The sequence below is a fragment of the Allorhizobium sp. DMC15 genome (genome assembly GCF_056314065.1).
On sequence record NZ_JBQUZB010000003.1, the window covers coordinates 471,428 to 584,545 of the forward strand.

Consider the following 113,118-nt stretch of genomic DNA (forward strand, 5'->3'; position numbering starts at 1 on the left):
GAAGAAGAATTCCGCGACGATGATCAGCGCAACATCGCCGACGGCTGGCCCTATGCGGACGGGGAAGGCGCGACGGCCGCCCCCGTTGCCAATCGCGGCTATGGCGAGACCAGTGCCAATTTCGACCAGGACCGCAACCAGGGCTTCCGCATCGATGACGTTGGCGCCGACGGCCTTGAGCCGGTGCCGGCCGCCACCGTGTTGCCGACCACCGAGGGCCGCGAGGACGACGACCAGCTCGAATCGGACATCGCCGAAGCACTCGAAGAGTTCAACGACAGCGTGCTGACCGGCCTGGACGTGCATGTCGACGGCCATGTCGTGACGTTGCGCGGCGCTGTCGACACTGCCGAGGAGCGGCGGATGATCGAACTGAAGGTGCTGAGTGTTGCAGGTGTGAGCAACGTGAAGAACTTTATCACTACATTGGGCGTCGATAGCCATATTCCGGATGCTGATGCCTGACATACCAAGATCGCGATCGTGAAAAACCCGGCGTGACGCCGGGTTTTTGCATCAGGGCGTGACGGCTTTCGGTCCGCACCGACGCCCCCCTACAATCCGGCATAACGAGAAATACGGCACCCAAATATTGTCGGAACGGCACCGCCACCGATCGCAGTACAGTTGCGATCGACAACGCGACAAAACCATCTTTGACTTTAACAAAACCGTCTCATGACTCCGGATCTATATCGGTGTAATCAGAAATTGCGCAATCGGCGCGATTAACGACGGAAAATTATATGCGAACTCTGAACATTATCATCGCCACCGCAATTTCTACATCAGGCATCCTGTGGGCGCCGCCCAGCTACAGCAAGGACATCAAGTTCGGGAAGACCTGCGTCAGCACCACGAACAACGCCAGCAACGTCTGCGTGGCATTCAACGGCAAGAGCGCCACGAGCAGCTACAAACACGAGAAGAAATACCCGACCAAGGGCACACATACCGGATGCACCGCGACGGAAAAGGCAATCAAGTGCACCGGCGGTCGCTGGTCCTCCGGCGGCAATTCCGGCACGATGGGGCCGGTGACGATCAAGCTGTCCAACGGCAAACCCACCTCCATGACCTGGAACAAGTGAACGCCGAACTGACCTAAGAAAGGCGAGCGGTGCGGATGTTGCGCCATCCTCGTTTGACATGACTACATCATTCAACGCCGCGCTGATTTTGCAGTCGTCAACCGAGAGATGAAAACAAAAAACCCGGCGCAAGCGCCGGGTTTTTTTGGTGCGGTCGAGAAGACTCGAACTTCCACGGGTTGCCCCACAGCGACCTCAACGCTGCGCGTCTACCAATTCCGCCACGACCGCATCGTGGTAGGCCGAATTGCTCCGGCGGGGGTGCATGTAGCAAAAGCATTCCGGGTCCACAAGCCCGCCATGACAGATTTTTGAAAAATCGCGACGGGCGGTGGATAACCCTGCGGAAGGCGAGGCCGGAGCGCCCTTGAACTGCGGCTTCTTTCTTGCCAAGTAAAAGGAAAACAAGGCTTTTCGGCCCTTGCCCCTGAAGGCGGATTTCCATGCAGCGCACCGATCTCGACCACAAAATGTTTGCTCGCGACGACTGTCCTCCCGTCCGTTGGCGGGTTTCCGACGGTTTGACCGGTTATGACGAAGCCGTCGCCGAAATGGAGCAGCAGGTCGGACTGATTGCCGATGGAGATGCGGATGAACTCGTCTGGCTGGTGGAACATCCGCCGCTCTATACGGCCGGCACGAGTGCTGATTCCAAGGATCTGATCGAGCCGGACCGATTCCCGGTCTTTGCCACCGGGCGCGGTGGAGAATACACCTATCATGGCCCCGGCCAGCGCGTCGCCTATGTCATGCTCGATCTGAAACGGCGGCGCCAGGACGTGCGTGCCTATGTCGCCGCCCTTGAGGAAGTGGTGATCCGTACGCTCGCGGCGATGAACGTGAAGGGCGAACGACGGGAAGACCGGGTCGGCGTCTGGGTCCGCCGGCCCGAACGTCCGCGGCTGCCCGATGGCTCCATGGCTGAAGACAAGATCGCCGCCCTCGGTATCCGGCTGCGCAAATGGGTGAGCTTTCACGGCCTGTCGATCAATGTGGAGCCGGATCTCGGCCACTTCTCAGGCATCGTCCCCTGCGGCATCTCCGCCTATGGCGTCACCAGTCTCGTCGACCTCGGGCTTCCCGTCATGATGGCGGATGTCGACATGCGGCTGCGCGAGGCGTTTGAAGACGTGTTCGGCCCGACGGTCGCCGACGTCTGAGACGGGAATAGGCTTTCCGTCTCAGGCCCGCCCCATCACGGGTCCGTCGAGATCGCGGCCACCGCCTTCGCCGGCATTCTTTGCCTCGTAGCGATCGATCTGCCGGCTGAGATCGGCGATGAGACGGCCGCATTCCTGATGCGCATCGGTCAGACGCTGCAATTGCAGCCGGAGCGCCTCCAGCGGCAGGTCAGTGGTTTCTTCGACCGGCCCGGAGCCGACGCCCGTCATCAGCCACATCGGTGAAACGCCCAGGATGCCGGCGAGATCGATCAGTCGCGAAGGACGCGGTTCCGCCCGATCCGCCTCCCAGGAGAGAAGGCTCTCCTTGCGAACCCCGACTCGGTTGGCGACATCTGCCAGAGACAGACCAGCGGTGTCGCGCGCGACAGACAGGCGCCCACCCAGGGTGTCGTCACTCGAATCAGTCATGCGGGCGAAAATTCTGCGGGCGCTCATCGGCCATCTCCTCTTCAAAGGCCCGCCGATGGCCGCCGGCCCTCATTCTCGCATCCCGATCGCAGGATATCGCAAAAATTCGGGACTGATCGCCGTCGCCGCGCCAAGAACATGCGTGAAACCGCCGCAGAACCGGGGATCCTGCGGCGGCATCAACAGCCTGAAACGCGGACAGCTCGAGATTGTTCCTGAAAATTTTGACCGTGGAACGTTTTTTCGGCCCCCCGACCCGATGGGCCGCAAAGCCTTGATCGCAAGGACGGGCTGTGCTTGGTGGCGTCTCCTGCTGTAGTACCCCAACCGCACATCCGAGCCAGAAGCCCCTCCATGGCGCCCACACCCCCCAATGCCGTTCGTGGCATGGTCCTCATGGCCAATTGCATGCTGATCCTGCCGATCATGGATGCAATTGCCAAATACATGGCGACTGTCGAGGGCATGTCGCCCGGCCAGGTCACCTTCTACCGCTTCTTCTTCCAGTTGCTCTCGGTGTTACCGCTCCTGCTGCTGTTGAACGGGCGGAGCGCCCTGTCGGCCAAACGGCCCTGGGTCAATCTCCTGCGCGGCGCAATTCACGGCGCAGCGAGCCTGATGTTCTTCATGGCGGTCAAATATATGCCGCTCGCGGATGTGTTTGCCATCTACTTTGTCGAGCCATTCGTTCTGACGGCTCTTTCCGCCGTTTTTCTCAAAGAGAAGGTCGGCTGGCGCCGCTGGCTGGCCATTGCCGTCGGATTCGGCGGCGCGATGATCGTGATCCAGCCTAGTTACCGCATCTTTGGCTTGACGGCACTCTTGCCCGTCGCCTGCGCCTTTCTCTACGCGCTCTACATGTTCCTCAACCGGGCCATCGGAGAAGCCGATTCGCCGATGACCATGCAGACCATGGCCGGTTTCGGCGGCACGCTGTTTATGGGCCTGGCGCTTATCGCGGGAACAGGCCTCGGCGACCCGGATTTTGCCGTCTCACTGCCGACATCGCCGCTGGCCTGGGTTCTGCTGATCCTGCTCGGCGCGATCTCGGGCTATATCCACCTGCTTGTGGTCAGGGCCTTTCGCATGGCGCCGCTCTCGGTGCTTGCCCCGTTCCAGTATTTCGAGATCATCGCCGCCGTCATTCTGGGGTACGTTCTCTTCGACGAATTTCCGACGCTGTCGAAATGGCTGGGTATCCTCATCATCGTTGGCTCCGGTCTCTTCATCCTCTGGCGCGAACGCAACCGCGCGGCCGATGCAAGCCCTCCGGAGCCTGTTCCCTGATGGGCCGACTGCACGTCAAGATCGCCGGCTTTTTAAGCAATATCTAAACCGCATTCTAACGCGGCGCCCCTAGATTGACAGCTCTTCAGGCAATCGGGAGACGGGCATTTGGCGACGCATCAAGCCGCAGCTTTTCTGCTTGCCGTCAATCTCGGCCTCTTGTGGCTGCTGATGGCGGCCCCGCTTGGCCGGCGGACCCTGCGTGTGCGCCAGACGGTGCGCGAGCGCGCGGAAGACGTCTGGAACATCACCCGCCCGGCGGGTGACCTGACGGCATGGCATCCGAGCGTGATCGAGGTGACCCCGGTCGAGGGGCATCCGGATCTTGTCGAATTTGCGTTTCGTCATCCCGATCGCCATGGCCGTCCGAGCCGCCGCACCATGGCGGTTGACCGCGCGTCCATGACGGCAGGCGGCAGCTATTCCTGCGAACTCCGGGTGGTGGCAGACAGCACGCTGGACCAGAATTTCTGGGAGGGGTTCAGCGAGCGGCGCACGGTCGAACGCCTGCCGACCGGCAGTCTCGTGACGATCGAACAGACGGACACCTATCGGGGGCTCGCCTTCTATCTTTTCCGCTTCTTTGTTCTCCGCCGGGAACTGACAGCGCTGCGGGATCACGTGGAGGGCAGGCAAAGCTCGGCCATCGGCCATCTCGAACATCCGCTGTGGCAGACGCTGCTGGTCGTTCTTTCGACGCTGCTGCTTTGGCCTTTCTTTGGCTTCGACAGCGCCGGACTGATGATGTCGGTCTTCCTGACACTGGTGATCGTGCTGCACGAACTCGGCCACATGATCGCCTATCGCGCATTCGGCCATCCGAGCGCACGCATGATCTTCGTGCCCCTGCTGGGCGGCATTGCCGTCGGTGGACGACCGTATAACACGCTGTTTGAAGTGGCGACCTGTGCTCTGATGGGTGCCGGCGTTTCGGCGTTCCTGGTTCCGGTTCTCGTGACGGCCCACGAAGCCGTGCTCGGCCTGCCCCATGCGGCCGGCACGGAAGCGCCGATCCTGATCTTCCTCGTCATTCTCGGCGCCTTCAACCTGCTCAATCTGCTGCCGACATACCGATTCGACGGCGGTCAGGTGCTGCGGCAGGTTTTCGAAAACCAGACACTGCTGGCACTGGCGAGCTTCGGTGTGACCGGGGTAGTATTGTGGACCGGTTGGCGGATCGGCCTCTCGCCGGTCACCTTGATCGTCGGTCTGTGCCTGTTCACCCTGCTCAGTCTCATCCGCACCAAGGGTGCCAAGCCCCGCGACGAACTGGTCGCCATGACACCGGCAGAACGGCTGATGACGGGTTTCGGCTATTATGCAGCCCTCGCCATGCATTCCTATGCCGTCATCTATGCCTGTGGACGGCTCTTCGGCTGAGGTGGCGTGCTTGACACCTCTCGGTCAGCCGCGTCAAGAAGTGCTCATGGATACGCACAGCACCCCCCTGCCCGCCGGCTTTCACGACATTCCCTCGACCATGCTCGCGACGATCGTGACATGCCTCGAGATGACCGCAAAACCGGTGCCACGGTCAAACCCGCCGGCACAGGACCTGGTGGTCGAGCGCTGGGCCTCCCCCACACTCGATGAATACCGTGCCCTCTATCGCCGTGTCGGCGAGGACTGGCTCTGGGTATCACGCGCCGTGATGGATGATGACAAGCTCGACGCCATCATCACGGATCCCGCGGTCGAGATTTACGTCATGGCGCGTGACGGTGAAAATCTCGGTCTACTGGAACTCGATTTCCGCGAGGCCGGGCAATGCGAACTGGCCTTCTTCGGCCTTGACGAGAGCCTGATCGGGACGGGCGCCGGGCGCATCCTGATGAATGTCGCAATCGACAAGGCCTGGGAGAAACCCATTTCGCGATTCTGGGTCCACACCTGCCATCTCGACCATCCGGCCGCCCTCGCCTTCTACCAGCGCTCCGGATTCACACCCTACAAGCGCATGGTCGAGATCTTCGAGGACCCCCGCCAGACCGGGAAGCTGCGGGCGGATGCCGGCCGGCACCATCCGGTCCTCAGAAGCGAATAACGAGAAAAATCAGACTTTTGAGAAAATCCGGCTCGGCCCTTGAGCCGGATGGCGAAGCCGTGCAAAAGTCGCGACCAACGATTTGTCAGGGAGAAAGACCATGGATGTTCGCGCCGCCGTTGCCGTGCAGGCTGGGAAGCCGCTTGAGGTCATGACCGTTCAGCTGGAAGGCCCGCGCGCCGGCGAAGTGCTGATCGAGGTCAAGGCCACGGGGATCTGTCACACCGATGATTTCACCCTCTCGGGCGCCGATCCGGAAGGCCTGTTTCCGGCGATCCTCGGCCATGAGGGTGCGGGCATCGTCGTCGATGTCGGCCCGGGCGTGACCTCAGTGAAGAAGGGCGACCATGTCATTCCGCTCTACACGCCGGAATGCCGCGAATGTTATTCCTGCCTTTCGCGAAAGACCAACCTGTGCACCGCAATCCGCTCGACCCAGGGTCAGGGTCTGATGCCGGATGGCACGAGCCGATTCTCGATCGGCAAGGACAGGATCCACCACTACATGGGCTGCTCGACCTTCGCGAATTACACCGTTCTGCCGGAAATCGCGGTTGCCAAGGTCAACCCCGACGCGCCCTTCGACAAGATCTGCTACATCGGCTGCGGCGTTACGACCGGCGTGGGCGCCGTCATCAACACGGCAAAGGTCGAGATCGGCTCGACCGCGATCGTCTTCGGCCTCGGCGGCATTGGTCTGAACGTGCTGCAGGGTCTCAGGCTCGCCGGCGCCGACATGATCATCGGCGTCGACATCAATCCGGATCGTAAGGCCTGGGGCGAAAAATTCGGCATGACGCATTTCGTCAACCCGAAGGAAGTCGGCGACGACATCGTGCCCTACCTCGTCAACATGACCAAGCGCAACGGCGACCTGATCGGCGGCGCCGACTACACCTTCGACTGCACCGGCAACACCAAGGTGATGCGCCAGGCGCTCGAATCGGCCCATCGCGGCTGGGGCAAGTCGGTCATCATCGGGGTTGCCGGCGCCGGCCAGGAAATCTCCACCCGTCCGTTCCAGCTTGTGACCGGGCGCCAGTGGATGGGCACGGCCTTCGGCGGTGCGCGTGGCCGCACCGATGTGCCGAAGATCGTCGACTGGTACATGGAGGGCAAGATCCAGATCGACCCGATGATCACCCACACCATGCCGCTCGAAGACATCAACAAGGGCTTCGATATGATGCACAAGGGTGAATCGATCCGCGGCGTCGTGGTCTATTGATGTCTGCGCCTTACACGGTCGACGTGCGGAGGCTCGACGAGTTCTCCGCCGTCGATCTCTATGCGATGCTGAAGCTGCGCGTCGATGTTTTCGTCGTCGAGCAGCACTGCCCCTATCCGGAACTGGACGGAAACGATGTCGACTGCCTGCATCTCAGGCTGCTGATGGATGGCGAATTGTTGGCCTGTGCCCGGCTTTGGCGTCCGACACCGGAGCATCATCCCCGGATCGGACGCGTAGCGGTCTCGCCAAACCATCGCGGCAAGCGGCTGGGCGAAGCGTTGATGCGAGAGGCGATTGCAGAGGTGGAGAAATTCTATCCGGCAGAGCCGATCGAGATTTCGGCGCAGAGCCATCTGCAGAAGTTCTATGGATCGCTCGGCTTCGAGGTGATCTCGGAGGAGTATCTGGAGGATGGGATTCCGCATGTGGACATGCTGCGGCGGGGATAGGTTTTCACGGCCTTTTCGACAGATGGCTGGTTATGCGTAGTCATGCTAGACTGCTTTAATCTCCGGGAGTTGACGTCATGAAGCATGACCGTATTGTATTGGACAACAGACAGGCAGCTCTGGTCGAGCGCTTGGTGGAATCGGGTCGGTTCAGCTCAACGAGGGACGTCATTGGCTATAGCCTCGATCTGCTTGAGCAGCGCGAGGCCGAGGCAGCGCAGTTTTTATCTGAACTGGAAGATGAAGCCGCTCGGGGACTGGAGAGCGGCCCAGCGGCCGACATGGAAACTGCGGAGGAACTCATCTCCATGTTTCGCGAGCGGCGTTGAGCCATGGCCCGGATCCGGCGACGACCGCTGTTCGTCGAGGATCTCAATGCTGTCTGGAGATTTGTCGCTGCCGACAACGAAGCGGCCGCCGAGCGACTGTTACGCGAACTCGAAGAACGTACGTGATGCTGGCGGAATGGCCCCTACTCGGCGCGCAACGTTTCCAGAGATACCCGGCTATGCGCCTCTTCCCCTTCCGCCGATACCTGATTATCTATCAGCCACTCGACACCGGGGACGGTATAGAGCTCATCCGTCTCCTGCATGCGGCACGGGACTATCGCAGATTCTTTGACGACTGATCCGATGCCCGAAATCTATGTCGATGCCGATGCCTGTCCGGTGAAGCCGGAGATCCTGAAAGTCGCCGAGCGGCATGATCTGCCGGTGACCTTTGTCGCCAATTCAGGCCTTCGCCCCTCGCGCGACCCGATGGTCAAGAATGTCATCGTCTCCGGCGCCTTCGATGCGGCGGATGACTGGATTGCGGAGCGCTGTGGCGAGGGTGACATCGTCGTCACCGCCGATGTGCCGCTGGCCGGGCGTTGCGTGGCGGCGGGCGCGCTGGTCACCGGGCCGACGGGCCGGATTTTCGACACCGCCAATATCGGCATGGCGACGGCCATGCGCGACCTTGGGGCACATCTCCGCGAGACCGGCGAAAGCAAGGGCTACAATGCCGCCTTTTCGCCGCGCGACCGTTCGGGTTTCCTTGAAACGCTTGACAGGCTCTGCCGCCGGATCAAGAAGTAGGGCCCGTTCAACGGCCAGCAGGGCGGCACGACGCTTTGAAAAATCTGATGAATTCCGTTCTCGATCACCGTTATCGCTCCTTCATGGTGGCGGGTGTGATTGCGCTCACTACCCTGCCCTTTGTCGTGATCTATGAGCCGGATGTCACCATCGAGCTGCCAGCCATTCTGTTTTTCGCCGCCTATCTCACGCTGTCCTTTCTGAGGTTGAGGCGCCTGACGCCGGCTTATCTGAAGCAACGCGCGGATGTCGCGGATGCTCCGGCCTTCGTCATTCTCGGCGTTACAACGCTTGCGATCGTGGCCGCGATCGGCGCACTCTTCCTGGCTCTGAACCGGGAACAGCAGGCAGGTGTGGCTGAGCTGGCGCTTGCCGTTGCCGCCGTCGTGCTCGGCTGGCTGACGATCCACACCATGGCCGCGATGCACTACGCCCATGTCTATTGGCGCCCCTCCCGCGCGAAAGAAAATGGCAGGCGCGGCGGCCTGGAGTTTCCGGACACGCCGGACCCCTGCGGCCATGATTTTCTCTATTTTTCGCTGGTCATCGGCATGACCGCGCAGACCTCGGACGTTGTGATAACCTCAACCGCGATGCGCAAGCTGAACCTCGTGCACGCCACGATCTCCTACTTCTTCAACACCGTGCTGATCGCGGCCGCTGTCAACGCGGCCGTGTCGCTCGCCGGCTGAACCTCTGCAGACAAGGACCTTGCCTATGAACATCCTCTCCCAGAACACCGCCTTCGGCGGCATGCAGGGCGTCTTCTCGCATCAGTCGGAAGCGACCGGCACCGAGATGACCTTCGCCGTCTTCGTTCCGCCCCAGGCAATCGCCGAGAAGCGACCGGTGCTGTGGTATCTCTCGGGGCTGACTTGCACCCATGCCAATGTGATGGAAAAGGGCGAATACCGCCGCATGGCCGCCGAGCTCGGCCTGATCGTGGTGTGCCCGGACACGAGCCCGCGCGGCAATGACGTGCCGGACGAACTGACCAACTGGAAGATGGGCAAGGGTGCGGGCATGTACCTGAATGCCACGGAAAAGCCCTGGGCCGAGCATTTCCAGATGTATTCCTATATCACCGAGGAATTGCCGGCGCTCATCGCCGAGCAGTTCCGCGCCGACATGGACCGCCAGGGCATTTTCGGCCATTCCATGGGCGGCCATGGCGCCATCACGATTGCACTGAAGAACCCCGACCGCTTCAAGAGCTGCTCGGCCTTCGCCCCGATCGTCAATCCGCTGACCGCCGACTGGACGCAGGATGCGTTTGAAAAATATCTCGGTGCCGACCGCGCCAAGTGGCGGGAATACGATGCCTGCGCGCTGGTCGAGGACGGCGCCCGCTTCCCGGAATTCCTTGTGGACCAGGGCAAGGCCGACAGCTTCCTGGAGACAGGCCTCGCGCCGTGGAAGTTCGAGGCGGCGGTCAAGGGAACGGATATCGGCCTGACGCTGCGCATGCATGAGCGCTACGACCACTCTTACTACTTCATCTCGACCTTCATGGACGATCATTTGAGGTGGCATGCGGAACGGCTGGGGTGAACCAAACTTAGCCCCGGATTGGCGATCCAAGGCGTAGCCTGTTCAAATTACCTGCAATGCGTGTATCATCCTCCCTGTTTCTGGGGAGGGTGGAAGACATGAGCAAGAAGCATCTGGTTCTCATCCATGGCCGCGCCATCAAGCCGTCACGGGACGCCATGATCGATTTGTCGCGACGTGCCATCGGCAGCGGGCTGGCACGGGCGAACCGAGGGGCGGCAAAAACGATCTTCGAGAGCGACGAGGTCAAATTCTCATTCTGCTATTTCGGCGACATCAGCAACGCCATCCTGGCGGAGAAGAGCAAGAACGAAGCCGCCAAACTGACCGAGACAGATCCGGAAACCGGCCGGAAAGTTTTCCCGGCAGAACCGCTGCAAGAGGCTTTCGCGCTCACCGACCGGCTGAAGACCTTCGACAAGAGGACCTATACCGAACTTTTGAAAAATGCAGACGACCTGCGAATGCTGGACGATGCGTCGGACATGGTCAGCCTCATCGGTAGCCTCTTCACGGGAGGCATCCTCAACAAATGGGCGATCGACAAAGCCACCGCTGATCTCGGCGCCTATCTCACGTCGCACGACATCGGTTCGGAGATCCGTGGCCGGCTCGGGGAGATCCTGGCCCCGGCTCTCGCGGCGGGGGATGATATATGCCTGGTGGCACACAGCATGGGATGCATGATCTCCTACGACGTGCTGTGGAAATATGCCCATACGAGCGAATATGCGGCCCTGCGGGACAAGAAAAACCCGGTGAGCCTGTGGCTGACGATCGGCAATCCCCTGGGCGAAGACGGGGTCCGCCGAAATCTCCTCGACGGACGTTACGTCGAGGCGGAGAAATATCCGCTCCACCTCGTGACCGAGTGGTCCAACTTTTACGCTCAGGACGACTTCGTCGCCCATGTGGAAAAGATAGCGCCGATCTATCGCAAGATGCCGGCCGCAGGGCGTCCGCGATCCATCACCGACACGCAGATCTTCAACTGCTGGCATTACGAGGATGTCAAACACGGCAGGCTGACATCCAACCCGCACGACCTTTACGGCTACCTGATGCATCAGGCCGTGGGCGGACGCCTGGCCGACTGGCTCGAGACCGGCTGACGTCGATGGGTTCAGCTTTTCGTCATCCTCTTGACCTCGCCGGCCACTAGGTAGAACTGTCTACCTAAACGAGGTCTAGCGAAATGACGGATGCGGGAACTGCGCGGGAACGCCTGTTGCGAGCGGCGGCGGAATTGTTTTACGCCCACGGTGTCGGCGCGACGGGGATCGATACGATCACGGCCCGCGCCGGCGTCGCAAAAATGAGCCTTTATAACAACTTCGCCTCGAAGGCGGACCTCGTTCAGGCCTATCTGCAGAACCGGCTCGACGAATGGCAGCAGCGACTGACGGAAGCCCTCGCATCCGCTTCCACGCCGGAAGAACGCGTCCTCGCCGTATTCGATTCCTATGTCGGTTACGCCGGTCTCGCCTATGAGTGGGGATTCCGCGGCTGCGGGCTCCTCAATGCCGCAGCGGAACTCTCGGCCGGAGATCCGGCCCGCGAGATCGTCTCCTTCCAAAAGGCAGAGGTGGAGCGTCTGTTCCGACGCTATCTCCAGGAGATCGTTCCGGACGACATGGACCGCGTCAACGAGGCTGCCGAACACCTCTCCTTCGTCCTCGAAGGGGCAATGGCGCGGGCAGGACTTGACGGTCACGACGCGCGGCTGAAGACGGCCCGGCGGATCGCGGTATCGTTGCTGAAGGAATTGAAGAGCAGAGCGGCCCGCGGATGACCGAGATTGCTGCACGCGCCGAAAACTCCTCCTCCCGTTATAGGGCGCTCGCCCTTCTTCTCCTCCTCGAAGCCGGATTGATCGTCACCTGGAGCGCCGGCTTCATCGGCGTGCGTTTCGCCAGCGATCATGCACCGATCTTCCTGATCCTGCTCTGGCGAAGCCTTATCTCGGGGTTACTGCTTCTGCCGGCCGCCCTTCTCTTCGGCCCGCCGTTGCGCTGGCGCAATATCTGGCCGCAGATCCTGTTCGGTGCACTCGCGATGTCCGGCTATCTCGCGGGTTTCGCTCTGGCGATTGCTTTCGGGGTGCCGACGGGTCTCGTGGCCCTGATCACCGACATGCTGCCGCTCGCGGTCGCATTGCTATCCTGGCCGATCCTCGGACAGGCCCTGACGGGGCGGCAGTGGATCGGCTCGATGATCGGCTTTGCCGGTGTGCTCATTGCCTCGGCACATTCCCTCGCACTCGGCAATGTGGCGCTCTGGGCCTATGCCCTGCCTGTGCTCGGCACACTGTCCCTGGCAGTGGCGACGCTGCTGCAGAAGCGCAGCCCGAGCATCGGCATGCCGGTACACCAGAGCCTGTGCATCCAGTGCCTTTCAGCGGCCGCGATCTTCTCTCTCTTTGCCTGGCACGAAGGCGGCGTCCTCCCCGTCATGAATGCCGGCTTCATCGGCGGGGTGCTCTGGCTGGCCATCGTCGCGACTCTCGGCTCGTGGTCCCTCTACTACCTAGCGCTCAGACGCTCGTCTCCGGCACGCGTCACGTCGGTGGTCTATCTCAGCCCGCCGGTCACGATGATCTGGGCATGGATGATATTCGGCGAACCGCTCTCGGCCTCGATGGCCCTCGGGCTCGCTGTCTCGCTCGCGGGCGTCATTATCGTGGCGCGGGCGCAGCAGCAGTCCGCACGGGGAACCGGCGGCGGGTTCTGACGATCACCCCCACCGATAGACGAACCGCTCGAAATCCGCCGCCTTGCCGCGTCCCGTGATGTCGAAGCACAACATGCCGGCAAAGGCGCCGGTGAAGGATCCGTGTTCGCCAAAACCGCCTTCGTCGGAGACGACGCCGGCATCGAGGACGGGGCCGACGGCCTGCCAAGCGCCCTCACCCGCGATCCGCCAGAAGAATTGCAGGTCGTTGTCCGTGACCTCCATGGCGAGATCGATGGCACCATCGGGGATCGACTGGCCCATGCCGATGGGGAAGGTGAGATCACCGGAGGGGTAACTGCCGGGGCAGGACAGTATGATCAGCGAGCGGCCGAGCTTTTCGTCGGTGGAAACGCCGAGCGCGTGGAACTTGTAGCGATTGTAGTAATGGGTGAGGCCAGCGACCTGCTGATAGGTTTCGGGCGCAAATTCCAGCCGCGTTTCGGCGCGGAAGCGGTGATGCTCCTGGCGACGGGCGACCAGCGACTGTTCGAACCATGAGCCGATGCTTTCGCGGCCGAAGAGACGCAAGCGCCCTGCCCGCTCGGTCAGGCTGAACAGGCGCTCCGGATGCGGCGTGCGCAGCCACTGGAATTCCATAGGTAAGTCTGCGCTGTCGAACGTCCTGACGATCTCGACCGGTTCTTCGCGTTTGACTGCGCCATGAGGTGCAGGCACCTCGACGGATGGCACGACACCGCCCTGTTCGAGATAAAGCCAGCCGTCTTCCTTCCAGACGCATTTCTGGAGACCCGTTTCGCGGCCCAGCGTGCAGCGGCGTTTGGGCGGCAGGGGTCGGCCGCAGAGATGGGTGTGGTAGACCTGGCCGTCAGGCGTTTCGACATATTGTCCGTGGCCGGCGCGTTGCAGCACGGCTTCCGGATTGTCCTTCGAGGTGATGAGATGCGTGTTCGGGTGCATCTCATAGGGACCCTCGATCGACCGCGCGCGGGCCATGGTCACGACATGGTCGTAGCCGGTGCCGCCTTCGGCTGTGGTCATGTAATACCAGCCATTGCGCTTGAAGAGATGCGGGCCTTCGACCAGGCCCTGTTTGCTGCCTTCGAAGATGTTCTTGATCGGGCCGACGAGCTTCTTCGTCTTCGGGTCCCATTCCTGCAGGAGGATGCCGTCGAACTTCGCATGGCCGATCGTGTTGCGCGCCTCGGGGCGGTGGTTCCACTGCATGTTAAGGAACCACTTGCGCCCGTCGTCATCATGGAAAAGCGACGGGTCGAAGCCGGAGGAATTTACGTAGATCGGATCGGACCAGGGGCCTTCAATGGAAGGCGCCGTGACGATGTAGTTGTGCGCGTCCTTGAAAGAGCCTTCGAAGCGTTTGACGTCGGTATAGACGAGCCAGAAGAGGCCGTCGGCGTAAGACAGGCACGGCGCCCAGACGCCGCAGCTATCCGGGTTGCCGCGCATATCGAGCTGGCTTGCGCGGTTCAGCGGGCGGGTGACGAGCTCCCAGTTCACCAGATCGCGCGAATGATGGATCTGCACGCCCGGATACCATTCGAAGGTGGAGGTGGCGATATAGTAGTCCTCGCCCACACGGCAGATCGAGGGATCCGGATTGAAGCCCGGCAGGATGGGGTTGATGATCATGGTGTTTCTCCAAACGATGCGCGAGGCTACCCCCTCTGGCCTGCCGGCCATCTCCCCCTCAAGGGGGGGGAGATCGACCCCGCGAGCACGACCGCTGCCGACCCTTGACTTGAGGCGCCATTCGGATTTTCCGGCAATCTCCCCCCTTGAGGGGGAGATGTCGGCGTAGCCGACAGAGGGGGGTATCCCCAGTTTCATTTCTCTTCCCCAGCGGGACTTCTCCCCCGCAAGGGGGGAGATGGGTCGCTGGCCGCTGTACCACCTCCCCCTTGAGGGGGGAGGTCGTCGCGAAGCGGCGGGTGGGGGTGATTTCCGCGAGTTTGGAGTTGGCAGATGAAGCCAACCTTTTGCACGTCACCCCACCCCGGAGCTGCGCTCCGACCCTCCCCCTCAAGGGGAGGGTGCTTCGTTACTTCTTCTTCCGCGGCGGGCCCTTGCGCTCCGCAGAGGCTGCCCAGAGGTTGATGTCGGCATCCTTGGCGAAGACGTCGATTTCGGCGAGTTCTTCTGGCGTAAAGTCGGGCGTCTCGATGGCCTTGACGCAATCCTCCACCTGAGAAGGCTTCGACGCACCGATCAGCGCCGTCGTGATGTGGCCGCCGCGCAGCACCCAGGACAGCGCCATCTGCGCCAGCGTCTGGCCGCGCTTCTCGGCGATACGGTTCAAGCCCCGGATATTCTCGAGATTGCGCTCGTTGAGGAAATTGGGGTCGAGCGACTTGTCCTGCGCCGCGCGGGTACCTTCCGGAATACCGTTCAGGTATTTCGAGGTGAGCATCCCCTGGGCGAGCGGCGAGAAGACGATCGAGCCGACGCCGAGTTCTCCCAGCGTGTCGATGAGCCCGTCTTCCTCGATCCAGCGATTGATCATCGAATAGCTGGGCTGGTGGATGAGAAGCGGCGTGCCCAGGCTCTTCAGGATCTCGTAAGCTTCGCGGGTGCGCTTCGAATTGTAGGAGGAAATGCCGACATATTGCGCCCTGCCCGATCGCACGATGTGATCGAGCGCGCCGCAGGTTTCCTCGAGCGGCGTGTCGGGATCGAAGCGGTGCGAATAGAAGATGTCGACATAGTCGAGGCCCATGCGCTTCAGGCTCTGGTCGCAGGAGGCGATGATGTATTTGCGGCTGCCCCATTCGCCGTAGGGGCCGGGCCACATGTTGTAGCCGGCCTTGGAGGAGATGATCAGCTCGTCGCGGTAACCGCGGAAGTCGGTGCGCAGGATCTCGCCGAAGGCTTCCTCGGCCGAGCCGGGAGGCGGGCCGTAATTGTTGGCGAGGTCGAAATGGGTGATGCCAAGGTCGAAGGCCCTCTGGCAGATCGCCCGCTTGGTGGCATGCGGCGTATCATGGCCGAAATTGTGCCAGAGCCCCAGCGAGATCGCCGGCAACTTCAGCCCGCTCTTGCCGCAGCGATTATAGGTCATCCGCTCATAGCGGTTTTCGGCGGGGGTATAGGTCATGGATGGTTCTCTCCCGAATGCATGTGCTCGGCGGATGCAAAGACCCCCTCTGGCCTGCCGGCCATCTCCCCCACAAGGGGGGAGACTGATCGGGGATGCCTCCCAGTTTCCGCCAGCCGCAACTTAGCGGAGGCGGCGAAGAATCCCAGAGGCAGGCGTCGAAAAGCCCCTCCCCCTCGTGGGGAGGGGTTGGGGAGGGGTTCTAGCGAAGCAGAGCCTGCGCTTCGTCGATACCCAGAGCCGCCGGTTGGGTGCAAGTTGTCGACAGGGTTACGAATTCGCCCGTCTCGCCGGACTTCAGGATGGACACCATGACGTCGACGCCGTGCAGGGTGCGCTCCAGCGAGCAGCGGGCGTCTCGACCTTCGAGGATCGCGACCGCCATGTCGGCAAGGCCGGCCGTGCGGTAATTCGCCCGCGGACCTTGCGGGCTTTCCTGGTTGTTGATGCCGAAGGGATGATCCCAGGCTTCCAGCGGCTGGATGTTCTTGTCGCGACCGGAGGCCTCGACGACACCGCCAAAGAAGTTCGGGTCCGGCACGTAGAGCGAGCCTTCGGTGCCGTAGAGTTCCATATTGGCGTGGCGATGGCTCCAGACGTCCCAGCTGGCGGACAGCGTGATCGTCGCGCCGTTCTGGAATTCCAAGAGCGCATGAATGTTGGTGGGGGTCTTGACCGGGATCGTCTCCCCATTGCGCGGCTGGCTGGTGATCGTGCGGGTATCGTTGGCCATCGAGGTGAGAGCAGCGACGCGCTTCACCGGGCCGATCAGGTTGATCAGGTTGGCGATATAGTATGGGCCGAGGTCGAGGATCGGGCCGCCGCCGGGCAGGAAGAAGAAGTCCGGGTTTGGGTGCCACATCTCCATGCCGGGGCTCATGACATGGCAGGTGCCGGAGGTGACCCGACCGATGCCGCCCTTGTCGATATAGGCCCGCGCCAGCTGATGCGCACCGCCAAGGAAGGTATCCGGCGCGCAGCCGACCGACAGACCCTTGGCCTTGGCAATCGCCCGCAGGTCTTCACCCTGTTCGAGCGAGAGCACCAGCGGCTTTTCCGAATAGACGTGCTTGCCGGCTTCGAGGATGCGCTTGGAAACCGGATAATGCGCATCCGGGATCGTCAGGTTGACGACGATGTCGACCTCGTCATTGGCCAGAAGTTCATCGATGGTCTGTGCCTTGACGCCATATTCGGCGGCCCGGGCTTCGGCGGCTGCCGGATTGATGTCGGCGCAGGCGACGACCTTCAGCCCGCGAAACAGCGGCGCCAGCGAAAAATAGGTAGTGGAGATATTGCCGCATCCGATGATGCCGACGCCGAGTTCGCGTGCCATGGATATGTCCTGCTTGCTGCGATGGGTTCAATAGGTGTTGAAGGCGGCGATCGAGCGGGTGATCAGCCGGTCAATGTCTTTCGGATTGTCGTGCTCGACGACGAAATGCTTGACGCGGGTGCTCTTCAGCGCCGCGATCAGGCCCTTCCAGTCGACCGTGCCGTGGCCGACATCCGCCCAGCCATCTTCGTCGGTGTTCTCGCCAGCCGGTGCGATGTCCTTTACGTGCACGGCGCTGATGCGCTTGCCGTAGCTTTCGATCCAGGCGAAGGGATCAGCCTTGCCGCGGATGACCCAGGCGATATCGGCTTCCCAGTCGAGTTCAGGACCCCCGGCGAAGATCTGTTCCTGCGGTGTGGATCCGTCGGGAAGCGCCGCGAATTCGAAGTCGTGATTGTGCCAGCCGAAGACGAGGCCGGCATCGCGCAGCGGCTTGCCGGCGGCCTGCAGGCGCTGACCGAAGGCGAACCAGCCGCTCGCATCCGTCGGGCGCTGATCGGGCATCAGATAGGGGCAGTAGACGGCCTCGATGCCGAGCGTCTTGGCGATCTTGATCACACGGGTCGGATCGGTCTCGATCATGTCGAGGCCGAAATGGGCCGTCGGCATGGTGAGGTTGTTCTGGTCTAGCTCCTTGCGAAAAGCATCGAGTTCGCCATCGGCGAGCGAAGCATAGAGAGCGCCATAACCCTCGACTTCACCGTAGCCGGCAGCCTGAAGCTTCGGATAGATGCCGCTGAAGGGCTGGAAATTGCGGGCGCTGTAAAGCTGGAAGCCGAGCGTGGTCATGGGGGTAGTCTCCTCCTCGTTTGGCACTGGATCGGGCGCCCAGGGCCTTGGATATGATGGCTGTCAGTCCGCCGACTGGCAGGTGTAGAGATCGTAGATCCGGAAATTGGGTACGGTGCCGGCGGGCAGAGCGGTCTCGGGCGTAAAGACGATGCGGCGGCTCTCGCCGGCCGAAAGGTCGAAGGCGTTGTCGGAATAGCGACCGGCAGTCGCGCTTTCGAGCATGACGAAGAGTGCAAGCCCATGGGCCGTGACCGTGATTTCGAAGCCACCGTCTGCGGTCGGGTTAACAGTCGTTTCAAGCCGTGACGGTTCGAGATCGAGCGCTTTGTAGGTACCGTTGAGGAAATGCCCCTCCCCGCTCATGCCATTTGAAGCGATGAAGCTCCAAGCAAGCAGACCGTCGGCAGGGATTTCGCTGGCATCGAGCGTCACCAGAACGTCAGCGGCGTCAGGGCCGCAATCGCCCTGCACGCTCTTTAGCGGAATGCGCTCACCTGACAGCGTCAGCACGAAGAGGTTGACGTCGATCGTGACGGTATCGAGCGTGTCATTGACCATGGAGAGCGCGATCGTCGTGCCGTCCTCGGACGGAATGGCCGCGACGGCGACCGGCTGGAAGAACCGGCGCACCATGTAATGCATGGCCTTCCAGTTGCCGCCGTAATCCAGGCTGGACCAGGAGGCGACGGGCCAGGTGTCGTTGAGCTGCCAGTAGATCGTCCCCATGCAATGGGGCTTCAGCGACCGCCAGTATTCGACGGCTGTCTTGATGGCGAGACCCTGCTGGATCTGGCTCAGATAGACGAAATTGGCGAAATCCTTGGGGAAGCGGAAATAGCGGAACATGGTGCCGGCAATGCGCTCATTGCCGCCGGCATTCTTCTGGTGCAGCTCGATGACGGGCGAGGCGATGTTCATGTCGGCCTTGTCGGCAAAGCTCTCAATGACCGGCAGCGACGTATAGGACTGGAAACCGAATTCCGAGCAGAAGCGCGGTTTGACGGTTCGGTAATTATCGAAACTCTTGTTCTCGTGCCAGACCGACCAGTAATGCATGTCGCCGGAGCCATCGGCATGCCAGGCGTCGCCATAATCGAGATAACCGGAGGCTGGGCTCGACGGCCACCAGATACCCTGGGGAAAGGTCTTCTTGACGCCCTGCTCGATCACCCGGTTCAGACGATCATAGGCGACCAGATAGCGGTCGCGGTTGTCGCGGGATTCCGGGAACCAGGTAAGCGCACCGACGAGCTCATTGTCACCGCACCAGATGACGATGGAGGCATGGCTGGAGAGCCGCTTGACCTGGTATTCGACCTCGAGGGCGACATTGTCGAGGAAGTCGTCCGTGCAAGGGTAGAGATTGCAGGCGAACATGAAGTCCTGCCAGACCATCAGGCCGAGCCGGTCGCAGAGGTCGTAGAACCAGTCGGCCTCGTAGAAGCCACCGCCCCATATGCGGATCATGTTCATATGCGCGGCGACGGCCGAGTTCAGCAGATCGGTCGTCTTCTCCTCCGACGAGCGCGAGAACAGCGCATCCGCCGGGATCCAGTTGGCGCCGCGGCAGAAGATCTCGCGGCCGTTGACCTTGAGCGCAAAGCGGCTGCCGGCCTCGTCCGGATCGGTCAGCAGCTCGACTGTGCGCAGGCCGATCTGGCGGGTGACGGTTTCACTGGGCAGATCGACGGTGAGCACATAGAGCGCCTGCTCGCCGGAGCCGGCCGGCCACCAGAGACGCGGGTTCTCGATTTCGAAGACATGCACGACCTTCGTCTCCCCGGCGGAAATACCGACGTCGAGGCGCACACGGTCACCGTCCAGCGCGAAATGCAGGGGCACAACGGCGGGCTCGGCGGCATAGAGCGTCGCGGTCACCTTGAGATCGACGCGACCATCCGCGTGATGAACCTGTTCGGTCTCGACATGTTCGATGCGCGCGGGGTCGAGCTTTTTCAGCGACAGAGTGCCGTAAACGCCGAAGGGGGCGATCGCGATATTCCAGTCCCAGCCGAAATGGCATTGCGGCTTGCGCAGCATGTTGCCGTTCGGGATCGGGCAATTGCCGGTCGAATAGGGAATGTAAAAGGGCTGCCGCGCCTGACGTTCGGCGCCGGCGGTGATGTTGGAATGAAAGTGGATGCGCACCGTGTTTTCACCCGGCTGCAGCGCATGGCTGACATCGGGACGATAGCGCCGGAAGCAATTGTCGGCGGAGAGCACCGGCACGTCGTTGATGAAGACGACGGCGACCGTGTCGAGATAGTCGATGTCGAGATACCACGAGCCAGACACATTCGGCAGGACGAAGCGCCGCGACAGCGACCAGTCGCGCTCGGCGACCCATTGGACGACTTCCTCGTTGCGGCCGAAATAGGGGTCCGGAATAACGCCGGCGGCATGAAGAGCGGAATGCACATCGCCGGGCACGGCCATCATGGCCTGATGATCCCCCTCGCCTGAGGAAATATCCCACATCCCGTGAAGGTCGATGACGCTGCCGCTTGCCGTCTCGCTCATGCTACCAGTCCTTGCAGAAGAAAAAGACGCCCCGGCCAAGCCGGGACGTGGGGAGTCCGTCAAATACGTTCTTCCGTCTTGGCATCGAACAGAGACGCGACGCTCATGTCGAAACCGAGGCGAACCTTAGCACCGGGGGCATAGCGGCGTGTGCCGCTGATGCGGACCGACAGCGTATGGCCGGCATGTTTCAGCCAGAGCAGGTTGTCGGCACCCATCGGCTCCTCAATGTCGACCGTCGCCTCGTGCAATTCGCCGATGCCGTTTTCCTCGTCGACCTTGATATGCTCGGGGCGGACGCCGAGGATGACCTTGCGACCGCCGCTGAGCGGCTCCTGTGACTCGTAGCCATTCATCGCAAACAGCACATCATGGGTGCGGAAATAGATCTGGCCGCCCTCGTTGATGAGTTCGCCATGCAGGAAGTTCATCGACGGCGAACCGATGAAGCCCGCGACGAAGAGGTTTTTCGGCCGATTGTAGATCGTGCCGGGATCGGCGAGCTGTTGGATGACACCGCTCTTCATGATCGCGATGCGGTCGGCGAGCGTCAGCGCCTCGATCTGGTCATGGGTGACGTAGATCATCGTGTTCTTCAGATTGTGATGCAGGCGCTTGATCTCGACGCGCAATTCCGAGCGAAGTTTGGCGTCGAGGTTGGAAAGCGGCTCGTCAAACAGGAACACATCGACGTCGCGCACCAGTGCACGGCCGATCGCCACGCGCTGACGCTGGCCGCCGGAGAGTGCCGAAGGCTTGCGATCGAGCAGCGGCCCGATCTGCAGGATGTCGGCAGCGCGCTGCACGCGTCTTTCGATCTCGTCCTTCGCCATCTTTGCGACCTGCAGGCCGAAGGAGAGGTTCTTCTTCACCGTCATCTGCGGGTAGAGCGCATAGGACTGGAACACCATGCCGATGCCGCGGTCCTTCGGCTCTTCCCAGGTGACGTTCCGACCCTTGATGAAGATCTGCCCGTCGGTCGGCTCGAGCAGACCGGCGATGCAGTTCAAAAGCGTGGACTTGCCGCAGCCCGACGAGCCGAGCAACACGAGGAACTCCCCTTCGGTGATGTCGAGATTGAGGTTTTCCAGCACCTTGACGGCGCCGAAGCTCAACGAGAGGTCCTTGATCGATACACTGTGCGACATGAGCTTAACCCTTGACTGCGCCGGCGGCGATGCCCCGGACGAAGAGGCGTCCGGAAATGAAGTAGACGATGAGCGGCACGGCGCCGGTCAGAAGTGTTGCGGCCATGTTGACGTTGTATTCCTTCACGCCCTGGACTGAATTGACGATGTTGTTGAGCTGCACCGTCATCGGATAGTATTCGGGCCTCGTGAACACGACGCCGAACAGGAAGTCGTTCCAAATGCCGGTGATCTGCAGGATCATGGCCACGACGAAGATCGGCAGCGACATCGGCAGCATGATGCGGAGATAGATCTGCCAGAACCCTGCCCCGTCGATGCGCGCCGCCTTGAACAGCTCTTCCGGCAACGAGGTGAAATAGTTGCGGAAGAGCAGCGTCAGGATCGGCATGCCGAAGATGGTGTGCACGATGACGAGACCGGTCAGCGTGCCATAGATGCCGAGTTCGCGCAGCACGATGACGATCGGATAGATCATGACCTGATAGGGGATGAAGGCGCCGATGATCAGGATGGTGAAGAACAGCTCCGCACCCTTGAAGCGCCAATTGGCGAGTGCATAGCCATTGACCGAGGCGATCAGGATCGAGATCAGCGTCGACGGTACGGTGATGCGCACCGAATTCCAGAAGCCGCGCGACAGACCATCGCAGTTGAGACCGGTGCAGGCGGTCGCCCAGGCCTTGACCCAGGGCTCGAAGGTGATTTCGACCGGCGGCGAGAAGATATTGCCGAGACGAATCTCCGGCATGCCCTTGAGCGACGTGACGATCATCACGTAGAGCGGCACCAGATAATAGATCGCAAAGAAGATCAGCGACCCATAGAGCATGATGTTGCGCGGCGAAAACGCCCGCTTCGGCTTGGCGCCACGCGGGCCGGAACCGACGCGATCGGAAACGGCGTCGAAACCGGCCGCAGCGGTGTTGAGAGAACCGGGATTAGCCACGCTTCTTTCCTCCGAATTCGAGATAGGCCCAGGGGATGATGACGATGGCAACCGTCAGCAGCATCATGGTGGAGGCGGCGAAGCCCTGTCCGAGGTTCTGCGCCTGGAACATGTAGTCGTAGACATATTTTGCCGGCACTTCAGAGGCGATGCCCGGGCCGCCGCTGGTCTGGGCGACGACGAGGTCGTAGAGGCGCACGATGCCGGATGTGATGATGACGAGCGTGGTGATGAAGACCGGGCGCATCATCGGGATGATGATGAAGAGATAGGTCTTCCACATCGGGATGCCGTCGACGCGCGCCGCCTTCCAGATGTCCTCGTCGATGCCGCGCAAGCCCGCAAGCAGCAGACACATCACGAGGCCCGTGCCCTGCCAGAGGCCGGCGATCAGGATCCCGTAGATGACGATGTCGGAGTTATAGAGCGGGTTGAAGGTGAAGGTCTCCCAGCCAAGGGATCGGACGATGGACTGCACCCCGAAATCCGGGTTCAGGATCCATTGCCAGACAAGACCGGTGACGATGAAGGACAGTGCAAAGGGATAGAGGAAGATGGTCCGGAAGGCGTTCTCGAAGCGGATCTTCTGGTCCATCAGCGCCGCGAGCACAAAACCGATCACCAGGCTGAAGATCAGAGACAGGATGCCGTAGATCGCGAGATTCTGGATCGACATGACCCAACGCGGCGCATCCCACAGGCGATCATATTGATCGAAGCCGACGAATTTCAGCCGCGGCAGGAGCTTCGAATTGGTGAAGGAATAAACGATCGTCCAGATGGTACCCCCGAGGAAAATGACCAGGGCGGTCAGCACCATCGGTATGGAGGCGATCTTGGCGTTGAGATTGCGAAACAGTTTGCTCGGTCGACCGGCATGAGCGGGCGTCGCCATGGGTCAGTCCTCCTCGTCCTGGACACGGGCGGTCGCACCAAGGCCGTCACGCTGACACGCATACGCATCCCGCACAGCCGGCAGACGGGCGTGATGCCCTACCCGGTCGAAAATGGCCAATGACCGGCCGGGGTTGCCCCTGGCCGGTCACATCACCCGCAATCAGTCGGCGGACGCAATGATATCGACGAAGCGCTTCTGCGCATCTTCGACGGTCATGGACGTATTGGCGAAGAATTCGGAGAACAGGTCTTCCTTCTGCTTCTGGCTGTCGGCAGAAAGCAGCTGGTCGGTCCCCTCGATCACGTTCCCCTTGGCGAGGATGTCGAGACCCTTCTTCATGCAGTCGTTGGCAGCGGCCAGATCCACGTCGCCGCGCACCGGAAGCGAACCCTTCTTCAGGTTGAAGGCGACCTGCGTGGCCGGCGCCAGCAGCGTGGCAGCAAGAACGTCCTGAGCCGCCGACTTCGCCTCGTCCTTCAGGACCGGGAAGTAGAAGGCATCGCCACCGGTCGAGATGATCTCGTTCACGCCGAGACCCGGAAGGCAGGTGTAATCCTTGCCGGCGGTCTGGCCGGCGAGCGCGAATTCACCCTGTGCCCAGTCACCCATGATCTGACCGGCGGCCTTGCCGGTGATCACGAGGTTGGTTGCCTGGTTCCAGTCCTGCACATTGGAGCCCTTGGACATCTTGCGGGCATCGTCCGCAGCCTTGAAGACCTTTGCGATCTCCGGGCCTGCGGCTGCTTCCGCATCCTTGTCCTTGAACACCTTGTAGAAGGTGTCCTTGCCTGCGATGGCGACCATCAGCACGTCGAAGGCACCGGCAGACTGCCAAGGCTGGCCACCGACGGCGAGCGGAATGATGCCGGCCTTTTCGAGTGCCGGAGCGGCTGCCACGAACTCGTCCCAGTTCTTCGGCACGGGAACGCCGGCCTTCTCGAAGGCTGGGTTGGACAACCACAGCCACTGCCAGGAATGGATGTTAACAGGCGCGCAATAGATCTTGCCGTCGATCGTGCAGCTGTCGAGCAGGCTGGCCGGCTTGACGATCTCTTTCCACTTTTCCTTTTCGGCAACAGCCGTCAGATCCTTCATCAGACCAGCTTCGACCAGCTCCTCCGCCTGACGGCCGTGGTTGAACTGGGTGGCGCCCATCGGGTCGCCGCCGGTGATGCGGCTGATCATGATCGGACGCGCGGTGCCGCCGGAACCGGCAATAGCACCGTCGACCCACTTGTTGCCGGTGGCATCGAAAGCCTTTGCAAGCTCGGCGACGGCTGCGGCTTCGCCGCCGGACGTCCACCAATGCGTGACTTCAAGATCGGTTGCCTGAGCCGCTGCAAACGGCATGACGACGGTGGCGGCCAAAGCGGCCGCAAAGCTACGGTAATTCATGAGTCTCCTCCCTCACTGAAACGTTGCCGGAAAAACTTATGTCAAAGATTTTTGGAGCGCAACCATGCAACGGATAAAAAATTTTCCGGCCGTGTGATCCGCGTTGATACGTCCTATTCCCTCGTGACCAAGCTACCCCATGAGACAAAATAATGTTGCGCCGCAACCGAGATAATCTCGTTTCCACGCCGACATTTAGGACGCCGATCAGAAAATATTGCTGCAACACAGCAGAACCCGGCCAGACACGGACGACACACCAAGGATACGAATTTGCAAACATCTCAGGTTGCGACGCTTCGCAGCGCAACATAAGAAAACGCTCGACAAATCGACTGTATCGTTTCAGATTTTTTCTCCGCTCGATCGGGAGGAGGTCCGGGACGGCGGGTTTGCAGTCGGAGAAAAGCCAATTATAAGCGTGGCTTATGCTGAAGGCGGGGACACGATGACAGAACAGCAGGGCAGCGGCCTCATGGACCGGGCAGCGACGCCGCGAGAACGACCGACACTGAAGACGATCGCCTTCATGACCGGACTCGGGATCACGACCGTGTCACGCGCGCTCAAGGATGCACCCGATATCGGCGCCGAGACGAAAGAGCGCGTGCGCATGGTGGCCCGGCAACTCGGCTACCAGCCGAACCGGGCGGGTGTGCGCCTGCGGACCGGCAAGACCAATGTCATTGCCCTCGTGCTGGGCATCGACGAGGAAATCCTCGGCTTCTCCAACCAGATGGTTGTCGGGATTTCCGAAGTGCTCTCCGGCACACCCTACCATATCGTGGTCACCCCCCATGCTCATACCAAGGATCCGATGCTGCCGGTTCGGTACATCCTGGAGACGGGATCGGCGGACGGCGTGATTATCTCGCGCACCGAGCCCGAGGACGCGCGGGTGCGATTGCTGATGGAGCAGAACATGCCGTTCGCCACCCATGGGCGGACCAACATGCGTGACGCCCATCCCTATCACGACTTCGACAACGAGGCCTTCGCCTATACCGCCGTCGAGCGATTGGTGAAGAAAGGCAGACGAAGGCTGGCGCTTCTGCCGCCGCCGAGCAAATTGACCTATTACGAGCACACGTTCACGGGATTCATGCGCGGCCTGAAGGCTTTCGGCGCCGAAGAAGTCCCGCTGCATGTCAACCTCGACTCGCCGCTCGAGCAGATCCGCGCCCGGGTTCAGGACCTGATGAGCGGTCCGGACGCGCCCGACGGGATCATTTCGTCGTCAGGCAGCAGCGCGATCGCCGCCAATGCCGGTATCGAGGCGGCCGGGCTGCATGTCGGCCGCGATGTTGATCTTGTCGCCAAGCAGGGCATACCGATACTCAGATGGATCCGGCCGGAAATCATCGTGGCCCAGGAAGACGTCCGCCAGGCCGGCCGCGAATTGGCCAAAGCGGTTATCGCCCGCATCGATGGGGTCGAGCCGCAACTGCTGCAAAGCATCAGCGAACCGCGCTGGGATTGAGGACAGCGCCGTCAAGGATCGCATGAGATCGCCCCTCTTCGCAGGAGCGGTCACGCATAAGACGGGCGGTCGCCCTCGTGCCACACGACGACGGCATTGCGCCCGTTGACCTTGGCCGAATGCAGGGCAGCGTCCGCGCGCTTCAGCAACTCGTCCGGCGTCACCTGCAACGCCCCATGCGCGACACCGACGCTGACGGTTACGCCGACCATAGCGTCGCCGAGGGTGAATATCTGTTGCGCAACGCTCTCGCAGATCACATGGCCGAGCGCCTCCGCCTTCTCCAGGTCACAGAAAGGGATGTAGGCCGCGAATTCCGCGCCGGCGAGGCGGCCGAGCAACGCGTGCTGCGGCAATTCCCGGGCAATCAGATCAGCGCAGGTTTTCAGAACGTGGTCACCGCCGGAATGGCCGAAACGGTCATTGATCCGCTTGACATGGTCGACGTCGACATAGAGGAAGGCGCCCTCGCCGCGCACCTTGACCGACAGGGTCTGTAACATTTCCAGGAAGGTGCCGCGGTTGACCAGTCCAGTCAGCGTATCCGTCGATGCAGCCCAACGGCTTTCCAACTGCAGCCGCTCCTTGACTAGCAGATCGGCTGCGACACCCGCCACGACGCCGTGCAGCAGGAGTTCAGCAGCGAACAATCCGGGCCAGATCGGCTGAACAAGCATCGCACCACCCCCGCCGTTGACGGCCGATGCCAGAGACAATGCGGCAGCAACAAGCGCCACCAAGCCATGGACCAGAAACCACGTCGTGATCATGCGTCGAGCCGGCAGATGCTCTTCCCGCGCAGACAGCCGGTGCTCATGAACGACAAGAGCCGCATAGACCGCCGCAAGAATGCCGAACAAGGCGAGGCAAGCCGCCAGCACTTCATGAAACACCGGCACGATCGTGGTCAGCGCCATCCACAGGAGAGGACCAGCCGAGGCCAGATTGAGGTCGACCGAACGATGATCGAAGCGACGCAGCCCCTGCCAGGAGAGCGCAAAGCTCATCAGCAGTAGACCCGGCCCGATGGTGACGGTGGCGAGAGTGTAGGTGCCGGGATAAAACGCCATGAGGAGGAAGCCGAGCGACGCACTGCCGCACGAGGCCGACCACAGCAGAAACTCCTGACGCTCCGGCTCGACGCGCCAACTGCGCCAGAAAAGTAGGCCCATCGCCGCCTGAACAACGAAACCGCTGAACATGATGGTCGGGATGTTGAGAAAGGACATAGAGAAAGCCTCGATTGCGCACGACCGGATTAACCGCACGACAACGCTAGGGCGCAGATCTTAACCACTTCTCAACGCGATCATTAGGAATCGAGGGAGTTGCAGGTCCTCCACCTAATTTGGGCCCACAAGCAGAACGTGCCACCGGCCCGCTCGTCAGATCTGTCGAACCGTCGGCAAAATGCAGAGAACCCGCCCCAAGGGGCGGGCTCCAAGTCAGCCACGAGAGAGATGGCGAATCAGAACTGCCCGGCCCAGGGACCGTGATGGATGTCCTTGCCGTCGAGACGGTCGAAACCATGCGCGCCGAAGAAGTCGCGCTGCGCCTGGATGAGGTTTGCCGTGCCGCGGCCGCGACGATACGTGTCGAAGTAGGAGAGCGCCGAAGACAGCGCCGGGACCGGCAGTCCGGAAAGGGCCGCATGAGCAACCACGCGACGCAGGGCCCCATCGGTTTCCTTGACCATCGCGGCAAAAGCCGGCGTCACCACGAGGTTCGGCACGTTCGGGTCCTTGGTAAAGGCCGAGGTGATCTCGTCGAGGAACTGCGAGCGAATGATGCAGCCGGCGCGCCAGATCTTGGCAATCGTCGGCATCGGAAGCGACCAGTTGAACTCGTCCGAGGCCGAGGACATCACGGCAAAGCCCTGTGCGTAAGCGGCGATCTTGGCGGCGAGCAAAGCGTTTTCGAGGTCGGCGATGAACGCCGCCTTGTCCTTCGGCGCGTCGGCGAGCGCCGGCAGGCCGAAGAGCTTTTCCGCCGCGATTCGCTCGTCGCGTAGCGAAGAGAGGACGCGACCGGCAACAGCAGCCTCGATGCCGGAGGCCGCGACTGCGAGGTTCTGGGCCTCGATGGCTGACCACTTGCCGGTGCCTTTCTGGCCGGCGGAATCGACGATCACGTCGACCATCGGCTTGCCGGTTTCCGGATCGGTGGCCTTCAGCACCTTCTCGGTAATTTCGATTAGATAGGAGTTCAAACGCCCCTTGTTCCACTCACCGAAGATCTCACCGATTTCGGCAGCCGACATCTTCAGGCCGTCACGCAGGATGCCGTAGATTTCGGCAATCATCTGCATGTCGGCATATTCGATGCCGTTGTGGATCGTCTTGACGAAGTGACCGGCGCCATCGGTACCGAGCCAGGCGACGCAGGGGTCACCGTTGAACTTAGCGGCGATCGAGGTCAGCACGGGTTCGACGCGCTTCCAACTCTCCTCGGTACCACCGACCATGATCGAGGGCCCATGACGGGCACCTTCCTCACCGCCCGACACACCCATGCCGATGAAGGTGACATCGGTTCCGGCGAGCCGGTCGAAACGGGCGACGGTGTCGCGGAAATTGGCATTGCCGGCATCGATCATGATGTCGTTCTTGGCGAGATGCGGCAGAAGAGCCGCCATCTGCTCGTCGACGGCCTCGCCGGCCTTGATCATGATGATGATCGGGCGCGGCGGACGGATGGCCGCGACAAACTCTTCAATCGTGTGGCAACCGATGATGCGGTCGGCGAGGTCGCCGGCTTCGCCGAGAAATTCGTCGGTGCGGGCGGGCGTCCGGTTGAAGACCGCGATCCGATTGCCTTTCTCGGCAATGTTGAGCGCCAGATTGGAGCCCATGACTCCGAGACCGATCAGTCCGATTTCCGCTTGATGCACGATGAAACCTCCGCATTCAAATCGATTAGGAGGCGCTTTGTCGCATCATGAATGCGGTGCGGCAAGAGCAATTCTTGATCAGGCGGTAAACAGACCGTATCACCCGGCGGGATGATCCTCGTCCTCCGTGATGACGCGCCAGGCAGCACCGTCGAGGTCGTCATACTGACCGCTCTTCAGCGACCAGAGGAAAGCAAAGAGTCCGAGCCCGCCGAGAAAGAGCGCAATCGGGATGAGGAAAATGAGCATATTCATGCCGCAAGCCTCTCCCCTGTCGACGGAGCGACGATGCCGGATCCGGTTCCGGACGCACTCGCCGGCACCTCCTCGATGGCCAGCCGATTGAGCCTCAGCGCATTGGCAACGACGATGATCGACGAGGTTGACATGGCGACCGCCGCAATCAGCGGCGTTGCATAGCCCAGGAGCGCGATCGGCACGGCGATGACATTATAGCCGATGGCCAGTGCAAAATTCTCGCGGATGAGACGGCCTGCCCGGCGCGACGCCTCGATGGCAAAGGGCACGGCTTCCAGCCCTTCGCGCATGAAGACGAAATCGGCAGCCTGGCGTCCGACATCGGCAGCGGTGGCGGGCGCCATGGAGACATGCGCGGCGGCCAGTGCCGGTGCATCATTGATGCCATCGCCGACCATCAGAAGCTTGCTGCCCGTGGCTTCCGCTTCAGCGCAGGCCTCGGCCTTCTGGCGCGGCGTGAGCCCCGAACGCCAGCTGTCGATCCCGAGCTCGCGGGCAATCTTTGCCACGACCACAGCGCGGTCGCCCGACAGTATTGCCAGACCGAAACCGGAGGCCTTCAAGGCGTTGATTGAACGCTGGGCGCGCGGACGGATGATGTCCTCGAAGTGGAAGGTTGCGACCTCGATGCCGTCGCGCGACAGGACGACCTCGGAAAAGGGTGTCGCACCGATCTCGGCCCTCTCGTCACCGCAGGCAAACGCGCGGTTGCCGAGCCGCCAGACGCCTTCTGCCGTGACAGCCTCGACGCCTGCGCCGGGGACTTCACGGACGCCATCGAAGCTGCGTGGCTGGAACGTATAGGCATTCCACAACGCCCGCGACAGGGGATGGCGGGAATGGGCGGCAAGGCCGGCGGCAACAGCGAAGGCGTCAGCCTGGACCGGAGGTCCCTCGACGAGCCGGGGACGCCCGAGCGTCAACGTGCCGGTCTTGTCGAAGGCGATCGCGTCGACCTGGGCCAGCCGCTCCATGGCCGAGCCGTCCTTGACCATGATGCCAGCCTTGAACAACCGGCCGGCGGCGACGACCTGGACGACAGGAACGGCGAGGCCGAGCGCACAGGGGCAGGTGATGATCAGGACTGCGATGGCGACCATCATCGCATGCTTCCAGTCACCGTCGTACAGTCCCCAGGTGACGAAGGACGTGATGGCAAGCAGGTGCACCGCGGGCGAATAGAACTGGGCAGCCCGGTCGGCAATTCGCCGGTACCGTGCCCTGCCCCCTTCGGCCGCTTCCATCAGGTGAATGATTTCGGCGAGGAAGGAATTGGTCACGGTCGCAGTCGCTGAAATCGTCAGCGAACCAGTGAGGCTCAGCGTTCCCGCCTGTACGGCACTGCCCACACGGACGGACTGAGGCGCGCTTTCGCCGTTGACGATTGACACGTCGAGATCGCTCTCGCCGGAAATCACGACACCGTCGACGGGAATGCGATCACCGGCAGCGATCGCGATGCGGTCGCCGACCTTGATGTCCTCGACGGCACGATAGTCCTGAACGCCGAATTCGCCGATCACCATGGCGCCCCGCGGGCTCAAGCGCGCGAGGCCGGAAATCGCCGAACGCGCCCGGTCGCGCATGACGTGGTCGAGCGTGCGACCGATCAACAGGAAGAAGAGCAGTGAAGCGGTCGCATCGAAATAGGCATGTTCGCCGTGATGGACCGTCTCCCAAAGGGAGGCGGCATAGGACAAGGTGATGCCGATCGCGATCGGTACATCCATGTTCGTGCGGCCGTGCCTCAGCGCGCTCCAGGCAGACTGGTAGAAGAAGCGGCCTGCATAAATCAACGCGGGGGCGGCTATCATTGCCGAGATCCAGTGAAACAGATCGCGGGTGGCGGCATCCGCCCCCGACCAGACGGACACGGAGAGCAGCATGATGTTGGTGGCAGCAAAACCAGAAACGGCTACCGCCCGGATCAGCTGGTTGCGCAGCGTATCCGAAGCCTCTTCGGCCGCCGTGAAAAGATGCGACTCGTAGCCCGTCGAGGCGATGGCGCGCGGAAGCGACACAGGATCGGTCTCAACCCCATCGACGCTTTCCCTCCAGACGACGGAAACACGTTTGGTCGAGAGATTCACCCGTGCCCGCTCGACCTGCGGCAAGGCTTTGAGCGCATGCTCGACGGTGGTGATGCAGGTGCCGCAATGGACGGCGGGCACGCTGAGATCGACCTGCCACAGGCCGGGTCCGACCGAACGGCTCGACAGCTTCAACTCTTCGGCGGACGGCAGAGCATGCCCTGCCCGCTCGATATCCAGAGCGCCTTCCGATCCCGCTGCACAGCAACTCATGGTCATTCTCCCGAAACGGCGATCCGGTGGGCTTCGTGCATGATCAGCTTGCCATCTTTCTCCGCCTTGATCTCGACGATCCAGCTGCCGGCGAGGATCTCACGCTCGGCGAGATAGATGCCGTCGCCGGCGGGGGTCAGGACCTGTTCGAAATCCTGGTGCTCGCCGACCGGGCGCTTGAAATGGGCAACCACGCTGTCGGCCACGACGGGAACGTTCCCCGGCAGGGTCAGATGGTAGCGAATGCCATCACGCTTGACCGCGAGTTCACCGTTGATACCCGTCGCCAGCATCTGGCGGATCGCCTCGGTCTTGCCGTTAAACTGCTGGCTGGCGACATAGGTGTTCTGCACGACGAGCCCGCTCCAGGTGGAGGTTGCCAGATAAGCCATGGTCACGTTGACGGCGATAATGACGCCGAAGAATGCGACCATGGTGGCCAGCATGTGGCGGCCGGTGAAGGTGAACGACTTGGCTGTCCTGGCGGTCATTTCTTGGCTCCCGGGGCGTTGAAGATGGCGGAATAGGTGTCCTGCTCGACGCTGTCCTTGTCCTTCGCGACAAAGGTGACCTCCTGGGTCGCGGTCGTGGCAAAGGCGGCGGGCAGTGTAACGAAGACTTTCAGTGTGGTCGCCTCGTCCGGTTCAACCGAGACGGTGAAGGTTCGGGCCGGAGGCTCGTTGACGCCGTTGATCTTCATCACCGCCTCAGGAAGGCTGTCGAGCGACACTTCGATCTCGCGCGGCGTGGCGATCATGTTGAGGATACGCACAGTATAGCCGTTGCGGATGGAGCCGTCCGACTCGAGCACGTATTGCGGATTGCGGTCGTGCAACACGTTGATTTCCAGGCGGTCCCGGCCGATCAGGGACACCAGGAGCCCGATGCCGACCGCACTCCAGACGCCCATGTAGAGCAGAGTACGCGCCCGGAAGATCACACGCCAGTCGAAATGGCGAATCTTGTCCGAGAAGCTTCCGTCGGCGTTGCGGACATTCGACGGCTGAACCGGCGTGGTGTTGTCGTTGGTGGCAAGCGCCATGTTGGCCTGATATTCTTCAAGCGTCGCATAGGCGATCAGGCCGCGAGGCTTGCCGATCTTGTCCATGACGCCATCGCAGGCGTCGATGCAGAGTGCACAGGTGATGCATTCCAGCTGCTGCCCGTCGCGGATGTCGATACCCATCGGACAGACGACGACGCAAGCATTGCAATCGACGCAGTCACCCACCGGCTCCCCGGCCGCGATCGCCTTTTTCGCGTGGCGGGTGCGCGGTTCACCGCGCCAGTCATTATAGGTGACGACGAGCGATTTCTCGTCGAGCATCGCGGCCTGGATGCGCGGCCACGGACACATGTAAATGCACACCTGCTCACGCATCAGCCCACCGAAGACATAGGTGGTGGCTGTCAGGATCGCGACGGTGGCATAGGCGACAGGATCGGCATGGCCTGTGAAGAATTCCACGGCCAGCGACGGCGCATCGGCAAAATAGAAGATCCAGGCGCCGCCGGTGGCAACCCCGATCGCGAGCCAGGCCACATGTTTGGTCACCCGCTTCCAGATCTTGTCAAAAGTCCAGGGCGAACCCTCAAGCTTGATCCGTGCGTTGCGATCGCCTTCGATGAAGCGTTCGACGACCAGAAAGAGATCGACCCACACGGTTTGCGGACAGGTGTAGCCACACCAGGCGCGGCCGACCGCGGATGTGATCAGGAAGAGTCCGAAACCCGCCATGACCAAAAGCCCGGCGACATAAATGAATTCCTGAGGCCATATCTCGATGAAGAAGAAATAGAAGCGGCGGTGTGCGATATCGATCAGCACCGCCTGGTCGGGTGCATAGGGACCACGGTCCCAGCGCAGCCACGGTGTCAGGTAGTAGATGCCGAGCGTGATCGCCATGACGATCCATTTGAACTGCCGGAACTGGCCATTGGCGCGCTTGGGGAAAATCTTCTTGCGCGCTTCGTAAAGCGGGCGGCGTGTCTTGGCGGACATGACCGCCTCGGCATCGTGTCTCTCGACGTCCACCGGATCGGCGACCTTGTTCTGATCGGCATGCATGTTCATGGCAGGAGAACCCTCTTCTGATGCTCGCCTTGTCCCACCTCGCCGACTACCCCGCCTTGACTTAAGTCAAGCAGCGGCGAAGCGTCGCAACACATAGGATTTTTAAAATCTATAAACGAAAACGGGCCGCATCGGTGATGCGGCCCGCAATTTGTCCGGAAGCGGAGGTTTATTCACCGCCACCGAGCGAATGGACGAAGACGGTCAGCTGCTTGACGGTGGTGTCGCCAAGGCGCGCGCTCCAGGCCGGCATCGCGCCATGGCGCGGCTGGCGCACCTGCGCCGCAATTCCGGCTTCGCCGTCGACCTTAAGCCAGATGGCATCGGCCAGATTCGGCGCACCAAAGTCGCGTCCGCCCTTGGCATCTTCGCCGTGGCAGGAGGCGCAGTTTTCGGCAAAGACTGTCTTGCCGGGTTCGACCAGGGCAGCATCGCTCGGCGTGCCGGTCAGGCTGATGACATAGGCAGCCACCTGCTTGATCTGATCGGCGTCGAGGATCTCACCGAAGGCCGGCATTTCCGACACGCGGGTATCGGGATCGCCATCGTAGCGAATACCATGCGCGATGGTCGTGTGGATCGATTCGAGATCGCCACCCCACAGCCAATCGTCATCGTTGAGGTTCGGATAGCCGGCACCGCCGGCAGCACCCGATCCGTGGCAGGGCGAGCAGTTCACCTTGAAGGCGGCAGCACCGCCAGCGATGGCAAACTGGTTCAACTCCTTATCGGCAACGATCTGATCGAGCGGCAGGGCCGCGATCTTGTCGAGATAGACCATCTGCGAGGTCTTGGCAGCCGCCAATTCCTGCGCCACCTCGGCGCGGCTGGAATAGCCCAGCAGCCCCTTGGTATTGCTCGTCAGAAGCGGCCAGGCGGGATAGAAGACCGTATAGGCGATCGCCCAGAGGATCGTCGCATAGAAGGTCCAGACCCACCAGCGCGGCATCGGGTTGTTCAGTTCGCGAATGCCGTCCCATTCGTGGCCAGTGGTTTCGACGCCACTGATCTCGTCGATATGTTTCTTGTCTGCCATTTCTTAATCCTCCTTGAGAGGGATGCTGGCCGCGTCGTCGGCCTGCCGTTTGCCGCCCGGGCGGAAGGTGAACAGGACGACGCCGGCGAAGAACAGGGCCATGGCGAGCAGGCCCCAGCTGTCGGCGAAGTGACGCATGGCGGTATAGGTTTCCATGGGTCCCTCCTCAGCGATAACCGGTGGCGTCGTCGTAGGTGGAGAAGTCCACCAGCGTGCCGAGCATCTGCAGATAGGCGATCAGCGCATCCATTTCGGAAAGCTGTGCCGGGTTGCCATCGAAATCACCGACCTTGGCCTTGGGGTAGCGGGCCAGAAGTCCCGACGTATCGGCATTCGGATCGGCCTGGGCGGCGAGATCGGCAGCGGCCAGTTCGACCATTTCATCCGAATAGGGTACGCCGACCATGCGGTTGGCCTTCAGGTCCATCTGGACGCCGGTGACCTTGAGCGGGGTCTCCTTCAGATAGGAATAGCTCGGCATGATCGATTCCGGCACAACGTCGCGCGGTTCGGTCAGGTGCTGAACGTGCCATTCGTTCGAATAGCGGTCGCCGACGCGGGCGAGATCCGGACCGGTACGCTTCGAGCCCCACTGGAACGGATGATCGTACATCGACTCCGCTGCCAGTGAGTAGTGACCGTAGCGCTCGACCTCGTCCTTGAACGGACGGATCATCTGGCTGTGACAGACGTAGCAGCCTTCACGGATGTAGATGTTGCGACCGGCCAGTTCGAGCGGTGAGTAGGGGCGCATGCCCTCCACCTTTTCGATGGTGTTCTCAAGGTAGAAGAGCGGCGCGATCTCGACGATACCGCCGATGGTGACCACCAGAAGCGATCCGAGGAAGAGAAGGCTCGTGTTCTTCTCGAGGATTGCGTGTTTATCAAGAATGGACATGGGAGCCCTCCTCATTCAGCCGGCTGCAGGGCAGCAGGGGCGACCGATCCGGGGATCGGGGCTTCCTGGCGCTCATAGCCGAGGATGGTCATCAGGATGTTGTAGGCCATGATCACGCTGCCCAGCAGGTACATGCCACCGCCGACGGCGCGCAGGACGTAGTAGGGGAACATGGCGGCGACCGACTCGGCGAACGAGTAGACCAGGAAGCCCTGGGCATCATATTCGCGCCACATCAGACCCTGCTGGATACCGGCAACCCAGAGCACGGCGGCATAAACCACGATACCGAGCGTGGCGAGCCAGAAGTGCCAGTTGACCAGACGCAGCGAGTAGAGGCGATTGCGGTTCCAGAGCTTCGGCGTCAGGTAGTAAATTGCGCCGAAGGAGATCATGCCGACCCAGCCGAGCGCACCCGAGTGAACGTGACCGATGGTCCATTCGGTATAGTGGCTGAGCGAGTTGACGGCCTTGATCGACATCATCGGGCCTTCGAAGGTCGACATGCCGTAGAAGGCAATCGCAATGACCATCATGCGGATGATCGGGTCGGTGCGGATCTTGTCCCAGGCGCCAGAGAGCGTCATCAGACCATTGATCATGCCACCCCAGGAGGGCATCCACAGCATGATCGAGAAGACCATACCCAGTGTCTGCGCCCAGTCCGGCAGAGCGGTGTAGTGCAGGTGGTGCGGGCCGGCCCAGATATACATGAAGATCAGGGCCCAGAAGTGGATGATCGACAGGCGGTAGGAATAGACCGGACGACCGGCCTGCTTGGGCACGAAGTAGTACATCATGCCAAGGAAGCCTGCGGTCAGGAAGAAGCCGACGGCGTTATGGCCATACCACCATTGGGTCAATGCATCCTGGACGCCGGAGAAGACCGAGTAGCTCTTCACGCCGAGGAACGACACCGGGATCGCCAGATTGTTGACGATGTGCAGCATGGCGATGGTGACGATGAAGGCGAGATAGAACCAGTTGGCCACATAGATATGGCTTTCCTTCCGGGTCATGATCGTGCCCATGAAGGTGATCAGATAGGCAACCCAGACGACGGTCAGCCAGAGGTCCACATACCATTCCGGCTCGGCATATTCACGGCCCTGGGTGATGCCCAGCAGATAGCCGGTGGCAGCCATGACGATGAAGAACTGGTAGCCCCAGAAGACGAACCAGGCGAGATTGCCGCCGAACAGGCGCTGGCGGGAGGTCCGCTGAACCACGTAGAAAGAAGTCGCAAGAAGTGCGTTTCCGCCGAAGGCGAAAATGACCGCAGAGGTATGCAGCGGACGAAGCCGGCCGAAGTTCAGCCAGGGCTCGATGTTGAGATCGGGAAATGCCAACTGCAGCGCGACCACGACGCCGACGAGAAAGCCGACGACGCCCCAGAAGACCGTGGCAATGACGCCGTAACGCACGACCTCGTCAAAATACTCCGACTGGGAGGCCTTGGCCTGGGCCGCGCCGGAAGCGCCCGCCGTGGTCGGTGCAAATTTCATCCGCCGCAGCATGACGATCGTGCCGGCGGTGAGCACGAAGAAGGCAACCCACATATGGGCTGCGAAGAGGCTGTCCTGGGTGAAAGCCACCCCGAGCAGCGCGGCGAAGGCGAGGACCGCCATCACCAAGGTCTCGACAGTATAGTTCATTGTTGGAATCCCCCAACGGCTTGCTGATCTCATCGCGATGCGTCCGCTCCCGAAGGAGAATCCTCTCGCGTCGTCTGCACCATTCGCATCGGAGGCGGCAGACCACCTTGATCCAGGTCAATGCGGGTTCTCCTAAAATTCGCGACCTTCTGCTTCGCATCCGGGTTTGCGACCTCTCGGACCAGGTTCCGGAGCAATCGCGGAATTGGCCCGGCACGCGTGTCTTGGGAGTGCTGGCGTGCTGCGACCGCGACGCCGTTGGAGAAATCGGACATGCAGACAATTAGGACCACATATTCGGCAGGCCCGACCGAGACGAAGACCGGCAACGCCCGTCTGGACACGGGGCAGCGCACCCTCGAATGGCTCTACCGGGCTCACGAGGAGCAGCTCGCCCTCTGCCAGGAACTCGAAGACATCGCCGACTCCCTGCCGGCAAGCGTCAACCGCCAGAAATGCATCTACGCGGCAAAGGCTCTCGGCCCCCTCATCAAGGGCATCCACCATTACGAGGAAACGGTGCTGTTTCCGTACCTGCAGGCAAGCCCGGACGCCAACGACCATCTTGCCACCACACTCGAGCGCCTGAAATTCGAGCATTGCGAAGACGAGTGTTTTGCCGAGGAACTGACGGACGCCTTGTTGCGGCTGGGTTCGGGCACGCGGGTCAACATGGAAGCCGTGGGCTACATGTTGCGCGGCTTTTTTGAAGGATTGCGGCGCCACATCGCGTTCGAACGCGAGCATCTGCTCATAGGCGTGAGTCTGGACAGCCTGGAAAGAGCGCCGGACACACCGGTCGCCTGACTGATTGGGCTACGACCGGATCTTCACCCGGACTCAGGCGGCCATGCCGCCGATCATCGACTCGCTGTCGCCAAAGGTGAGAACCGCACCGTTGACGAGTCCGCGAGACGCCCTGAGCGGACTGTAGCGTGCGCGCAGGACGATCCGCCCCTCCATACCCGACCGAAACACGGTCGACAAAGCGCCGACGCGACCAGAAAAAGCAAGATCGAGTGCTTCGCGCATGGGTTCGCGCAACTCGGGTTCAAGACGCACTTCGAAGACGCTTTGGCCGATTAGATCCATTTGCGCTGCCCCCAGCATCTCCGCCATTGGCGGATTGGCAAAGAGATAGCGATAGTCGCGCGTCACGACGGCGATCCGCTCCGGCAGGTTGTTGAGGATCGTCTCATTGAGCATTTCGTCGTCGTCCTGGATCGGCGCATCGATTGCAGCCGGTGCCCAGACCGGACCCGCGACCTGCGTGCGGCGGGGTCCGAAATAACGTTCGACCAAGAGGGCCAGTGTCGACGCATGCCGCAAGACGCAGGACCGGTCGTCCGCATCTTCTCTGAGCAAGGTGGTCACCAGCCGCATCTGCAGATAGATATCGTCGGTGTGGCTTGCCCGATAACTGATCAAATCCGCCATGAGCGGATCGATCTCGCGGTCGATCGCCCGAACCAGATCGTCGTTACCGCTGCGAATCGCCTGTTGCAGCTGGCGATTCTTTTGCGACACCGCTTCTGACAACAGGCGCAGATTTGCATCTCGAAATTCGCCAGAAGACATCGCTCACCTCACGCATCCATGTGACGAATACAGGCTAGCCGTCACACATTCCTCTCGGCTGCCGTAACATGAGGTCGCGTCACCTTCAATCTCTGCAGGTATGTCGAAAGTCTCAGCCCAAAAAATGTTGCGTATGAAACGCTTACATTCGCCAAAAATGAGGGGTCAGATCTTGTGTTTGATGTGCCAGCGGTCGTGATACCAGAGCCACTGCTCCGGGAATTGGCGGACCCAGGACTCGACCTTGTCGTTCAGCACCTGCGACGTGGCGTTAACGTCGATCTGTCCCTTGGCGTTGCGCGGCAGGCTGATCGCCGGCTCGATCTCCAAACGGAACCGGTTGCCCGGCAAACGGATGCAGCGCGCGGGATAGACTTCGCATTCGAACTGGCGGGCGAGTTTGGCCAAAAGCGGATTGGTGCGGACCGGATTGTTGAAGAAACTGGTTTCCACGCCTTTCCGGAACTTCTGGTCGACGAGCACCCCCACGCCCCCCCCCTGCTCCAGCTGGCGCGCCAGCGCAAAGGACGATCCGGCATGGGACGGCACGAGCTTGCCCATCCGCTTGCGACGGAAATTGAACACCTTTTCCGCAACATAGGGATTATTGGGCGGCCGGAAGAGAACGGTCACGTAAAGCCCGAAAGCCGCGCCCGCGACGGGCAAAAGCTCGAAGTTTGCAGTGTGGCCGGTAAACACGATGAAGGGCCGCGGATTGTCGCGCAGGTCAAGGAACTGCTCGACACCAGAGACTTCTACCCTGCCCTCGCCCGGCTTTTCCGGATCGAAATCAAACAGACGATCGAGAAAGACATATTCGGCAGCAAGCCGTCCCATATGGCCCCAGCTCGAAAGCGCGATTTCTTCACGCTCGGCTTCGGATTTTTCGGGAAACGCATTCTTCAGATTGACCTGCATCAGGCGATGGCGTCGGGTCTTTGGTCCGACCCAGCGCATCAGTCGGTCGGCGAAATTGATCGCAGCATCCGCAGGCAGGATCTTGAGCAGCGTCAGGAACCCGAAGGCTGCCTGCGCAATGCTCCAGTGATAGGCCTTGCGCAGCGCCAGAACGATGCGGGTGACGAGCATCCGCACGCGATCAGTCCATCTTCAGGATGATCTTGCCGAAGACCTGGCGGCCTTCCATCCGGGCGAGCGCCCGGTCGATATCGTCGAAGGTCACTTCGGTGTCGATAACCGGATGCACGATGCCGCGCGCCATCTTCTGCATGGCATTGGCCATGTTTTCCATGCGGCAGCCGAAGGAACCGAGCAGCTTGAGCTGCTGCTGGAAGAGCATCATCAGGTTCATGTCGGTCGAGACACCAGAGGTCGAACCGCAGGTGACGAGACGGCCACCGCGCTTCAGGCAGAGCATGGAGCCAGCCCAGGTATCCTTGCCGACATGTTCGAAGACGACGTCGACGCCCTTCTTCTTGGTGAGCTTGCGCACGACGCCTTCGAAGCGGTCGGTGCGGTAGTTGATGACGTGATCGGCGCCCAGCGCCTTGGCCGGCTCGATCTTGTCGTCGGACCCGACGGTGGTGATCACTGTGCAGCCGATCTTCTTGGCAAGCTGGATGGCCGCCGTACCGATGCCCGAACCGCCGGCATGCACGAGGATCGTTTCGCCCGGCTCGAGCTTGGCATTGTCGAACAGCATGTGCTCGACGGTGCCGAAGGTGACCGGAGCAAGAGCGGCACCGACTGGATCAACGCCCGGAGGGGCAGGCACCAGCAGACGCGCCGGCAGGTTGATCTTTTCCTGCGCAAAGCCGTCGAGGTGGAAGCCGTGCACGCCGCCGACATGTTCGCAGAGATTGTCACGCCCTTCGCGGCAAGGCTTGCAGAGACCGCAGGTGCGCGCACCATAGACGGCAGCCAGCTGACCCGGCAGGATATTGCCGACGCCGGGACCAATCGCCTCGACCACACCGGAGGCTTCCGCACCGATGACGAGCGGCATCTTGCGCTTGGCAAATGCCATGCCGCGCCAGCCCCAGACGTCGATGTGATTGAGCGCGACGGCCTTGACGCGCAGCGTCACCTCACCCGGACCCGGTGCATCCGGCTCGGGCAGGTCGACGATTTCAAGCTTGCGGTCTTCGACGAGTTGCAATGCGCGCATGACATGTTTCCTTCAGGGCCTGGGGGCGGATGAGACGTCGTCACGCTCTCATCGTCATGCCCGGGTTTGTCCGAGCACCAGCCGACCTTCGTTGTTCTTGCGAGGTTCGCGGATCCTCGGCTGAAAGCCGAGGATGGCGTCTCGAATTGTTGGCGCAGGCCTTAGACCGGTTCCCGCGTCATGACAAGGCTGGCGTTCTGACCGCCGAAACCGAAGGAGTTGGAGAGAACCGCCGAAACAGACGCCTCCCGCTTCACGTTCGGCACCACATCGAGCACGATCGAGGGATCGGGATTGGTGTGGTTGATGGTCGGCGGCAGCGTGCCGGTGAGCATGGTCTGGATCGAGAACACCGCCTCGACCGCGCCAGCGGCCGTCAGCGTGTGGCCGATCATCGACTTGTTCGAGGAGCACGGAATGGCGTCCTTCAGCCGGTCGCCGAAGACCGACAGCATGGCGCCATATTCCATCTTGTCGTTTTCGGGCGTCGAAGTGCCATGGGCATTGATGTAGCCGATGGCCTCCTCCGACAAACCAGCATCCGCAAGGGCTGCCTTGATGGTTGCAATCGCGGGACCCCCATCCGGCGAGGAGCGCGTGCGGTGGAAATGGTCGGCCTTTTCGCCGCATCCCTTGATGATACCGAGCACCTTGGCGCCACGGGCCACCGCTGCTTCGAGCGATTCCAGCACCAGAGTTGCCGCTCCTTCGGCGATGACGAAACCATCGCGTTCCTTGCTGAAAGGCTTCGACGCCTTTTCCGGCGGATCGTTCTGGGTCGAAAGCGCCGAGAGCAGCGAGAAGCGGATGACCGCCTCCGGGCTGATCGAGCCGTCGGTGGCAACCGTCAGCGCACGCTCCGTGCGACCCTGGCGGATCGCCTCGACGCCGAGCTGGATCGCGGTGGCACCGGACGCACAGGCGGTCGACAGAGTCACCGGAAGACCGCGCGTGCCGAACTTGTCGGACAAACGCTCGGAGATCGAGCCGAACTGCACGGCTTCGAGGAAGACCGGGTCCGGCTTTTCCCGCATCGCAGCCAGGAAGCGGTCATAGGCATCGCCCGGCTGGGTGGAGGCCGGAGCCCGTTCGGCAAGCGCAAAACGGTCATGCCATTCCGGCTCGACCGGTGGGGCCGCGAGGAAGAGCGGACCGTTGAAATCGCCATTGATGCCGGCCTGGGCGAGCGCCTCGATGGTCGTCTCGCGGGCCAGCGCATAGGAACGCTCGACGGCATTGTTGGCGGGCACGGCGATGAAATCGACCGTGCCACCGATACGGGTCGACATGCCCTCTGTGTCGAAGCGCTTGATGTAGTGGATGCCGGACTTGCCCGAGGTCAGCTTCGACCAGTTGTCGGAAAGCCCCTGGCCGAGCGACGTGATGACACCCATGCCGGTGACGGCAATGATCGGGCGGCCCAGATGATCCTTGAAACGGCTATCGGTCATGGATCTATCCTCCTCACGCATTCGCCGAGAGTACGGCAAGGCCTTCGCCCCGCACATAGCCGACGGTGGTGATGATGGCATGTTTGGCAGGGTGAGCTTGGGCCGCTTCGCTTGCAGGATCGAAAGCCGGCACCGTCGCACCGGAATCAATCGCAAGGGCGGCAAGCGCCAGACCCGCCGGGAACTGCGCCTCGACCGAGTGACCGATCGAGCCGGCATAACCACGCACCGGCATGCCGGCAAAACGTTCCGCAAGGTGAGCCTTCTCACGTTGCGTGAGCTCGGCCAGACCAGACGCGCCTGAGAAGACGACGGTATCGGCGGCAGACAGGGACGCGGCTTCAGGAACCATGCGGGCCAGGCGCGCTTCGAGCTTGCCCTCGTCGCGATTGCCGCGATCGCCTTCGACGGCGTCGAGCACAGCGTAGATATGCGCGCCACGCGCCTCGGCATGTTCGCGGGATTCGAGCACCAGGAAGGCGCCGACGGTGCCGAGGATCATGCCACCGCCGGAGGAACCATCGCGCGACCAGAGCGGCTGCCAGGGACCGGTCTGATGGGCGCGGATGCCCTCGACCAGCAGCAGGATATCAGGACGTTCGGACACGAAGGCGCCACCGACGAGGGTGTGCGTCGACTGGCCGGCCTTGATACGGGCAAAGGCCGTTTCGATTGCCGAAATGCCGGCGGCCTCTTCGCCCATGAAGGTGCGCGAGGAACCGGTGACCTTGTGGACGATCGAGATATTGCCGGCGAGCAGGTTGGAAAGCTGCGCCAGGAAGAGCGTCGGACGAAGCTCTGTCTTCAGCTTCTCGATCAGGAATTTCTCACGGTCATTGCGCTTCAGCGCCTCGTCGACGATCAGGCTGTCAACGGCGATGTCACGCTCGCCACCACCGGCAGCGACGATCAGGTCCATAGTCCCGCAGGCGTCCGCATCGTCCTTCATGCCGGCGTCGTCAAGTGCAAGGCCGGCTGCGAAGACGCCGAGGCGCTGCCAGTTTTCCATCTGGCGCTGGTCGCCACGCTTGGCGATCTGCTGCGACCAATCGATTTCCGGCAGCCTGTGTACGACGTAAGGCGCGAATTTTTCGGTCTCCAGGACCGGTTCCGGCGCCGTCTTGGCCGAGAGCAGCGCGAGATGCGCGTCCTTGCCGGTGCCGTGGCAGGTGACGATCCCCACACCGGTGATCACCACATCATTCGGTTTCTTGACCATATGCAATCCTCTCGCCGGCGGGCTGGCCAGCGTAAAATGCGGGTTTTCCCGAATAAGGCCCCAAGGTCAATAGGAGATTGCGCGCTTGCGGCCGAATGCGCCTTAAGCCTGGGCGGCCATCGCGGCCATCAGACCGACTTCCTCGGCGCGTTTGCGCACGATCGGCGCGAGCGGCACTTCGGAGAACGGCATGGTGCGCAGCTTCAGCTGCGCGTCGCAGACCTTCTTGCCGCCGCTCGTGATCTTCGCCTTGGTGACAGCAAAGCCCGATCCGTCATGCTCGAGTTCCGCCTCGATATCGAGGACGGCGCCGGGCTCGACGAAGGTGCGCATCTTGGCGCCATCGACGGACATCAGGAAAGGCATCGCCTCGAAGTCCTTGACCGCGAGCAAGAGCATGCCGGAGGCCTGCGCCATGGTTTCGATCAAGAGCACGCCGGGCACCAGCGGCATGCCGGGAAAATGCCCTTCGAACACAGGGCTTTCCATCGGCACCACGGAGGTAGCCTTCAAACGACCAAGGCCGAGATCCACGCTCTCGACCTTGTCAATCATCTGGAAATATTCAAGCAGCATGACGATGTCCGCTCCTTTGGAGACGGGTCAGCCCTTGGCGGCGCGAAGCTCGTCGATCTTGGCGCAGAGGTTCTTGAGAACGAAGTATTCTTCGGTCGAAACCTTGCCTTCGTTCACTTCCTGCGTCCACTGCTCGAGCGGGATCTTGATGCCGAATTCCTTGTCGATCGCAAAGACGATGTCGAGGAAGTCGAGGCTGTCGATGCCGAGGTCATCAATCGTGTGGCTTTCCGGCGTAATCGTCTCGCGGTCGATTTCGCTGGTCTCTGCGATGATGTCGGCAACTTTGTCGAATGTAGCGGTCACGCCCATACCTCATATGTCTCAAATTCTGGGTTCCACATAAGGAAAACACCGTCAAATGCCAATGGTGCTTTTGTGCGACAGCGAAATTTGCGGCTCCAGTGTTGCCTAAACAGCAATCGAATGGCGCCCCTTGCCGTTCGACAGATAGCTGTCGAAGACGGCAGCGATGGTCCTGGCGAAAGGCCGACCGATGTCGGTGATCACGAAACGATCACCATCCAGACGACAGATGTCGTCCTGGTTCGACTGCGCAAAGATCCGGGCTTCGGAAACGATCGCGTCAGCGGCCGGGCCGAATTCGGCCCGCAGGCCGACGAATGACAGCTCGAAACGGCACATGATCTCCTCGATCACCCGGCGGCGCATCCGATCGTCGTCTGTGACGGCAACGCCCCGCACGGCGGCAAGGCCGCCATTGTCGGCCATGCGCTGGTACTCACCCGTGGCCGGCATGTTCTGGACATAACCCTGCGGCAACTGTCCGATCGATGAGGCACCGAGGCCGATCAAAGCCTCGGCAGCATCGACGGTGTAGCCCTGGAAGTTCCGCCGCAGCCGCCCCTCCCGCTGGGCGATCGCCATGCTGTCGGTCGGGAGCGCGAAATGATCGATGCCGATGGCTTCGTAACCGGCGTCCATGAGCATGCGCGCCGCGAGGTTCATCTGAACGAAACGTTCTTCGACCCCCGGCAGCACCTCTTCCTTGATCATCGTCTGATGCTTCTTCATCCACGGCACATGAGCATAGCCGAAGAGGGCGATACGATCCGGCGCCAGAGAGAGAATGTCGCGCACGGTCTCCGCGAGCGTCTCCTCCGTCTGGTGCGGCAGACCATACAGCATGTCGCAATTGACCGAATGCACGCCACGCGCCCTGACGGCGTCGACCACCGATTTCGTGTGATCGAAGGTCTGGATCCGGTTGATCGCACGCTGCACGTCTGGGTGGAAATCCTGAACGCCGAGGCTTGCCCGGGTCATGCCGATCGCCGCAAGCGCATCGTAGCGCGGCTCGTCGAGATCATTCGGGTCCATTTCGACGCTGATCTCAACTTCGTCGGCGAAATGAAAGGCTTCACGGAGCGAAGCCATCAACCCGATCAGATCATCTGGGCGCAGCATGGTCGGCGAACCGCCGCCGAAATGCACTGCCGTCACCTTTGCCCCCCGCGACACCAGGTCGCCGACGGCAGCAATTTCTTTTTTCAACGATTCCAGATAGATCGAAATAGGCTCATATTTCAATGTATGCTTTGTATGGCAGGCACAGAACCAGCAGAGGCGGTCACAATAGGGGATGTGCAGGTAAAGAGAGATCCGTTGTCCACTGCTGATCGACCGCAGCCATCCCGCATAGACCTCTGTATTGACGCCCTCATGGAAATGCGGCGCCGTGGGATAACTCGTGTAGCGCGGCACGGCTCCGGAATAGCGGGATAGGAGTGAATTCTGCATGATGACGGATGTCCCAAACGATCTCGATCTGCGACCAAAGATAGCGATCTGCGACAACGCAGCCTTTGACTTCGATCAATTTGCTGATACATTTCTCAAATAGAGTTCACGGAAACTCAGAGGCCGAAAAGGCCATAGAGGTCGGAATCGGCGCTGATGCGCAATGGCCGGCCTGACGGGGCGGCAGACTATGGACACTCATACCAAGCACCAGCCGGAATGCGAAGCACCGGCCGTTTGTCGCTCGTGCGAGGCAAGACATGGCGGCTTGTGTTCCGTTCTGACGGCGGGCCAGCTGGTCGAGCTCAACCGTCACTCCATGCGTCGACGCATCGATTCGGGCAATGAGGTGATCGGTCAGGGCGAGACCGTCGGCAGCTACAGCAACATTCTGAAGGGCGTGATCAAGCTGTCGAAGATGATGGCGGACGGCCGCCAGCAGATCGTCGGCCTGCAATTTGCACCCGATTTTCTCGGCCGCCCCTTTCTCGGCGAGAGCACGATCACGGCCGAAGCCGCGACCGACACCGAAATCTGCACCTTCCCGCGCAATGTCATTGACCGCATGGTCGGCGAAGTGCCGGACATGGAGCGCAAGCTACACAGCCAGTCGCTGAAGGAACTCGACGAGGCTCGCGACTGGATGCTCACGCTGGGTCGGAAAACCGCCCAGGAGAAGGTCGCAAGCTTCCTCTACCTGATTGCAACCCATATCGACCCCGAGAGCGGCAAGACGCAGACCTTCGATCTGCCGCTGTCCCGCGCGGACATTGCCGATTTTCTCGGCCTCACGATCGAGACCGTCAGCCGTCAGATGACCAAGCTCCGCAAGGACGGCATCATCATCATTGAGAACAACCGCCACGTGATCGTTCCGAAGATCGATCGTCTGCGCGATGCAGCCGGCATCGACTGAGGCGGCAACCGTATTTAATTCGAAATCAGGATTCGCGTGTTGCCCAGCCCGATCTGCCGGGTGAGTGCATAGAATTGCGCCGCATCGTCCGGATGCAGCCGCACGCAGCCATGGGACGCTGGTCGTCCGAGATGCTTGAGATCATAGGTGGCGTGCACGGCATAACCCCCGTTGAAAAAGATCGCATACGGCATGGGCGCATTGTCATATTTCCGGGAGCGGTGATGGAGTGACGCCCATTTCGCCCGCCATGATCCGGTTGGCGTCGCATGCCCCGGACGCCCGGTCGACACCTTCCAGCGATAGCGCACGATCCCGTTCTCGCTGACTGTCATGGTCTGTGCCGACAGGCTGACGCGGGCAACAAGCGAATTCGCCTCCGCCCGTGAAGGCAGTGAGGCCAAGACGATCAATACTGCCACGGCCACGGTTGCACGCATGTTATCCCCCCACATGTACACCCCTTGCAACATGACACTGTAGATGCCCGCCGAGAAAAGGGAATCCGGCAGCGACCTGCGCCCAAAGAGGGTCGCCAGCTTCATCCTGAACGGAAATCGTTAGATGGAGGAAACGAGAGCTAAAATCCCGACCAATGCCGCCATCAGGCTGCAGGCACTATAGAAAACGCCAACCCCGGCATGGATGTCGTTAAGCGTTGCCTGATCTCGTCCGCTCGCATGCATCATCGGTTCGCTCACGCGCACACCACCATACACGCGCGGACCGGCGAGTTGGAGGTCGAGGGCGCCAGCCATGGCCGATTCGGGCCAGCCGGAATTGGGCGAGCGGTGCAGTCCGCTGTCGCGCAGCGCAGCCGACAGGGCGCGGCGCCCGGCAGCAGCGCCGAGCCTGAGACTGGCCGCAAGAGCAATGAGACCTGCAGAGAGCCTTGCCGCCGGCCAGTTCGCGAGATCGTCGAGCCTCGCGGAGGCCCAGCCATAATCGCGGTATCGCTCGTTCTTGTGACCGATCATCGAATCAGCCGTGTTGAGCATCTTGTAGGCGAGCAGTCCGGGCAGTCCGGCGACCGCATACCAGAAGACCGGTGCCACCACGCCGTCAGCAAAGTTCTCCGACAGGCTTTCGATGGCGGCCCTGCAGACGCCCGAACCGTCGAGCGTGTTGGGATCGCGGCCGACGATCATCGCAACAGCCCGCCTTCCGCCTGTAAGTCCATCCTTCTGCAAGCCCTCAGCGACGGCCAAGACGTGATCGGCGAGGCTCTTTTGCGCGAGGAAGACAGCCACGACGACGATCTCGCACGCAAGACCGAAGTAACCGAGCACGTCAGCAAGCCGAGACAAGCCACCCCCGACCAGGGCCGCAAGAGCAAGAAGCGCGACGATTGCGGCGACGCCATTCACACGGCGGCCCATGGCGGTAAAGCTCGGCCGGTTCAGTCGCCGTTCGAACAGGTCGATCCCCTTGCCGAAGATCACCACGGGATGCGGCAGGCGTTGCCAAAGCCAGAGCGGATCGCCCACGAGGCGGTCAAGGATCACCGCAACAAAGAGAAGGACAAGATGGATCATGCGTCGTCCCTGGACCAGGTTGCGAGCGCATCCGCCAGCCGTTGATCCCCGTCGGCATCGGCAGGGAGTCCAAAGCGCAGCCAGTCGCTGCGATAATCGAATTTCCGGGTCAGGATGTGGTTCCGGCAGAGATGTGCATGCAGATCCCCTGCCCGCGCATCCTCGACCAGCGTGAGAAGACCGGCATGACCGCCAATCACCAGGCCTGCACCACGGAGCACACGGTGGAGAGCGGAGCACCGCTGCGCAATGGTGGTCTGGATCGCCGCGACATCGGCGGCCAGAAAATGGCGCGCCAATTCCAGCGCCGGACCGGATACGGCCCATGGACCCAGCCAGTCTGCGAACCGCGCAACGACATCATCCTCCGCAATGACGAATCCGAGCCGGATTCCAGCCAGACCAAAGAACTTCCCGAAGGACCGAAACACAACCAGGTTGGGATGACGTGCCGCCGCCACGCTCAGCTCTGGCAGCACATCCCCGAAGGCTTCGTCAACGACGAGATAGCCGCCGTGAACTGCAAGATCGTCTGCAAGCGCAGCAAGACGTGTCGGCGAATGGGCGCGGCCATTCGGATTGTTGGGATTGACCACCACGACCAGACCATGCGCGGGCGTAACGGCCTCAAGATTGTCGATACGATCGACGCAGAAGCCGGCCTGCTCGAAGACGCGCGGATATTCCCCATAGGTCGGCCAGACGATGGCGACCCGTGCATCGGGTCTGACGAGGCGCGGCAGGAGCTGGATGACCGATTGCGTGCCGGGAACCGGCAAAGGCAGCCTTAGCGCTGATCGATAATAGCGCTGGGCGGCCAGCCGGGCAGAGCGCTCCAACTCCCGGTCGGGCAACCGGTGGAAAGCCCGCGGCGAAATCGCAGGCAGCAGCGGCGGGCATGGATTGATCCCCGTGGAGAGGTCGAGCCAGTCCTCGATCGCCCCGCCGTAGATCTCCGCCGCGGCCGCAAGTCCACCGCCATGCTGGATTGGCGCGCTCATGCCCCCTCTCCGATGCAGTCGATCAGATGCATATACGACCCGCTGGTGGCACCCCGGCGCAATCCAACATGACCCAAGGATTGCCCGAGAGTATCCTGCGCTTCGAACAAACGCTCGGCGGCTCCTTCCGCGACCACCGACGAATAGTGGAACTCGTGCGCCGAAAAGCTGCCGGCAAAAAGATCAGACGCGAGAGAGCGGACCCGCCGGTAGCCGAGGTGGCGCGTGCGGACCGCAAACGTCGTGACGACGGGCAGCAGACCTAACATCGCATGCTGCTCGCCTCCGGCGTCGACAAGCCCCTCCCCCAGCACCATGTAGCCGCCGCATTCGCCATAAACCTTCGCTCCGCGAGCGGCAGCGGCTGCCATACCGGCCTTGAACGTCTCCGCAGCTGCGATGCGGCCGGCATGCAGCTCAGGATACCCCCCGGGCAGATAGACAGCGCCTGCGTCCGACGAGGGCGCCTCATCTGCAAGCGGTGAGAAGAAGGAAATCTCCGCGCCCTGGCGGCGCCATCCGTCGATCAGATGGGGATACGAGAAGGCAAAGGCGATGTCGCGTGCTATGGCAATGTGCCGGGCGAGCGGCGGTATGGATCGGGAGTTTGCGGCTGCCGTACCGACCGAAGACGCGGCAGCGATGGCCAGCAAGGCCGTCATGTCGCACCCCGTCTCGACGGCCTCGGCGGCCGCTTCGATAAAGGCTTCAAGACCGGCATGTTCATCGGCCTGCACGAGACCAAGATGCCGCTCTGGCAATACGAGCGCGGCGTTCGATCGCAACACGCCGAGCACCGGCAGACCTGTCTCAACAAGCGCATCGCGCAGCATCGCCTCGTGGCGCGCGCTCCCGACCTTGTTGAGAATGACGCCCGCCACATGCACGCCCGGGCGAAACCGGGCAAATCCCGAGGCGATCGCCGCAACCGACTGTGACATCCGGCCGCAATCGATCACAAGCACGACGGGCAGCGACAGCAGCGCGGCGAGATCGGCGGCACTTCCGGTTCCGTCAGCCGCCCCGTCGAACAGACCCATCATCGCTTCAATGATCAGAATGCCCTCCCGCGAGGATCGATCCGCGAGGTCGTGCAGCAAAAGCGAGCGCATGGCCCAGGGGTCGAAATTGAAGCAAGGCCGGCCGCATGCGGCGGCATGGAAGGCTGGATCGATGTAATCGGGTCCGGCTTTGCCCGGTGAAACCGTGATATCGCGGCGCTTCAACGCCCGCATCAGGCCGAGTGTCACCACCGTCTTGCCGGAACCGGAGGACGGAGCAGCGATCAAAAGCCCGCTCATGCCGTGTCTTTCTGCCCCACGGCAAAGGGGTCTGACTGCAACTTTCGGCCGGACAGTGCTCCCAGCCAGTCGAGCGAGGGGCGCAACCGCACGACTTCCCCGATCACGACAATGGCCGGCGGCTCTATGCCGGCAACTATCATATCCGCTTCAGCGCGACCAAGCGTCGTCTCGAGCACCGACTGTTCCGTCGTTGCGGCATTGCAGACGAAGGCCACAGGCTCGTCAGGGCCACGCCCTGCGGCCATCAGATTGGCGGCGATCTGCCCGATATGCTTCATCGCCATGTACATGACGATGACGGGCGAACCGCGTCCGATCGCCGCCCAGTCGATGCGATCCGGCACCACACCGGACGAATCATGGCCGGTCAGAAACGTGACCGCGTGGTTGACCTCGCGATGGGTGACCGGAATCCCGGCATAGGCGAGCCCGCCAATGCCAGCGGTGATGCCGGGCACGATACGGAACGGTACGCTATGCTCGACCAACGTCAGGGCTTCCTCTCCACCACGCCCGAAGACGAAAGGATCGCCCCCCTTCAGGCGCAGCACCCGATGCCCGGCCTTGGCGAGTTCGACGAGGCGCAGGGAAATATCGCGCTGTTTCGCAGAGGGCTTGCCGCCGCGCTTGCCTGCATATTCGAGAATCGCCCCGGTGCGGGCCAGTTTCAGGCAATCCTCATTGACCAGCGCGTCGTGAACGATGACATCGGCCTGGGCGAGCCCCTGGGCGGCGAGCAGGGTCAGAAGCCCCGGATCACCCGGTCCCGCACCCGCAAGCCATACATGGCCTGGCTCGATCGCCGGCAGGTGCATGGGCAGGGTTAGACGCGTCGTGTCACTCATACTCATGGTCTAGGCTCCGGGCCTGCAAATTGCAATTCCGACAAGACGGCTTTCCGCCGCCCCGCGATCATACCTACCTTTCCCGTCGCAGGACGCTCGCCTATAAACGCCCCATGAGCAAAGCGGATGACCAGCGGGAACGACCGGAAGGCAAGCGGGTGGAAAAGCCCGACAGCACCGCTTTGCGCACCGGCTGGACGACCGGCGCCTGCGCCACGGCGGCCACAAAGGCTGCTTACACGGCCTTGCTGACCGGCGAGTTTCCCGACCCGGTCACGATCACGCTCCCTCGGGGAGAGACACCTGCTTTCGCCCTTGCCACCGAAGGTGTCGAGGATGGAGCGTGCTATGCCGGCATCGTCAAGGATGCCGGTGATGATCCGGATGTGACCCATGGCGCAACGGTAGTCGCGACGGTCCGGCGCCTCACCCCCGGAAGCGGCATCCGCTTTGTGGCGGGCGACGGCGTTGGCACCGTGACCAAGGCCGGTCTGCCGATCGGCGTCGGAGAGGCCGCGATCAATCCGGTACCGCGCGCCATGATGACGGCAGAAATAGAAAACCTGTCCGACAAGCATGGCGTATCGCCGGATGTCGAGATCACCATCTCGGTTCCCGGCGGAGAGGTCCTTGCCAGGGACACCTGGAATCCGCGCCTCGGCATTCTCGGCGGCATATCCATTCTGGGCACGACGGGTGTCGTGCATCCCTTCTCCTGCGCCGCCTGGATTCACTCCATTCATCGCGGCATCGACGTCGCCCGTGCCGAGGGACTGACCCACGTGCTCGGAGCCACCGGCTCGACGTCGGAAAAAGCGGCGCAATCCTTCCACGGCCTGCCGGACGGGGCCTTGCTGGACATGGGCGACTTTGCCGGCGGCCTGCTCAAATATCTACGCGCCCATCCGGTGCCGAGACTGACGATTGCCGGCGGATTTGCGAAGATGGCAAAACTCGCCCAAGGGGCGCTCGACCTCCACTCGGGGCGCAGCCAGATCGATAATCTTCGTTTTCTATCATTACCTTGCGCCAAAAACCTGACTCAACCTGACCGCGAGCGGATTCAAAACGCGAACACGGCGATGGAAGTCCTTGGGATTATGAATGAACTTGGCATCGACGTGGCATCGGAGATCGCGAAACGCGCGCGCCAGACTGCGCTCTCTGTCTTGCGCGAGGCGCCGGTGGAAACCGACGTGATCATTATCGACCGCAGCGGGAAAATCATTGCCCATGCCAAGTGACGAGCCGCAGGAGAGCCGCCCACCGGCCAAGAACTCGACGTCACGGGACCGCGTCCTGATTCTCGGGGGAACCGCCGAGGCGCGCGATCTCGCCGCCCGTCTTGTGGCAGAGGGCCATGCCGTCACCACGTCACTGGCAGGGCGGACCCAGGATCCGATACTGCCCGCAGGAGCAGTCCGCATCGGGGGGTTCGGTGGAGCGGAAGGGCTGGCGCAGTACATTGTCGATGAGGGATATGACCGCATTATCGATGCCACCCATCCCTTCGCGCGGCGCATCAGCGAAAACGCGATCAAGGCCGCCGCCATCACGGGCATACCGCTCGAGCAGAGTGTAAGACCCCGCTGGCGCAAACAACCGGGCGACCGCTGGCAGGCGGTTCGGTCTTTGGAAGAGGCCGCGAAGGCCCTGCCCCCGAACGCGACGGTCTTCCTTGCTCTCGGTCGACAATATCTCGATGCCTTCTCGACCCGCCCGGACTGTCGCTTCGTCATTCGCATGGTTGACCCGCCAGTCTTGCCATTAAGCATGGGCGACCATGTGCTGGTGTTGGGAAAACCCGCGAGCGACCCCGCGCGGGAGGCCGACCTTTTCACCGCCCACGGCGTGACACACCTGGTCTGCCGCAACTCGGGCGGTCCCGCCGGTTATGCCAAGCTGATTGCCGCTCGACATCTTGGCCTGCCGGTCATCATGCTGGAACGGGATTGAGACGCGGGCTGCTCAGCGGAACTCGAAAATCTGCCGGAACACACCGGGCGCGATAATGGACAGCGGATTGATGACAAGGTTTGGCTTGGCGCTTGCCCCGGTCAGCTTGAAGGTAATGCCAAGAAGGCCACGATCGCGTCCGTTGCCGAGGATCGCGCCGATGACCGGCAATTCGCCGAACAGCCTGTTGAGCCCATAAGCCGGCATGAAAGTACCGGTGAGATCGATGCGGCCCGACCGGTCGCGAACGATGCCCTGGAACGTGGCGCCGATCTGATCGCCGCGCACGATCCCGTTCTCGACGCTCAGGGTCCCGTCCACCAGGGCAATCCGCGCAAAGGCCCGCTGGAAACGCGCCGAACTGACGTCGATATCACGGCGGACGGCACTGTTGAGGCTCCGCCCATCGGCACCGGCAGGGGTCGACACGATGGACTGCAGCCGCTCCTCGTTATTGACCTGCACATTGCGCACGTCGAGGTTCCCGCTCCACGAGCCGTCGCGGATTTCCGTCAGTCGCAAATTGGCGAGGCCGCCGGCGAGGCGGTTGTAGATATCGAGGAAACGCACGACAGCGCCGAGATCACTGCTGGTGAAAGCGAGTTCGCGCGGGCCATCCGGCGAGCGCAGCTTGGCAACCACGGCCTGACCGCTGCCCGTGACCCCGGAGAAATCGACGGCATTGACCCGCCCCTTGCTGCCGGAATAGAGGATCGACACACCCGAAAGCGCTTCGTTGCCGAAGCCCACCAAGCGGTCGACCTGGGCTTCGATACGAAGCGGCGCGCCCGAGGCGGCCCCACCCCCGCCACTGCCATCACCGCCACCCGGCTGCTTCAAGGTCGAGATCAGGGACCGTGCGTCGAAGGCGCTGCCGCTTGCCTTGACGGAATACACACCCTTCGTATTGCGGACCGTCAGCGCGACATTGTCATCGGGCGCCAGTCGAACCTTGTTGAAATTGGCGGCGGACAGGCCATCACGGCTAAACGAAAGATCGCCCGAGGCCCCGAACCCATCGCCGGCAAGGACGAAGTTTTCCGCGAGCGATTGTCCGTCTTCACCGCTTGTCAGGTCGAATTTGGCTGTCGCTCCGATCCCCTGCCCCTTGCTCCAGCCGAGCCAGGGCACCGTGAGCGTGGCAGACCGAAGGTCGACAGAAACGCCCTGCTTTCGCTCGCCGAGCCAGGTGAGTTCAACCGAGACCGGTCCGTCGAGGATGCTGCCCAGTCCGGGCGCCAGTTTGTTGCGCGCGGCGTTGTCGAGTTTGGCGGAGATCACCCGCTCTCGCGGCACCGCGTCGGCGCCTTTGCGCACGGGCTCCGTGACACGCAGATCCATCGGAACGCCCTCGACCTTGGCCTTCCCCTCAAGACGCGCAGCCTCCGGATCAACCTTGAGCGTGCCGGAGATATCGGTGACGTTGCGGCCATCGAACGGTTTCTTCACGTCGACGCCATCGAGATCAACCGATGCCGACCATACTGGGGCAGGCGGCGACTGGTCCTGAATGAGACCGAAACGCGCTTCGGCATGGCCTTTCACCGGGCCAGCGAGATCGGCAGGCGTAAATTCGGTGCGCTGCAGGGCTTGGATCGGTTTTGCAGAAACAAGTTCAGCGATGGCGTCCGCATCCCCACTGACATTCACGGAGAGATCGGCCATCAGCGGCTTGTCATAGGCTTTAGCCAGCACAAGGCTCCCGCCATCCAGCTTCACGACCCGACCAGAGGGAAAATAGGAGCCTGCAGACTTGATCTGCACCTCGACACGTTCACCGATCATGTCGAAGCGGCCATACACGTCCCGCAGTGGCGGGATCTCGCCGGTCAGGTTCATCCGCGCATCATCGATGTCGAAGCCGATACGCAACTCGTCATCACCGAGACGAACCGGCTGCGGTTCGAGCGAGAGGCGGTTTTGCGGGATGAAAACGTCGATCGTGCCACGCGGGATGACGCCACCAAAGATATTCTCCAGCACCCAGCGGCGCGGCTTGGAGGCGATCCAGTAGGGCCATAGCTGCTTCAAAGCCGAGGTCTTGAGGTTCTCCACGACGGCATTGAAGCGGATTTCCGGGCCGGTACCGCCAAAACGCATCTGCAGCTTGCCGACAAGATTTCCATTCGGCGTCGACGCGTCAACGGTGTCGAGCTGCAGCAGCTTCTCGTTGACCAGGAACCGGCCGTAACCCTTGAGGGAAAATGGAAACGGCGCCTCTCCCGCATCTGGCACGTCAGCGCGCCCACCGGAAACCAGCAGGTCGATCCCAAACCCCTTGCCGAATTCGGCCCCTTCGGGCAGTCGATCAAGGTCGATCAGCCCACCGGAAATCGGCAGGATTGTCTTGCCCAGTTGCGCGTTGGAATTGATAATCTCAACTGTATCTTTGCTGAAGTCATAGGCGAAGTTCAGGTCAGCCCTCGTAATCTCCTGCGGCTGGCCGTCGGAGAAGAAGGTACTGCCGCCTTGCATATTGACGCCAAGCGTCAGCGCACGCGGTTCCGTGCCCCCGTCACGCTTGGCTGACAGCAGCAATTCCGCCGATCCATCAATGCCCTGCCGCGGATCGCCATTCATCGAACGTCGCAACAGGAAAGGCGTAAGCCGGAAGTCAGCCACGCGCATTGTCAGCGATTGAGCCCGCCCGCCGGCATTCGTGGTCAGTGCCGTGAGCTCCGTCTGCTGTCCGTTGACGGATATGGCACCGAAGATCGACAGCGAGTCGTCCGCGCCCCGCTCCATTGCAATGTCGTCGACGGCAAGCGTCAGCGGCCGCCCGCTGGCGCTGGTCGCCGAGACCTCCAGCCCCCCGATCCGCATCCGGTCCAGCCCGCCCCGGGCAAAGAACCCCTGAATTCGGTCCACCTCGTCAAAGGCCGAGGCGAGGAAGTCCGGCATCGAATCGATCCGCAGCTCGTTCAGATCCAGAGGCTCGCGTTTCGGCAGAAGCCGTGCATCGAGACTGATCCCTTCGCTGACGACCTCGCGCACCGCAAATCGGCCGCCTAGCAAAGCCAGAGGCTCGACGATGAACTTTACCGACTTGGTAAGTGCCACCTGCCGGCCCAGACCAGCCTCAGTCAGCGTCACGTCATGGGCTTCGACCGCCAACTCCATGTTGGCCGAGAAGCGCACTTCGGTGGAGCCGACAACGGCCTTGAAATGCGGCGCAACGGCTTCCGCCAGCACCGCCTGGGCTCGGCGGGCGAGAGCCTGATCCAGCGCACCGCTTTCGACGACGGCATAGACCCCCGTCAGCACCACCAGCCAAAGGGCGGAGATACCGCCAAGCACACGAAAGACACGCCGCAGGACGGACCGGCGCGGCGGTGGCGTATGCACGATAAGGGGATCCTCGACCTGCGCGGACGGGAGGGCATGCAGCGGCACGATGTCCCGCTTGCGAAACCGTAGCTTTTCGCCCCGGATCTCCGACATGTCCTGGTGATTGTCTCCGTCGATCGATGCCGCTATCAAGTCGCTCTGGACGACTTCGGAGCGGACTATATATCGAGTGCGCCGACAATCACCCACAAAACAGGCAAAAGAAAGGTTATCCCATGACGGAATTGACTGCCGGGGACAACGCCCCCGACTTCGCCCTGCCCGCCAGTGGTGGCGCCACCGTTTCGCTGTCGCAATTCTCCGGTAAGCCGCTCGTCCTCTACTTCTATCCCAAGGACGACACCAGCGGCTGCACGGTGGAAGCCGTCGACTTCACCAAGCTCTCTGCCGACTTTGCCGCCATCGGTGCGACAGTCGTCGGCGTCTCGCCCGATTCGGTGAAGAGCCACGACAAGTTCGCCGCCAAGCACAGTCTTTCGGTCCTGCTCGCGGCCGACGAAGAGCATGCGGCTCTCGAAGCCTATGGGGTCTGGAAGGAAAAGAGCATGTATGGCAAGACCTATATGGGGGTAGAACGTTCCACCTTCCTCATCGATGGTTCGGGCAAGATTGCCCAGGTCTGGCGCAAGGTGAAGGTACCCGGCCATGCTGAAGCCGTACTGAAGGCAGCCCAGGCGCTGTGATGTCCGATACACTGCCCCAGCCGGCCACTCCGTTTCATTCGCTGCGCGGGGCAGCCACGCTCGCCATCCTGAGCGCCGACCTCGACGAGAAGACGGCGCTCGCTCAAGCCGCCGCTCTGCGCTGGCAGGAGCGACGTCTGTCGCTGCGTTCACCGCTCGACCCGGCTCTTCCCGATCGGCCGGGCCGACCGTCAAAGCCCGAACTGGTCCCGCCCAAGGCTGTGGAGAAGCGGTCGCTGCACACCCTGCCCGGCCGGATCGCACTGCTCCATGCGCTGGCCCATATCGAACTCAATGCCGTCGACCTTGCGCTCGACATCGTCGCGCGGTTCGCCAGTGAACCCGTGCCGCATTCCTTTTTCGACGGCTGGATGAAGGTGGCCTTCGAGGAGGCCAAGCATTTCAGGATGGTCCGCGACCGGCTGAGGACGTTGGGGGCCGACTATGGCGACATGCCCGCCCATGACGGCCTCTGGCAGGCGGCGCATTCCACCCGCAATGACCTGACGGCACGCCTTGCCGTTGTGCCGCTGATCCTCGAGGCCCGCGGACTCGACGTGACACCGTCCCTGCAGGACAAGATGCGGCAGACGGGTGACCTCGAAAGCGCCGAAGTGCTGCGGGTGATCTATGAGGACGAGAAAGGCCACGTTGCCGTCGGCGCCAAATGGTTCCGCTTTCTCTGCGCTCGCGAAAGACGTGATCCGGCAGCCACGTTCCAGGATCTTGTCCGGGCGAATTTTCGTGGGCAACTGAAAGCGCCATTCAACGATGTCGCCCGAGCCGAGGCCGGTTTGACGCCGTCTTTTTATCGCGTCCTTTCTTCCAAGAACAACTCTTGAACCCGCTCGCCGAGCCGGCCCGTTGAATGTTTGTTAACCCTAATAATGCGTAATCAGCCAAGCGAGTCTGAACCAGTAAGCTCGCGATCAGGCAGCCCCGTGACAGTCATTGTCGAACGGCTGCACGCAGAGGGAAACGGGCGTGGCGACGGGATCGAACAACCAGGTTTTCGGCAGACGCAAAGAGCAGCATGTCGTCATTCTGGCCAGTGGTGACCGCATCCGGCACATGACCATCAGGCCGTGGATGACCCTGCTCGCGATCTGCTTTATTGGCACCCTGGCACTCGGCTATCTCGGCGCGACCACCTATCTCGTGCTGCGCGACAACCTGATCGGCGCGACCATGGCCCGTCAGGCCCGCATGCAGCATGAATATGAGGACCGGATCGCGGCCCTCCGCGCCCAGGTGGATCGGGTCACATCGAGACAATTGCTCGACCAGCAGGTCGTCGAAGACAAGGTCGAAAAGCTGCTCGAACAGCAGATGGCGCTGACCTCACGCCATGGCCGCATCGGCGCCTTGCTGGAGGCAGCAGGTGAGACGGCTCTGCCCGGCGACGAAGGTCCTGTGCCCGCTCAAAAGCCGAAGACTGACGGCGATGAAGCGGCTGTGCACAGCGGAGCAGCTCCGGCCTTTGCTGCATTGCTCGGCAAGACGTCGCCGCAAGACACCGCATCGCACTCGAGCCTCGCCCTCGGTTACGTGCCGATGACAGAGGAGAACGTCGCAGACCGAGCCGATCGACTGTTTTCCCACATGACATTGTCTCTCAAGGAAATCGAGGCCGAACAACTGGAGCGCATCGACCAACTGGCAACCGGGGCATCGGCGACGGCAGACGAAATCGCCGGGATCCTGAAGCGCCAGGGCGTTCCGGTGGAAGATCAGGCGGAAACTGACGCGCAGGATGCCGTCGGCGGGCCCTATCTGGCGCCCCGCTCCGAGCGGGATTTCAACGCCTCGCTCAATCAACTGGATGTCGCCCTCTCACGACTTGAATCCGTGCGGGACACGGCACGCCGCCTGCCCTTTGCCAATCCGGCACCGGGGCGCGACATCACCAGCCGCTTCGGCAACCGTCCCGATCCCTTCTTCGGCGGGCTCGCCATGCATGCCGGCATCGATTTCCGCGCCCCGACCGGCACAGAAATCCGCACGACCGGCACCGGCAAAGTGGTGGCGGCGGGCTTGTCCGGCGGTTACGGAAACATGGTCGAGATCGACCACGGTTTCGGCATCTCGACGCGCTATGGCCATATGTCACGCGTTCTGGTGAAGGTCGGCGACGAGGTGGCGACGGGCGACGTCATTGGTCTCTCGGGATCGACCGGACGCTCCACCGGGCCGCATCTGCATTATGAAGTGCGGCGCAACGGCGATGCCGTCGACCCCATGCAGTTCCTGAATGCCGGGATGAAGTTGACCCCGCTGATCAATTGACCCGAACGGCCTTTGTCTCCAGGCTCCACGCAACCGGAGATGCCCGATGGATTCTGCTTCACTGCTCGCCTTTGCACTGGCTTTCTTCGTCTTCGCTGCGAGCCCCGGCCCCGACAACATGACCATCGTGGCCCGGACGCTGTCGCATGGCCCGGCCTATGGCTTCGCTTACGGCGCGGGCACGCTTGCGGGCATCCTGATCTATCTCGCTCTGGCAGCCTTCGGCCTGTCTATTGTCGCGCAGGAAATGAGCCTGGTCATGGTGATGCTGCGCTATGCGGGGGCGGCCTATCTGATCTACATGGCTTACCGGCTCTGGACGGAGACGCCCGTGATCCCCGAAACGGCTCGCAAGGCCGACAGCCGGGGCCTGTCGACGACATTCCTGACAGCCATCGCGCTCAACCTCGGCAACCCGAAGATGCCCTTGTTTTATCTTGCTCTTCTGCCCGGCTTCGTCGGCTCGACCTTCGGCATCGACGACTATCTCGCCCTTGCCTTCGTGATTGTCATAACGGAGATCGTGGTGGTCGGCGGGCATGTCTGGATTGCCGGCCGCGCGCGCTCGCTGATGCGCATCCCGACCATCATTCGACGCGTCAACCGCATCGCCGGAACGGCGATCGGCCTCGCCGGCATCCAGATCCTCTGGACAACCCGGACGAATTAATCATGCGCTTTAAGCCTTTGTAGGGTTAGATCCGGCGGTTTCCTTGACTTTCCGGCCGTTTCCCACTATTCGCCGCAACCATTCGAGCCCGCATCAAGGGCGACTCATGGATGTTCGCGAGAACAGGAACGGAAACTACTTCCCTTTGACAACTTTTGCTGACCTTGGCCTGAGCCAGAAAGTCCTATCAGCCGTTACCGATGCCGGTTACACGGTTCCCACTCCGATCCAGGCAGGCGCGATCCCGCCGGCCCTTCAGCGGCGTGACATCTGCGGCATCGCACAGACGGGCACCGGCAAGACTGCGTCCTTCGTTCTCCCCATGCTGACACTGCTAGAGACGGGTCGCGCCCGTGCCCGCATGCCGCGCACGCTGATCCTGGAGCCAACACGCGAACTGGCAGCACAGGTCGCCGAAAACTTCGAGAAATACGGCAAGAACCACAAGCTGAACGTAGCCCTCCTGATCGGCGGCGTCTCCTTCGAGGAACAGAACCGCAAGCTGGAACGTGGCGCCGACGTCCTGATCTGCACCCCCGGCCGCCTGCTCGACCATTGCGAGCGCGGCAAACTGCTGATGACCGGCGTCGAAATCCTGGTCATCGACGAAGCCGACCGCATGCTCGACATGGGCTTTATCCCGGACATCGAGCGTATCGCCAAGATGATCCCGTTCACCCGCCAGACGCTGTTCTTCTCGGCGACTATGCCGCCGGAAATCCAGAAGCTGGCCGACCGCTTCCTGCAAAACCCGGAGCGCGTCGAAGTCGCAAAGCCGTCTTCGACAGCACTCACCGTGACGCAGCGCCTCGTCGCCTGCCACAACAAGGACTACGAGAAGCGCGCCAAGCTGCGCGAACTGATCGGCCTCCAGACGGACCTGAAGAACGGCATCATCTTCTGCAACCGCAAGAAGGACGTCGCCGATCTCTATCGTTCGCTGGAACGCCACGGCTTCTCGGTGGGCGCGCTGCACGGTGACATGGACCAGCGGTCGCGCACCAACATGCTGGCCGGCTTCAAGGACAACCAGATCACGCTTCTGGTCGCCTCTGACGTGGCCGCCCGCGGCCTCGACATCCCCGATGTCAGCCACGTCTTCAATTTCGACGTGCCCATCCATGCGGAGGATTACGTCCACCGCATCGGCCGCACCGGTCGTGCCGGTCGTTCGGGCGCAGCCTTTACCCTGGTGACGCGCAGCGACACCAAATTCCTCGACGCCATCGAAAAACTGACAGGTCAGAAGATCGAATGGCATGACGGCGACATCTCCGCCCTTCCGGCCCCGGCCGAAAGCCATGACGAAAGCCGTGGAAAACGCGGCCGCGACAAGGGACGCGAGCGGCGCGGCGGTCACAAATCGGATACGCGCAGCGAGTATACCAAACCGGTAGAGGATGAAGTGGTGGAAGCAGCAGTGAAGGTTGAGGCGGTAAAGGTGGCAGAACCGATGAAGGCCGAGCCCGTGGCAAACGACCGCCGCAGCGACGATCGTCGGGGCGACAAGCGCCACGGCAACAATCCGCGCAACAATCGGGGCGGCCAGGCACCGGCGAATGACGACAACCGCGATCGCCGCCGCAACCGTTACCACGACCATGACGACGGTCCGACCCCTGTTGGATTCGGCGATGACATCCCCGCTTTCATGCTCGTCGTGGCAGCTGCCAAGGCGTGATTGCATGGGCCTTCCCGGCATTGATTTTCCAGGTCTCGGCGTCGGTCTTGCCATCCTTCGGGATGGCAAACTGCTTTTGTGCAGACGCATGAAGGCGCCGGAAGCCGACCACTGGAACATCGTCGGCGGCAAGGTCGATCACATGGAGCCGGCAGAAGAAGCGGCCCGTCGTGAGGCCGAAGAAGAAACGGGCCTGGCCATAGGCCCGATCACTTATCTCGGCGTGACCGAACAGATCATAGAGACCGATGGCCAGCACTGGGTTTCGCTGCTTTACAAGGCGACGGAAACCCAGGGTGAGCCGCAACTGACCGAACCGGACAAGCTGTCGGAGATCGGCTTTTTCGAACTCGATAACCTGCCCCAGCCGCTCTCTGTCTTCACCCGCGCAGTTCTTCCCTATTTGCGCTGATCGGCTGCCGTAACTCTGACAGCCGCCTCGAAGGCGAGCCGGGCCCATTTCGCCATCATGTCAGGATCATCATAGGCCTCGTCCGGCACGGTCCAGTAAGGCATGGCAACGGGTTTGCCGCCTTTGCCCTCGTAGACCCATCGCTTCGCGCCGGCCGCCTCCAGCAAGGGCGCGCTCTCTGCATCACCCTTCAGCATGATCTCGTCATAGAGTTCGAGCGCAAAGATGATGCCGTGGTGATAAATGCCCTTCCCGCCGAACATGCGTCGAATGCTGACCGGGCCAACCGCCTCGAACATTTCCTCGATTGCTGCATTGTCCATCATCAGTCCCCCAGGCGTCCACCGGCGGCGATCACAGCCTCCGGCGTGTCGACATCGAGCCGTGCGGCGGCCCCGATCTCCAAGTCAACAACGGGAATCCCCGCCGTTTCAATCACCGCCCTCGCCCCGATATCCCCCTCCAGTGCCTTCAGCGCTTCGAAGGTATGAGCTGGCAGGATCACGGGATTGCCGCGCTGGCCGTCTGCAACGGCACGGATGATGGCCGGGGCCTCGGCTTTGCGCAAGCCCTTTGCCAGAAGCTGAATGTCCTCTTTGGCGACATTGGGCATGTCGGCCAGAAGCACCATGATCGCCGGCAGACCATCCGCCTCCGCCGCCATCAGACCCGCTCGCAGCGAACTCGCCATTCCCGTTGCATAATCCTTGTTGTGGACGAGCTCGATATCAAGACCCGTCAGGGCCTGCGCGATCTCGTCTGACCGGTACCCGGTCACCACAAACACAGGCCCGCACTCCGCTTCAAGCGCCTGTCGCACCACGCGGCGCACCAGGATCTCGCCATCAAAACGCGCAAGGAGTTTGTGCGGTCCGCTCGTTCCCATACGGCTCGCACGGCCTGCGGCGAGCACCACAATGCCGAGATCGGGCTTTTGATCCGAAGGGGCCGGACTAGTGGCGAGGCGCGGTAGAGGCCGGCTCGGGATTTCCATCAGCAAGCCACCCACGCCCCAGCCAGCCATCTCATTCGAGTTCGGCGGCTTGCCCGCCAAAATGCCGTTCAGCACCCAGTCGAAACCGTTCTCCCGGGGCGAGCGGGCGCAGCCTGGAGCGCCGATCACAGCCACGTCACCGAGACGACCAAGGACAAGAAGATTGCCGGGATCGACCGGCAGCCCGACCCGCTCTACCTCTCCGCCAGCAAGCCGGATCGCCTGGGGAATGACGTCCTCGGCATCACAGACGGCCGAGGCTCCGAAAATCACAAGCAGTGGCGGCCCGTCAGAGGGTTTTCCCGCCCCGTCGGCGAGAGCCTGCACCAAGGCCGCGGCCACAGCCTGTGCATCGTGACGAACGCGACGCTCTGCGATGAGGCGGCTACTCGAGCGCGCAAGCCGGTCGACAAGGACCCGCGCCGTCTTGTCCATGACGGAAGGTTTCAGCGACGGCAGTTCGGTCGCAATGAGATGGACGGCATGAGCCCGATAGGCGCGAACCGAGAAAGCCTCTTGCTCATCGAGCGCCTTCTTCGCCAACGCGAGGCTGTCTGCGGAAACGGCGAGCGGAATGATCTTGATCGTCGCTACGAGGTCACCGGGCCGCACATCGGTCCGGTCGGCGAGACAGGCGAGTGTGATCGCCGGATCCACCCGGTTGAAAGTGTCAACCACGGTTTTGTCCGCGACAAACAGACCATAGGTGGAGGCATAGAAATTGACGCGGCCCGTCGCCGCCGCTCCGCGCTCGATCCCCGCCCCGCAGATCATTGTTGCGAGCAAATCAGCGGCCTCGTCTTCGGTCCGGTCGCCGACCTCGAGGCGGCGCACGATCACCCGCTCGATCCCTTCGGCACGCAGACGCTCGATGTCCGATTTCGTTAGCCGGCAACCTTTTGCCAGCTTTCCGGATTGGAGCGGTATGGAATGTGCCAGAATGGCACCCAAGGCGTCGTCGAGCGGCAACGACCCGAAGCTCATTCGACGCCCCCCGCGTGATCGGTCAGCGGCCGGCGGCGCAGAGCCTGAATGATGTCGGCGAGGACGGCAACGGCAATCTCCGCAGGCGTCGCCGCGCCGATGTCGAGACCGATCGGCGCCGAGATGCGGTCCGTATCCTTGGCCGAGAACCCAGCGGCCAAAAGCCTTTCCAGGCGCTTGGCGTGGGTTTTGCGGCTGCCGAGCGCGCCGATATAGAAGCAGTCCGCCTTCAGGGCGGCCATGATGCCGGGATCATCGATCTTCGGATCATGGGTCACCGCAACCAGCGCCGTGAACCGGTCGAGCGGTTGCCTTTCCAGTTCATCCTGCGGCCATTCCGCGATCAGCTCGATATCCCCGAAGCGTTCGGGTGTCGCAAAGGCCGTGCGGGGGTCGATAATCTTGACGCTATATCCGGCAAGTGCAGCCATGGGTGCGAGGACCTGGCTGATATGGACTGCGCCGATCACGACGATCCGCGGTGGCGGCAGGTGGGAATTGAAAAACCACGACCGGTCGTCGACCGTGACGAGGCCGGACTTGCCAGAGCGCAGGCGCGCAGCGATCTCATCGGACACCCTCCCCTCCAGCGCATCACCCTCGACGGTCAGAAGGCTGCGTCCAGTCTCGAGATCGGTGGCGACGACAGCGGCCCGGCGGTCTTGCCGCGCGGCATTCAACGCCTTGAGCAGCGCAATCTCCATCAGCCCAGCCTTTCGACATAGACGCGGATCCGCCCACCGCACGAGAGACCAACGCGCCAGGCGGTGTCATCCGCCACGCCGAATTCCAGCATCCTCGGCGTGCCACTTTCCAGAACCTCAAGCGCTTCGGTAATTACCGAACCCTCTACACAACCTCCCGACACGGATCCCTCGAAATTGCCGTCCGCATCGATCACCAGATGGCTCCCCACCGGGCGCGGGGCGGAACCCCAGGTCTCGATAACGGTCGCCAGCGCGACATGACGTCCCTCGGCCTGCCAGTTTTCGGCCAATATCAACGGGTCTCGGCGGGGTATCGAATGGCTCATGACGTTCTCCTTCCCGGCGGTGCGACGCGGCCGGTCGCAAGCAGACGACGCGGATCGCAGTCCCGGTCGGGCGGGGCCGAGAGCGATGCCACGAGATCGCCAAGCGCGTTCAGATTGTGCACCGACCGCAATTCGTCGACATGCGGCAACATGGCCCGCACACCGCGGGCTCGCGCCTCGAAACCGGCAAAGCGCAAAAGCGGATTGAGCCACACGAGGCGCCGGCAGCTGCGATGCAGCCGATCCGTTTCTGTCGCAAGCAGCTCGACGTCATCGCGCTCCAGCCCGTCGGTGATCAGGAGCACGATGGCGCCCTGCCCGAGCACGCGCCGCCCCCATTGACGGTTGAACAGCCTGAGCGTATCTCCGATCCGGGTGCCACCCGACCAGTCCGCGACCGCCTCGCTGCATTGGGCGATCGCCTCATCCGGATCGCGATGGCGCAATTGCCGGGTGACATTTGTGAGCCGCGTGCCGAAGAGAAAGGTGTGCACGCGCCGGCGCTTCTCAGTCAGAACATGCAGGAAATGCAGGAAGATGCGTGTGTATTGGCTCATCGATCCGGAAATGTCGGCGAGCACCACGAGTGGTGGCGGGCGTTCCCGATGCATTCGGAAACGCGGCAGCATCAGGTCGCCGCCGGAGCGCAGGGACTGACGCATGGTGGCGCGGGCATCGAAGATCCGCCCCCGGTTGGAGGGATGAAAGCGCCGTGTCCGGACAGCGTCGTCGGGCATCACCAGCCGATCGATGGCCCGTCTGGCTTCGGCAAACTCCGCAGCGGTCATCTGGCCGAAATCGAGACGGCGAAAGACTTCTTGGCCTGAGACTGTGAGCCGCGCATCGATCTCCACGTCCGGTTCGTCACGTGGTGGCGGTTGGCGGCTCTTTTCTGCGAAAAGCGCATCGCTGACCCGGGCGACGCCGGTCTTCGGCTTCTGCCGCTCGCCGATCGCCGCCACCGGCGACATCAGTGCGATCATCTTGCCGACCAGGTCCCGCGAGCGCCAGAAGATCGAAAAAGCCTCGTCGAAGACCGGTTGATCCTCGTGTCGCGTGACGAAGATGGCCGAAAGCGCGGCGTGAAACTCGATGCGCGAGCCGATGCTGATCGCATCGACGGCAGCGATCGCGTCAATGACCGCGCCGGGTCCGGGCTTCAGTCCCGCCCTGCGCAGCACCCGGGCGAAATGCAGGATATTGTCGGCGAGCCTGCCGTTGCCAAGCACCGGAGGCGGGACGATGATGCCATCCTGAACCTGCCTCGTGGTCATGATCACACCGCCGCGGCGAGCAGGTCGGCCTTGACCTCCGAAAGCAGCGCCTGGCCCTCGCTGCCCTGAATGCGGGCGATGTCTTCCTGATATTTCAGGAGCGTGCCGAGCGTGTCGCCGATCGTTTCCGGATCCAGCGCCAGCCGGTCAAGCTCGGTCAGCGCGGTCGCCCAGTCGATAGCCTCGGCGATGCCGGGATTCTTGAACAGATCGATCGTGCGGAGCTTCTGCACATAGGCCACGATCTGCCGCGAAAGCTGCTCGTTGCAGCCCGGCACCTTGCGCCGGATGATCGCCAGTTCGTCAGCCGCCGCCGGATAGTCCACCCAGTGATAGAGACAGCGCCGCTTCAAGGCGTCATGGACTTCGCGGGTGCGGTTCGACGTCACGATGACAATGGGCGGCTCCGCTGCCTTGACCGTTCCAAATTCGGGAATGGTCACCTGGAAATCGGAAAGCACCTCCAGCAGGAAGGCCTCGAAGGCTTCATCGGTCCGGTCAAGTTCGTCGATGAGAAAAACCGGCGCGCGCCCAGAAGTCGTTTCCAGCGCCTGCAAGACCGGGCGGCGGATGAGGTAACGCTCAGAAAAGATGTCGCCTTCCAGGCGTGATCGGTCCGACAGTCCCGAGGCCTCGGCCATGCGGATCTCAAGCATCTGCGCGGGATAATTCCACTCGTAGACCGCAGAGGCGATATCGAGACCTTCATAGCATTGCAGTCGAATGAGCGGCCTATCGAGGGCCTTCGCCAGCACCTTGGCGACTTCGGTCTTGCCGACCCCCGCTTCCCCCTCCAGAAAGAGCGGCCGCTTCATCCTGAGCGCGAGGAAGAGCACTGTCGCGAGTGGCCGACCGGCCAGATAATCCTCCGCAGACAACAGATCGATGACGCCATCGATTGTCTGCGGCAGTCCCGTTTCCGGGCTTTCTGCCGAGCTTTCTTCCATGTCTCCTCCTCTTGTGGGAAAAGCTTACAGCGTGTGAAAGCCCCGGTCCAGATAGATGAGCGCCGGCTGTTTGGGTCCGAAATGCAACGCCACGACCTCGCCGAAGAGAACGGTGTGGGTCGCCGTTACCTTGCGGTCCACCACCTTGCAATCGAAGGCGGCGAGCGCATCGTCGAGTACCGGCGCACCGGTTTTGAGCGCATGCCAGTGACCGAGAGCGAAGCGCTCCTCGGAAGTCAGCTTGCCGAAGCCCGCAAAGGCCGATGCCAGTGCTTCATGTTGGGCAGCGAGCGAATTGAGTGCGAAGGATCCGCTCTCGAACATGACGTCATTGTTCGGATTGCTGTTGTTGAGGCAGACGAGCACGGTCGCCGGATTGTCGGACACGGAGCAGGCGGCGGTAATCGTCACACCCCGACGCTTGCCCTGATATTCCGTCGTCACGACCTGCACATGACCGGCATAATGGCTCATCGCCTCGCGGTACGAGACCGGATCCAGACCTTCACTGCGCAAATCGCCACTCCCCTGCATTTGCATGCAACATCCTCTTCGCCCGCGAATATGGGCGCCAAGCCTTACCTTTTCCACAACGGCGGCACCGAATCTCGAAAAACCGTGGCCTTTCGCCGGAAAGCCTGCATTTCCAAGGCCTAAGCTTTGCTCTAGGATGACTGCAAGCAATGTGGAACCCATCATGAGACGACTTTTGCCAGCAGGTGTCCTGGTCGCCCTCGCCTATACACCGGCCGTTGCCGACCCCCTGACTCTGGCCGTTGTCGCACCGGATCGCGGCCTGTTCGACGTTCTGGGCGAACAGGTTCGCCAGGGCGCGCATCTGGCAGCCGATCGCCTGTCGATTTCCCTCGTCGAGATCAACGAGAGCTGCACGCAGGGCAGCGGACCCGAGATTGCCGAACAGATCCGCAAAGCGGGCGCAAAAGCCGCGATCGGTTTCCTCTGCAGCGAAAGCCTGGTCGACGGCTTGCCGGCACTCGCGGAAGCGGGCATCCCCGCGCTCACCCTGTCGGTCCGCTGGAAGGGTCTGATGGAAGATGCTGCCAAACAGGGATGGCCCTTTTTCCGCCTGGCACCCGACAGCGATGCAGAGGCGGAAAAGCTGTCGGACGTGATCCTGCGGGATTGGGCGGGCGCCGCCGTGGCACTGCTCGACGACGGAACCATTCGAGGAAGAGAACTGACAGACCAGATCCGCACCAGCCTTGAGAATGGCGGCCTGAAGCCGATCTTTACCGACACATTCCGGCCCGGCCAGGAACAGCAGGTCGCCCTCGTCCGCCGCCTCCAGAAGGCCGGAGCGTCCCATGTCTTCATCGGGGGGGACCGCAACGACGTCGCCGTCATCGCCCGGGATGCAAAATCTGAAAACCTTGCGCTCAGCTTTCTCGGTGGCGATGCCATGCGCGCCGCCGACGCGCCGGTGCCGCTGCAAGAGGGTGTGCTCGCCGTCGCGCTCGATGACACGCCAAGAGCGCCGGCAGCGGAGGGCTTGGCAGCAGAACTGGCCGAGAAGAAGATCGCGGGTGAAGGCTACGTCCTTCCGGCCCATGCCGCCGTGACCATCGTCGCAGATGCCGCCGGCATTTCATCGGCCATGGGAATGCCGCTTGCCGACGCCATGGTCGGCACCCCTTTCGAAACAGCGGTCGGCCCCGTCATCTTCGGCGAAGATCACGAACTTACCGACAATCCCTACCGGCTGCTCGAATGGAGGAATGGCGCCTTCGTGTCGGTCGCTGGCCGGACGCAATAGGGCCACCAGGACCACCACTCAGTCGCGATAGGGCCAGAAGGCCTGCGTGAACACACCGCCGTCGACCCAGATGGTCTGTCCGGTGACAAACGACGCCTGTTCGGAGCATAAGAACAGAACAGGCCCGGCGATGTCGTCTGGCGTGCCGACGCGCCGGAGCGGCGTCACGTCACCCCAGGTCTTGGCATAGTCGGGCGCTTCGGCTTGAGTCCTTGCCGTTTCGATCGCCCCCGGCGCAATGCAGTTGACACGAATGCCTTCCGGGCCGAGTTCGACGGCAGAAACCTTTGTCAGCTGTTCGATCCCGCCCTTCGAGGCCGTGTAGTCGACGAGTTTGGGGAAGGCGAGCTTGTTGCAGCCCGAGCCGAGATTGACGATCGAGCCGGCCTTGCCCGACGCCACCATGCGCCGCGCCACCCGTTGGGTGTTGAGGAACGTGCCCTTGAGATTGGTGCTGATCACGGCGTCCCAACGCTCTTCGGACAGTTCGAGCAACGAGGCCCAGGTCTGGATGCCGGCATTGTTGATCAGCACGTCCGGCGCCTGCCCCGCCCAGGCGATCACCTCGTCAAGGAAGGCCTCGATCGCGGCAGCTCCGGCCACCTCGCATTCGCGGCCGATCGCGCGTCCGCCCAGAGCCGCAGCCTCCGCTTCAACGGCTGCAGCCTGATCCGGCTGGCCGAGATGGGTGAAGGCGACATCATAGCCGGCCTTGACGAAGGACGAGACGAGATGCCGACCGATGCCGGAGCTGCCGCCGGTGATGATTGCGAATTTGGCCATGTCGTCCTCCCAGACCTCAGCTTGCTGTCTGGCCAGAGGGATGGACGCCGAAACAGGAGCCGTCAAGCGCCGATGCGTCTCATCCCAAGGCATGGTTGCCGCAGGAGACCGCCGATGCTATGCGGACGTCCAACGACTGCCATCAGGCTGCATGCATCGGACACCGGCAAACACCGGCCGCCATGCGGTCGCGCTGCCGAGGAACAGCCCATGACACGCCCCCTGCTGATTTCGCCCTCCATTCTCGCCGCCGACTTTTCCCGCCTCGGCCAGGAAGTCTCCGATGTCGTCGAGGCCGGCGCTGAATGGGTGCATCTGGATGTGATGGACGGCCACTTCGTGCCGAACATTTCTTTCGGCCCGGCGATCATCAAGGCGCTGCGTCCTTACACGGAGGCGGTCTTCGACTGCCATTTGATGATCGCGCCGGCCGATCCCTATCTCGCCGCTTTCGCCGATGCCGGCTGCGACATCATCACGGTGCATGCGGAAGCCGGACCGCATCTTCACCGCTCGCTGCAGACCATTCGGGCGCTCGGCAAGAAGGCCGGCGTCTCGCTGAACCCGGCCACGCCGCTCTCGGCCATCGAGCATGTTATGGATGATCTCGATCTGATCCTGATCATGAGCGTCAATCCCGGCTTCGGCGGTCAGAAATACATTCCCGCCATGACAGACAAAATCGCCAAGGCCCATGCGATGATCGGCAACCGCCCCATCCATCTGGAGGTGGATGGCGGGGTCACGGCCGACAATGCCGCCGAAATCACAAAGGCTGGGGCCAATGCGCTGGTCGCGGGTTCGGCCATCTTCAAGGGCGAGGGCGTGGACGACTACCGCAAGACGGTCGACGCCCTGCGCACGGCTGCCGAAGGAGGGCGCCGGTGAAGTCATCCTTCTTTGCCGCAATCAGCCTGCTCCTCGCGGCCTCCTCCGCAAGCGCTGGTGATGTGGCAGAGATGCGGCCGCTGGGCTTTTCTCCGGACGGAAAGTTTTTTGCCTTCGAGCAGTTTGGCGAGCAGGATGGATCGGGGTTTCCCTACGCGGAGATACAGATCATCGACACCGCCGCAGACACCTATGTCGAGGGTGCGCCGATCAACGTCATCATCCGACGCGAAGAGGCATCTATCGGCGAAGCAAGGCAGGAAAGCCTGAGCCAGGCAAAGGCCCTGCTCGAGGCCCGAAAGATCGGTGATGACCCCGGCCATCTCGTCGCCTTCTCCCCGATTGGCGAACTTACAGAAAAGCCGCACGAGTTGCGGTACCAGGCCTTCCCGAGTTTCTACGTTTCGGACGGGGTCTATCGGCTGTCTCTGCAGCAATTCGATGCGAAGGGCGCGGAACTCTGCGGCAAGATGAATGTCGACGTTCGCGGATTTGCGCTGTCTATCGCTGATGACGCCAGACCCGACGCAAAACGGGAGGCCTACCGGGACAAAAGCGTGCCGAAGAGCCGCAACTGTCCGAGCGCCTATGCGATCGGCGGTGTCGTCACACCGGGGCCGCGGTCTCAGGCGCCGCACATGGTCATGGTCCAGGTCGTTTCGCTCGGCTTCGAAGGCAGCAATCTCCGCTGGCTCGCCATTCCGGTGAAACCTTGACCCGGCGCCTGCGGCTCCCGTCCCTGTATTTGTGGAGCCTCGGCGCGCTGGCTTGGGGCCTGACCATGGCCTTGTGCTTTCTGCTTTCCATCCATGTCTTCGGACGCGCAAGCGGCAGCCACGATATGGCTCTTGCCGCCATCTATGCGGGAGGCGGCATGCTCGGCTGGCTGGTCGCGCTTCCGCTGGTACAGGTCAGCGTTGATGGGCGGGAGGTACCGAAGATCTTCGCGGCCTGGTTCCTCCTGCTCGGGCTCGCGACCATGGCCGCAACGGCCGGCTTGTTTGCTCTGCAATACCGGTTCTTCTACGCTCATTGGCACGCGCCCTTCCCGTCCCGCATTTGGGCCTACCAGTTTGTCTTCACCTCCGCTTCGGCGCTCTACCAGTTCGCCGTTCTGGGCCTGCGCCACTTCCTCCCAACGGCCTTCCTGATTTTGCTGCTGCTCGCCGTCCTCATGGCCCGCCGCAGCCGTTGAGCTTGCCGCCCCACTTTGCTAAGGGGGGCCAGAAATTCCGTTCCAACGAAAGACGAGCCCGATGATCCCGCGTTACTCCCGGCCGGAAATGGTCGCCATCTGGTCCCCCGAAACCAAGTTCCGCATCTGGTTCGAGATCGAGGCCCATGCCTGCGACGCTCTCGCCGAACTTGGCGTGATCCCGAAGGAATCCGCCCGGATGATCTGGGAAAAAGGTGGCGCGGCAGAATTCGATGTTGCCCGCATCGACGAAATCGAAGCCGTGACCAAGCACGACGTCATCGCCTTCCTCACCCATCTCGCCGAGTTCATCGGCCCTGACAGCCGCTTTGTCCACCAGGGCATGACCTCGTCCGACGTTCTGGACACGACGCTGAACATCCAGCTCGTGCGCGCCGCCGACATCCTGCTCGCCGACATGGACCGCGTGCTGGCGGCCCTCAAGGCCCGCGCCTTCGAGCACAAAGACACTGTTCGTATCGGCCGCAGTCATGGCATTCACGCCGAACCGACGACCATGGGCCTGACATTCGCCCGCTTCTATGCCGAGATGGCGCGGAACCGCGCGCGTCTCGTCAATGCTCGCGCAGAGATTGCGACCGGCGCAATCTCCGGCGCCGTCGGCACCTTTGCCAATATCGACCCGCGCGTCGAGGAACATGTCTGCGAGAAGCTCGGCCTTGTCGCTGAGCCGATCTCGACCCAGGTCATCCCGCGCGACCGCCACGCGATGTTCTTTGCGACCCTCGGCGTTATCGCGTCGTCGATCGAAAACGTCGCGATCGAAATCCGCCATATGCAGCGCACGGAAGTGCTGGAAGCCGAAGAATTTTTCTCGCCCGGCCAGAAGGGTTCGTCCGCCATGCCGCACAAGCGCAACCCTGTTCTGACGGAAAACCTGACCGGCCTTGCCCGCCTAGTGCGCATGTCGGTCACCCCGGCGCTCGAAAACGTGGCCCTCTGGCATGAGCGCGACATCAGCCATTCGAGCGTCGAGCGCGCCATCGGCCCTGATACGACGATCACCCTTGATTTCGCGCTGAACCGTTTGGCCGGCGTCATCGAGAAGCTGGTGATCTACCCTGAGAACATGTTGAAGAACATGAACAAGTTCAAGGGTCTGGTGATGAGCCAGCGCGTGCTTCTGGCGCTGACACAGGCCGGCGTTTCGCGTGAAGACAGTTACCGTCTGGTCCAGCGCAACGCGATGAAGGTCTGGGAAAAGGGCGCCGATTTCCTCGAAGAACTGCTGGGTGACGCGGAAGTTCGCGCGGCACTCTCCGAAGAAGAGATCCGCGAGAAATTCGATCTCGGCTATCACACCAAACACGTCGATACGATCTTCAAGCGCGTGTTCGCCTGAGGCCAGTCCCTAGGAACGACCATGCAAGGCCCGGCGGTAACGTCGGGCCTTGTTGTATGGATGGGTCAGACGCGCGGGCGTGCCACCACCAGCTTGCGATAGAGGTGCCAGGTGGCGTGGCCAAGCACCGGCACGATTACGACCAGCCCGACCATGAGCGTCGCCATGCCGATGGCCAGGAGACCGGCGACCAACAATCCCCAGAGGGCAACCGGCACCGGATTGGCAAGACTCGCCCGGATCGACGTCACGACCGCCGTCACCGCACCGACATCCCGGTCAAGCAGAAGCGGGAACGCGACGATGCTGACGACGAGCGCGACCAACGCCAGCAAGAAGCCGAGCCCGTTGCTCCAGATCAGGAAGGGGACGGCATTCGGATGGTTCAAAATTCCGGACATGAAGTTGAACACGCCGGGTGCGAGATTGTCGCTGACCATCGTGTCGTAGAGACCACGCGCCAGGAACAGCCAGACCATGAAGATGAGGAGCAGGCCGATGCTCATCATCAGCAGCGAAGGCAAGGAGGGCGATTTGAAGATCGCCGGAACCTCGGCCCAACTCGCGTCCTCGCCCCGCTCGCGTCTGCGGCTGATATCCATCAGGCCGAGCGCGAGAAGAGGGCCAAGCAGGGCAAAGCCCGTCAGCAACGGATAGACCAACGGCAACAACTCGGCACCGGCACTCCAGGCGATCATGATCGCGCCTGCAAGGGGATAGATCAGCGCGACGAAGGCATAATGGGACGGCTTCTCGCGAAAGTCGGAATAGCCCTCTGCAAGGGCATCAAAGACATCGGACACCGTGATCCGGCGGATATCCGGCCGCTCCAGAATTCCGGCAGGGCCGGTCAAAACATGAAAGGTCGACATTCTCACTCCTCCTCGAATTCCCGGGAATTGCAAACTGCAAAGTGAAATGCACGAAAGGAGCATCCTCCCGATGCCCCTCAAAGCCGCAGCCGGTTATGAAACTTCAAACCCCGGAATCTGACGGCTTTGTCGGGTGCCCGACGTCTCGCACGAGCATCCGAAACCACCATACCACCCCTGCTCCCGGATGTCCCGGAGATTGCCAGCAAGCACCGCATCGTGATGCCGACAGGCACGGAAAAGCACTCGCCTCAGCCGGATTATTTCGCTGTCCGGGGACACGAAACCTTGACGGGACGCATCGTCAAACGCAGATAGGCGCTATGAAAGCATCAGATGTCGATATCCTGATCGTCCCCGGCTACACCAATTCCGGTCCCGACCATTGGCAGAGCCGGTGGGAGGCGAAACTGTCGACGGCGCGGCGCGTCGAACAGGCCGAATGGTCGAAACCGGTCCGCGAGGACTGGGTCGCACGGGTGGTCGAAGAGGTGAACGCCTCCACCCGCCCCGTTGTTCTTGTTGCCCATTCGCTAGGCGTCCCCACCGTCGTGCATGCGATCCCCGAAATGAAGCAGAAGGTGGCTGGCGCTTTCTTCGTCGCTCCGCCCGATGTCGCCAATCCGGAAATCAGGCCGAAGCACCTGATGACCTTTGGCCCGTATCCGCGCGAGCGCCTGCCCTTCCCGACGATCACCATTGCCAGCCGGAACGACCCTTTCGGGGAATATGCTCATGCGGAGGACATCACCAATGCCTGGGGTTCGCTGCTGATCGATGCGGGAGAGTCCGGACACATCAATGCCGATTCCGGTCACGGGCCCTGGCCGGAGGGCACGATGGTATTTGCCCAGTTCCTCAGCCGCCTGTGACGTGAACAAGACTTGGCGTGCCGGACGTTAACAACGGGTTGACGCAGGCCAAAAGCTACAAGAGGAACAGGTTAAGCGCTTCTTAAGTCGGGCGGACTAAGATTTGGGCAGCTCCCGTGTCCAGAGTACGATCTTGTCCAACAACGCTGCAGCCCCTGCACAACCCACAGTCAAGCGTAGCCTGGCCCTGTCGAACCTTCCCTGGCCCTCGGCTTTGCTCGACACCGATGGCCTGATCCTCGACTGCAATTCTACATTCAACGATCTATTCGGGGACACCGGGAGTGAAGCCGGGTGGATCGCCACCTGCCTTGACGCCAATGAAGCGACCGCTCTCAACGCAGCCGTTGAGAGACTTCGGCTAGCCGGAGAAGCCTCGCAGGTCGAACTTCGACTGTCCTGCGGGACCACGACACGCCATTTCATCGCCTCACTCTCTAACGCGACAGACACAGCCACCGATGACACGGTCCTGCTGCAACTCGCAGACATCACGCGCTTGAAGAGCGAAATGGCGGACCTTGCCATCAGGGAGAGCCGTTGGAACCTTGCTCTCGTCTCGTCCGCGTCCGGCGTCTGGGATCAGCGGATGAACGGCGACTATTATTATTCGGAGATCTGGCGCCGTATCCGCGGCCTCGGACCTGACGATCCCATCCCCCCGACCACAGAGGCATGGCTGGAATGGGTTCACCCGCATGACAGAGAGCATGTTCTCCATTGCATCGAGCGGCAGAATTCTGGCGATCCCGGTTACCTGACTTTCCAGTATCGTGAACGCCATAAAGACGGTCACTATATCTGGATCGAATGCCGCGGCGCCTCCATAGAAACGGACGATCATGGTCGGGCCGTGCGGATTACCGGCACGGATACCGATGTAACCGCGCGCAAAGCCCAGGAGGAGTGGCAGGAAGGCCTGTCGCGGCGCCTTCGGCTGGCGCTCGACATTTCGAGGATCGGCGTGTTCGAGACAGATTTCGAAGCCGGCGTCAGCGTCTGGGATGATGCAATGCGTCGGATCTTCGAAGCCGATAAACCCGACGAAATCAGGATCGGGGAGTTCTGGGAACAGAAACTGCATCCAGACGACCGCGATCGTGTCCTGGCCAATGTCAACCGACGAATTGAACTGCGCGAACCGTTCACCGACGACTATCGCATCATCGCCCGCGATGGCGGCATCCGCTACATTCGCGCCAACAGCCTTCCCTATGTCGATCACGACGGACGCCTGAAGATGATTGGCGTCAACTGGGATGTGACCGAAGACAGGCGCTTGCGAGAAGAGCTGGAACGCCAGAAAACTCTGGCCGAAGCGCGGAACGAAGAGCTTGAGCGAACGCGCTTGGCCGCCGAACACTCCGCTCTGCACGACTACCTGACCGGCCTGCCGAACCGCCGCTTTCTCGAGCAACGGATCGATGCCTGGCGCTCCACGAACGAAAGCGACAAGCAAGGCATCGCTATTCTGCATATCGATCTCGATCGGTTCAAACAGATCAACGACACGCTGGGTCACAGCGCAGGCGACGCCATGCTGAAGCATGCGGCCCACATTCTTAAGGACAGCATCCGCCCGGACGACTTTGCTGCCCGCATCGGCGGTGATGAATTTGTCCTCCTCGTCGCCGACACCGGCACGCCTGCGGTGCTATCCGATATTGCAACACGCATCATCGACAGCATGCGCCAGCCGATCTGGTTTAACGGCCACGAATGCCGATTCGGCGCCAGCATCGGCATCGCACATTCGACCGACCGTTTGGTGGATCCCCGCCAGCTCCTGCAGAATGCGGACATCGCCCTCTACAATGCGAAGAACCTCGGGCGGAACCGCTACGAGTTCTACAAGCCGGCAAGCCGCAGCATGCTGGTCGATGCGCACAAGCTGTCTGACGAGCTTCTGCGCGGCCTGGAGCGGGACGAGATCATTCCGTTTTACCAGCTGCAATTCGACGCTCGCACGCGCGAAATCACCGGCGCGGAATGCCTCGCTCGTTGGCAGCATCCCGAGCACGGTCTTCTCGGACCGGACCGCTTTCTGGCGGTTGCCGAAGACTGCGGCGTGATCGGCCAAGTCGACCGCATCATTCTGGAGAAGGCACTCGCCGATGTCGCACGCTGGAAGAACCTTGGCCTTGATGTGCCCAAGATTTCCGTGAATGTTTCCGCCCGGCGGTTGAATGACCCGGACCTCGCGCAAGGCCTGGCAAAACTCGATATCAAGCCGGGTAAGGTATCGTTCGAACTTCTCGAAAGCGTCTTCCTCGATCGCCAGGACGAAGTGGTCCGCGCCAATCTCGAAACGCTCCGCCGTCTTTCAATCGGCATCGAGATCGATGATTTCGGCACCGGCCACGCGTCAATAGTCGGCTTGCTCAATCTGAAACCGGGCACCCTGAAGATCGATCGTCAGTTAATTGAGCACCTGCCGGAAAGCCAGGAGCAGCGCGTTCTGGTGATGTCGATCATCCAGATCGCCCGCTCGCTCAAGATCAAGGTGGTTGCCGAAGGTGTTGAAACCGAGGAGCACGCCCGCATCCTCAAACGTCTCGGCTGCGACGTCTTGCAGGGGTATGGCCTTGCCAGGCCGAGCGATTTCGAACGCACGACGCTGCGGCTGATGGAACAAAGAAAATCCGCCCGAGCCGGTTAGGCTGGGCGGATCGAGATGCGGATGGTTTTTCCGGTGATCAGGAATTCTGGATCTGTTCGATCGCCTGGCCCAGGAACTCGACCATCTTCCCACGCAGTTCTTCATCGGTGATCGAGACGCCGCCAGCCGAAAGGTCCGCCTTCAACTTACGAATGACGTCCTCGTCACCGGCTTCTTCGAAATCCGAAGCGACCACTTCCTTGGCGTAGGCATCCGCATCGGCCTTGCCGAGCAAGCCGGCGGCCCAGAGCCCGATCAGCTTGTTGCGACGCGCTTCCGCCTTGAAGCGAAGCTCTTGATCATGTGCGAACTTGTTTTCGAACGCCTTTTCGCGATCACTCATGCCGCTCATCTGAATCTCCCGTATTGTGCCGTCGTTGTGCGGTGACGTTTCCCCATTAATCAAAAGGGAGTACAAAGTGCAATGCAAAGTTCCGCGATTCCGACGGAGACTCCGACGGCGCGACGTTTTGGCAGGAAGGGGAGAACTGCGCATTGTGAAAACCGAGGTTTTCCGTTAAGGGACCGCTTCAAAGACCGATCCACTGCATCCGCGCTCATAGCGCCGGGATGCCAACCACAGAGAAATCCGCTCATGAACCGTCGCCGCCGCGTTTACGAGGGCAAGGCAAAGATCCTCTATGAAGGTCCGGAGCCGGGCACGCTGATCCAATTCTTCAAGGATGATGCAACCGCTTTCAACAAGAAGAAACATGAAGTCATCGACGGAAAAGGCGTTTTGAACAACCGCATCTCCGAATATGTCTTCACGCATCTGAACAAGATCGGCATCCCCACCCATTTCATCCGCCGCATGAACATGCGCGAACAGCTGATCAAGGAAGTCGAGATCATTCCGCTCGAGATCGTCGTCCGCAATGTCGCCGCCGGCTCGCTCTCGACCCGGCTGGGCATTGAGGAAGGCGTTGTTCTTCCCCGGTCGATCATAGAGTTCTACTACAAGTCGGACGCTCTCGGCGACCCGATGGTTTCCGAAGAGCACATCACGGCCTTCGGTTGGGCCAATCCGGCCGAACTCGATGACATCATGGCCCTCGCCATTCGTGTGAACGACTTCCTGTCAGGCCTTTTCCTCGGCATCGGCATTCAGCTCGTCGACTTCAAGATCGAATGCGGGCGTCTGTTCGAGGGCGACATGATGCGCATCATCCTTGCCGACGAGATTTCGCCGGACAGCTGCCGCCTCTGGGACATCGAAACCCGCGAGAAGCTCGACAAGGACCGCTTCCGCCACGATATGGGCGGGCTGCTGGAAGCCTACCAGGAAGTGGCCAAGCGCCTCGGCATCATCAACGAAAACGAGCCCCTGCGCGGCACGGGCCCGGTTCTGGTCAAGTAATTTTGGAGAGACTACAAGTGATCAAGGCACGCGTCACCGTCACCCTGAAGAACGGCGTCCTCGACCCCCAGGGCAAGGCCATAGAAGGCGCCCTCGGCGCACTCGGCTTCGACGGAGTAGGCCAGGTCCGCCAGGGCAAGGTCTTCGATCTCGAACTCGCCGGCGACGACAAGGCCAAGGCAGAGACCGAGCTGAAGGCCATGTGCGAAAAGCTCCTCGCCAACACGGTCATCGAGAACTATACTATCTCCATCGCCTGAGGGTTGTAGGAGATGCGCGATGGCTGAGGTCACCAGCGAATTGATGTTCGAGCTTCTGAAGCGAGTTCACGCAGATATTGCGGACATCAAGCTGGGGCAGCGGGAGTTGCGCTCCGAAATGAACGCGATACGCGGGACGCTCGTCTCCGTGCATCAGGACATTCACAACATCCATACGACGTTGGCGCGTCACGAGACACGCCTGGATCGGATTGAAAATCGTCTGGAACTGCGCGAGTTCCAAGAAGCCCAGCTAAGGTTTGAGCCACAGCCATGAAATCAGCCGTCGTCCAGCTCCCAGGCCTCAACCGTGACCGTGACATGATCGCGGCGCTGACCAAGATCTCCGGCAATGCCCCGGTCACGATCTGGCAGACCGAAACCGAGATCCCGGATGTCGACCTGATCGTTATCCCCGGTGGCTTTTCCTATGGGGACTATCTGCGCTGCGGTGCGATTGCCGCCCGCATGCCGGTCATGCAGGCGATCAAGGAAAAGGCCGAGAAGGGCGTGAAGGTCATCGGCGTCTGCAACGGCTTTCAGATCCTCGTCGAAGCCGGCATGCTACCGGGCGCACTGATGCGCAATCAGTCGCTCAAGTTCGTGTGCAAGGAAATCAAGCTCGAGGTCGTCAACGCCGACACGGACTTCACCCGCGCCTATGCCAAGGGCCAAATCATCCGATGCCCGGTCGCCCATCACGATGGCAACTACTTTGCTGATGCCGAGACCCTGAAAACAATCGAAGGCAATGGCCAGATAGTCTTCCGTTACGCGGACGGCACCAATCCGAACGGCTCGATGAACAACATCGCCGGCGTGATCAATGCCAAGGGCAACGTGCTTGGCATGATGCCGCATCCGGAAAACTTGATCGAGGCCGCGCATGGTGGCAACGACGGTCGCGGTATCTTCGCCTCGGCGCTCGACGTCATCGCTGCCTAAGGTAAGCTTCGCTTAACCCTAAAAATGTAGAGAGGCGGCACACAGCCGAAAGATCGCCATGGGCCGCCTCAGATTTTCCCTCGCCATGATTGCAGTTGCAGCGCTTTCCGCCTGCAAGCCAGATGCACCGACACCGCGGCCGGCCTCCGGTCAGTCGGCCCTGGACGTGATGGAACTGGTGGCCGTCGGGGCCAATCGCTGCTGGTTCAAATCGGGCGATCCGGCCTTCAAGTCCTATGCACTGGCCCCGGAACTCACATCCTTCTCCGGCCGTCCCCGCATCCTCCTCGTCCGCAAGGGATCGAGCGACATCCGGCCGCTGCTGGTCGTTCAAGCCGAAGGCAAGCCGGCGCGGCTCGATGCCTTTGGGCCGATGATGGGTGAAGCGCTCGCGCCGCGCATTCGAGCCGATGTCGTCCGTTGGGCCAAGGGTTCGAAAGACTGCTGATCAAAGCGGCGGCAAACCCGCCCCGTCCAGCCGAACCATCACACTGCGCCGCGCTTCCCGCCGCGCCTCGTGCGCGCTGATCCCGATGTCGCGCAACTGATCATCCGTCAACTCCGCAAGGGTCTGTCTCGACCGCGAGCGGCGCATCCAAGAGACCACAAGACTAACAGCGACGCCAAAGGCAGAGGCCATGCGCAGCTGGCGCTTTTCCGATGCTTGTGTGTCCGGCGAAGAAATTGTATCGATTGTCATAACAAACCTCGAAGCAGACTGAGAGATACCTGCGACGTGAGGTATGAATTGACTCTTTTACGGTGACAATATAGAGAATTGTCCTTATGACAAACTGGCTTCCATCCCTCACGACCGGTCACGGCCCCCTCTATCTGCGCATCGCGGATGATGCCGAAAGAGCAATTAAATCAGGGGCACTGCCGCAGGGTACCAAATTACCTCCGCAGCGGGATCTCGCCTATGACGTAGGGGTGACAATAGGGACAATCTCGAGGGCATACGCCCTCCTCCGGGAAAGAGGTCTGGTTAGCGGCGAGGTCGGCCGCGGCACATATGTGCAGACAGACACGACCGGACCCGCCGCCGGACCGCGCGACCCGGTTACACTCAATTACGGCGGTACCCGCTCCATGACACCGCCACCCGGGAAGCTCCGCTTCGACACGACAGCGGCAATCGACGTGGGACAGGCAGCCGTCGTCGGGCGCATCATGACGGAGATCGCCCTTGAACATCCGTCCGAGATATCAAGCTACACCCGCACACTCTCTCCCGACTGGCAGGAAGCAGGAAGGCGCTGGCTTTCAAACGGCAGCTGGTCACCGGACGCCACACAGGTGCTGCCGCAGCTGGGCGTGCATGCGGGGATCAATGCTGTCATCGCGGCCGTGACCGGGACGGGAGACCGTGTGGTCTGCGAACACCTGACCTATTCGCAGGTATCTCGCAGCGCCATGCTGATGGGCCGGCAAATCGCACTGGTCGAGTCGGATGCCGATGGCATCCTTCCCGAGGACTTCGAGCGGGTCTGCGCGCGCGAGCACCCAAAGGCAGCCTTCCTCATGTCGTCCGGCCAGAACCCGACCCTGGCTTGTCTGCCGCTGTCGAGGCGCAAGGACATCGTCGCGATCGCCCGCAAATACAATGTCTGGCTGATCGAGGACTACCTCTACGGCGGCATGATCGCCGATGGGATTCCGCTGCTCGCCGAACTCGCCCCCGACCGGACCTTTCTCCTCAATGGATTGTCGAAGTCCGTCGCTGCAGGCGTGCGCGGAGGATGGGTCGCCTGTCCGCCCCACATGAGCCAGCGCGTGCGCGTGACGCAGAAGATGGTCAGCGGCGGCCTACCTTTCCTGCTCGCGGAAGTCTCGGCCCGTCTGGTGCTTTCCGGCGCGGCGGCCGAGATCCGCAGCCAGGTGTTGAGCGAGATCGCAGCCCGCGAGGCTGTGGTGCGCCAGCTCTTCCAGGGCCACGAGTTCCGCTCTCACCCCAGACTGCCGTTTGTCTGGCTCAAACTGCCAGAACCCTGGCTCTCCGGCACATTCAAGCAGGCCGTGCTTGATGCAGACATCCTCATCGACGACGAGGATGAATTCAAGCCGGCTCGCTCGTCACGCACCTTCCACCATGTCCGCATCGGCTTCAGCGAGGGACGTGATCGCGCGATTTCGACCCAGGGTCTGGCCGCTGTCCGCCGCGTTCTGGACCAGAGCCCGCTCGGCACCAGTGCCTTCGTATGACAGCCGGTCGCAAGCTCCGGGGCCTGCCGACGAAAGCCGCGTGAATCAGGGCCTTCGGCGCATTTTCCAGTCGCGCCGGGCGCAGGCTTGGGTTATAGCCTGCCTCGAAACCGATCTCCCCCAGATCTCCCATTGCCCTGAGAGCCAGATGACCGTTTCCAACTCCCGTCCCATCACCGCAGAACTGATCGCAAGCCACGGCCTGAAGCCGGACGAATACGATCGCATCCTGAACCTGATCGGACGCGAGCCGACCTTCACCGAGCTCGGGATCTTCTCGGCGATGTGGAACGAGCACTGCTCCTACAAGTCTTCCAAGAAGTGGCTGAAGACGCTGCCGACCAAGGGCCCGCGCGTCATCCAGGGACCGGGCGAAAACGCCGGCGTCGTCGACATCGATGACGGCGATGTCGTCGTCTTCAAGATGGAGAGCCACAACCACCCGTCCTACATCGAGCCCTATCAGGGAGCGGCAACCGGCGTTGGCGGTATTTTGCGCGACGTCTTTACCATGGGCGCCCGTCCGGTCGCGGCTATGAACGCCCTGCGCTTCGGCGCGCCGGATCACCCGAAGACCAAGCATCTGGTGGCTGGTGTCGTTGCGGGTGTCGGCGGCTATGGCAATTCCTTCGGTGTTCCGACGGTCGGCGGTGAAGTCGAATTCGACGCCCGCTACAACGGCAATATTCTGGTCAACGCATTCGCTGCCGGCCTTGCCAAGGCGGATGGCATCTTCCTCTCGGAAGCCAAGGGCGTCGGCCTGCCGGTCGTCTATCTCGGTGCCAAGACCGGCCGCGACGGCGTCGGCGGTGCGACCATGGCATCGGCCGAATTCGACGAGTCGATCGAAGAGAAGCGCCCGACCGTTCAGGTCGGCGACCCCTTCACCGAAAAATGCCTGCTGGAAGCCTGCCTCGAGCTGATGAAAACCGGCGCCGTCATCGCCATTCAGGACATGGGCGCTGCCGGCCTGACCTGCTCGGCCGTCGAAATGGGCGCCAAGGGCGACCTCGGCATCGAGCTGCATCTCGACAAGGTGCCGGTGCGCGAAGAGCGCATGACGGCCTATGAAATGATGCTGTCGGAAAGCCAGGAGCGCATGCTCATGGTGCTCGAGCCCTCCAAGGAAGAGGTCGCCAAGGCGATTTTCGTCAAGTGGGGCCTCGACTTCGCCATCGTCGGCTACACCACCGACGACCTGCGCTTCCGCGTCATCCATCAGGGCGAGGAAGTCGCGAACCTGCCGATCAAGGAACTCGGCGACGAGGCTCCGGAATACGACCGTCCGTGGATCGAGCCGAAGACCCCTGCCCCGCTGACCGAGAACGAGATTCCGGCTGGCGACGTCGCGGACGCGCTCGTGAAGCTCGTCGGCTCAGCCAACAACTCCTCGCGCCGCTGGGTCTACGAACAGTATGACACGCTGATCCAGGGCAATTCGCTGCAGCTTCCGGGCGGCGATGCCGGCGTGATCCGCGTCGAGGGCCATGCCTCCAAGGCACTCGCCTTCTCCTCCGACGTCACCCCGCGCTACGTCGAGGCCGACCCGTTCGAAGGCGGCAAGCAGGCAGTGGCCGAATGCTGGCGCAACATCACCGCGACCGGCGCGCTGCCGCTGGCCGCCACCGACAACCTGAACTTCGGCAATCCCGAGCGCCCCGAGATCATGGGCCAGTTCGTCTTTGCGATCAAAGGCATTGGCGAGGCCTGCAAGGCCCTCGACTTCCCGATCGTCTCGGGCAACGTCTCGCTCTACAACGAGACCAACGGCCAGGCCATCCTGCCGACCCCGACGATCGCCGGCGTCGGCCTGATGAAGGACTGGAAGAAGATGGCTCGCATCCGCTTTGCCGCTCAGGGCGAAGCAATCCTGCTCGCCGGCGCACCGTCCGGCTGGGGCACCCATCTCGGTCAGTCCGCCTACCTTCGCGACATTCACGGCCGCACCGATGGTCCCGCACCGCATGTCGATCTCGAACACGAGAAGAAGGTCGGCGACTTTGTTCGTGGCCTGACCGAAGACGGCCTGGCAACCGCGGTGCATGACTGCTCGTCCGGCGGTCTCGCGCTGGCTGTGGCGGAAATGGCCATGGCCTCGGGCATCGGCGCCCACATCAACGCCCTGACCGACGCCAATCCGGTTGCCGTCTTCTACGGCGAAGACCAGGGCCGCTACGTGCTGACCGTCAAGGAAGCCGATGTCGACCAGGTGCAGGTCCGCGCCGAAGCCGCTGGCGTCTTCTGCCCGTGGATCGGTCGCACCGGCGGCTCGAACGTCGTGCTTGGCGATGCGAAGCCGGTGGCCGTCGAGGACCTGAAGAAGGCCCACGAAGGCTGGTTCCCGGCCCTGATGGATGGCGAACTCGCCTGATTGCGGATGCCACGTCCCTGTGGAGGATGGGGCAGCCTGATGCTGCCCCATTGAAAGACCCCGGCGAATGGAAGATAGTCTGCCTTATTGCTGATTTGCATGAGGGACCCATTACATGCCGATGAAACCAGGCGACATCGAAGACATGATCAAGGCCGGCATTCCGGGAGCGAAGGTCGTCATCCGCGACCTCGCTGGTGACGGAGATCATTACGCCGCCGAGGTCGTCGCCGAGGCATTCCGCGGCAAGAGCCGCGTTCAGCAACACCAGATGGTCTACGATGCCCTGAAGGGAAATATGGGGGGCGTCCTGCATGCGCTGGCATTGCAGACCAGCATTCCCGAATAGCCACCGGCAGCGAATGAATGTGCGAAAGCCCGCCGTAGCAACGGTGGGCTTTTTTGTATCACAGTCTCAGAACACCGGCGCGTGCGCGGAGTGAAGCATGGAGAACGACAGCGCCGGCAGCGGGCCGGCGGTCATGAGCGTGAAATCGAAACCGCTCTTGAGGTCGGGACCCAGCACATATTGCCGGTGCATGCGCAGGAAATCGCGCCGGTTCTTCTGGTAGCGTTCTTCCGACATCGCATGTTTGAAGCGGACGAAAACAAGTTTCGGCTGCGGCGCATCGGGATGTCCGGACAGCGCAACCGTATGACATTTATAGAGATGGATCGGATCGGTCAGGCACTGGATGTCGAACCAGTCAATTTCGGAATGGCGCGCAACCAGTCCGATCCGACGTCGAAGAGTGCGCGCGCTGGACAGCAGGCTGCATTGCAGGGCCGCACCGCCCAGTGTGACAAAGGTGATGCGCCGCCCGGCAAAGACCGGGGAGTTCCGCTCCACCAGACGACCGATCACCGAAAGCGCGAGACTTGCACCCATGCTGTGGGAGGTGACGAGGATCTCATCTGCGGAGCGCGTTAGCGCCCGCTCGGCCCGATCTGTCTCCCGCTCGATCCAGGCAGCCACGTGCGGACGGTTTTCGGCAATCGCGACCGCCAACCGCCAGTCCGCAAGCAGATGCAACACATGATAGCGATCCGAAAGCCGCATCCAGCCATAGCGGAACATGGCATAGCCGACCGGTATCGATGGGATGAGCCAAAGCGGATGGAGATGGATCGCCAGTGGAAAGGCAGCCACGGCAAGACCCAACGCCATACCGAGCGTGATGAAGAGATAGGGAAAGAGGAAAAACAGCCCGAAACGCCAGGCGTAACGAAAATAAGCGAATGCCGCCCCCTGGCGGAGGATCGCCGCACCGGCACCGAAGCCTGCCGCCATTTGCCGCCAGACGCTTCCCTGACGTAGGCTTGCGATCAGATCGTTGTGGTCGTGGATGTGGATCTCGCTCCGAGTGGCCCAGGCCTCGCCGCCCGCATCAACCAGGAAATGCACGTCGTCAGGCGCGCCGAGCATCGCGCCGACATCGAAGCGGCTTTCCCAGACGCGTGCCGCCTGGGCTGCGGATCTCGTGTAGCGCTGACGGTGCGCCTCGGCATCCAGGGGTTCGAAACCCGGAAAATGCAGGACGACTCGACGTTGGATCATGATAGCGGTCACTCGTTTCACTGCAGATCGACCGCAGGCAGCGCTTGCTAGACGAGAATTCCGCTGATTTAAAGGGGAAACAACAGGGAAAGCGCATCAGGACGGGAGGATGAACGCGAATGGCTGATCTGGTCTCCGACATCGTCAAGAATGTCGTCGAAGGCGTGCTCAAGGAAATCCTGAAGAAACCGGCAAGCAAGCGGACGGGTCGCCGCAAGCAGCAGACACGCTCGGGCACGACGGGCCGTTTCGTGAAAAAGAAGGTCAGGCGAGCGCCTGCAAAGAAACAACAGAGCCGTCGGCGGACGGCAGCCAAGCGCAGCCGCCAGCGCAGATCCTGACAAACCGTCGCCTGACGGCACTGGCAAAACCGGCTTGCCCTTGCTATCTGTAGCGCATGCGAACCTGCCGCCTTGACCGGCATGTGAAAGGAAAAGACATGAGCGCCCACGATTTCATCGACAACGAAGTAAAGACCAATGACGTGGTCCTGTTTATGAAGGGCAGCCCGCAGTTCCCGCAATGTGGCTTCTCGGGCCAGGTGGTGCAGATTCTCGATTATCTCGGCGTCGACTACAAGGGCGTCAACGTGCTTGCCGACATGGAAATCCGTGAGGGAATCAAGCAGTATTCCAACTGGCCGACCATTCCGCAGCTCTATATCAAGGGCGAGTTCATCGGCGGTTGCGATATCGTCCGCGAGATGTTCCAGGCCGGCGAGTTGCAGAAGCATTTTGAAGACCAGGGCATCGCCGTTCGCGGCGCCGCCTGACCGACACGCCGCAAGGCATTTCATTCCAAGGCTGACAAGGCGTCGCCCCCGGCGACGCCTTTTGGCCGTCTAAAGGTATTTCCCCGTGACAGATTCCCTCCACTCCCCGCAAAAGGCGCTGGGCAAGATGGGCCGCGCCGAATTCATCGCGCTGATGGCCTTTCTCATGGCGCTGAATGCGCTCGCCATCGACATCATGCTTCCCGGTCTCCAGGAGATCGGGGCCGCACTCAATGTGGAAAATGAAAACCACCGCCAATATGTCGTCTCCGCCTATTTGATTGGCTTCGGTCTGGCGCAGCTCTTCTACGGCCCGATCGCAGACCGCCTCGGTCGACGCATACCGATGATCGTGGGCCTCGGCATTTATGTCGTCTCCTCGCTTGCGGTTGTCTTCGTGCCTTCCTTCGGAATGCTGCTCGTCCTCCGCTTCATCCAGGGCATCGGTTCGGCAGCCACCCGCGTCATCACGGTCTCCATTGTCCGCGACGTCTTCGGCGGGCGCCAGATGGCCGAAGTCATGTCCCTGATCATGATGGTCTTCATGGTCATCCCGGTCGTTGCCCCCGGCACAGGCCAGGTCATCATGCTCTTCGGTGACTGGCACTGGATCTTCGTGTTCATGGCTGCCATCGCGCTGATCGTCGGCCTGTGGATGTATGTTCGTCTGCCGGAAACGCTGGCACCGGAAGACGTCCGAGCCTTTACCCCGAAGGTCATTCTGGATGGCTTCCGCATCGTTTTGACCAACCGCGTCGCGCTCTGTTACACGCTGGCGAGCACCTTCATTTTCGGGGCACTGTTCGGCTTCATCAACTCGGCCCAGCAGATCTATGTTGGGATTTACGGGCTCGGTGTCTGGTTCCCGGTCGCCTTTGCGGCGGTCGCGCTTTTCATGGCCCTCTCCTCCTTCGTCAATTCCAGACTGGTCGGACGCTTCGGCATGCGGAAGCTGTCTCACGCGTCGCTGCTCGGTTTCATTGCGATCAACGCCCTGTGGCTGCTCATCCAGGTGCTTGGGCCGCAGCCCATGCCCTTTGCGCTGTTCCTGAGCTTCTTTGCTCTTGCGATGTTCCAGTTCGGATGGATCGGCTCGAACTTCAACTCGCTGGCGATGGAACCGCTCGGCCATGTCGCAGGAACGGCATCCTCCGTCCTCGGCTTCATGGGCACGATCGGCGGCTCGCTGATCGGGGCTGCGATCGGTCAGGCCTTCGACGGCACCGCGCTGCCGATGGTCACCGGCTTCTTCGTGGTGGGCTTCATCGGCCTGATCTTCGTCCTGATCGGCGAAAAGGGCCGCCTCTTCCACGCGCAGAACAAACCGGTCTGACCGCCACCTGAGTCCCAAGATGAAAAAAACCCGGTCGTCGCCGGGCTTTTTTCGTTTCAGACAGTGAAGATCTTTTCGCGCAATTCCTGCCAGGCGTCGATGTCGGAAGCAACCAGCAATCCGCCGTCGGTGTGATGCGGCAGATAGGCGGAACCGTCGAAGCGCGCCACATGCGCACCCGCTTCCTGCATCATCAGGGCGCCAGCGAGGTGGTCCCAGGGCATCAGTTTGTTATACATGGCGAAATCCATGTGCCCCTGACCCAGCAGGCGATATTCGTGCGCGGCACAGCGGTAGCTGGTGAAGAGGCGCACCTCGGCAAGATTGGACAAAATCCTGCGGCGGGTCTCGATGTCGAAGAAACCGGTATTGGCAATGCCGATCATCTGCGAAAGCGAACCACTCGGGCGCACGAACATCTGTTCCTGCGAGCCGTCCGGTCTGCAAAGCCAGGATCCAGACCCCTTTTCGACCAGCGCCCAGTCGTTACCGATAGGGTCGTAGATCACGCCGGCAACCGTCTCACCCTTGCTCACGACCGCCAGCATGACGCCGAACAGCGTAAGGCCGGCGGCGAAATTGAAGGTCCCGTCGATCGGATCGACGACGACCGCGAGATCGGCACCGGCCAAGTTCCCGAGCAGCGTCGGATCGGCCGCGACCGCCTCCTCGCCGATGAACAGGGCGTCCGGGAGAAGGGCCGTAACACCTTTGCGGATCAGACGTTCGGCGGCCTCGTCAGCCTCGGTGACGAGATCGATCGCCTCGGTCTTCATGCGGACGTCGCCTTCGCCGAGGTTGCGAAAACGCGGCAGAATTTCCTCCACAGCCGCCTCCTGCAGAAGGTTGGCCAAGGCGGCAATGTCGATCGCAGCAGTCATCAAATCTCTCCAGTCCGGCCGGTTCTCTCAGCCAATTTCCCACCCCGCTCCAACGCCGTTCTTGTAAACGCAAGCAAGACACAAAGTACAGCTGGAAAGCCCGCGGTTCCGGTTGCTTGCGATCCGGAAAAATGCATGATTTCCAGTTCACCCTTATCGGAGCGCTCAGTTTCCATGATTTCCAGACGGTCTCTGCTGGCGGCAGCGTCAGCACTCTTCATCACCTCCACCTTGCCCACGGAAGCAGCGCTCAAGTCCAAACCGAAGCCGAAAACCGGACAGGTCTATTTGATCCGTGGCTTCGCCAATATCTTCTCCACCGGGCTCGATACGCTTGGCAAGCAATTGGCGGCAGATGGTGTAAAGGCCGAAGTCCTATCCCTGCCGAACACGGATCTCTTTGCCCGAAAAATCGCAGAGAAGTATCGGGCATCGAAAGACGCACGGCCGATCGTGCTCGTGGGCCATTCGCTGGGTGCGGACATGACATTCGCCCTCGCCCGCGCTCTGGAGCCCATGAAGATCCCGGTCGCGTTGATCATCAGCTTCGACCCGACCGGCAAGGGTCCGGTGCCTGGTAATGTCAAAAAGGCGCTGAACTTCTACACCGGCGGCGAAAACCTGTGGTCACCGGTAACACCCATGCCAAGCTTCAAGGGCGACCTTGCCAATATCAACCTGCGCCAGGGTGACACTGCCATCAAGGGTATCGGGCATTTCAACATCGACAAAAATCCCGGACTGCACGAGCGCACGATCAAGGAGATCAAGACGGCGCTGCGCGCCCGCTGAGCCTCAAAAGACGCCCGGAACGAGCCGCTTCGTGCGGGCGCAATAGGCGTCGTATTCGGCGCCGAAGGTCTGGCGCATCATCGCCTCTTCGCGCGACTGCCTGACGGCATAGAGCGCGACGACGGCAGCAAGCCCAGCAAGACCGGCGATCCAGTTGGGGATCAGGAACGCTTGCGCCAGTCCCCACAGCAAGAACGAGGCATACATCGGGTGCCGGACATAGGCGTAGACGCCGCCCGTCACCAATTGGTGCCCCTCGCGCACCTCAAGCGTCACCGACCAATTGCGCCCGAGATCTTTGTGGCTGCGGCGGAAGAGCCACAGGAATACGACACCTGTCACAACACCCGCCAGCAGGATGCCGATCGATTGGGTACGATCGGCAAAATCCGGCACGAGGTCTAGCCGCCAGGCAATCGGCATCACGACGAGACCGAAGACACAGAGCGTCAGCAGGGAAATATCGAGGGTGGTCCTGTTGTCTACACGCGTCTTCTGCCGCCGGGCCCGGCGCATGGCGGGATAACGCATGGCGCACCAGACCAGGAGCATCACGCCCCAAGCAATGAAGGAAATCCGGATCATGCATCAACCTTTGTCTGTTCCGCGACGGGCGGGCCGGCAACCAGGCTGCCGGGACCGACCTCCTCGAGCCGCCGCGTGCCACAGCAGATCATGAAGAAGTCATAGAAATAACGGCGGCTGTTGGCCGAAATGAACTGATAATGGACCCGGAAGAAATTCCGCTTGATCCGTTTGTAGCTCTCGGGAATCAGCATCTCCCGAAACCGCACCTGGAACATACGCGGAAAGGCGTCGTCTCGCTGGTGGGTCAGGCCGGCGAGGCGATAGGGATCGCATTTGTAGAAGTTGATGATGTCGGTCAGCGACTGGAATTCGCTCCAGCGCAAGCCACCGTGAAGCGCGAGGTTTTCGAGCCGCCGCCGCGCCCGCTCCGCTGCCGGATGCAGACAGACCTTGAGCGAGGTTGAGCCGACCGTGAGCAGGGTGAAGTCGACCACCTGTCCCTCATCGGTCAGCCGCTCCGCCACCAGATGAGCAAGGTCGAGGATCAGCGCGCCGCCGGTCGAATGGCCAACGAGCAGGACTTCGTCATACCCGTCTTGCCGGATGCGGTCGACAATCAGTCGCGACCAGGCATCGAGACGCTGATCCATGTCCGGACGACGGCAGCGCAGATGCTCGCGGCTGAAGGACCAGAGATCCATCAGATGAAAGACGAAATAGCGTCGTCCGGTGAAGCGTCCCAGCCCATAGGCAACGAGTGCTCCGAGGACGCCCGCAACAAGGGGACTGCCGTAAAAGTTCGCAGGCGAGAGGATGCGATAAACAGCATATCCGGCACCGGCAAAGGCCGCGAGCGCCACGGCCGGATAGAGGAAATAGAGCGCGAAACGCCAGTTGGTCGCGAAGAAGCGGAACATCGTACCGCTGAACACGTAGTCCAGGAAGGAAATCAGATAGACCCAGAGCCGCACCACGAAAGGCCGGGCCCCGTCGCGTTTGACGATATCGTCGAAACTCAGAAAGGTCAGGTCGCTGACGCAGTCGCCGTCTTGCCCATGGTAGAGGATCTGGGCCGTCGCAGCGATACCGTCGGTTTGCGGTTGCGGATCCTCCATCCGCGCGGACGTGCCCCAGCACTGATTGAACCGGGCCATCTCGCGACCAATGCGGCGAAAAAACCCGGCCGAATCGTTGCGCTCGTACCCGCCGACGAGAAAGACGGCACGCCGCGCAACCGACGCCTGAGATACCTCAGTCATCTGTACTCCCACACTCAATTACCCTGGCCGATCCAAACGAACGAACCGGCCCCTCACCACTTTCTAAAGTGCAAGTGCGCTGAAAGACAGTCTGGAACGCACGCAAAGCCGGGGAAATCGGGCGTGAGGCGAAAATATTGTGCACAGCACACGTCCGCCCGACGCCAATCGCCATCAATCTCGGGGACTGGCTGCCAGGCCGGCAAAGTCGAAGAGCTTTGGATCGAGCAGGTGCGACGGGTCGACATGGGCCAGCGCCCGCAGCATGGCGTCCTTGCGGCCGGGCATCTTCGCCTCGATGCCCGCCAGCATCTCCTTAATCGCATTGCGCTGCAATCCGTCCTGTGATCCGCAGAGGTCGCAGGGGATGATCGGGAATGCCATGGCTTCGGCAAATTTCACCATGTCGTCTTCGCCAGCATAGGCCAGCGGCCGCAACACGAAGAGATCCTTTTCATCGTTGAGCAGCTTGGCGGGCATGGCGGACAGACGCCCTCCATGGAAGAAGTTCATGAAGAACGTCTCCAGGATATCCTCGCGGTGATGGCCGAGCACCAGCGCATCACACCCTTCTTCGCGGGCGATGCGATAAAGATTGCCGCGACGCAGCCGGGAACAGAGAGAGCAGTAGGTCGCGCCGTGTGGCACCTTCTCCTTCACGATCGAATAGGTATCGCGATATTCGATCCGGTGCTTCACCCCGATCGATGCCAGATAGTCCGGCAGGATGTGCTTCGGGAAATTCGGCTGTCCCTGGTCGAGATTGCAGGCGACGAGCTCCACCGGCAACAGGCCGCGCCATTGCAGGTCCAGCAGGATGGCGAGCAGCCCATAACTGTCTTTGCCGCCTGAGAGGCCGACGAGCCAGCGCTTCTGCCCTTTCAGCATATCGAAATCGGCGATCGCCTGACGGACCTGGCGGATCAGACGCTTGCGCAGCTTGTTGAACGAGACCGACTGCGGTGCGGATGCAAAAACCGGATGAATGCCGGAGACGTCGAGATCCTCGTCCGAGCCCAGGGGGCTCGCGGCATCTGCGTCAAGGGGCGTTGCAAGGTTCATCACGGGCTCCGGGCATCCGTTCGGGAGAAGCCTGTGCAATGCCCCGGAAGTGCGGCAAGATCAAGCCCCGAACACCGACCAGCCCGTGCGGGTGGCGAGCATTTCGAGCGCCGCCGAGCCCAGTGCGGAATTCCCGACCTTGTTGAGACCCGGCGACCAGACAGCGATCGAGGCCTTGCCGGGAGCAACCGCCAGAATGCCGCCGCCGACGCCCGACTTGCCGGGAAGACCAACCTGATAGGCAAAGTCACCCGACCCGTCGTAATGGCCGCACATCAGCATCAGCGCATTGATACGCCGCGCCCGCTTCGGCGAAACGACCGAAAAGCCGGTCAGTGGATTGGTGCCGCGATTGGCAAGAAACAGACCCGCATGCGAAAGCTGCACGCAGGAGAGAGCCAGGGCGCATTGGTGGAAATAGACCCCGAGCGTGTGTTCGACCGGATGTTCGAGATTGCCGAAACCGCGCATGAAATTGGCGAGCGCGAAATTGCGATAACCGGTCTTCTGCTCCGACTGCGCCACCTTTTCGTCGATCGACAGGCTCTCGTCATCCGCCAGATAACGCATGAAGCGGAGATATTCGCCAATCGCCTCGCGTGGCTTATGACCGGCCAACACCATGTCGGTCACGACGATCGCGCCGGCGTTGATGAAGGGATTGCGCGGGATTCCGTGCTCGTGCTCCAGCTGAACGATCGAGTTGAAGGAAGAGCCTGACGGCTCGCGACCGACGCGCTTCCAGATGGCCTCGCCCGCCTTGCCGAGGGCGAGTGTAAGCATGAAGACCTTGGAGATGCTCTGGATGGAAAAGGATGTCTCCGCATCACCCGCCTTGAAGGTCTCACCCTCGACCGTCGTGATCGCGATACCGAACTGCTTCGGATCGACACGGGCGAGTTCAGGGATGTAATCGGCCACCTTGCCCTCGCCAAGCCGCGGCTCAAGCACCTGCACGATCTCGTCGATGATCTGCTGAAGATCCATGCCTCTTTATCCCTTGCCTTGACCCTTGGCCATCATCGCGGCTCGATCCCGCACTGCAAACAAAAAAAGCCGCCCCGAAGGGCGGCTTTCCACAAATCCGTCTCGCTTAGGATTAACGCGAGTAGAATTCGACGACCAGGTTCGGTTCCATGATGACGGCGTAAGGAACGTCCGACAGGGTCGGAACGCGGGCAAACGTCGCAACCATCTTGTTGTGGTCGACTTCGATGTAGTCGGGAACGTCACGCTCGGCGAGCTGGACGGATTCCAGAACGACAACGAGCTGCTTCGACTTCTGGCGAACTTCGATGACGTCGCCAGCCTTGCAGCGGTACGAACCGATGTTGACGCGAACGCCGTTGACCGTAACGTGGCCGTGGTTGACGAACTGGCGGGCAGCGAAGATCGTCGGAACGAACTTGGCGCGGTAGACGATGGCGTCCAGACGCGACTCGAGCAGGCCGATCAGGTTTTCGCCGGTGTCGCCCTTGCGACGGTTGGCTTCATCGTAGGCAGCGCGGAACTGCTTCTCGCTGATATCGCCGTAGTAGCCCTTGAGCTTCTGCTTGGCGCGCAGCTGCACACCGAAGTCCGAGAGCTTGCCCTTGCGGCGCTGGCCATGCTGGCCCGGGCCGTATTCGCGGCGGTTCACCGGGGACTTCGGACGGCCCCAGATGTTTTCGCCCATACGGCGATCGATTTTGTACTTGGATGATGCGCGCTTGCTCATCGTATTTCCTTCTCAACAAGTTAGGACGGCTTGTTGCCAAACCGCCTCAAGGAAACACGCCCTCCTCTGAGCTTCCTTTTTCGAAGCTCTGACAGGATTCTCACGTTAGCGAACGGAGAAAACCACGGGACATGTTAAAACAAACACCGGGCGTTTCGGCCCGGCGTTGGCGCGTCATTAGAGGGCGCCGCGAAAAATGTCAACATAGAGACTTGAAACGGGCCGGAACAAAACCATCTTTGTGAAACGCAGCACCGGGCCCCTCTGACGCGAGCGCCGGATTCCCGTGATGTCGGAGCTGCGAACCTCAACTATCCGGCAAGGGAAACCCCGTCGTGGATTTTCTTTGGATTGATTTTCTGGGCAAGCCTGCCTGGATGTGGCTCACTTTCGTCGTCGTCGTCCTCTTTCTCCTCGCTCTCGATCTCGGGGTCCTGCATAAGGATAGCCGCGAGATCGGCATCAAGGAGAGTTTTGCGCTTTCCGCCTTCTATATCACCCTCGGCCTCGCCTTTGGCGGCTGGCTCTGGTACCAGAGCGGCGAGCAGGCCGGCCTCGAATACCTGACCGGTTTCGTGGTCGAAAAAAGCCTCGCGATGGACAATATTTTCGTCATCGCGATGATCTTCAGCTACTTCTCCATCCCCCGAGCCTATCAGCATCGTGTTCTGCTCTGGGGTATCCTGGGCGTCATCATCCTGCGCGGCATCATGATTGCGGCAGGTGCAGCGATCGTCGAGAACTACAGCTGGGTTCTCTACCTCTTCGCGGCCTTCCTGATCGGCACCGGCATCAAGATGCTGCTCACCGCCGACCAGGAATATGATGTGTCCACCAACCCGGTTCTGAAAATCCTGCGGCGCAAGCTGCCGGTGACGGATGGATTGCGCAAGGAGCACTTCTTCGTCCGCGAACCGGACGAGAAGACAGGCAAGCTGAAGACCTTCATCACGCCGCTCTTCCTGGCGCTGGTGATGGTGGAACTGGCCGACGTCATTTTCGCCGTCGACTCGATCCCCGCGATCTTCGCGATCACCACCGATCCCTACATTGTCTACACCTCGAACATCTTCGCGATCCTCGGCCTGCGCGCCCTCTACTTTGCGCTGTCCGCCCTGATCCACCGCTTCGCCTACCTCAAATATGCGTTGTCGGTCGTGCTGATCTTTATTGGCTCGAAGATCTTCCTGGCCGACATGCTGGGGCTGGCCAAGATCCCGCCGGTCGTCTCGCTCACGGTCACGCTCGGCATCCTGGCCGCCGGCATCCTGGGTTCGCTCTGGGCCACCCGGAACACGCTTCCGGAAAAGCACGAGCCTGCCCCGAAACTGGGCCAGGAAGGCTGACAAAACCGATCAAGGGCGGCCCGAAGGTCGCCCTTTTTCGTTCCACATCCCGGTTTTGCCCAGACAATCCCTATTCCACCGGGGAACATGTGCTGACAGGCGGTTCGAACTTCGTTATCCCGTGGGTCCCGCCACCAACCTGTGTCCCACGATGATCCTGCGTCTGCCTCACCTCTGCCTGCTCGCTTTGCTTTGTTTTGCCCTGCCGAACGCCGCCAACAGTAGCCAAGCGACCCATGCCAATATTCTGATCGATGCCGGGACGGGCGAAGTGCTGGAGGCGATGAACGCGGATGCACTCACCTATCCTGCGTCGCTCACCAAGATGATGACGCTGTACCTGACCTTCGAGGCACTCCATGCGGGCCGGCTTTCCTGGGACCAGAGGCTGGTCGTCTCGCAGAACGCCAACGACAAGGAGCCCTACAAATTCGCCATCGGGGCCGGAAACACGATCAGTGTGCGGGAAGCCGTCATGGGCATGGTGGTGCTGTCGGCGAATGATGCAGCGACCGCCGTTGCCGAGACGCTAGCCGGATCGGAGGCCGCCTTCGGCGTCGTGATGACAGTCAAGGCCCACAAGCTCGGCATGAACGACACGGTCTTCACCAATCCTTCGGGCCTGCCCGATCCGGCGCAGGTGACGACCGCCGCCGATATGGCCCGCCTCGGCCTCGCCCTGATTCGCGACTATCCTGAAGAATACAAACTGTTCGCCTCGCGGGGCATGACCTTTCGCGGTATGAAGTTGCGTGGCCACAACGCGTTCCTGGTGCGCTATCCCGGCGCTGACGGGATCAAGACCGGCTACACCAAGGCTGCCGGCTACAATATCGTGACCTCGGCTACCAATGGCGAACGCAGGCTCGTTGGCGTGGTTCTCGGAGCACGCAGCAACGATGCCCGGAACACGGAAATCATTGGCCTGTTCGACAAGCATCTGGCGACCACGCCGGTGAAGGCCAGCCAGACGTCCACACAGATCCAGGGACAGACACCATGAGCGATACCGTCCTCGACCGTTTTCTCCGTTATGTCGTCATCGACACCCAGTCGGACCCTTCTTCCGACACCCAGCCGTCGACGGAAAAGCAGAAGGATCTCGGCCGACTGCTGACGACCGAACTGCTGGCGCTCGGGCTGTCGGACGCTCACCTGGATGAACACGGCAACGTCTATGCGACCATCCCGTCCAATACGGACAAAGACGTCCCGGTCATCTGCTTCTGCAGCCACATGGATACGGCACCGGATTTCACCGGCGCAAATGTCCGACCACAGATTGTCCGCAACTATCAAGGCGGCGATATCACGTTGACCGGCGACACGAGCCAGGTGATTCGCGTCGACGCCCATCCGCAACTCCTCAATCAGATCGGCAACGATATCGTCACCACCGACGGCACGACGCTGCTCGGCGCCGACGACAAGGCCGGCGTCGCCGAGATCATGACGGCCGCTGCCCATCTAGTGGCAAACCCCGACATCAGACATGGCACGATCAAGATCCTCTTCACGACCGACGAGGAAATCGGCCGCGGCGCAGACAAGGTGGATCTCGAAAAGCTCGGCGCCCGCTTCGCCTACACGCTCGACGGCTCGACCGTCGGCGAAATCGAAAACGAGACCTTCTCCGCCGATGGCGTGGTGATCGAGATCACGGGCGTGGCCATGCATCCGGGGTATGCCAAGGGCAAGATGGAGAATGCGATAAAGGCAGCGAGCGATATCGTTGCCCGCCTCCCCCGCGACATCGCCCCTGAAACCACGGACGGACGCCACGGCTTCATCCACCCGGTCGACATCTCCGGCAGCATGGAAGCAGCGAAGCTGCAGTTGATTGTCAGAGACTTCACAGAGGCCGGCCTGAAGGAGAAGGAAGAACTCCTGGACAAGATCACTCGAGACGTGATGGCGTCCTATCCGGGGTCGAGCCATAGCATCACGGTCAAACACCAGTACCGCAACATGAAGGAAGTCCTCGATCGCCATCCCGAGATCATGGACAATCTGGAGGAAGCCGTGCGCCGGGTCGGTCTTAAGCCGGTGCGTCACAGCATTCGTGGCGGCACGGACGGCTCGCGCCTGTCCTTCATGGGCCTGCCCTGCCCCAATATCTATACCGGCGGCCATGCCTATCACTCCCCGCTCGAATGGGTGAGCGTACAGGACATGGAAAAGTCCGTAGAATCCATCGTGGCATTGGCCAAAGTATGGGAAGAGCGGGCGGCCTGAAAGGCAAGGGGCAGCCTGGCAACGCCTCTTCTTAAATATCAGATGAAATACGTATTTTCCTAATATAGATAATTCTATACTTGAAGAAAGGATCACTGACTTCCAAGAAGTGGAAGTGATTTTGACTTATTTTCAATCTTTCCTGCCTACCCAAAGAAGAATGCATTGCTGAATCGCATTTTTCTTCGGGATGGGACCAATGATTACGGACTATCTGTTTCGCTCGCTGCGCGGCCGCTTCACGTTTCTAGCCGTTGTGGGTTTTGCCCTGGGCTTGGGCGCCGTTGCACTCGTTGGTGCGGCCTTCATGGAAAGCGCCATGCGGCAGGAGGCCGAAAAGGCGGCTCGCGGCCTGCTGATGCAATATGCCAACGACATACGCGCGGACATTTCTCGCACCTCTGCGGTATTGCAAGGGGTAAGTCAGACGGCGGAAGCGGTGGCCGCGACGGAAAGGCCGGACCGCGATCTGCTGGGCACTCTTCTCGATCGTACGGTCAGCGCGGAAAAAGGCCTTCTCGGCGTGACCCTCGTCTTCGAGCCCGAGAAACTGGACGGCGAGGACGAGAAGTTCGTCGACCACCCCAATTCCGAGCTGCATAGCGGTCGATTCGCCACCTATCTCTATCGTACGGGTGGCCAGAACGTTGCGATCGAGAAACTCGACATGGCCGACCAGGCGACAGAGATCTGGTATGTCGCACCGATGAAAGCGGGAATACCGCAGATCACACCGGCCTATACCGATCTGATTGACAACGTCGAGACGATGATCACCTCGATCACCTCGCCGATCCGCCGCGGGAACGAGGTGATCGGTCTGGCGGGCGCCGACTTCAATCTGAGCGACATTTCGCGCCGCGTCGGAGAGCTGAAGCCGTTCGGCACGGGATCGGTCTATCTCGCCGATGCGTCCGGTGTCTGGCTGGCGCACACCGACAAGTCACTCCTGGCCAAACCAGCGCAAGACAGTACCTTCCTCAACCTCGGCCAGACCGCGTCTGCAGCAAATGTGGCAGACATTACGGATGAAAACGGTATCTACCACGCTGCGGTCAAAATCAGCTTTCCGGGGCTGGAGCAGCAATGGACCCTCATGCTCTCCGCCCCGAGCGCAGATATGGTCGTTGCCGCCCACCACGCGAGAGACCGGATGTTGATGTTCGGCGGTGCCGTCGCTCTTGTCGCCATGGCACTCGCCGCCATTGCGGCAACCCGCTTCATCGGCCCGATCTCGACCATGACCAACGTCATGAACAGGCTCGCCGCAGGCGACTACGGCGTGATCATACCATTTACCCAGCGAAAGGACGAAATCGGCGCCATGGCCGGTTCCATCGCCATCTTCCAGTCGGCGGGCATTCGCAACCAACAGTTGGAGAAGGAAGCGGAAGAAGCCCGCGAACGGATGGAACAGGAGCGGCTGCGCGCCCAGGCACAGGCAGAGGCAGAAGCCGCAGAAAAGCTCCGCACGGCCACATCCGGCCTGGCGGCGGGCCTGAAGCGCCTGTCCACCGGTGATCTGGCCTTCAGCCTGACAGAGCCGTTTGCACCGGATTTCGAAGCCCTGCGCCATGACTTCAATCATTCGATCGCGCAACTGGCGGAAACGCTGATCGCCATCATCGACGGTGTCGCCTCCATCGACGAAGGTGCAAACTCCATCAACGAAGGTGCAAACGCCCTTTCCAAGCGCACCGAGCAACAGGCCTCTGCCCTGGAGCAGACTGCTGCTGCAATCGAAGAGATTACCACCAACGTCAAGAACGCGTCGCAGCTGACGGAAGAGGCCCGCCGCGTTGCACGCGAAGCCAATGACGACGCCAGCCGCTCCGGCGTCATTGTCAGCAAGGCGGAAGACGCCATGAAAGCGATCGAAGCCAGCTCGTCAAAGATCTCCAGCATCATCGGCGTGATCGATGAGATCGCCTTCCAGACGAACCTTCTGGCACTCAATGCCGGCGTCGAGGCGGCACGGGCCGGCGAAGCGGGCAAGGGCTTCGCGGTGGTCGCCCAGGAAGTGCGCGAACTGGCTCAGCGCTCGGCCAATGCAGCCAAGGAAATCAAGGCGCTGATCTCCACCTCGAGCAAACAGATCGGCGAGGGCGTGGATCTCGTCCGCCAGACAGGCACTTCACTGACCGAGATCTCAAACTATATCGGCCAGATGAACGAACACATGGAATCGATTTCCACATCGTCGCGGGAACAGTTCATCGGGCTTGCCGAAGTCAATTCCGCCATCAACGAACTGGATCAGACGACCCAGCGCAACGCCGCGATGGTCGAGGAGACGACGGCATCCGTCGGTTCGCTGGCAAACGAATCGGATCATCTTCAGTCCCTGGTGCGCCGGTTTACCCTGCCGCAACAGGTCCGGATGCGCCGTGCGGCCTGATCATTCGGCGGCATGCCGATCTGCCGCGGAGGCGAGAGGCTCGTCGTCGACTGCATCCGGGGCTCCAGGGGCGGTTTGCGCGTCGAGATCCGGGAAGGCAACGATGCGGTTGCCTCCGAAGTCGGAATGAACCACGATCAGGTTCTGCTCCTCGAAATACCCGAGGAGACGGCGCGCACGGCGTGCCGAATGCGTGCCATAGGCGCGGGCGATGCGATGATCGGAGGGACAGGGTTCTGTCCGCAGCGCCGCCTTGGCGAGCAGCAGGAACACACCCTGCAAGTCGTCAGAAACCCGCACCGACAGGGACAAGGCCGTCTGCCACCCTTCGCTTGCAGCCGTTTCCTCATCCACACCCGCACGGGTGATCGCGACCCGACGACGAAATTCGCCCATCGGCATGGGCGGACCTGAGATGCGGCGCATGCGCGCCCGCACGAGGAACTCCTGGTAAAGAACGCTGTCGGTCCGATAGGCCGCCTGGGGGTCACCGAGAATTTCTGCGAGAACGCCGGAAAGTCGCTCCTCGCGCTCCTCGGGCGACATTTCGGAACTGCGGCTCGGGATTTCGCTCGGAGCCGGCGTGCTGGACGCCGGCGTCGAGCGGGAAAGCTCCGCGAGGATGTCCGTGGTCGGCCGGGGCGCCGGCGGAGCCCGGCGCACGATCGGTCGGGTGAACTCTTCCGGATCCGGCGTGAAGATCAGATCCTCGACATCCACGGGTGCATCGGGCAGCGGCATGAGCATCGGTGACGAGGACCGCGCCGAAGTCTCGACGGTGCCGATCACGATCGGCAGCGGCCGACGCGAAAGGGCGGGGCCGAGCGCGACGAAATTGCCGCGCTGCAGGTCGCGGAACATCTCGGCCTGACGCCGGTCCATGCCGAGCAGATCTGCCGCGCGCGCCATGTCGATATCGAGGAAGGTGCGCCCCATCAGGAAGTTCGAGGCCTCGGCGGCCACGTTCTTGGCGAGCTTTGCGAGACGCTGCGTGGCGATGACGCCGGCAAGACCGCGCTTTCGACCACGGCACATCAGGTTGGTCATGGCGCCGAGCGACACCTTGCGCGCGTCTTCCGAAACGTCACCGCCGACGGCAGGTGCAAACATCTGCGCTTCGTCGACGACGACCAGCACCGGATACCAAAACTCGCGGTCGGCGTCGAAGAGGCCATTGAGGAAGGCACCTGCCGCGCGCATCTGCTGCTCGACATCAAGCCCTTCCAGCGTCAGGACGCAGGAGACCCGGTGGCGTCGGATACGATCGGCAATGCCGATCAATTCCGCCTCAGTGCGCTCACCGTCGACGACGACGTGGCCGTATTTGTCCGACAGCGTGACGAAATCACCTTCCGGATCGATAATGACCTGCTGCACCCAAGGTGCCGACTGTTCGAGCAGCCGCCGCAGCAGATGCGACTTGCCGGAGCCGGAATTGCCCTGCACCAGCAAACGGGTCGCGAGAAGCTCCTCGATATCGAGCTTGGCAGGCTGACCGCCCTGCACCGTTCCCATATCGATTCCGACCTTCAATGGCGGCATCCTCAAATCAATGTGTTGATCGACTGTCTCTAACAGACTTGCGGGGGCTCGTGTCACCGCGATCGTCAAAACCCACAGGGAATAGCGCTTGTTCAGCCCTGATGGCGACGATCGAGCAGCCCGGCGAGAAGCATGCTGACCACCAGCGGCGGCAACAGCATGGCGAGACCGCCGCGAAGACCCGTCAATTCGGCGACCAAGCCGATCAAGGGCGGGCCGACGAGGAAGCCGAGCAGCGCGATGAAACTGAGGATGGCGACGTTCTCGGCCGCCGGCCGGTCGCCGAGATCGGCCGACGCCGTCACCGCAAGCGGGAACCCGACCGACACGCCGAAGCCGACAAGCGCCAGCCCGAGGTAGACCAAGGCCGTCACGGGCGCCGTGACCACCAGGGATAGACCGAGAAGCGAGGAGGAGAGGCATATCCGCGCCAGGACGACCGGCCCCAGCCGCGATTTGGCAGCGTCCCCCAGAAAGCGCCCGACGGAGACCAGCATGGCGAAGACGACATAACCCATGCCGGTAGCCATGCCCGTCGTATTGAAGACGTCCTTAAGATAGACCGCCGACCAGTCCGCGACAGCGCCCTCGGTCATGGTGATCCCGAAGACGAAGAGGCTGATGCCCAGGATTGCCGGACTCGGCAGTCGCCAGGAGGAACGCCCCTCACCTTCAACGGCCGGCACCTCGACGTGTGGCAGGGCCCGGCACACCAGGAAAGCGATCGGCATCAGCAACACCGCGAGCGACACGATGGCGACAAAGGGAGCCACATGGACCGAGAGGAAAGCCGCGCCCAACAGGCTGCCGGTCATGATGCCGAGGCTCCAGAAGCCATGGCAGCGATTCATGATCGACGTGGTCCCACGTTTCTCGATGATGTCGGCCTCCACGTTCAGACCAAGCTCGATGGTCGATAGGCCAATCCCGAGCAAGAGCAGCAGGAAGAAGAGCGAAACGATGTCCGGGGCGACGACCGGCCAAGGCACCAGCGCGAGAAACAGCGGAAAACCCCAGAGCAGCGTATTGCGGCTGCCGATCCGCGCGACGAGCCGGCCTGCGAAAGGCAAGGTGATCAGAATGCCGACGGGCAGCCCAAGCAAGGCGAAGGCGAGCTCCGCCGGTCCCAGCGACAGCCGCTCCTGTACGCCCGGGATCTGCGGCAGCCAGCTGCCAAATGCGATCGGCTGCAGGAAAAACGCGCTCATGATGGCGGACTTGGGCGGCATTGCGAATCCATGCGAGTTCAAATGGCGGGAATCAATGTCGTCGACTGTTCGTCAGCCAGCGGGATTTGCAAAGCAGACCACTCGGTCGAATGGTCTGCAAACCGGAAAAAAGCCGTTCGGGCGCAGGTCGTGCGCCCGAACGGCTCCTCTTACACACGGATGTCCCAGAGTGTCGGCCTTTGAGGGAAGACGATGTCTTCTTCCGGAAGCCCGATATCGCGCCGCATCTGCGGCGACAGATTGGACGCCAGATTGCGCATCTGCCTCCGCCTCAGGCTCGCGCCGACGAGCGCGGCGACCAGCGGCAGCAGACCGAAGCGATCCAGGAGCTCGTCCATATGCCGGGGCAAGGTATTTTCAACTATAGATTGATTTCTTTGCATGACTTGTCCGTCCCGGAACGCGCGAGCGCCCAGGTCCTTTCGATGATGAAAAGCGACGTGAGCCAGGCGAACGGACGCGTTTACACGCGCAGACGGCAAGTCACGTCAGGATGATTGAAAACGCCGGAAGCAGCTGGAAAGACGACTGGTTAGACAGTCATCGGGTGTATCGGGAGGTTGCCGGGAACGCCGGGCATACCGTCGATACAGATCCGCCAGAGAGGCGCATAAGCACGAAAAAATGAGTCATTTGGGCCTCCTGTTGTTTGAGTTGCGGATAGCTCCATCCATGACACGCAAAGCAGGCCGCCGCAATCCCGCAATTCGGGATTGCAAAACAAACCTCTTGGCGTTGCACATATGCAACAAATTGTCGCAGCCAGAAGCCGGAGCGCTGATCAGGGCTCGGAAGCGATGCTTCTCGAAACGAGCAGTTTGTCGATCCGTCGTCCGTCGAGGTCGACGACCTCGAACCGCCACCCACCTTTTTCGAAACTCTCTCCGAGCTCCGGAATGCGCTTCATTTCGTCGAGCACGAAACCTGCAACGGTGGTGTAGTCGAGATCGGGATCGACGGGCACGCGGATCACGTCGATAAATTCGTCGATCGGCGTCCAGCCGGCGACAAGATAGGAACCGTCTTCGCGCTGGAAAAGCGCCTGCTCCTCGGATGCATCCTGCTGGAAGGCGCCGGTGATGGCTTCGAGCACGTCCCCAGACGTGACGATCCCTTCGAAGTGGCCGTATTCGTCATAAACCAGCACCATGTGCAACGGCGTTCGGCGCAGCGCCTCAATGATGTCTGTCGCCTTGGCAAGATCGGAGACGACAGGCACGTCCGAAACCAGGCTCGCGAGATCGGCAGCCTCTCCCATGGCCAGCCGCTCGTAGAGGGTCTTGGCAAGGAGAACGCCGATGATCTCGTCGGAATCGCCCCGGCGCACCGGGATGCGCGAATGCGGACTGTCGCGCAGAACCTCGCGCACGTCGTCGATCGTGTCCTCGACATCGAGGATGAGCACGTCGCGACGCGGCGTCATGAGACCACGCGCCGTACGGTCGGCCAGCCGCATGACGCCCGAAAGCATCGCGGACTCGCCCGCCTCGATGACGCCGGCACTATGCGCTTCGGCCAGCACCGTGCGGATTTCTTCGTCCGTGACCTTTCCGCCGCCATCACCGCTCTGTCCGAGCAGGGACAGCACGAGCTTGCCAGAGCCATCGAGCAGCCAGACCAGCGGCGCTGCGACCTTCGAAAGGATCGACATCGGCGCCGCCATCCGGGCGGCAACGGCCTCGGCATTGCGCAGCGCCACCTGCTTGGGCACCAGTTCGCCGACGATCAGGGACAGATAGGTGATGAGCATAACCACGGAACCGACGCCCAGCGCATCGGCAGCCGTCTCCGAAAGCCCCTGGGTTGCGAGCCATGAAGACAGGCGCGCGCCGAGCGTAGCACCGGAAAAAGCACCGGACAGAACGCCAACGAGCGTAATGCCGATCTGCACGGTGGACAGGAAGCGACCCGGATCGGAAGCGAGCCGCAGCGCGGTTTCGGCGCCGCGACTGCCCTGCTCGGCGAGTACCTTCAGACGGGCAGGACGCGCGGAAACGACGGCAAGCTCCGACATGGCGAGAATGCCGTTGAGAACGGTCAGGAAAAAGACGATTGAAATCTCGATGAACAAAACGCTGAGCAAGGCTCCTCTACACCGGCGCCTGGGCCGGCTATCAGCCCACAGCTACTAGCACGGTGAACACCGGCGAAAAAGCCGAAACGCAATTTTGAACCGTGTACGGTGCTTCAGCCGGGCGAACCAACGGGTTCCTCCGAAACCGTAAGCCCCATGCCCTGCATCAGGCGGCGCGTGGAGAAATCCTGGCGCCCGGATGTGAAGACGGCAAAGTCGAACCCGTCGGGATGTTCCGCCCCCTCGACAAGAGGCACCAGCCGCCGCGCCTGGCGGGCAATCGCCTCCGCCGGATCGAGCCAGTCGACCGGCCAGGGTGCGAGCCGACGGAAGACATTGGCGAGGAAGGGATAATGCGTGCAGGCCAGCACGATGATGTCGGTTCTGGTCCCATCCTTCTCGACAAAACAGGGGGCAATCTCCGCAAGGACGGCCGCATCGTCCAGCGTCTCACCCCGAATATAGGCTTCCGCCATGCGAGCAAGGTTTTCGGACCCCACCAATCGAACGTGGCATTGCGAAGCAAAGGACTGGATGAGATCGCGCGTATAGGCGCGGCGCACCGTGCCAGGTGTTGCAAGCACGGAAACGAGTCCTGATCGAGTCCTCTCTGCAGCCGGTTTGATTGCGGGAACGGTGCCAATGAAGCGCATGGCCGGAAAGGCTTCGCGCAGTTCGGCTCCCGCCAGCGTGAAGGCGGTGTTGCAGGCGACGATCACGGCTTCGGGATCGTAACGGTCCAGCAGTCGGCGGAAGAGCTCGATGATGCGCGCCTTCAGAGGCCCCTCTTCCCACCCGCCATAGGGGAAGCCCGCATCGTCGGCGATATAGATGAAGCCCCGTTCGGGCATCAGGAGCCTCGCCTCGCGCAGCACGGTCAACCCACCGATGCCGGAATCGAAAACGAGGATGGGCTTCAGTTCATTCGCCGCTGGCGTCGTCATCTCTGTTCGCGTCCTCGTCACCCGCCACCGGTACGGCCGGCGCAATCTGCCCCCGCCGGGAAAAGCGGTCGAGCGATGAGATCACGCCGCGCATCACATGAATTTCAGGCGTGGTGAAAGCGCGCCGGCTCAGCACCGCTCTCAGATTCTCGACCATCCTGGCTTTTTTATGCGGCGGATGGAAATAGCCGCGCGCATCGAGCGCATCCTCCACGTGATCGAAGAGGCCGACCAGTTCCTCCTTCGTGGCAAGCGGCTGTTCGGGCGCATCGAAGGGCACGGCATGCAGGTCGTCCATGCCGCACTTCATCCATTCATAGGACATCAGCAGCACGGCCTGGGCAATGTTGAGCGAGGCAAAGGCCGGATTGACCGGAAAAGTGACGATCTCGTCGGCCAGCGCCACGTCCTCGTTCGACAGGCCGGATTTCTCCCGGCCGAACAGGATGCCGGTCTTCTCGCCCGCCTTGAACTTGCGGCGCAGCGTCTCGGCAGCCGTGACCGGGGAGCGCACCGGCTTGAAGCCGTCCCGCGACCGCGCGGTGGTTGCATAGACGAAATTGAGGTCGGCGATCGCCTCTTCCAGCGTTTCGTAAACCACGGCACCGTCGATCACATGATCGGCCTTTGAGGCGGCCGCCCGTGCCTTGTCGGAAGGCCAGCCGTCACGCGGCTTGACGAGACGCAGTTCCACCAGGCCGAAATTCGCCATCGCGCGCGCCACCATGCCGATATTCTCGCCCAGCTGCGGCTCTACGAGAATGATGGCCGGCCCCTCGGCCAGCATGATGCGCTCGCTGTTCGTTCCCGCCATGACCTGCCTTTCTCGAAACAATGCGGGCTCCCATTGGCACAAAATCACTGCGCCGCAAAGGCCCGGTCACTGCTTCGGCCAGGATCCGGTCACCAGAAAGTCGAGATAGGCATGGGTAAGCGCGGCGTATTCCGCCTTGACGGACGTCGCGATATTGCCGCCGTCGTAGTCGCGGTTCCAGAAGTTGTCGATCACATAGCGACCGTCCTGCTGGACGACATGGAAAATTGTGCCGGGCTCCTTCAGGTTCGGCGCATGACCGAAGCAGGATGAAGCGTCGAAGTAAACAGCCACCGGCGTCACCGCACCGACGGGGGCACGCGTTTCGAACCGGACATCTTTCAAAGGGCAGGAATCCTGGCCGCCGATGACTTCGTCGTAACCGGTCATATAGCCCTGCCCGTCCTGCAATTCGTCCACCTTCTGGGCCAGACGATAGACCTCGACAAAGCTCGAACTGTAAATCGTGCCGAGAAGGCTTTCGTCGAAATAGCCCGACGCCTCGACGGTGGGCTGGCCCTCGCCTTGCCACCCGGCAACCGCCATCACCGTTCTAACGGGATCGGCAGGGTCTGAGGCAAATGCCGGCAACGAGAAGAGTACCGACGCGAAAGTGAGGAGGAAGAGACCACGGATACGCATCACCCCCCCGTCACTCGCCGCCCTGCGCCTTCAATTCCTGCTTGATCGAATTGCCGGAATTGCCGTCGATCACAGGATAGATGTCATCGATGACGGCGCGACCGTTTTCCGTTGCGACGTGGAAGATGAGAACCGTATCGGCCGCATCCCCGCTGTCCTGAAAGCAGCTGCGGTTGTTGAACAGTGCCGTGACCTGCCCGTCCCCGTCGTCCTCGATCCGAATATTCTTGAAGGGACAGCCGTCTTGCCCCTGGGCGATCGGGTCATAGTCGAAGGGGAAGCCCGTCGTCTCGCCTTCCGGAATATCATAAGGCGGGTTCTTGGAAGCCGCGTGGAAGGCTGCGGCGAAATCGGCGCTGAAGAGCCGCTTGAGGCGATCCTCGCTGAAGACCTCCTCTTCGCTGCCGCTCGATCCCTCTTCCCAGTTGCGGGCCGTCGCCTCGACGACCTCGCGCACCGGCGCCGTCATATCGATTGCAAGCGCTGGCAAGGCGACGACCATCGCCGCAAACATGATCAGCCCCGTCTTTATAGCCTTCATGCACTCAACTTTCCTGGTTTCAATCATGCTGGCCAGTCGCCGGCATCGCGCTCTCGTTTTTCATAACGCGAATCGGCCGGAGAGACCCGGTCCAAGTTTGGGAAGATGCGCGTTCTCCGCCGAAAGTCGACGGTCCAGATTCTGCCCGAAAGCCCCCGTGACTGTTTGCCTTGCGATGAGAGAATGTTATAGGCAGCCATTGGCGCAGCGCCCCTCCCCTTGGCCTGCGCGTCAGGCAAACCCGTGAGGATATTCATGACCAAGATCAAGGTAGCCAACCCGGTCGTCGATCTCGACGGCGACGAGATGACCCGCATCATCTGGCAGTTCATCAAGGAAAAACTGATCCTGCCCTACCTGGATCTACAGATCGAATATTACGACCTCTCCGTCGAAAACCGCGACGCCACCAACGACCAAGTGACGGTCGACGCCGCCCACGCGATCAAGAAGCACGGCGTCGGCATCAAGTGCGCGACCATCACCCCGGACGAAGCCCGCGTGAAGGAGTTCAACCTCAAGGAAATGTGGAAGAGCCCGAACGGCACGATCCGCAATATCCTCGGCGGCGTCATCTTCCGCGAGCCGATCATCTGCAAGAACGTGCCGCGCCTCGTTCCCGGCTGGACCAAGCCGATCGTTGTCGGTCGTCACGCTTTCGGCGACCAGTACAAGGCAACCGACTTCAAGTTCCCCGGCAAGGGCAAGCTGACCATCAAGTTCGTCGGCGAAGACGGCGAAGTGATCGAAAAGGAAGTCTACAACGCGCCGGGCGCTGGCGTGGCGCTTGCCATGTACAACCTCGACGAATCGATCCGCGAATTCGCCCGCGCCTCGATGATGTACGGCCTGATGCGCAAGTGGCCGGTCTACCTGTCGACGAAGAACACCATCCTGAAGGCCTATGACGGCCGCTTCAAGGACATCTTCGAAGAAGTCTACCAGACCGAGTTCAAGGCAAAGTTCGACGAGATCGGCATCGTCTACGAACACCGCCTGATCGACGACATGGTCGCTTCCGCGCTGAAGTGGTCCGGCGGTTACGTCTGGGCCTGCAAGAACTATGACGGCGACGTCCAGTCCGACACGGTTGCCCAGGGCTTTGGCTCTCTCGGCCTGATGACCTCGGTTCTTCTGTCGCCCGATGGCCGCACGGTTGAAGCCGAAGCCGCCCACGGCACCGTGACGCGCCACTATCGCCAGCACCAGAAGGGTCAGGAAACCTCGACCAACTCGATCGCCTCGATCTTCGCCTGGACCCGTGGCCTCGCCCACCGCGCCAAGCTCGACGACAATGCCGAACTGGCCAAGTTCGCAACGACGCTCGAAAAGGTCTGCATCGACACCGTCGAAGCCGGTTACATGACCAAGGACCTGGCGCTGCTCATCGGCCCGGATCAGCCGTGGCTGTCGACCACCGCCTTCCTCGACAAGGTCGACGAAAACCTGAAGAAGGCCATGGCTGCCTGATCGGCATTCAAGCCAAGCAATCCATCGACCCGGCCAGCAATGGCCGGGTTTTTTCATGCCTCTTCAAGCGCCTCCTCCCCGACATTTTCGGCGTCGATCCGGGCAAATCGCTCCCGAATGCGGTTCGCGAGGCGAACGCTGGAAACGCTCAATCCGCTCAAGAGAAGGTCGGCCACATGCTCCACCTCCGGGGCCTCCTCGTCGAGATAACGGAAGCGCATGAATGTCTGTCGCCCCGTGCGACGCTGCTCGAACTCGACGATGGTGTCCCATGCGATCCGGGTGTCGCTTCGGTAATCGACAATTTCCTCGTCGTTCAGTTCAAGCGCCGGCTTGAGCGCGCCGGCGATCCGCCGGAAGCTACGGTGCAATCCGACAAAGCTGACCGCCAGCACGACGATGTAGAAAAGATTGGTCAGCGATGCGAAGCCGCCGCCGAGCACCTGCGCCAGAACACCGCCGAAAGCGACCGCGAACACGATGGTGAGCAGCGTGACGCCGAGAAGTGGGACGGCGCGCGCCGGATAGGCGACGAGGAGGAAAGGTCTGTTGTCATTGGCCATGGAAAAACTGTAATCACAAGGTGGAGGCCGGACAACCGCAGCAGGTCATGACTGCGGTCATGTCCGGGGATAAAGGCAGCAGATGGGAGAATGGCCATGACGGATCTGCATTTCTACACGCATCCCCTCTCGCGCGGACGCACGCCCGCTGGATGCTGGAGGAACTCGGCCAGCCTTATGAGGCCCATGTCATCAACTACGGCCCAGAGATGAAAGCTGAAGCCTATCGCCGCATCAACCCGATGGGCAAGGTGCCGGCAATTCGTCACGGCGAGACAGTGGTGACCGAATGCGCCGCCATCTGCGCCTATCTAGCCGACGCCTTTCCTGCTGCCGGCCTCGCGCCGGCCCTCGGAGATCGCGCGACTACTATCGCTGGATGTTCTTTGCCGCGGGTCCGTTGGAGGCTGCCGTCACCAATCGAAGCCTGAATGTCGAGGTTCCGAAGGAGCGGAAAGGCATGGTCGGTTACGGTTCCTTTGAAACGGTCATGGACACGCTCGAATCGGCACTTTCGGGTCGACAGTTCGTCGCTGGCGACCGCTTTTCCGCTGCCGATGTCTATGTCGGCTCCCATATCGGCTGGGGTCTGCAATTCGGGTCGATAGAGAAGCGTCCGGCCTTCGAAGACTATTTTGCCGCCCTCGCCGCCCGCCCTGCCCATCAGCGAGCCCGCGCGCTTGATGACGCCGCGGCTGCAGAACTGCAAAAGGCTGCACCCTGACCGCGTTGACAAGCGGTTGAGAGAAGAACTCCGAATTGAAGCCGGTTGGCCGATTGCAAGACGCAATAGACTCAGGTCCTATGATCTCGGAACCCCTGACCTTGGGTAGCCTCATGCCCGAAGCTTCGCATCCGACGCCATGAAAGAAGACCTTCTCCCGAAGACCGTCAGTGTGTTCCGGGAGGGCTACGATGTTGCGCGGCTAAAGGCCGATGCCCTTGCCGGTCTGACCGTCGCCATCGTCGCGCTTCCCCTATCCATGGCGATTGCAATTGCCTCGGGGGTGACGCCCGATCGCGGTCTCTACACGGCGATCGTCGGCGGTTTCATTGTGTCGGCCCTCGGAGGCAGCCGGCACCAGATCGGCGGCCCGGCCGGAGCCTTCATCGTGCTCGTGGCAGCGACCGTCAGCCGCCATGGCATCGACGGACTGCTCCTGGCGACCGCGATCGCGGGACTGATGCTGGTCGCTGCCGGCGTGTTGCGGCTCGGAGACTACATCAAGTTCATCCCCTATCCCGTCACCATCGGCTTCACAGCGGGCATTGCGGTGATCATCTTTGCAAGCCAGATCGGCGAGCTTCTCGGCTTGACCTTTGCGGGCGGGGAACCCGGGCCCTTGCTCGACAAAATCCCGGCGATCCTGTCCGCCCTGCCCGGCTTTTCCCTGTCGGCCGCGGCCGTCGCCGGTCTGACCATCGCTGTCATTCTCCTCCTCCGCCGCCTTCGGCCGACCTGGCCCGGCTTGCTCATTGCCGTGATCACCGCGTCGGCTGCCGCTTCTCTCCTGCATCTGCCGGTGT

At 61.7% G+C, this 113,118-nt stretch carries 114 protein-coding genes, 1 tRNA gene and 1 pseudogene (2 of these 116 only partly in view); 54 read left to right on the top strand and 62 right to left on the bottom strand.

Translation table 11 applies throughout. From position 1 onward, the window contains the following. Positions 1–465: the 3' portion of a BON domain-containing protein gene (locus ACT53S_RS16585; protein WP_476067788.1), read on the top strand. Its footprint begins 36 nt before the window's first position; 465 of the gene's 501 nt are visible here — the last part of the coding sequence; the start codon falls outside the window, past its left edge; its stop codon occupies positions 463–465. Positions 466–746: 281 nt separating this feature from the next. Continuing rightward, a complete protein-coding gene (locus ACT53S_RS16590) occupies positions 747–1,091 on the top strand; it encodes a hypothetical protein (protein ID WP_142068752.1) in 345 nt (114 codons plus the stop codon). 146 nt (positions 1,092–1,237) lie between these two features. On the opposite strand, the gene ACT53S_RS16595 is transcribed toward ACT53S_RS16590, so the two are convergent. Next, positions 1,238–1,322 (bottom strand) — tRNA-Leu (locus tag ACT53S_RS16595). Positions 1,323–1,534: 212 nt separating this feature from the next. Here ACT53S_RS16595 and lipB point away from each other — a divergent pair. After that, positions 1,535–2,251 (top strand): lipoyl(octanoyl) transferase LipB, encoded by a 717-nt coding sequence (gene lipB / locus ACT53S_RS16600; RefSeq protein WP_476067789.1) that lies wholly within the window; start codon positions 1,535–1,537, stop codon positions 2,249–2,251. A gap of 21 nt (positions 2,252–2,272) precedes the next feature. On the opposite strand, the gene ACT53S_RS16605 is transcribed toward lipB, so the two are convergent. Then, positions 2,273–2,710 carry a helix-turn-helix domain-containing protein gene (locus tag ACT53S_RS16605; protein WP_476067790.1) on the bottom strand — a complete coding sequence of 146 codons (438 nt, stop codon included), beginning with the start codon at positions 2,708–2,710 and terminating at the stop codon, positions 2,273–2,275. 327 nt (positions 2,711–3,037) lie between these two features. On the opposite strand from ACT53S_RS16605, the gene ACT53S_RS16610 reads away from it, so the two are divergent. The 14 genes from ACT53S_RS16610 to ACT53S_RS16675 all read left to right on the top strand — a co-directional run bounded on the left by ACT53S_RS16610 (position 3,038) and on the right by ACT53S_RS16675 (position 13,057). Continuing rightward, on the top strand, positions 3,038–3,970 hold the full coding sequence (locus ACT53S_RS16610) for a DMT family transporter (RefSeq protein WP_476067791.1): 933 nt from the start codon (positions 3,038–3,040) through the stop codon (positions 3,968–3,970). 108 nt (positions 3,971–4,078) lie between these two features. Next, positions 4,079–5,350, top strand: a complete 1,272-nt coding sequence (locus ACT53S_RS16615; protein ID WP_476067792.1) for a zinc metalloprotease — start codon at positions 4,079–4,081, stop codon at positions 5,348–5,350. 46 nt (positions 5,351–5,396) lie between these two features. Next, on the top strand, positions 5,397–6,014 hold the full coding sequence (locus ACT53S_RS16620) for a GNAT family N-acetyltransferase (protein WP_476067793.1): 618 nt from the start codon (positions 5,397–5,399) through the stop codon (positions 6,012–6,014). 100 nt (positions 6,015–6,114) lie between these two features. After that, a complete protein-coding gene (locus tag ACT53S_RS16625; protein ID WP_476067794.1) occupies positions 6,115–7,242 on the top strand; it encodes an S-(hydroxymethyl)glutathione dehydrogenase/class III alcohol dehydrogenase in 1,128 nt (375 codons plus the stop codon). Beyond that, positions 7,242–7,694, top strand: coding sequence for a GNAT family N-acetyltransferase (locus tag ACT53S_RS16630; protein WP_476067795.1), 453 nt, complete (start codon positions 7,242–7,244; stop codon positions 7,692–7,694). The genes ACT53S_RS16625 and ACT53S_RS16630 overlap by 1 nt, the downstream gene beginning before the upstream one ends. A gap of 77 nt (positions 7,695–7,771) precedes the next feature. Then, positions 7,772–8,023, top strand: a complete 252-nt coding sequence (locus tag ACT53S_RS16635; protein WP_476067796.1) for a ribbon-helix-helix domain-containing protein — start codon at positions 7,772–7,774, stop codon at positions 8,021–8,023. A 3-nt stretch (positions 8,024–8,026) separates the two neighbouring features. Then, positions 8,027–8,149: a hypothetical protein gene (locus ACT53S_RS16640; protein ID WP_476067797.1), complete on the top strand. Its 123-nt coding sequence runs from the start codon at positions 8,027–8,029 to the stop codon at positions 8,147–8,149. Next, complete coding sequence (locus ACT53S_RS16645; RefSeq protein ID WP_476067798.1) at positions 8,149–8,325, top strand: type II toxin-antitoxin system RelE/ParE family toxin; 177 nt, start codon at positions 8,149–8,151, stop codon at positions 8,323–8,325. The genes ACT53S_RS16640 and ACT53S_RS16645 overlap by 1 nt, the downstream gene beginning before the upstream one ends. A gap of 4 nt (positions 8,326–8,329) precedes the next feature. Then, entirely contained in the window at positions 8,330–8,776 is a 447-nt protein-coding gene (locus ACT53S_RS16650) for a YaiI/YqxD family protein (protein ID WP_476067799.1), read from the top strand. Between the two features lie 47 nt (positions 8,777–8,823). Then, positions 8,824–9,468, top strand: coding sequence for a DUF1345 domain-containing protein (locus ACT53S_RS16655; protein ID WP_476067800.1), 645 nt, complete (start codon positions 8,824–8,826; stop codon positions 9,466–9,468). A 25-nt stretch (positions 9,469–9,493) separates the two neighbouring features. Beyond that, a complete protein-coding gene (gene fghA, locus ACT53S_RS16660; RefSeq protein WP_476067801.1) occupies positions 9,494–10,327 on the top strand; it encodes an S-formylglutathione hydrolase in 834 nt (277 codons plus the stop codon). A gap of 98 nt (positions 10,328–10,425) precedes the next feature. Further along, on the top strand, positions 10,426–11,439 hold the full coding sequence (locus ACT53S_RS16665; RefSeq protein ID WP_476067802.1) for a hypothetical protein: 1,014 nt from the start codon (positions 10,426–10,428) through the stop codon (positions 11,437–11,439). Positions 11,440–11,522: 83 nt separating this feature from the next. Then, positions 11,523–12,119 carry a TetR/AcrR family transcriptional regulator gene (locus ACT53S_RS16670; protein ID WP_476067803.1) on the top strand — a complete coding sequence of 199 codons (597 nt, stop codon included), beginning with the start codon at positions 11,523–11,525 and terminating at the stop codon, positions 12,117–12,119. Next, entirely contained in the window at positions 12,116–13,057 is a 942-nt protein-coding gene (locus tag ACT53S_RS16675; RefSeq protein ID WP_476067804.1) for a DMT family transporter, read from the top strand. Before ACT53S_RS16670 ends, ACT53S_RS16675 begins: the two co-directional genes overlap by 4 nt. 3 nt (positions 13,058–13,060) lie before the next feature. Here ACT53S_RS16675 and ACT53S_RS16680 read toward each other — a convergent pair whose 3' ends face one another. The 9 genes from ACT53S_RS16680 to ACT53S_RS16720 all read right to left on the bottom strand — a co-directional run bounded on the left by ACT53S_RS16680 (position 13,061) and on the right by ACT53S_RS16720 (position 25,168). Beyond that, a complete protein-coding gene (locus ACT53S_RS16680) occupies positions 13,061–14,668 on the bottom strand; it encodes a glycoside hydrolase family 43 protein (RefSeq protein ID WP_476067805.1) in 1,608 nt (535 codons plus the stop codon). Positions 14,669–15,077: 409 nt separating this feature from the next. Beyond that, positions 15,078–16,130, bottom strand: a complete 1,053-nt coding sequence (mgrA, locus tag ACT53S_RS16685; RefSeq protein ID WP_476067806.1) for an L-glyceraldehyde 3-phosphate reductase — start codon at positions 16,128–16,130, stop codon at positions 15,078–15,080. Positions 16,131–16,332: 202 nt separating this feature from the next. Further along, entirely contained in the window at positions 16,333–17,466 is a 1,134-nt protein-coding gene (locus ACT53S_RS16690; RefSeq protein WP_476067807.1) for a Gfo/Idh/MocA family protein, read from the bottom strand. Positions 17,467–17,493: 27 nt separating this feature from the next. After that, on the bottom strand, positions 17,494–18,255 hold the full coding sequence (locus ACT53S_RS16695; RefSeq protein ID WP_476067808.1) for a sugar phosphate isomerase/epimerase family protein: 762 nt from the start codon (positions 18,253–18,255) through the stop codon (positions 17,494–17,496). A gap of 63 nt (positions 18,256–18,318) precedes the next feature. Then, positions 18,319–20,778, bottom strand: coding sequence for a beta-mannosidase (locus tag ACT53S_RS16700; protein ID WP_476067809.1), 2,460 nt, complete (start codon positions 20,776–20,778; stop codon positions 18,319–18,321). Positions 20,779–20,837: 59 nt separating this feature from the next. Continuing rightward, positions 20,838–21,926: an ABC transporter ATP-binding protein gene (locus ACT53S_RS16705; RefSeq protein WP_476067810.1), complete on the bottom strand. Its 1,089-nt coding sequence runs from the start codon at positions 21,924–21,926 to the stop codon at positions 20,838–20,840. Positions 21,927–21,930: 4 nt separating this feature from the next. Beyond that, a complete protein-coding gene (locus tag ACT53S_RS16710; RefSeq protein WP_113376518.1) occupies positions 21,931–22,875 on the bottom strand; it encodes a carbohydrate ABC transporter permease in 945 nt (314 codons plus the stop codon). Then, positions 22,868–23,770 (bottom strand): carbohydrate ABC transporter permease, encoded by a 903-nt coding sequence (locus ACT53S_RS16715; protein ID WP_113376519.1) that lies wholly within the window; start codon positions 23,768–23,770, stop codon positions 22,868–22,870. The genes ACT53S_RS16710 and ACT53S_RS16715 overlap by 8 nt, the downstream gene beginning before the upstream one ends. A gap of 162 nt (positions 23,771–23,932) precedes the next feature. Then, positions 23,933–25,168: an ABC transporter substrate-binding protein gene (locus ACT53S_RS16720; protein WP_113376520.1), complete on the bottom strand. Its 1,236-nt coding sequence runs from the start codon at positions 25,166–25,168 to the stop codon at positions 23,933–23,935. A gap of 448 nt (positions 25,169–25,616) precedes the next feature. Here ACT53S_RS16720 and ACT53S_RS16725 point away from each other — a divergent pair, with 448 nt between their 5' ends. Then, positions 25,617–26,648, top strand: a complete 1,032-nt coding sequence (locus tag ACT53S_RS16725; protein ID WP_476067811.1) for a LacI family transcriptional regulator — start codon at positions 25,617–25,619, stop codon at positions 26,646–26,648. Positions 26,649–26,698: 50 nt separating this feature from the next. Here ACT53S_RS16725 and ACT53S_RS16730 read toward each other — a convergent pair whose 3' ends face one another. The 10 genes from ACT53S_RS16730 to ccoN all read right to left on the bottom strand — a co-directional run bounded on the left by ACT53S_RS16730 (position 26,699) and on the right by ccoN (position 37,762). Beyond that, on the bottom strand, positions 26,699–27,877 hold the full coding sequence (locus ACT53S_RS16730; protein WP_476067812.1) for a GGDEF domain-containing protein: 1,179 nt from the start codon (positions 27,875–27,877) through the stop codon (positions 26,699–26,701). Positions 27,878–28,116: 239 nt separating this feature from the next. Next, entirely contained in the window at positions 28,117–29,538 is a 1,422-nt protein-coding gene (gene gndA / locus ACT53S_RS16735; protein ID WP_476067813.1) for an NADP-dependent phosphogluconate dehydrogenase, read from the bottom strand. A gap of 99 nt (positions 29,539–29,637) precedes the next feature. Next, complete coding sequence (ccoS, locus tag ACT53S_RS16740; RefSeq protein ID WP_110790557.1) at positions 29,638–29,793, bottom strand: cbb3-type cytochrome oxidase assembly protein CcoS; 156 nt, start codon at positions 29,791–29,793, stop codon at positions 29,638–29,640. Continuing rightward, positions 29,790–32,099 (bottom strand): cation-translocating P-type ATPase, encoded by a 2,310-nt coding sequence (locus ACT53S_RS16745; RefSeq protein ID WP_476067814.1) that lies wholly within the window; start codon positions 32,097–32,099, stop codon positions 29,790–29,792. Before ACT53S_RS16745 ends, ccoS begins: the two co-directional genes overlap by 4 nt. Before the next feature lie 2 nt (positions 32,100–32,101). After that, positions 32,102–32,590, bottom strand: a complete 489-nt coding sequence (locus tag ACT53S_RS16750) for a FixH family protein (protein ID WP_476067815.1) — start codon at positions 32,588–32,590, stop codon at positions 32,102–32,104. Continuing rightward, on the bottom strand, positions 32,587–34,173 hold the full coding sequence (gene ccoG, locus ACT53S_RS16755) for a cytochrome c oxidase accessory protein CcoG (protein WP_476067816.1): 1,587 nt from the start codon (positions 34,171–34,173) through the stop codon (positions 32,587–32,589). The genes ACT53S_RS16750 and ccoG overlap by 4 nt, the downstream gene beginning before the upstream one ends. Before the next feature lie 169 nt (positions 34,174–34,342). Further along, positions 34,343–35,209, bottom strand: a complete 867-nt coding sequence (gene ccoP, locus ACT53S_RS16760) for a cytochrome-c oxidase, cbb3-type subunit III (RefSeq protein WP_113376526.1) — start codon at positions 35,207–35,209, stop codon at positions 34,343–34,345. 3 nt (positions 35,210–35,212) lie between these two features. Continuing rightward, complete coding sequence (locus ACT53S_RS16765) at positions 35,213–35,365, bottom strand: cbb3-type cytochrome c oxidase subunit 3 (protein ID WP_113376527.1); 153 nt, start codon at positions 35,363–35,365, stop codon at positions 35,213–35,215. Between the two features lie 10 nt (positions 35,366–35,375). Beyond that, complete coding sequence (gene ccoO / locus ACT53S_RS16770) at positions 35,376–36,107, bottom strand: cytochrome-c oxidase, cbb3-type subunit II (RefSeq protein WP_476067817.1); 732 nt, start codon at positions 36,105–36,107, stop codon at positions 35,376–35,378. An 11-nt stretch (positions 36,108–36,118) separates the two neighbouring features. After that, the gene (ccoN, locus tag ACT53S_RS16775; RefSeq protein WP_142068689.1) at positions 36,119–37,762 is read right to left on the bottom strand and encodes a cytochrome-c oxidase, cbb3-type subunit I; all 1,644 of its coding nucleotides are present in this window, start codon (positions 37,760–37,762) and stop codon (positions 36,119–36,121) included. A 273-nt stretch (positions 37,763–38,035) separates the two neighbouring features. Between ccoN and ACT53S_RS16780 the strand changes: the two genes are divergently transcribed. Further along, the gene (locus tag ACT53S_RS16780; RefSeq protein WP_476067818.1) at positions 38,036–38,569 is read left to right on the top strand and encodes a hemerythrin domain-containing protein; all 534 of its coding nucleotides are present in this window, start codon (positions 38,036–38,038) and stop codon (positions 38,567–38,569) included. A gap of 33 nt (positions 38,570–38,602) precedes the next feature. Here the strand turns inward: ACT53S_RS16780 and ACT53S_RS16785 are convergent, their stop codons facing one another. The 8 genes from ACT53S_RS16785 to hemN all read right to left on the bottom strand — a co-directional run bounded on the left by ACT53S_RS16785 (position 38,603) and on the right by hemN (position 46,475). Next, complete coding sequence (locus ACT53S_RS16785) at positions 38,603–39,289, bottom strand: PAS domain-containing protein (RefSeq protein WP_476067819.1); 687 nt, start codon at positions 39,287–39,289, stop codon at positions 38,603–38,605. 216 nt (positions 39,290–39,505) lie between these two features. Next, complete coding sequence (locus ACT53S_RS16790; RefSeq protein WP_476067939.1) at positions 39,506–40,429, bottom strand: lipid A biosynthesis lauroyl acyltransferase; 924 nt, start codon at positions 40,427–40,429, stop codon at positions 39,506–39,508. Between the two features lie 10 nt (positions 40,430–40,439). Continuing rightward, positions 40,440–41,468 carry a zinc-binding dehydrogenase gene (locus ACT53S_RS16795; RefSeq protein WP_476067820.1) on the bottom strand — a complete coding sequence of 343 codons (1,029 nt, stop codon included), beginning with the start codon at positions 41,466–41,468 and terminating at the stop codon, positions 40,440–40,442. Positions 41,469–41,629: 161 nt separating this feature from the next. Next, positions 41,630–42,919 carry a beta-ketoacyl-ACP synthase gene (locus ACT53S_RS16800; RefSeq protein WP_476067821.1) on the bottom strand — a complete coding sequence of 430 codons (1,290 nt, stop codon included), beginning with the start codon at positions 42,917–42,919 and terminating at the stop codon, positions 41,630–41,632. A 13-nt stretch (positions 42,920–42,932) separates the two neighbouring features. Further along, positions 42,933–44,138: a beta-ketoacyl-ACP synthase gene (locus tag ACT53S_RS16805; RefSeq protein WP_476067822.1), complete on the bottom strand. Its 1,206-nt coding sequence runs from the start codon at positions 44,136–44,138 to the stop codon at positions 42,933–42,935. 102 nt (positions 44,139–44,240) lie between these two features. Further along, positions 44,241–44,714, bottom strand: a complete 474-nt coding sequence (locus ACT53S_RS16810; protein WP_166599756.1) for a 3-hydroxyacyl-ACP dehydratase FabZ family protein — start codon at positions 44,712–44,714, stop codon at positions 44,241–44,243. Between the two features lie 27 nt (positions 44,715–44,741). After that, entirely contained in the window at positions 44,742–45,026 is a 285-nt protein-coding gene (locus tag ACT53S_RS16815; protein ID WP_003495848.1) for an acyl carrier protein, read from the bottom strand. 99 nt (positions 45,027–45,125) lie between these two features. Beyond that, a complete protein-coding gene (gene hemN, locus ACT53S_RS16820) occupies positions 45,126–46,475 on the bottom strand; it encodes an oxygen-independent coproporphyrinogen III oxidase (protein ID WP_476067823.1) in 1,350 nt (449 codons plus the stop codon). Between the two features lie 190 nt (positions 46,476–46,665). On the opposite strand from hemN, the gene ACT53S_RS16825 reads away from it, so the two are divergent. After that, complete coding sequence (locus ACT53S_RS16825; protein ID WP_113376693.1) at positions 46,666–47,391, top strand: Crp/Fnr family transcriptional regulator; 726 nt, start codon at positions 46,666–46,668, stop codon at positions 47,389–47,391. 14 nt (positions 47,392–47,405) lie between these two features. On the opposite strand, the gene ACT53S_RS16830 is transcribed toward ACT53S_RS16825, so the two are convergent. From ACT53S_RS16830 to cobA, 5 genes are all read right to left on the bottom strand, one after another. Further along, positions 47,406–47,831 carry a L,D-transpeptidase gene (locus ACT53S_RS16830; protein ID WP_476067940.1) on the bottom strand — a complete coding sequence of 142 codons (426 nt, stop codon included), beginning with the start codon at positions 47,829–47,831 and terminating at the stop codon, positions 47,406–47,408. A 120-nt stretch (positions 47,832–47,951) separates the two neighbouring features. Continuing rightward, a complete protein-coding gene (gene cbiB, locus ACT53S_RS16835; RefSeq protein ID WP_476067824.1) occupies positions 47,952–48,926 on the bottom strand; it encodes an adenosylcobinamide-phosphate synthase CbiB in 975 nt (324 codons plus the stop codon). Continuing rightward, entirely contained in the window at positions 48,923–49,927 is a 1,005-nt protein-coding gene (gene cobD, locus ACT53S_RS16840) for a threonine-phosphate decarboxylase CobD (protein WP_476067825.1), read from the bottom strand. Before cobD ends, cbiB begins: the two co-directional genes overlap by 4 nt. Beyond that, the gene (locus tag ACT53S_RS16845; RefSeq protein WP_476067826.1) at positions 49,924–51,228 is read right to left on the bottom strand and encodes a cobyrinate a,c-diamide synthase; all 1,305 of its coding nucleotides are present in this window, start codon (positions 51,226–51,228) and stop codon (positions 49,924–49,926) included. The genes cobD and ACT53S_RS16845 overlap by 4 nt, the downstream gene beginning before the upstream one ends. Continuing rightward, entirely contained in the window at positions 51,225–52,082 is an 858-nt protein-coding gene (gene cobA / locus ACT53S_RS16850) for a uroporphyrinogen-III C-methyltransferase (RefSeq protein WP_476067827.1), read from the bottom strand. Before cobA ends, ACT53S_RS16845 begins: the two co-directional genes overlap by 4 nt. 107 nt (positions 52,083–52,189) lie before the next feature. Between cobA and ACT53S_RS16855 the strand changes: the two genes are divergently transcribed. Next, positions 52,190–53,320: a cobalt-precorrin-5B (C(1))-methyltransferase gene (locus tag ACT53S_RS16855; protein WP_476067828.1), complete on the top strand. Its 1,131-nt coding sequence runs from the start codon at positions 52,190–52,192 to the stop codon at positions 53,318–53,320. Then, the gene (locus ACT53S_RS16860; protein WP_476067829.1) at positions 53,310–54,032 is read left to right on the top strand and encodes a cobalt-precorrin-6A reductase; all 723 of its coding nucleotides are present in this window, start codon (positions 53,310–53,312) and stop codon (positions 54,030–54,032) included. Before ACT53S_RS16855 ends, ACT53S_RS16860 begins: the two co-directional genes overlap by 11 nt. A 12-nt stretch (positions 54,033–54,044) precedes the next feature. Here ACT53S_RS16860 and ACT53S_RS16865 read toward each other — a convergent pair whose 3' ends face one another. Beyond that, on the bottom strand, positions 54,045–57,473 hold the full coding sequence (locus tag ACT53S_RS16865; RefSeq protein WP_476067830.1) for a hypothetical protein: 3,429 nt from the start codon (positions 57,471–57,473) through the stop codon (positions 54,045–54,047). Between the two features lie 122 nt (positions 57,474–57,595). Here ACT53S_RS16865 and bcp point away from each other — a divergent pair, with 122 nt between their 5' ends. The 6 genes from bcp to ACT53S_RS16895 all read left to right on the top strand — a co-directional run bounded on the left by bcp (position 57,596) and on the right by ACT53S_RS16895 (position 63,112). Next, entirely contained in the window at positions 57,596–58,063 is a 468-nt protein-coding gene (gene bcp / locus ACT53S_RS16870) for a thioredoxin-dependent thiol peroxidase (protein WP_476067831.1), read from the top strand. Continuing rightward, complete coding sequence (locus ACT53S_RS16875) at positions 58,063–58,905, top strand: ferritin-like domain-containing protein (RefSeq protein ID WP_476067832.1); 843 nt, start codon at positions 58,063–58,065, stop codon at positions 58,903–58,905. Before bcp ends, ACT53S_RS16875 begins: the two co-directional genes overlap by 1 nt. A gap of 142 nt (positions 58,906–59,047) precedes the next feature. Further along, entirely contained in the window at positions 59,048–60,349 is a 1,302-nt protein-coding gene (locus tag ACT53S_RS16880) for a M23 family metallopeptidase (RefSeq protein ID WP_476067833.1), read from the top strand. 46 nt (positions 60,350–60,395) lie between these two features. Then, positions 60,396–61,019 carry a LysE family translocator gene (locus ACT53S_RS16885; protein WP_476067834.1) on the top strand — a complete coding sequence of 208 codons (624 nt, stop codon included), beginning with the start codon at positions 60,396–60,398 and terminating at the stop codon, positions 61,017–61,019. A gap of 145 nt (positions 61,020–61,164) precedes the next feature. Further along, positions 61,165–62,700, top strand: a complete 1,536-nt coding sequence (locus ACT53S_RS16890; protein ID WP_476067835.1) for a DEAD/DEAH box helicase — start codon at positions 61,165–61,167, stop codon at positions 62,698–62,700. A 4-nt stretch (positions 62,701–62,704) separates the two neighbouring features. Further along, positions 62,705–63,112, top strand: a complete 408-nt coding sequence (locus ACT53S_RS16895) for an NUDIX domain-containing protein (RefSeq protein WP_476067836.1) — start codon at positions 62,705–62,707, stop codon at positions 63,110–63,112. On the opposite strand, the gene ACT53S_RS16900 is transcribed toward ACT53S_RS16895, so the two are convergent. The 7 genes from ACT53S_RS16900 to ACT53S_RS16930 are packed head-to-tail and all read right to left on the bottom strand — an operon-like array spanning position 63,100 to position 68,878. Continuing rightward, positions 63,100–63,435: a TfoX/Sxy family protein gene (locus ACT53S_RS16900; RefSeq protein ID WP_142068643.1), complete on the bottom strand. Its 336-nt coding sequence runs from the start codon at positions 63,433–63,435 to the stop codon at positions 63,100–63,102. The genes ACT53S_RS16895 and ACT53S_RS16900 overlap by 13 nt on opposite strands. A 2-nt stretch (positions 63,436–63,437) precedes the next feature. After that, a complete protein-coding gene (locus ACT53S_RS16905) occupies positions 63,438–65,090 on the bottom strand; it encodes an NTP transferase domain-containing protein (RefSeq protein WP_476067837.1) in 1,653 nt (550 codons plus the stop codon). Further along, entirely contained in the window at positions 65,087–65,794 is a 708-nt protein-coding gene (locus ACT53S_RS16910; RefSeq protein WP_476067838.1) for an XdhC family protein, read from the bottom strand. Before ACT53S_RS16910 ends, ACT53S_RS16905 begins: the two co-directional genes overlap by 4 nt. Continuing rightward, positions 65,794–66,123: an XdhC family protein gene (locus tag ACT53S_RS16915; RefSeq protein ID WP_476067839.1), complete on the bottom strand. Its 330-nt coding sequence runs from the start codon at positions 66,121–66,123 to the stop codon at positions 65,794–65,796. The genes ACT53S_RS16910 and ACT53S_RS16915 overlap by 1 nt, the downstream gene beginning before the upstream one ends. Continuing rightward, entirely contained in the window at positions 66,120–67,397 is a 1,278-nt protein-coding gene (locus ACT53S_RS16920; RefSeq protein WP_476067840.1) for a vWA domain-containing protein, read from the bottom strand. Before ACT53S_RS16920 ends, ACT53S_RS16915 begins: the two co-directional genes overlap by 4 nt. Positions 67,398–67,399: 2 nt before the next feature. Then, positions 67,400–68,344: an AAA family ATPase gene (locus ACT53S_RS16925; RefSeq protein WP_476067841.1), complete on the bottom strand. Its 945-nt coding sequence runs from the start codon at positions 68,342–68,344 to the stop codon at positions 67,400–67,402. 24 nt (positions 68,345–68,368) lie between these two features. Next, positions 68,369–68,878, bottom strand: a complete 510-nt coding sequence (locus ACT53S_RS16930; RefSeq protein ID WP_476067941.1) for a flavin reductase — start codon at positions 68,876–68,878, stop codon at positions 68,369–68,371. Positions 68,879–69,041: 163 nt separating this feature from the next. On the opposite strand from ACT53S_RS16930, the gene ACT53S_RS16935 reads away from it, so the two are divergent. After that, positions 69,042–70,118, top strand: a complete 1,077-nt coding sequence (locus tag ACT53S_RS16935; RefSeq protein WP_476067842.1) for a branched-chain amino acid ABC transporter substrate-binding protein — start codon at positions 69,042–69,044, stop codon at positions 70,116–70,118. An 18-nt stretch (positions 70,119–70,136) separates the two neighbouring features. Here ACT53S_RS16935 and ACT53S_RS16940 read toward each other — a convergent pair whose 3' ends face one another. Then, the gene (locus ACT53S_RS16940) at positions 70,137–70,901 is read right to left on the bottom strand and encodes an SDR family NAD(P)-dependent oxidoreductase (protein ID WP_476067843.1); all 765 of its coding nucleotides are present in this window, start codon (positions 70,899–70,901) and stop codon (positions 70,137–70,139) included. Positions 70,902–71,111: 210 nt separating this feature from the next. Here ACT53S_RS16940 and rpe point away from each other — a divergent pair, with 210 nt between their 5' ends. From rpe to purB, 4 genes are all read left to right on the top strand, one after another. Beyond that, entirely contained in the window at positions 71,112–71,789 is a 678-nt protein-coding gene (gene rpe, locus ACT53S_RS16945) for a ribulose-phosphate 3-epimerase (protein WP_476067844.1), read from the top strand. After that, positions 71,786–72,505: a DUF2259 domain-containing protein gene (locus ACT53S_RS16950; protein WP_476067845.1), complete on the top strand. Its 720-nt coding sequence runs from the start codon at positions 71,786–71,788 to the stop codon at positions 72,503–72,505. Before rpe ends, ACT53S_RS16950 begins: the two co-directional genes overlap by 4 nt. A gap of 65 nt (positions 72,506–72,570) precedes the next feature. Then, positions 72,571–72,984 (top strand): hypothetical protein, encoded by a 414-nt coding sequence (locus tag ACT53S_RS16955; protein ID WP_476067846.1) that lies wholly within the window; start codon positions 72,571–72,573, stop codon positions 72,982–72,984. Positions 72,985–73,045: 61 nt separating this feature from the next. Further along, positions 73,046–74,347, top strand: coding sequence for an adenylosuccinate lyase (gene purB / locus ACT53S_RS16960; RefSeq protein ID WP_142068614.1), 1,302 nt, complete (start codon positions 73,046–73,048; stop codon positions 74,345–74,347). A 65-nt stretch (positions 74,348–74,412) separates the two neighbouring features. Here purB and ACT53S_RS16965 read toward each other — a convergent pair whose 3' ends face one another. After that, on the bottom strand, positions 74,413–75,219 hold the full coding sequence (locus tag ACT53S_RS16965; protein ID WP_476067847.1) for a DUF2189 domain-containing protein: 807 nt from the start codon (positions 75,217–75,219) through the stop codon (positions 74,413–74,415). Between the two features lie 323 nt (positions 75,220–75,542). On the opposite strand from ACT53S_RS16965, the gene ACT53S_RS16970 reads away from it, so the two are divergent. Next, positions 75,543–76,091, top strand: a complete 549-nt coding sequence (locus tag ACT53S_RS16970) for an RBBP9/YdeN family alpha/beta hydrolase (RefSeq protein WP_113376563.1) — start codon at positions 75,543–75,545, stop codon at positions 76,089–76,091. Positions 76,092–76,224: 133 nt separating this feature from the next. Beyond that, positions 76,225–78,750: a sensor domain-containing protein gene (locus ACT53S_RS16975; protein ID WP_476067848.1), complete on the top strand. Its 2,526-nt coding sequence runs from the start codon at positions 76,225–76,227 to the stop codon at positions 78,748–78,750. 37 nt (positions 78,751–78,787) lie between these two features. Here the strand turns inward: ACT53S_RS16975 and ACT53S_RS16980 are convergent, their stop codons facing one another. Next, complete coding sequence (locus ACT53S_RS16980; protein WP_113376565.1) at positions 78,788–79,102, bottom strand: DUF1476 domain-containing protein; 315 nt, start codon at positions 79,100–79,102, stop codon at positions 78,788–78,790. 243 nt (positions 79,103–79,345) lie between these two features. On the opposite strand from ACT53S_RS16980, the gene purC reads away from it, so the two are divergent. From purC to ACT53S_RS17005, 5 genes are read left to right on the top strand one after another with little or no spacing between them, the layout of a single operon-like run. Continuing rightward, positions 79,346–80,110: a phosphoribosylaminoimidazolesuccinocarboxamide synthase gene (gene purC / locus ACT53S_RS16985; RefSeq protein WP_113376566.1), complete on the top strand. Its 765-nt coding sequence runs from the start codon at positions 79,346–79,348 to the stop codon at positions 80,108–80,110. Positions 80,111–80,127: 17 nt separating this feature from the next. Beyond that, a complete protein-coding gene (gene purS, locus ACT53S_RS16990; RefSeq protein ID WP_113376567.1) occupies positions 80,128–80,370 on the top strand; it encodes a phosphoribosylformylglycinamidine synthase subunit PurS in 243 nt (80 codons plus the stop codon). A 19-nt stretch (positions 80,371–80,389) separates the two neighbouring features. Continuing rightward, complete coding sequence (locus tag ACT53S_RS16995; protein ID WP_476067849.1) at positions 80,390–80,647, top strand: hypothetical protein; 258 nt, start codon at positions 80,390–80,392, stop codon at positions 80,645–80,647. Beyond that, positions 80,644–81,315 carry a phosphoribosylformylglycinamidine synthase subunit PurQ gene (purQ, locus tag ACT53S_RS17000; RefSeq protein WP_113376569.1) on the top strand — a complete coding sequence of 224 codons (672 nt, stop codon included), beginning with the start codon at positions 80,644–80,646 and terminating at the stop codon, positions 81,313–81,315. Before ACT53S_RS16995 ends, purQ begins: the two co-directional genes overlap by 4 nt. Positions 81,316–81,373: 58 nt before the next feature. Continuing rightward, positions 81,374–81,763, top strand: a complete 390-nt coding sequence (locus ACT53S_RS17005) for a hypothetical protein (RefSeq protein ID WP_113376570.1) — start codon at positions 81,374–81,376, stop codon at positions 81,761–81,763. Here the strand turns inward: ACT53S_RS17005 and ACT53S_RS17010 are convergent, their stop codons facing one another. Beyond that, on the bottom strand, positions 81,764–82,015 hold the full coding sequence (locus ACT53S_RS17010) for a YjiS-like domain-containing protein (protein ID WP_142068600.1): 252 nt from the start codon (positions 82,013–82,015) through the stop codon (positions 81,764–81,766). It abuts the gene before it with no gap. A gap of 86 nt (positions 82,016–82,101) precedes the next feature. On the opposite strand from ACT53S_RS17010, the gene ACT53S_RS17015 reads away from it, so the two are divergent. From ACT53S_RS17015 to ACT53S_RS17025, 3 genes are all read left to right on the top strand, one after another. Then, positions 82,102–83,520, top strand: coding sequence for an aminotransferase-like domain-containing protein (locus ACT53S_RS17015; protein WP_113376572.1), 1,419 nt, complete (start codon positions 82,102–82,104; stop codon positions 83,518–83,520). Between the two features lie 148 nt (positions 83,521–83,668). After that, the gene (gene purL / locus ACT53S_RS17020) at positions 83,669–85,891 is read left to right on the top strand and encodes a phosphoribosylformylglycinamidine synthase subunit PurL (RefSeq protein WP_476067850.1); all 2,223 of its coding nucleotides are present in this window, start codon (positions 83,669–83,671) and stop codon (positions 85,889–85,891) included. A 115-nt stretch (positions 85,892–86,006) separates the two neighbouring features. Further along, complete coding sequence (locus ACT53S_RS17025) at positions 86,007–86,240, top strand: BolA/IbaG family iron-sulfur metabolism protein (RefSeq protein ID WP_062278593.1); 234 nt, start codon at positions 86,007–86,009, stop codon at positions 86,238–86,240. Between the two features lie 66 nt (positions 86,241–86,306). Here the strand turns inward: ACT53S_RS17025 and ACT53S_RS17030 are convergent, their stop codons facing one another. Then, on the bottom strand, positions 86,307–87,449 hold the full coding sequence (locus tag ACT53S_RS17030; RefSeq protein WP_476067851.1) for a hypothetical protein: 1,143 nt from the start codon (positions 87,447–87,449) through the stop codon (positions 86,307–86,309). A gap of 119 nt (positions 87,450–87,568) precedes the next feature. Between ACT53S_RS17030 and ACT53S_RS17035 the strand changes: the two genes are divergently transcribed. The 3 genes from ACT53S_RS17035 (at position 87,569) to ACT53S_RS17045 (ending at position 89,554) form a co-directional block, all read left to right on the top strand. Continuing rightward, complete coding sequence (locus ACT53S_RS17035; RefSeq protein ID WP_113376575.1) at positions 87,569–87,790, top strand: hypothetical protein; 222 nt, start codon at positions 87,569–87,571, stop codon at positions 87,788–87,790. 98 nt (positions 87,791–87,888) lie between these two features. Then, the gene (gene grxD, locus ACT53S_RS17040) at positions 87,889–88,221 is read left to right on the top strand and encodes a Grx4 family monothiol glutaredoxin (RefSeq protein ID WP_113376576.1); all 333 of its coding nucleotides are present in this window, start codon (positions 87,889–87,891) and stop codon (positions 88,219–88,221) included. 127 nt (positions 88,222–88,348) lie between these two features. Next, the gene (locus tag ACT53S_RS17045; RefSeq protein ID WP_142070832.1) at positions 88,349–89,554 is read left to right on the top strand and encodes a multidrug effflux MFS transporter; all 1,206 of its coding nucleotides are present in this window, start codon (positions 88,349–88,351) and stop codon (positions 89,552–89,554) included. A 56-nt stretch (positions 89,555–89,610) separates the two neighbouring features. Here ACT53S_RS17045 and ACT53S_RS17050 read toward each other — a convergent pair whose 3' ends face one another. Further along, the gene (locus ACT53S_RS17050) at positions 89,611–90,435 is read right to left on the bottom strand and encodes an inositol monophosphatase family protein (protein ID WP_476067852.1); all 825 of its coding nucleotides are present in this window, start codon (positions 90,433–90,435) and stop codon (positions 89,611–89,613) included. A 174-nt stretch (positions 90,436–90,609) separates the two neighbouring features. On the opposite strand from ACT53S_RS17050, the gene ACT53S_RS17055 reads away from it, so the two are divergent. After that, a complete protein-coding gene (locus ACT53S_RS17055; RefSeq protein ID WP_476067853.1) occupies positions 90,610–91,227 on the top strand; it encodes a thioesterase domain-containing protein in 618 nt (205 codons plus the stop codon). Between the two features lie 3 nt (positions 91,228–91,230). Here the strand turns inward: ACT53S_RS17055 and ACT53S_RS17060 are convergent, their stop codons facing one another. The 5 genes from ACT53S_RS17060 to rpsD all read right to left on the bottom strand — a co-directional run bounded on the left by ACT53S_RS17060 (position 91,231) and on the right by rpsD (position 95,793). Next, a complete protein-coding gene (locus tag ACT53S_RS17060) occupies positions 91,231–91,812 on the bottom strand; it encodes a protein-S-isoprenylcysteine O-methyltransferase (protein ID WP_113376580.1) in 582 nt (193 codons plus the stop codon). Further along, positions 91,809–93,014: an alpha/beta fold hydrolase gene (locus ACT53S_RS17065; RefSeq protein ID WP_476067854.1), complete on the bottom strand. Its 1,206-nt coding sequence runs from the start codon at positions 93,012–93,014 to the stop codon at positions 91,809–91,811. The genes ACT53S_RS17060 and ACT53S_RS17065 overlap by 4 nt, the downstream gene beginning before the upstream one ends. Positions 93,015–93,188: 174 nt before the next feature. Further along, the gene (gene ttcA / locus ACT53S_RS17070) at positions 93,189–94,076 is read right to left on the bottom strand and encodes a tRNA 2-thiocytidine(32) synthetase TtcA (RefSeq protein ID WP_476067855.1); all 888 of its coding nucleotides are present in this window, start codon (positions 94,074–94,076) and stop codon (positions 93,189–93,191) included. A 60-nt stretch (positions 94,077–94,136) separates the two neighbouring features. Further along, positions 94,137–95,063 carry a glutaminase gene (locus ACT53S_RS17075; RefSeq protein WP_113376583.1) on the bottom strand — a complete coding sequence of 309 codons (927 nt, stop codon included), beginning with the start codon at positions 95,061–95,063 and terminating at the stop codon, positions 94,137–94,139. A gap of 112 nt (positions 95,064–95,175) precedes the next feature. Further along, the gene (gene rpsD, locus ACT53S_RS17080) at positions 95,176–95,793 is read right to left on the bottom strand and encodes a 30S ribosomal protein S4 (RefSeq protein WP_113376584.1); all 618 of its coding nucleotides are present in this window, start codon (positions 95,791–95,793) and stop codon (positions 95,176–95,178) included. Between the two features lie 335 nt (positions 95,794–96,128). Between rpsD and ACT53S_RS17085 the strand changes: the two genes are divergently transcribed. From ACT53S_RS17085 to ACT53S_RS17100, 4 genes are all read left to right on the top strand, one after another. Continuing rightward, positions 96,129–97,139: a TerC family protein gene (locus ACT53S_RS17085; protein WP_476067856.1), complete on the top strand. Its 1,011-nt coding sequence runs from the start codon at positions 96,129–96,131 to the stop codon at positions 97,137–97,139. A gap of 151 nt (positions 97,140–97,290) precedes the next feature. Further along, complete coding sequence (locus ACT53S_RS17090; protein WP_476067857.1) at positions 97,291–98,142, top strand: D-alanyl-D-alanine carboxypeptidase family protein; 852 nt, start codon at positions 97,291–97,293, stop codon at positions 98,140–98,142. After that, positions 98,139–99,374: a peptidase T gene (pepT, locus tag ACT53S_RS17095; protein WP_476067858.1), complete on the top strand. Its 1,236-nt coding sequence runs from the start codon at positions 98,139–98,141 to the stop codon at positions 99,372–99,374. Before ACT53S_RS17090 ends, pepT begins: the two co-directional genes overlap by 4 nt. A gap of 199 nt (positions 99,375–99,573) precedes the next feature. Then, positions 99,574–101,772 carry a methyl-accepting chemotaxis protein gene (locus tag ACT53S_RS17100; protein WP_476067859.1) on the top strand — a complete coding sequence of 733 codons (2,199 nt, stop codon included), beginning with the start codon at positions 99,574–99,576 and terminating at the stop codon, positions 101,770–101,772. On the opposite strand, the gene ACT53S_RS17105 is transcribed toward ACT53S_RS17100, so the two are convergent. The 8 genes from ACT53S_RS17105 to ACT53S_RS17140 all read right to left on the bottom strand — a co-directional run bounded on the left by ACT53S_RS17105 (position 101,773) and on the right by ACT53S_RS17140 (position 109,558). Continuing rightward, complete coding sequence (locus ACT53S_RS17105) at positions 101,773–103,305, bottom strand: ATP-binding protein (RefSeq protein WP_162750472.1); 1,533 nt, start codon at positions 103,303–103,305, stop codon at positions 101,773–101,775. It lies immediately after the preceding gene. A gap of 101 nt (positions 103,306–103,406) precedes the next feature. Continuing rightward, positions 103,407–104,543, bottom strand: coding sequence for an MFS transporter (locus ACT53S_RS17110; protein WP_476067860.1), 1,137 nt, complete (start codon positions 104,541–104,543; stop codon positions 103,407–103,409). Between the two features lie 149 nt (positions 104,544–104,692). After that, positions 104,693–104,893 carry a DUF1127 domain-containing protein gene (locus ACT53S_RS17115; protein ID WP_476067861.1) on the bottom strand — a complete coding sequence of 67 codons (201 nt, stop codon included), beginning with the start codon at positions 104,891–104,893 and terminating at the stop codon, positions 104,693–104,695. A 431-nt stretch (positions 104,894–105,324) separates the two neighbouring features. Then, complete coding sequence (locus ACT53S_RS17120) at positions 105,325–106,614, bottom strand: hemolysin family protein (RefSeq protein ID WP_476067942.1); 1,290 nt, start codon at positions 106,612–106,614, stop codon at positions 105,325–105,327. A 116-nt stretch (positions 106,615–106,730) separates the two neighbouring features. Then, positions 106,731–107,561 carry a glutamate racemase gene (gene murI, locus ACT53S_RS17125; RefSeq protein ID WP_476067862.1) on the bottom strand — a complete coding sequence of 277 codons (831 nt, stop codon included), beginning with the start codon at positions 107,559–107,561 and terminating at the stop codon, positions 106,731–106,733. Further along, positions 107,539–108,375, bottom strand: coding sequence for an RNA methyltransferase (locus tag ACT53S_RS17130; protein WP_113376593.1), 837 nt, complete (start codon positions 108,373–108,375; stop codon positions 107,539–107,541). Before ACT53S_RS17130 ends, murI begins: the two co-directional genes overlap by 23 nt. A 66-nt stretch (positions 108,376–108,441) precedes the next feature. Continuing rightward, on the bottom strand, positions 108,442–109,017 hold the full coding sequence (locus ACT53S_RS17135; RefSeq protein WP_476067863.1) for a hypothetical protein: 576 nt from the start codon (positions 109,015–109,017) through the stop codon (positions 108,442–108,444). Positions 109,018–109,027: 10 nt separating this feature from the next. Then, positions 109,028–109,558: a hypothetical protein gene (locus ACT53S_RS17140; RefSeq protein WP_476067864.1), complete on the bottom strand. Its 531-nt coding sequence runs from the start codon at positions 109,556–109,558 to the stop codon at positions 109,028–109,030. 255 nt (positions 109,559–109,813) lie between these two features. Here ACT53S_RS17140 and ACT53S_RS17145 point away from each other — a divergent pair, with 255 nt between their 5' ends. Next, complete coding sequence (locus ACT53S_RS17145; RefSeq protein WP_113376595.1) at positions 109,814–111,028, top strand: NADP-dependent isocitrate dehydrogenase; 1,215 nt, start codon at positions 109,814–109,816, stop codon at positions 111,026–111,028. Positions 111,029–111,081: 53 nt separating this feature from the next. Here ACT53S_RS17145 and ACT53S_RS17150 read toward each other — a convergent pair whose 3' ends face one another. Next, entirely contained in the window at positions 111,082–111,591 is a 510-nt protein-coding gene (locus ACT53S_RS17150) for a hypothetical protein (RefSeq protein WP_476067865.1), read from the bottom strand. Positions 111,592–111,687: 96 nt separating this feature from the next. Here ACT53S_RS17150 and ACT53S_RS17155 point away from each other — a divergent pair. After that, a pseudogene (locus ACT53S_RS17155) lies at positions 111,688–112,315 on the top strand (glutathione S-transferase family protein). 139 nt (positions 112,316–112,454) lie between these two features. After that, positions 112,455–113,118, top strand: partial view of a SulP family inorganic anion transporter gene (locus tag ACT53S_RS17160; protein WP_476067866.1) — the beginning only. Its footprint extends 959 nt past the window's final position; only the first 664 of its 1,623 coding nucleotides appear in the window; its start codon is at positions 112,455–112,457; its stop codon lies off the right edge, out of view.

Coding starts and splice junctions, on each gene's coding strand:
- ACT53S_RS16590 (WP_142068752.1), top strand. CDS start 747: ATGCGAACTCTGAACATTATCATCGCCACCGCAATTTCTACATCAGGC.
- lipB (WP_476067789.1), top strand. CDS start 1,535: ATGCAGCGCACCGATCTCGACCACAAAATGTTTGCTCGCGACGACTGT.
- ACT53S_RS16605 (WP_476067790.1), bottom strand. CDS start 2,710: ATGAGCGCCCGCAGAATTTTCGCCCGCATGACTGATTCGAGTGACGAC.
- ACT53S_RS16610 (WP_476067791.1), top strand. CDS start 3,038: ATGGCGCCCACACCCCCCAATGCCGTTCGTGGCATGGTCCTCATGGCC.
- ACT53S_RS16620 (WP_476067793.1), top strand. CDS start 5,397: ATGGATACGCACAGCACCCCCCTGCCCGCCGGCTTTCACGACATTCCC.
- ACT53S_RS16625 (WP_476067794.1), top strand. CDS start 6,115: ATGGATGTTCGCGCCGCCGTTGCCGTGCAGGCTGGGAAGCCGCTTGAG.
- ACT53S_RS16630 (WP_476067795.1), top strand. CDS start 7,242: ATGTCTGCGCCTTACACGGTCGACGTGCGGAGGCTCGACGAGTTCTCC.
- ACT53S_RS16635 (WP_476067796.1), top strand. CDS start 7,772: ATGAAGCATGACCGTATTGTATTGGACAACAGACAGGCAGCTCTGGTC.
- ACT53S_RS16640 (WP_476067797.1), top strand. CDS start 8,027: ATGGCCCGGATCCGGCGACGACCGCTGTTCGTCGAGGATCTCAATGCT.
- ACT53S_RS16645 (WP_476067798.1), top strand. CDS start 8,149: ATGCTGGCGGAATGGCCCCTACTCGGCGCGCAACGTTTCCAGAGATAC.
- ACT53S_RS16650 (WP_476067799.1), top strand. CDS start 8,330: ATGCCCGAAATCTATGTCGATGCCGATGCCTGTCCGGTGAAGCCGGAG.
- ACT53S_RS16655 (WP_476067800.1), top strand. CDS start 8,824: ATGAATTCCGTTCTCGATCACCGTTATCGCTCCTTCATGGTGGCGGGT.
- fghA (WP_476067801.1), top strand. CDS start 9,494: ATGAACATCCTCTCCCAGAACACCGCCTTCGGCGGCATGCAGGGCGTC.
- ACT53S_RS16665 (WP_476067802.1), top strand. CDS start 10,426: ATGAGCAAGAAGCATCTGGTTCTCATCCATGGCCGCGCCATCAAGCCG.
- ACT53S_RS16670 (WP_476067803.1), top strand. CDS start 11,523: ATGACGGATGCGGGAACTGCGCGGGAACGCCTGTTGCGAGCGGCGGCG.
- ACT53S_RS16675 (WP_476067804.1), top strand. CDS start 12,116: ATGACCGAGATTGCTGCACGCGCCGAAAACTCCTCCTCCCGTTATAGG.
- ACT53S_RS16680 (WP_476067805.1), bottom strand. CDS start 14,668: ATGATCATCAACCCCATCCTGCCGGGCTTCAATCCGGATCCCTCGATC.
- mgrA (WP_476067806.1), bottom strand. CDS start 16,130: ATGACCTATACCCCCGCCGAAAACCGCTATGAGCGGATGACCTATAAT.
- ACT53S_RS16690 (WP_476067807.1), bottom strand. CDS start 17,466: ATGGCACGCGAACTCGGCGTCGGCATCATCGGATGCGGCAATATCTCC.
- ACT53S_RS16695 (WP_476067808.1), bottom strand. CDS start 18,255: ATGACCACGCTCGGCTTCCAGCTTTACAGCGCCCGCAATTTCCAGCCC.
- ACT53S_RS16700 (WP_476067809.1), bottom strand. CDS start 20,778: ATGAGCGAGACGGCAAGCGGCAGCGTCATCGACCTTCACGGGATGTGG.
- ACT53S_RS16705 (WP_476067810.1), bottom strand. CDS start 21,926: ATGTCGCACAGTGTATCGATCAAGGACCTCTCGTTGAGCTTCGGCGCC.
- ACT53S_RS16715 (WP_113376519.1), bottom strand. CDS start 23,770: ATGGCGACGCCCGCTCATGCCGGTCGACCGAGCAAACTGTTTCGCAAT.
- ACT53S_RS16720 (WP_113376520.1), bottom strand. CDS start 25,168: ATGAATTACCGTAGCTTTGCGGCCGCTTTGGCCGCCACCGTCGTCATG.
- ACT53S_RS16725 (WP_476067811.1), top strand. CDS start 25,617: ATGACAGAACAGCAGGGCAGCGGCCTCATGGACCGGGCAGCGACGCCG.
- ACT53S_RS16730 (WP_476067812.1), bottom strand. CDS start 27,877: ATGTCCTTTCTCAACATCCCGACCATCATGTTCAGCGGTTTCGTTGTT.
- ccoS (WP_110790557.1), bottom strand. CDS start 29,793: ATGAATATGCTCATTTTCCTCATCCCGATTGCGCTCTTTCTCGGCGGG.
- ACT53S_RS16745 (WP_476067814.1), bottom strand. CDS start 32,099: ATGAGTTGCTGTGCAGCGGGATCGGAAGGCGCTCTGGATATCGAGCGG.
- ACT53S_RS16750 (WP_476067815.1), bottom strand. CDS start 32,590: ATGACCGCCAGGACAGCCAAGTCGTTCACCTTCACCGGCCGCCACATG.
- ccoG (WP_476067816.1), bottom strand. CDS start 34,173: ATGAACATGCATGCCGATCAGAACAAGGTCGCCGATCCGGTGGACGTC.
- ccoP (WP_113376526.1), bottom strand. CDS start 35,209: ATGGCAGACAAGAAACATATCGACGAGATCAGTGGCGTCGAAACCACT.
- ACT53S_RS16765 (WP_113376527.1), bottom strand. CDS start 35,365: ATGGAAACCTATACCGCCATGCGTCACTTCGCCGACAGCTGGGGCCTG.
- ccoO (WP_476067817.1), bottom strand. CDS start 36,107: ATGTCCATTCTTGATAAACACGCAATCCTCGAGAAGAACACGAGCCTT.
- ccoN (WP_142068689.1), bottom strand. CDS start 37,762: ATGAACTATACTGTCGAGACCTTGGTGATGGCGGTCCTCGCCTTCGCC.
- ACT53S_RS16780 (WP_476067818.1), top strand. CDS start 38,036: ATGCAGACAATTAGGACCACATATTCGGCAGGCCCGACCGAGACGAAG.
- ACT53S_RS16790 (WP_476067939.1), bottom strand. CDS start 40,429: ATGCTCGTCACCCGCATCGTTCTGGCGCTGCGCAAGGCCTATCACTGG.
- ACT53S_RS16795 (WP_476067820.1), bottom strand. CDS start 41,468: ATGCGCGCATTGCAACTCGTCGAAGACCGCAAGCTTGAAATCGTCGAC.
- ACT53S_RS16800 (WP_476067821.1), bottom strand. CDS start 42,919: ATGACCGATAGCCGTTTCAAGGATCATCTGGGCCGCCCGATCATTGCC.
- ACT53S_RS16805 (WP_476067822.1), bottom strand. CDS start 44,138: ATGGTCAAGAAACCGAATGATGTGGTGATCACCGGTGTGGGGATCGTC.
- ACT53S_RS16810 (WP_166599756.1), bottom strand. CDS start 44,714: ATGCTGCTTGAATATTTCCAGATGATTGACAAGGTCGAGAGCGTGGAT.
- ACT53S_RS16815 (WP_003495848.1), bottom strand. CDS start 45,026: ATGGGCGTGACCGCTACATTCGACAAAGTTGCCGACATCATCGCAGAG.
- hemN (WP_476067823.1), bottom strand. CDS start 46,475: ATGCAGAATTCACTCCTATCCCGCTATTCCGGAGCCGTGCCGCGCTAC.
- ACT53S_RS16825 (WP_113376693.1), top strand. CDS start 46,666: ATGGACACTCATACCAAGCACCAGCCGGAATGCGAAGCACCGGCCGTT.
- ACT53S_RS16830 (WP_476067940.1), bottom strand. CDS start 47,831: ATGCGTGCAACCGTGGCCGTGGCAGTATTGATCGTCTTGGCCTCACTG.
- cbiB (WP_476067824.1), bottom strand. CDS start 48,926: ATGATCCATCTTGTCCTTCTCTTTGTTGCGGTGATCCTTGACCGCCTC.
- cobD (WP_476067825.1), bottom strand. CDS start 49,927: ATGAGCGCGCCAATCCAGCATGGCGGTGGACTTGCGGCCGCGGCGGAG.
- ACT53S_RS16845 (WP_476067826.1), bottom strand. CDS start 51,228: ATGAGCGGGCTTTTGATCGCTGCTCCGTCCTCCGGTTCCGGCAAGACG.
- cobA (WP_476067827.1), bottom strand. CDS start 52,082: ATGAGTATGAGTGACACGACGCGTCTAACCCTGCCCATGCACCTGCCG.
- ACT53S_RS16855 (WP_476067828.1), top strand. CDS start 52,190: ATGAGCAAAGCGGATGACCAGCGGGAACGACCGGAAGGCAAGCGGGTG.
- ACT53S_RS16860 (WP_476067829.1), top strand. CDS start 53,310: ATGCCAAGTGACGAGCCGCAGGAGAGCCGCCCACCGGCCAAGAACTCG.
- ACT53S_RS16865 (WP_476067830.1), bottom strand. CDS start 57,473: ATGTCGGAGATCCGGGGCGAAAAGCTACGGTTTCGCAAGCGGGACATC.
- bcp (WP_476067831.1), top strand. CDS start 57,596: ATGACGGAATTGACTGCCGGGGACAACGCCCCCGACTTCGCCCTGCCC.
- ACT53S_RS16875 (WP_476067832.1), top strand. CDS start 58,063: ATGTCCGATACACTGCCCCAGCCGGCCACTCCGTTTCATTCGCTGCGC.
- ACT53S_RS16885 (WP_476067834.1), top strand. CDS start 60,396: ATGGATTCTGCTTCACTGCTCGCCTTTGCACTGGCTTTCTTCGTCTTC.
- ACT53S_RS16895 (WP_476067836.1), top strand. CDS start 62,705: ATGGGCCTTCCCGGCATTGATTTTCCAGGTCTCGGCGTCGGTCTTGCC.
- ACT53S_RS16900 (WP_142068643.1), bottom strand. CDS start 63,435: ATGGACAATGCAGCAATCGAGGAAATGTTCGAGGCGGTTGGCCCGGTC.
- ACT53S_RS16905 (WP_476067837.1), bottom strand. CDS start 65,090: ATGAGCTTCGGGTCGTTGCCGCTCGACGACGCCTTGGGTGCCATTCTG.
- ACT53S_RS16910 (WP_476067838.1), bottom strand. CDS start 65,794: ATGGAGATTGCGCTGCTCAAGGCGTTGAATGCCGCGCGGCAAGACCGC.
- ACT53S_RS16915 (WP_476067839.1), bottom strand. CDS start 66,123: ATGAGCCATTCGATACCCCGCCGAGACCCGTTGATATTGGCCGAAAAC.
- ACT53S_RS16920 (WP_476067840.1), bottom strand. CDS start 67,397: ATGACCACGAGGCAGGTTCAGGATGGCATCATCGTCCCGCCTCCGGTG.
- ACT53S_RS16925 (WP_476067841.1), bottom strand. CDS start 68,344: ATGGAAGAAAGCTCGGCAGAAAGCCCGGAAACGGGACTGCCGCAGACA.
- ACT53S_RS16930 (WP_476067941.1), bottom strand. CDS start 68,878: ATGCAGGGGAGTGGCGATTTGCGCAGTGAAGGTCTGGATCCGGTCTCG.
- ACT53S_RS16935 (WP_476067842.1), top strand. CDS start 69,042: ATGAGACGACTTTTGCCAGCAGGTGTCCTGGTCGCCCTCGCCTATACA.
- ACT53S_RS16940 (WP_476067843.1), bottom strand. CDS start 70,901: ATGGCCAAATTCGCAATCATCACCGGCGGCAGCTCCGGCATCGGTCGG.
- rpe (WP_476067844.1), top strand. CDS start 71,112: ATGACACGCCCCCTGCTGATTTCGCCCTCCATTCTCGCCGCCGACTTT.
- ACT53S_RS16955 (WP_476067846.1), top strand. CDS start 72,571: ATGGCCTTGTGCTTTCTGCTTTCCATCCATGTCTTCGGACGCGCAAGC.
- purB (WP_142068614.1), top strand. CDS start 73,046: ATGATCCCGCGTTACTCCCGGCCGGAAATGGTCGCCATCTGGTCCCCC.
- ACT53S_RS16965 (WP_476067847.1), bottom strand. CDS start 75,219: ATGTCGACCTTTCATGTTTTGACCGGCCCTGCCGGAATTCTGGAGCGG.
- ACT53S_RS16970 (WP_113376563.1), top strand. CDS start 75,543: ATGAAAGCATCAGATGTCGATATCCTGATCGTCCCCGGCTACACCAAT.
- ACT53S_RS16980 (WP_113376565.1), bottom strand. CDS start 79,102: ATGAGCGGCATGAGTGATCGCGAAAAGGCGTTCGAAAACAAGTTCGCA.
- purC (WP_113376566.1), top strand. CDS start 79,346: ATGAACCGTCGCCGCCGCGTTTACGAGGGCAAGGCAAAGATCCTCTAT.
- ACT53S_RS16995 (WP_476067849.1), top strand. CDS start 80,390: ATGGCTGAGGTCACCAGCGAATTGATGTTCGAGCTTCTGAAGCGAGTT.
- purQ (WP_113376569.1), top strand. CDS start 80,644: ATGAAATCAGCCGTCGTCCAGCTCCCAGGCCTCAACCGTGACCGTGAC.
- ACT53S_RS17005 (WP_113376570.1), top strand. CDS start 81,374: ATGGGCCGCCTCAGATTTTCCCTCGCCATGATTGCAGTTGCAGCGCTT.
- ACT53S_RS17010 (WP_142068600.1), bottom strand. CDS start 82,015: ATGACAATCGATACAATTTCTTCGCCGGACACACAAGCATCGGAAAAG.
- ACT53S_RS17015 (WP_113376572.1), top strand. CDS start 82,102: ATGACAAACTGGCTTCCATCCCTCACGACCGGTCACGGCCCCCTCTAT.
- purL (WP_476067850.1), top strand. CDS start 83,669: ATGACCGTTTCCAACTCCCGTCCCATCACCGCAGAACTGATCGCAAGC.
- ACT53S_RS17025 (WP_062278593.1), top strand. CDS start 86,007: ATGCCGATGAAACCAGGCGACATCGAAGACATGATCAAGGCCGGCATT.
- ACT53S_RS17030 (WP_476067851.1), bottom strand. CDS start 87,449: ATGATCCAACGTCGAGTCGTCCTGCATTTTCCGGGTTTCGAACCCCTG.
- ACT53S_RS17035 (WP_113376575.1), top strand. CDS start 87,569: ATGGCTGATCTGGTCTCCGACATCGTCAAGAATGTCGTCGAAGGCGTG.
- grxD (WP_113376576.1), top strand. CDS start 87,889: ATGAGCGCCCACGATTTCATCGACAACGAAGTAAAGACCAATGACGTG.
- ACT53S_RS17045 (WP_142070832.1), top strand. CDS start 88,349: ATGGGCCGCGCCGAATTCATCGCGCTGATGGCCTTTCTCATGGCGCTG.
- ACT53S_RS17050 (WP_476067852.1), bottom strand. CDS start 90,435: ATGACTGCTGCGATCGACATTGCCGCCTTGGCCAACCTTCTGCAGGAG.
- ACT53S_RS17055 (WP_476067853.1), top strand. CDS start 90,610: ATGATTTCCAGACGGTCTCTGCTGGCGGCAGCGTCAGCACTCTTCATC.
- ACT53S_RS17060 (WP_113376580.1), bottom strand. CDS start 91,812: ATGATCCGGATTTCCTTCATTGCTTGGGGCGTGATGCTCCTGGTCTGG.
- ACT53S_RS17065 (WP_476067854.1), bottom strand. CDS start 93,014: ATGACTGAGGTATCTCAGGCGTCGGTTGCGCGGCGTGCCGTCTTTCTC.
- ttcA (WP_476067855.1), bottom strand. CDS start 94,076: ATGAACCTTGCAACGCCCCTTGACGCAGATGCCGCGAGCCCCCTGGGC.
- ACT53S_RS17075 (WP_113376583.1), bottom strand. CDS start 95,063: ATGGATCTTCAGCAGATCATCGACGAGATCGTGCAGGTGCTTGAGCCG.
- rpsD (WP_113376584.1), bottom strand. CDS start 95,793: ATGAGCAAGCGCGCATCATCCAAGTACAAAATCGATCGCCGTATGGGC.
- ACT53S_RS17090 (WP_476067857.1), top strand. CDS start 97,291: ATGATCCTGCGTCTGCCTCACCTCTGCCTGCTCGCTTTGCTTTGTTTT.
- pepT (WP_476067858.1), top strand. CDS start 98,139: ATGAGCGATACCGTCCTCGACCGTTTTCTCCGTTATGTCGTCATCGAC.
- ACT53S_RS17100 (WP_476067859.1), top strand. CDS start 99,574: ATGATTACGGACTATCTGTTTCGCTCGCTGCGCGGCCGCTTCACGTTT.
- ACT53S_RS17110 (WP_476067860.1), bottom strand. CDS start 104,543: ATGCCGCCCAAGTCCGCCATCATGAGCGCGTTTTTCCTGCAGCCGATC.
- murI (WP_476067862.1), bottom strand. CDS start 107,561: ATGACGACGCCAGCGGCGAATGAACTGAAGCCCATCCTCGTTTTCGAT.
- ACT53S_RS17130 (WP_113376593.1), bottom strand. CDS start 108,375: ATGGCGGGAACGAACAGCGAGCGCATCATGCTGGCCGAGGGGCCGGCC.
- ACT53S_RS17135 (WP_476067863.1), bottom strand. CDS start 109,017: ATGCGTATCCGTGGTCTCTTCCTCCTCACTTTCGCGTCGGTACTCTTC.
- ACT53S_RS17140 (WP_476067864.1), bottom strand. CDS start 109,558: ATGAAGGCTATAAAGACGGGGCTGATCATGTTTGCGGCGATGGTCGTC.
- ACT53S_RS17145 (WP_113376595.1), top strand. CDS start 109,814: ATGACCAAGATCAAGGTAGCCAACCCGGTCGTCGATCTCGACGGCGAC.
- ACT53S_RS17150 (WP_476067865.1), bottom strand. CDS start 111,591: ATGGCCAATGACAACAGACCTTTCCTCCTCGTCGCCTATCCGGCGCGC.